The organism is Sphingopyxis sp. H053, from assembly GCF_001468225.1.
GTDB lineage: Bacteria > Pseudomonadota > Alphaproteobacteria > Sphingomonadales > Sphingomonadaceae > Sphingopyxis.
In genome coordinates, this window is sequence record NZ_LNRU01000005.1 from 1 (window position 1) to 111,454 (window position 111,454).

Annotated in this window: 118 protein-coding genes and 6 pseudogenes (1 of these 124 cut by a window edge); 54 read left to right on the top strand and 70 right to left on the bottom strand. The window is 61.6% G+C overall.

The window, feature by feature from the left end:
• The 4 genes and pseudogenes from ATE70_RS25165 to ATE70_RS10285 all read left to right on the top strand — a co-directional run.
• A pseudogene (locus tag ATE70_RS25165) lies at window positions 1-222 on the top strand (hypothetical protein); the annotation flags it as partial.
• Between the two features lie 8 nt (window positions 223-230).
• Complete coding sequence (locus ATE70_RS10275; RefSeq protein WP_058537856.1) at window positions 231-779, top strand: hypothetical protein; 549 nt, start codon at window positions 231-233, stop codon at window positions 777-779.
• Window positions 776-1,033 (top strand): DUF5983 family protein, encoded by a 258-nt coding sequence (locus ATE70_RS10280; RefSeq protein WP_058537857.1) that lies wholly within the window; start codon window positions 776-778, stop codon window positions 1,031-1,033. The genes ATE70_RS10275 and ATE70_RS10280 overlap by 4 nt, the downstream gene beginning before the upstream one ends.
• A gap of 5 nt (window positions 1,034-1,038) precedes the next feature.
• Window positions 1,039-1,401, top strand: a complete 363-nt coding sequence (locus ATE70_RS10285; protein WP_058538198.1) for a DUF3768 domain-containing protein — start codon at window positions 1,039-1,041, stop codon at window positions 1,399-1,401.
• Window positions 1,402-1,516: 115 nt separating this feature from the next.
• Here ATE70_RS10285 and ATE70_RS24805 read toward each other — a convergent pair whose 3' ends face one another.
• Window positions 1,517-1,711, bottom strand: coding sequence for a hypothetical protein (locus ATE70_RS24805; RefSeq protein WP_156419778.1), 195 nt, complete (start codon window positions 1,709-1,711; stop codon window positions 1,517-1,519).
• Between ATE70_RS24805 and ATE70_RS24810 the strand changes: the two genes are divergently transcribed.
• Window positions 1,710-2,336 carry a hypothetical protein gene (locus ATE70_RS24810; protein ID WP_156420177.1) on the top strand — a complete coding sequence of 209 codons (627 nt, stop codon included), beginning with the start codon at window positions 1,710-1,712 and terminating at the stop codon, window positions 2,334-2,336. The two genes, ATE70_RS24805 and ATE70_RS24810, sit on opposite strands and share 2 nt — an antisense overlap.
• Window positions 2,320-3,279, top strand: coding sequence for an RNA polymerase sigma factor (locus ATE70_RS10300; RefSeq protein ID WP_156419780.1), 960 nt, complete (start codon window positions 2,320-2,322; stop codon window positions 3,277-3,279). The genes ATE70_RS24810 and ATE70_RS10300 overlap by 17 nt, the downstream gene beginning before the upstream one ends.
• 200 nt (window positions 3,280-3,479) lie before the next feature.
• Here the strand turns inward: ATE70_RS10300 and ATE70_RS10305 are convergent, their stop codons facing one another.
• The 7 genes from ATE70_RS10305 to ATE70_RS10330 all read right to left on the bottom strand — a co-directional run bounded on the left by ATE70_RS10305 (window position 3,480) and on the right by ATE70_RS10330 (window position 7,687).
• Window positions 3,480-4,709: a DUF1173 domain-containing protein gene (locus ATE70_RS10305; RefSeq protein ID WP_058537861.1), complete on the bottom strand. Its 1,230-nt coding sequence runs from the start codon at window positions 4,707-4,709 to the stop codon at window positions 3,480-3,482.
• Between the two features lie 2 nt (window positions 4,710-4,711).
• Window positions 4,712-5,212: a hypothetical protein gene (locus tag ATE70_RS10310; protein WP_058537862.1), complete on the bottom strand. Its 501-nt coding sequence runs from the start codon at window positions 5,210-5,212 to the stop codon at window positions 4,712-4,714.
• Between the two features lie 97 nt (window positions 5,213-5,309).
• Window positions 5,310-5,879 (bottom strand): TraY domain-containing protein, encoded by a 570-nt coding sequence (locus ATE70_RS10315; protein ID WP_058537863.1) that lies wholly within the window; start codon window positions 5,877-5,879, stop codon window positions 5,310-5,312.
• A 123-nt stretch (window positions 5,880-6,002) separates the two neighbouring features.
• A complete protein-coding gene (locus tag ATE70_RS25820; RefSeq protein ID WP_058537864.1) occupies window positions 6,003-6,302 on the bottom strand; it encodes a sigma factor-like helix-turn-helix DNA-binding protein in 300 nt (99 codons plus the stop codon).
• The gene (locus tag ATE70_RS10325; protein ID WP_058537865.1) at window positions 6,299-6,808 is read right to left on the bottom strand and encodes a hypothetical protein; all 510 of its coding nucleotides are present in this window, start codon (window positions 6,806-6,808) and stop codon (window positions 6,299-6,301) included. Before ATE70_RS10325 ends, ATE70_RS25820 begins: the two co-directional genes overlap by 4 nt.
• Window positions 6,809-6,946: 138 nt before the next feature.
• The gene (locus tag ATE70_RS25745; protein WP_331458532.1) at window positions 6,947-7,219 is read right to left on the bottom strand and encodes a sigma-70 region 4 domain-containing protein; all 273 of its coding nucleotides are present in this window, start codon (window positions 7,217-7,219) and stop codon (window positions 6,947-6,949) included.
• Between the two features lie 6 nt (window positions 7,220-7,225).
• On the bottom strand, window positions 7,226-7,687 hold the full coding sequence (locus tag ATE70_RS10330) for a hypothetical protein (protein WP_156419781.1): 462 nt from the start codon (window positions 7,685-7,687) through the stop codon (window positions 7,226-7,228).
• A gap of 996 nt (window positions 7,688-8,683) precedes the next feature.
• On the opposite strand from ATE70_RS10330, the gene ATE70_RS10335 reads away from it, so the two are divergent.
• The 9 genes from ATE70_RS10335 to ATE70_RS10370 all read left to right on the top strand — a co-directional run bounded on the left by ATE70_RS10335 (window position 8,684) and on the right by ATE70_RS10370 (window position 13,671).
• Window positions 8,684-9,184, top strand: coding sequence for a DUF736 domain-containing protein (locus tag ATE70_RS10335; protein WP_058537867.1), 501 nt, complete (start codon window positions 8,684-8,686; stop codon window positions 9,182-9,184).
• 115 nt (window positions 9,185-9,299) lie between these two features.
• On the top strand, window positions 9,300-10,268 hold the full coding sequence (locus ATE70_RS10340) for an SLOG family protein (protein WP_058538199.1): 969 nt from the start codon (window positions 9,300-9,302) through the stop codon (window positions 10,266-10,268).
• A gap of 27 nt (window positions 10,269-10,295) precedes the next feature.
• On the top strand, window positions 10,296-10,880 hold the full coding sequence (locus ATE70_RS10345; protein ID WP_058537868.1) for a hypothetical protein: 585 nt from the start codon (window positions 10,296-10,298) through the stop codon (window positions 10,878-10,880).
• Window positions 10,877-11,269, top strand: a complete 393-nt coding sequence (locus ATE70_RS10350) for a hypothetical protein (RefSeq protein WP_058537869.1) — start codon at window positions 10,877-10,879, stop codon at window positions 11,267-11,269. The genes ATE70_RS10345 and ATE70_RS10350 overlap by 4 nt, the downstream gene beginning before the upstream one ends.
• A gap of 108 nt (window positions 11,270-11,377) precedes the next feature.
• Window positions 11,378-11,638 carry a hypothetical protein gene (locus tag ATE70_RS10355; protein ID WP_058537870.1) on the top strand — a complete coding sequence of 87 codons (261 nt, stop codon included), beginning with the start codon at window positions 11,378-11,380 and terminating at the stop codon, window positions 11,636-11,638.
• Window positions 11,639-11,782: 144 nt separating this feature from the next.
• Window positions 11,783-12,082, top strand: a complete 300-nt coding sequence (locus ATE70_RS10360; RefSeq protein WP_058537871.1) for a type II toxin-antitoxin system RelB/DinJ family antitoxin — start codon at window positions 11,783-11,785, stop codon at window positions 12,080-12,082.
• A complete protein-coding gene (locus tag ATE70_RS24230; protein WP_058540060.1) occupies window positions 12,069-12,353 on the top strand; it encodes a type II toxin-antitoxin system RelE/ParE family toxin in 285 nt (94 codons plus the stop codon). Before ATE70_RS10360 ends, ATE70_RS24230 begins: the two co-directional genes overlap by 14 nt.
• Window positions 12,354-13,028: 675 nt before the next feature.
• Window positions 13,029-13,388, top strand: coding sequence for a single-stranded DNA-binding protein (locus ATE70_RS10365; RefSeq protein ID WP_058537872.1), 360 nt, complete (start codon window positions 13,029-13,031; stop codon window positions 13,386-13,388).
• Window positions 13,389-13,440: 52 nt separating this feature from the next.
• On the top strand, window positions 13,441-13,671 hold the full coding sequence (locus ATE70_RS10370; protein ID WP_058537873.1) for a hypothetical protein: 231 nt from the start codon (window positions 13,441-13,443) through the stop codon (window positions 13,669-13,671).
• Between the two features lie 129 nt (window positions 13,672-13,800).
• Here ATE70_RS10370 and ATE70_RS10375 read toward each other — a convergent pair whose 3' ends face one another.
• Entirely contained in the window at window positions 13,801-14,055 is a 255-nt protein-coding gene (locus tag ATE70_RS10375; RefSeq protein ID WP_058537874.1) for a hypothetical protein, read from the bottom strand.
• 796 nt (window positions 14,056-14,851) lie between these two features.
• On the opposite strand from ATE70_RS10375, the gene ATE70_RS24815 reads away from it, so the two are divergent.
• From ATE70_RS24815 to ATE70_RS10420, 8 genes are all read left to right on the top strand, one after another.
• Window positions 14,852-15,136 (top strand): ribbon-helix-helix domain-containing protein, encoded by a 285-nt coding sequence (locus ATE70_RS24815; RefSeq protein ID WP_197411436.1) that lies wholly within the window; start codon window positions 14,852-14,854, stop codon window positions 15,134-15,136.
• Window positions 15,126-17,528, top strand: a complete 2,403-nt coding sequence (locus ATE70_RS10385) for a type IV secretion system DNA-binding domain-containing protein (protein WP_058537876.1) — start codon at window positions 15,126-15,128, stop codon at window positions 17,526-17,528. Before ATE70_RS24815 ends, ATE70_RS10385 begins: the two co-directional genes overlap by 11 nt.
• Before the next feature lie 253 nt (window positions 17,529-17,781).
• Window positions 17,782-18,468 carry a hypothetical protein gene (locus ATE70_RS10395; protein WP_058537878.1) on the top strand — a complete coding sequence of 229 codons (687 nt, stop codon included), beginning with the start codon at window positions 17,782-17,784 and terminating at the stop codon, window positions 18,466-18,468.
• Window positions 18,465-21,713 (top strand): MobF family relaxase, encoded by a 3,249-nt coding sequence (mobF, locus tag ATE70_RS10400; RefSeq protein WP_058537879.1) that lies wholly within the window; start codon window positions 18,465-18,467, stop codon window positions 21,711-21,713. The genes ATE70_RS10395 and mobF overlap by 4 nt, the downstream gene beginning before the upstream one ends.
• A gap of 56 nt (window positions 21,714-21,769) precedes the next feature.
• A complete protein-coding gene (locus tag ATE70_RS10405; RefSeq protein WP_058537880.1) occupies window positions 21,770-22,102 on the top strand; it encodes a hypothetical protein in 333 nt (110 codons plus the stop codon).
• Complete coding sequence (locus ATE70_RS10410; RefSeq protein ID WP_231732823.1) at window positions 22,099-22,560, top strand: thermonuclease family protein; 462 nt, start codon at window positions 22,099-22,101, stop codon at window positions 22,558-22,560. The genes ATE70_RS10405 and ATE70_RS10410 overlap by 4 nt, the downstream gene beginning before the upstream one ends.
• A gap of 329 nt (window positions 22,561-22,889) precedes the next feature.
• Window positions 22,890-23,465: a hypothetical protein gene (locus ATE70_RS10415; RefSeq protein WP_058537881.1), complete on the top strand. Its 576-nt coding sequence runs from the start codon at window positions 22,890-22,892 to the stop codon at window positions 23,463-23,465.
• 160 nt (window positions 23,466-23,625) lie between these two features.
• A complete protein-coding gene (locus ATE70_RS10420; RefSeq protein WP_058799823.1) occupies window positions 23,626-23,847 on the top strand; it encodes a hypothetical protein in 222 nt (73 codons plus the stop codon).
• A gap of 36 nt (window positions 23,848-23,883) precedes the next feature.
• Here ATE70_RS10420 and ATE70_RS10425 read toward each other — a convergent pair whose 3' ends face one another.
• From ATE70_RS10425 to ATE70_RS10525, 21 genes and pseudogenes are all read right to left on the bottom strand, one after another.
• Window positions 23,884-27,111 (bottom strand): conjugal transfer protein TraG N-terminal domain-containing protein, encoded by a 3,228-nt coding sequence (locus ATE70_RS10425; RefSeq protein ID WP_058537883.1) that lies wholly within the window; start codon window positions 27,109-27,111, stop codon window positions 23,884-23,886.
• A 24-nt stretch (window positions 27,112-27,135) separates the two neighbouring features.
• Window positions 27,136-28,584 carry a conjugal transfer protein TraH gene (locus ATE70_RS10430; RefSeq protein WP_058537884.1) on the bottom strand — a complete coding sequence of 483 codons (1,449 nt, stop codon included), beginning with the start codon at window positions 28,582-28,584 and terminating at the stop codon, window positions 27,136-27,138.
• Window positions 28,584-29,441 (bottom strand): conjugal transfer protein TraF, encoded by an 858-nt coding sequence (locus ATE70_RS10435; protein ID WP_058537885.1) that lies wholly within the window; start codon window positions 29,439-29,441, stop codon window positions 28,584-28,586. Before ATE70_RS10435 ends, ATE70_RS10430 begins: the two co-directional genes overlap by 1 nt.
• Window positions 29,422-29,823: a hypothetical protein gene (locus ATE70_RS10440; RefSeq protein WP_058537886.1), complete on the bottom strand. Its 402-nt coding sequence runs from the start codon at window positions 29,821-29,823 to the stop codon at window positions 29,422-29,424. The genes ATE70_RS10435 and ATE70_RS10440 overlap by 20 nt, the downstream gene beginning before the upstream one ends.
• A gap of 33 nt (window positions 29,824-29,856) precedes the next feature.
• Entirely contained in the window at window positions 29,857-30,249 is a 393-nt protein-coding gene (locus ATE70_RS10445; protein ID WP_058537887.1) for a hypothetical protein, read from the bottom strand.
• A gap of 5 nt (window positions 30,250-30,254) precedes the next feature.
• A pseudogene (locus ATE70_RS25420) lies at window positions 30,255-31,124 on the bottom strand (conjugal transfer protein TraN); the annotation flags it as partial.
• Between the two features lie 2,294 nt (window positions 31,125-33,418).
• Window positions 33,419-34,189: a type-F conjugative transfer system pilin assembly protein TrbC gene (gene trbC, locus ATE70_RS10455; protein WP_231732878.1), complete on the bottom strand. Its 771-nt coding sequence runs from the start codon at window positions 34,187-34,189 to the stop codon at window positions 33,419-33,421.
• Window positions 34,174-35,166 (bottom strand): conjugal transfer pilus assembly protein TraU, encoded by a 993-nt coding sequence (gene traU / locus ATE70_RS10460; protein ID WP_082640031.1) that lies wholly within the window; start codon window positions 35,164-35,166, stop codon window positions 34,174-34,176. Before traU ends, trbC begins: the two co-directional genes overlap by 16 nt.
• 74 nt (window positions 35,167-35,240) lie before the next feature.
• Window positions 35,241-35,888, bottom strand: coding sequence for a type-F conjugative transfer system protein TraW (gene traW / locus ATE70_RS10465; RefSeq protein ID WP_058537889.1), 648 nt, complete (start codon window positions 35,886-35,888; stop codon window positions 35,241-35,243).
• Window positions 35,873-36,346 carry a S26 family signal peptidase gene (locus ATE70_RS10470; protein WP_058538203.1) on the bottom strand — a complete coding sequence of 158 codons (474 nt, stop codon included), beginning with the start codon at window positions 36,344-36,346 and terminating at the stop codon, window positions 35,873-35,875. The genes traW and ATE70_RS10470 overlap by 16 nt, the downstream gene beginning before the upstream one ends.
• A 79-nt stretch (window positions 36,347-36,425) precedes the next feature.
• The gene (locus ATE70_RS10475) at window positions 36,426-37,013 is read right to left on the bottom strand and encodes a TrbI F-type domain-containing protein (RefSeq protein WP_058537890.1); all 588 of its coding nucleotides are present in this window, start codon (window positions 37,011-37,013) and stop codon (window positions 36,426-36,428) included.
• Window positions 37,006-37,374 (bottom strand): hypothetical protein, encoded by a 369-nt coding sequence (locus tag ATE70_RS10480; RefSeq protein ID WP_058537891.1) that lies wholly within the window; start codon window positions 37,372-37,374, stop codon window positions 37,006-37,008. The genes ATE70_RS10475 and ATE70_RS10480 overlap by 8 nt, the downstream gene beginning before the upstream one ends.
• Window positions 37,371-39,947: a type IV secretion system protein TraC gene (gene traC, locus ATE70_RS10485; protein ID WP_058537892.1), complete on the bottom strand. Its 2,577-nt coding sequence runs from the start codon at window positions 39,945-39,947 to the stop codon at window positions 37,371-37,373. The genes ATE70_RS10480 and traC overlap by 4 nt, the downstream gene beginning before the upstream one ends.
• Window positions 39,947-40,585 carry a hypothetical protein gene (locus tag ATE70_RS10490; protein ID WP_156419783.1) on the bottom strand — a complete coding sequence of 213 codons (639 nt, stop codon included), beginning with the start codon at window positions 40,583-40,585 and terminating at the stop codon, window positions 39,947-39,949. Before ATE70_RS10490 ends, traC begins: the two co-directional genes overlap by 1 nt.
• Before the next feature lie 4 nt (window positions 40,586-40,589).
• Complete coding sequence (locus ATE70_RS10495) at window positions 40,590-40,844, bottom strand: hypothetical protein (RefSeq protein ID WP_058537894.1); 255 nt, start codon at window positions 40,842-40,844, stop codon at window positions 40,590-40,592.
• Window positions 40,844-41,668 carry a DsbC family protein gene (locus ATE70_RS10500; RefSeq protein WP_443028780.1) on the bottom strand — a complete coding sequence of 275 codons (825 nt, stop codon included), beginning with the start codon at window positions 41,666-41,668 and terminating at the stop codon, window positions 40,844-40,846. The genes ATE70_RS10495 and ATE70_RS10500 overlap by 1 nt, the downstream gene beginning before the upstream one ends.
• 14 nt (window positions 41,669-41,682) lie before the next feature.
• Window positions 41,683-43,008, bottom strand: a complete 1,326-nt coding sequence (locus ATE70_RS10505) for a TraB/VirB10 family protein (protein WP_058537896.1) — start codon at window positions 43,006-43,008, stop codon at window positions 41,683-41,685.
• A gap of 2 nt (window positions 43,009-43,010) precedes the next feature.
• Entirely contained in the window at window positions 43,011-43,802 is a 792-nt protein-coding gene (locus ATE70_RS10510) for a type-F conjugative transfer system secretin TraK (RefSeq protein ID WP_231732824.1), read from the bottom strand.
• A gap of 11 nt (window positions 43,803-43,813) precedes the next feature.
• Window positions 43,814-44,413, bottom strand: a complete 600-nt coding sequence (locus ATE70_RS10515; protein WP_058537898.1) for a type IV conjugative transfer system protein TraE — start codon at window positions 44,411-44,413, stop codon at window positions 43,814-43,816.
• Between the two features lie 3 nt (window positions 44,414-44,416).
• Window positions 44,417-44,701 (bottom strand): type IV conjugative transfer system protein TraL, encoded by a 285-nt coding sequence (traL, locus tag ATE70_RS10520; protein ID WP_058537899.1) that lies wholly within the window; start codon window positions 44,699-44,701, stop codon window positions 44,417-44,419.
• 61 nt (window positions 44,702-44,762) lie between these two features.
• Complete coding sequence (locus tag ATE70_RS10525; protein ID WP_443028781.1) at window positions 44,763-45,080, bottom strand: TrbC/VirB2 family protein; 318 nt, start codon at window positions 45,078-45,080, stop codon at window positions 44,763-44,765.
• Between the two features lie 305 nt (window positions 45,081-45,385).
• Between ATE70_RS10525 and ATE70_RS24820 the strand changes: the two genes are divergently transcribed.
• The 3 genes from ATE70_RS24820 (at window position 45,386) to ATE70_RS10535 (ending at window position 47,194) form a co-directional block, all read left to right on the top strand.
• Window positions 45,386-45,742, top strand: coding sequence for a hypothetical protein (locus ATE70_RS24820; protein ID WP_156419784.1), 357 nt, complete (start codon window positions 45,386-45,388; stop codon window positions 45,740-45,742).
• A gap of 124 nt (window positions 45,743-45,866) precedes the next feature.
• Window positions 45,867-46,304, top strand: coding sequence for a helix-turn-helix domain-containing protein (locus tag ATE70_RS10530; protein WP_058537900.1), 438 nt, complete (start codon window positions 45,867-45,869; stop codon window positions 46,302-46,304).
• Window positions 46,305-46,396: 92 nt separating this feature from the next.
• The gene (locus ATE70_RS10535; RefSeq protein WP_231732825.1) at window positions 46,397-47,194 is read left to right on the top strand and encodes a lytic transglycosylase domain-containing protein; all 798 of its coding nucleotides are present in this window, start codon (window positions 46,397-46,399) and stop codon (window positions 47,192-47,194) included.
• Between the two features lie 162 nt (window positions 47,195-47,356).
• On the opposite strand, the gene ATE70_RS25170 is transcribed toward ATE70_RS10535, so the two are convergent.
• Window positions 47,357-47,521, bottom strand: a complete 165-nt coding sequence (locus ATE70_RS25170) for a hypothetical protein (RefSeq protein WP_197411437.1) — start codon at window positions 47,519-47,521, stop codon at window positions 47,357-47,359.
• Here ATE70_RS25170 and ATE70_RS25825 point away from each other — a divergent pair.
• Window positions 47,489-47,968, top strand: coding sequence for a hypothetical protein (locus ATE70_RS25825; protein ID WP_231740069.1), 480 nt, complete (start codon window positions 47,489-47,491; stop codon window positions 47,966-47,968). The two genes, ATE70_RS25170 and ATE70_RS25825, sit on opposite strands and share 33 nt — an antisense overlap.
• A 1-nt stretch (window position 47,969) precedes the next feature.
• On the opposite strand, the gene ATE70_RS10540 is transcribed toward ATE70_RS25825, so the two are convergent.
• The 4 genes from ATE70_RS10540 to ATE70_RS10550 all read right to left on the bottom strand — a co-directional run bounded on the left by ATE70_RS10540 (window position 47,970) and on the right by ATE70_RS10550 (window position 50,193).
• Window positions 47,970-48,392: a type II toxin-antitoxin system VapC family toxin gene (locus ATE70_RS10540; protein ID WP_058537902.1), complete on the bottom strand. Its 423-nt coding sequence runs from the start codon at window positions 48,390-48,392 to the stop codon at window positions 47,970-47,972.
• The gene (locus ATE70_RS10545; RefSeq protein ID WP_058537903.1) at window positions 48,389-48,643 is read right to left on the bottom strand and encodes a FitA-like ribbon-helix-helix domain-containing protein; all 255 of its coding nucleotides are present in this window, start codon (window positions 48,641-48,643) and stop codon (window positions 48,389-48,391) included. The genes ATE70_RS10540 and ATE70_RS10545 overlap by 4 nt, the downstream gene beginning before the upstream one ends.
• Window positions 48,644-48,743: 100 nt before the next feature.
• Window positions 48,744-49,190, bottom strand: a complete 447-nt coding sequence (locus ATE70_RS25175) for a hypothetical protein (protein ID WP_197411438.1) — start codon at window positions 49,188-49,190, stop codon at window positions 48,744-48,746.
• Between the two features lies 1 nt (window position 49,191).
• Window positions 49,192-50,193, bottom strand: coding sequence for a GSU2403 family nucleotidyltransferase fold protein (locus ATE70_RS10550; protein ID WP_082658297.1), 1,002 nt, complete (start codon window positions 50,191-50,193; stop codon window positions 49,192-49,194).
• 209 nt (window positions 50,194-50,402) lie between these two features.
• Between ATE70_RS10550 and ATE70_RS25750 the strand changes: the two are divergent.
• Window positions 50,403-50,576, top strand: a pseudogene (locus ATE70_RS25750) (tyrosine-type recombinase/integrase); the annotation flags it as partial.
• Here the strand turns inward: ATE70_RS25750 and ATE70_RS25755 are convergent.
• Entirely contained in the window at window positions 50,502-51,002 is a 501-nt protein-coding gene (locus ATE70_RS25755) for a hypothetical protein (protein WP_058537905.1), read from the bottom strand. The pseudogene ATE70_RS25750 and the gene ATE70_RS25755 sit on opposite strands and share 75 nt — an antisense overlap.
• Between ATE70_RS25755 and ATE70_RS24825 the strand changes: the two genes are divergently transcribed.
• Window positions 50,989-51,135: a DUF5990 family protein gene (locus tag ATE70_RS24825; RefSeq protein ID WP_156419811.1), complete on the top strand. Its 147-nt coding sequence runs from the start codon at window positions 50,989-50,991 to the stop codon at window positions 51,133-51,135. The genes ATE70_RS25755 and ATE70_RS24825 overlap by 14 nt on opposite strands.
• 126 nt (window positions 51,136-51,261) lie before the next feature.
• Here ATE70_RS24825 and ATE70_RS10560 read toward each other — a convergent pair whose 3' ends face one another.
• Entirely contained in the window at window positions 51,262-51,708 is a 447-nt protein-coding gene (locus ATE70_RS10560) for a MerR family transcriptional regulator (RefSeq protein ID WP_231732658.1), read from the bottom strand.
• A gap of 74 nt (window positions 51,709-51,782) precedes the next feature.
• Here ATE70_RS10560 and ATE70_RS10565 point away from each other — a divergent pair, with 74 nt between their 5' ends.
• From ATE70_RS10565 to hutC, 5 genes are all read left to right on the top strand, one after another.
• The gene (locus ATE70_RS10565; RefSeq protein WP_058537906.1) at window positions 51,783-52,154 is read left to right on the top strand and encodes a mercuric transporter MerT family protein; all 372 of its coding nucleotides are present in this window, start codon (window positions 51,783-51,785) and stop codon (window positions 52,152-52,154) included.
• A gap of 14 nt (window positions 52,155-52,168) precedes the next feature.
• Window positions 52,169-52,450 (top strand): mercury resistance system periplasmic binding protein MerP, encoded by a 282-nt coding sequence (gene merP / locus ATE70_RS10570; RefSeq protein ID WP_058538206.1) that lies wholly within the window; start codon window positions 52,169-52,171, stop codon window positions 52,448-52,450.
• A gap of 10 nt (window positions 52,451-52,460) precedes the next feature.
• The gene (gene merA, locus ATE70_RS10575) at window positions 52,461-53,900 is read left to right on the top strand and encodes a mercury(II) reductase (RefSeq protein WP_058537907.1); all 1,440 of its coding nucleotides are present in this window, start codon (window positions 52,461-52,463) and stop codon (window positions 53,898-53,900) included.
• 33 nt (window positions 53,901-53,933) lie between these two features.
• Complete coding sequence (locus tag ATE70_RS10580) at window positions 53,934-54,350, top strand: hypothetical protein (protein WP_058537908.1); 417 nt, start codon at window positions 53,934-53,936, stop codon at window positions 54,348-54,350.
• A 190-nt stretch (window positions 54,351-54,540) separates the two neighbouring features.
• The gene (hutC, locus tag ATE70_RS10585; RefSeq protein WP_082640045.1) at window positions 54,541-55,338 is read left to right on the top strand and encodes a histidine utilization repressor; all 798 of its coding nucleotides are present in this window, start codon (window positions 54,541-54,543) and stop codon (window positions 55,336-55,338) included.
• A 4-nt stretch (window positions 55,339-55,342) separates the two neighbouring features.
• On the opposite strand, the gene ATE70_RS10590 is transcribed toward hutC, so the two are convergent.
• From ATE70_RS10590 to ATE70_RS10610, 5 genes are all read right to left on the bottom strand, one after another.
• The gene (locus tag ATE70_RS10590) at window positions 55,343-55,972 is read right to left on the bottom strand and encodes a hypothetical protein (protein ID WP_231732657.1); all 630 of its coding nucleotides are present in this window, start codon (window positions 55,970-55,972) and stop codon (window positions 55,343-55,345) included.
• A 99-nt stretch (window positions 55,973-56,071) separates the two neighbouring features.
• Complete coding sequence (locus ATE70_RS10595; protein ID WP_001389365.1) at window positions 56,072-56,836, bottom strand: IS6-like element IS6100 family transposase; 765 nt, start codon at window positions 56,834-56,836, stop codon at window positions 56,072-56,074.
• A gap of 69 nt (window positions 56,837-56,905) precedes the next feature.
• Window positions 56,906-57,508, bottom strand: coding sequence for a CDP-alcohol phosphatidyltransferase family protein (locus tag ATE70_RS10600; protein WP_058537910.1), 603 nt, complete (start codon window positions 57,506-57,508; stop codon window positions 56,906-56,908).
• A gap of 4 nt (window positions 57,509-57,512) precedes the next feature.
• Window positions 57,513-58,778, bottom strand: coding sequence for a NupC/NupG family nucleoside CNT transporter (locus ATE70_RS10605; RefSeq protein ID WP_058537911.1), 1,266 nt, complete (start codon window positions 58,776-58,778; stop codon window positions 57,513-57,515).
• A 15-nt stretch (window positions 58,779-58,793) separates the two neighbouring features.
• Window positions 58,794-61,829 (bottom strand): TonB-dependent receptor, encoded by a 3,036-nt coding sequence (locus tag ATE70_RS10610; RefSeq protein WP_058537912.1) that lies wholly within the window; start codon window positions 61,827-61,829, stop codon window positions 58,794-58,796.
• A gap of 162 nt (window positions 61,830-61,991) precedes the next feature.
• Here ATE70_RS10610 and ATE70_RS10615 point away from each other — a divergent pair, with 162 nt between their 5' ends.
• Window positions 61,992-62,378 carry a TlpA family protein disulfide reductase gene (locus tag ATE70_RS10615; RefSeq protein WP_058537913.1) on the top strand — a complete coding sequence of 129 codons (387 nt, stop codon included), beginning with the start codon at window positions 61,992-61,994 and terminating at the stop codon, window positions 62,376-62,378.
• Here ATE70_RS10615 and ATE70_RS10620 read toward each other — a convergent pair.
• The 8 genes from ATE70_RS10620 to ATE70_RS10645 form a co-directional block, all read right to left on the bottom strand.
• Window positions 62,375-62,800, bottom strand: a complete 426-nt coding sequence (locus tag ATE70_RS10620) for a hypothetical protein (protein WP_058537914.1) — start codon at window positions 62,798-62,800, stop codon at window positions 62,375-62,377. The two genes, ATE70_RS10615 and ATE70_RS10620, sit on opposite strands and share 4 nt — an antisense overlap.
• 85 nt (window positions 62,801-62,885) lie before the next feature.
• On the bottom strand, window positions 62,886-63,017 hold the full coding sequence (locus ATE70_RS25660; protein WP_268801439.1) for a hypothetical protein: 132 nt from the start codon (window positions 63,015-63,017) through the stop codon (window positions 62,886-62,888).
• On the bottom strand, window positions 63,014-63,352 hold the full coding sequence (locus ATE70_RS25180; RefSeq protein ID WP_156421077.1) for a hypothetical protein: 339 nt from the start codon (window positions 63,350-63,352) through the stop codon (window positions 63,014-63,016). Before ATE70_RS25180 ends, ATE70_RS25660 begins: the two co-directional genes overlap by 4 nt.
• A gap of 62 nt (window positions 63,353-63,414) precedes the next feature.
• Window positions 63,415-65,568 carry an FAD-dependent oxidoreductase gene (locus ATE70_RS10625; protein ID WP_058537915.1) on the bottom strand — a complete coding sequence of 718 codons (2,154 nt, stop codon included), beginning with the start codon at window positions 65,566-65,568 and terminating at the stop codon, window positions 63,415-63,417.
• A gap of 57 nt (window positions 65,569-65,625) precedes the next feature.
• Window positions 65,626-65,820, bottom strand: coding sequence for a hypothetical protein (locus ATE70_RS10630; RefSeq protein ID WP_052187565.1), 195 nt, complete (start codon window positions 65,818-65,820; stop codon window positions 65,626-65,628).
• Window positions 65,817-66,422 (bottom strand): sigma-70 family RNA polymerase sigma factor, encoded by a 606-nt coding sequence (locus ATE70_RS10635; RefSeq protein WP_058537916.1) that lies wholly within the window; start codon window positions 66,420-66,422, stop codon window positions 65,817-65,819. Before ATE70_RS10635 ends, ATE70_RS10630 begins: the two co-directional genes overlap by 4 nt.
• A complete protein-coding gene (gene nrtS / locus ATE70_RS10640; protein ID WP_197411439.1) occupies window positions 66,423-66,620 on the bottom strand; it encodes a nitrate/nitrite transporter NrtS in 198 nt (65 codons plus the stop codon).
• Between the two features lie 26 nt (window positions 66,621-66,646).
• A complete protein-coding gene (locus ATE70_RS10645) occupies window positions 66,647-67,771 on the bottom strand; it encodes an FAD-dependent oxidoreductase (RefSeq protein ID WP_082640046.1) in 1,125 nt (374 codons plus the stop codon).
• 479 nt (window positions 67,772-68,250) lie between these two features.
• Between ATE70_RS10645 and ATE70_RS10650 the strand changes: the two genes are divergently transcribed.
• The gene (locus tag ATE70_RS10650) at window positions 68,251-68,988 is read left to right on the top strand and encodes a DUF1499 domain-containing protein (protein ID WP_231732656.1); all 738 of its coding nucleotides are present in this window, start codon (window positions 68,251-68,253) and stop codon (window positions 68,986-68,988) included.
• On the opposite strand, the gene ATE70_RS10655 is transcribed toward ATE70_RS10650, so the two are convergent.
• On the bottom strand, window positions 68,985-69,773 hold the full coding sequence (locus ATE70_RS10655; protein WP_197411440.1) for a TetR/AcrR family transcriptional regulator: 789 nt from the start codon (window positions 69,771-69,773) through the stop codon (window positions 68,985-68,987). The genes ATE70_RS10650 and ATE70_RS10655 overlap by 4 nt on opposite strands.
• Here ATE70_RS10655 and ATE70_RS10660 point away from each other — a divergent pair.
• Both ATE70_RS10660 and ATE70_RS10665 read left to right on the top strand, forming a co-directional pair.
• The gene (locus ATE70_RS10660) at window positions 69,760-70,536 is read left to right on the top strand and encodes a cysteine hydrolase (RefSeq protein WP_082640048.1); all 777 of its coding nucleotides are present in this window, start codon (window positions 69,760-69,762) and stop codon (window positions 70,534-70,536) included. The genes ATE70_RS10655 and ATE70_RS10660 overlap by 14 nt on opposite strands.
• Window positions 70,537-70,598: 62 nt before the next feature.
• Entirely contained in the window at window positions 70,599-70,778 is a 180-nt protein-coding gene (locus ATE70_RS10665; RefSeq protein ID WP_058537919.1) for a DUF1348 family protein, read from the top strand.
• 112 nt (window positions 70,779-70,890) lie between these two features.
• Here ATE70_RS10665 and ATE70_RS25830 read toward each other — a convergent pair whose 3' ends face one another.
• From ATE70_RS25830 to ATE70_RS10675, 3 genes are all read right to left on the bottom strand, one after another.
• Window positions 70,891-71,217: a Rap1a/Tai family immunity protein gene (locus tag ATE70_RS25830; RefSeq protein ID WP_223178489.1), complete on the bottom strand. Its 327-nt coding sequence runs from the start codon at window positions 71,215-71,217 to the stop codon at window positions 70,891-70,893.
• A 75-nt stretch (window positions 71,218-71,292) separates the two neighbouring features.
• Window positions 71,293-71,697 (bottom strand): PepSY domain-containing protein, encoded by a 405-nt coding sequence (locus tag ATE70_RS10670; RefSeq protein WP_228165648.1) that lies wholly within the window; start codon window positions 71,695-71,697, stop codon window positions 71,293-71,295.
• Window positions 71,694-72,584 (bottom strand): DUF1259 domain-containing protein, encoded by an 891-nt coding sequence (locus ATE70_RS10675; protein WP_008603797.1) that lies wholly within the window; start codon window positions 72,582-72,584, stop codon window positions 71,694-71,696. Before ATE70_RS10675 ends, ATE70_RS10670 begins: the two co-directional genes overlap by 4 nt.
• A gap of 168 nt (window positions 72,585-72,752) precedes the next feature.
• On the opposite strand from ATE70_RS10675, the gene ATE70_RS10680 reads away from it, so the two are divergent.
• The 4 genes from ATE70_RS10680 (at window position 72,753) to ATE70_RS10695 (ending at window position 77,014) form a co-directional block, all read left to right on the top strand.
• Window positions 72,753-73,703, top strand: coding sequence for a chromate resistance protein ChrB domain-containing protein (locus ATE70_RS10680; protein ID WP_025160483.1), 951 nt, complete (start codon window positions 72,753-72,755; stop codon window positions 73,701-73,703).
• Window positions 73,704-73,705: 2 nt separating this feature from the next.
• Entirely contained in the window at window positions 73,706-75,103 is a 1,398-nt protein-coding gene (gene chrA / locus ATE70_RS10685) for a chromate efflux transporter (RefSeq protein ID WP_017184237.1), read from the top strand.
• Window positions 75,104-75,177: 74 nt separating this feature from the next.
• On the top strand, window positions 75,178-75,846 hold the full coding sequence (locus ATE70_RS10690) for a superoxide dismutase (protein WP_017184236.1): 669 nt from the start codon (window positions 75,178-75,180) through the stop codon (window positions 75,844-75,846).
• A gap of 88 nt (window positions 75,847-75,934) precedes the next feature.
• Window positions 75,935-77,014 carry a Cj0069 family protein gene (locus ATE70_RS10695; RefSeq protein WP_157784811.1) on the top strand — a complete coding sequence of 360 codons (1,080 nt, stop codon included), beginning with the start codon at window positions 75,935-75,937 and terminating at the stop codon, window positions 77,012-77,014.
• A gap of 84 nt (window positions 77,015-77,098) precedes the next feature.
• Here the strand turns inward: ATE70_RS10695 and ATE70_RS10700 are convergent, their stop codons facing one another.
• Complete coding sequence (locus tag ATE70_RS10700; RefSeq protein ID WP_017184234.1) at window positions 77,099-77,659, bottom strand: recombinase family protein; 561 nt, start codon at window positions 77,657-77,659, stop codon at window positions 77,099-77,101.
• 173 nt (window positions 77,660-77,832) lie between these two features.
• On the opposite strand from ATE70_RS10700, the gene ATE70_RS10710 reads away from it, so the two are divergent.
• On the top strand, window positions 77,833-80,802 hold the full coding sequence (locus tag ATE70_RS10710) for a Tn3 family transposase (RefSeq protein WP_008603805.1): 2,970 nt from the start codon (window positions 77,833-77,835) through the stop codon (window positions 80,800-80,802).
• Window positions 80,803-80,910: 108 nt separating this feature from the next.
• The gene (locus tag ATE70_RS10715) at window positions 80,911-81,591 is read left to right on the top strand and encodes a hypothetical protein (protein ID WP_156419810.1); all 681 of its coding nucleotides are present in this window, start codon (window positions 80,911-80,913) and stop codon (window positions 81,589-81,591) included.
• Window positions 81,592-81,996: 405 nt separating this feature from the next.
• On the opposite strand, the gene ATE70_RS10720 is transcribed toward ATE70_RS10715, so the two are convergent.
• Together ATE70_RS10720 and ATE70_RS10725 are read right to left on the bottom strand one after the other, a co-directional pair.
• Window positions 81,997-82,737 carry a hypothetical protein gene (locus tag ATE70_RS10720; RefSeq protein ID WP_058537921.1) on the bottom strand — a complete coding sequence of 247 codons (741 nt, stop codon included), beginning with the start codon at window positions 82,735-82,737 and terminating at the stop codon, window positions 81,997-81,999.
• Window positions 82,737-85,325 carry a TonB-dependent receptor gene (locus tag ATE70_RS10725; protein WP_058537922.1) on the bottom strand — a complete coding sequence of 863 codons (2,589 nt, stop codon included), beginning with the start codon at window positions 85,323-85,325 and terminating at the stop codon, window positions 82,737-82,739. The genes ATE70_RS10720 and ATE70_RS10725 overlap by 1 nt, the downstream gene beginning before the upstream one ends.
• 215 nt (window positions 85,326-85,540) lie before the next feature.
• On the opposite strand from ATE70_RS10725, the pseudogene ATE70_RS10730 reads away from it, so the two are divergent.
• Window positions 85,541-85,714: pseudogene (locus tag ATE70_RS10730) on the top strand (IS21 family transposase); the annotation flags it as partial.
• Window positions 85,715-85,771: 57 nt separating this feature from the next.
• Here the strand turns inward: ATE70_RS10730 and ATE70_RS24255 are convergent.
• A pseudogene (locus ATE70_RS24255) lies at window positions 85,772-86,738 on the bottom strand (Tn3 family transposase); the annotation flags it as partial.
• A gap of 626 nt (window positions 86,739-87,364) precedes the next feature.
• Between ATE70_RS24255 and ATE70_RS10745 the strand changes: the two are divergent.
• The 4 genes from ATE70_RS10745 to ATE70_RS10760 all read left to right on the top strand — a co-directional run bounded on the left by ATE70_RS10745 (window position 87,365) and on the right by ATE70_RS10760 (window position 92,468).
• On the top strand, window positions 87,365-88,042 hold the full coding sequence (locus ATE70_RS10745; protein ID WP_156419836.1) for a TetR/AcrR family transcriptional regulator: 678 nt from the start codon (window positions 87,365-87,367) through the stop codon (window positions 88,040-88,042).
• 779 nt (window positions 88,043-88,821) lie between these two features.
• The gene (locus tag ATE70_RS10750; RefSeq protein ID WP_058537926.1) at window positions 88,822-89,196 is read left to right on the top strand and encodes a hypothetical protein; all 375 of its coding nucleotides are present in this window, start codon (window positions 88,822-88,824) and stop codon (window positions 89,194-89,196) included.
• A 1,161-nt stretch (window positions 89,197-90,357) separates the two neighbouring features.
• On the top strand, window positions 90,358-91,206 hold the full coding sequence (locus ATE70_RS10755) for a universal stress protein (protein ID WP_058537927.1): 849 nt from the start codon (window positions 90,358-90,360) through the stop codon (window positions 91,204-91,206).
• Window positions 91,207-91,376: 170 nt separating this feature from the next.
• Window positions 91,377-92,468, top strand: coding sequence for an MlaA family lipoprotein (locus ATE70_RS10760; protein WP_144035661.1), 1,092 nt, complete (start codon window positions 91,377-91,379; stop codon window positions 92,466-92,468).
• 290 nt (window positions 92,469-92,758) lie between these two features.
• Here the strand turns inward: ATE70_RS10760 and ATE70_RS10765 are convergent, their stop codons facing one another.
• Entirely contained in the window at window positions 92,759-93,472 is a 714-nt protein-coding gene (locus ATE70_RS10765; RefSeq protein WP_197411441.1) for a transposase, read from the bottom strand.
• Window positions 93,473-93,612: 140 nt separating this feature from the next.
• Between ATE70_RS10765 and ATE70_RS25835 the strand changes: the two genes are divergently transcribed.
• Together ATE70_RS25835 and ATE70_RS24260 are read left to right on the top strand one after the other, a co-directional pair.
• Complete coding sequence (locus ATE70_RS25835) at window positions 93,613-93,846, top strand: hypothetical protein (protein ID WP_058537930.1); 234 nt, start codon at window positions 93,613-93,615, stop codon at window positions 93,844-93,846.
• Between the two features lie 288 nt (window positions 93,847-94,134).
• A pseudogene (locus ATE70_RS24260) lies at window positions 94,135-94,916 on the top strand (IS5 family transposase).
• Between the two features lie 75 nt (window positions 94,917-94,991).
• Here the strand turns inward: ATE70_RS24260 and ATE70_RS24265 are convergent.
• The 4 genes from ATE70_RS24265 to ATE70_RS10800 form a co-directional block, all read right to left on the bottom strand.
• A complete protein-coding gene (locus ATE70_RS24265) occupies window positions 94,992-95,144 on the bottom strand; it encodes a DUF1330 domain-containing protein (protein WP_082639383.1) in 153 nt (50 codons plus the stop codon).
• Window positions 95,145-95,923: 779 nt separating this feature from the next.
• Window positions 95,924-96,403, bottom strand: coding sequence for a hypothetical protein (locus ATE70_RS10790; protein WP_011445585.1), 480 nt, complete (start codon window positions 96,401-96,403; stop codon window positions 95,924-95,926).
• Window positions 96,400-98,532, bottom strand: a complete 2,133-nt coding sequence (locus ATE70_RS10795) for a tyrosine-type recombinase/integrase (protein ID WP_058537934.1) — start codon at window positions 98,530-98,532, stop codon at window positions 96,400-96,402. The genes ATE70_RS10790 and ATE70_RS10795 overlap by 4 nt, the downstream gene beginning before the upstream one ends.
• Entirely contained in the window at window positions 98,523-99,737 is a 1,215-nt protein-coding gene (locus ATE70_RS10800) for a tyrosine-type recombinase/integrase (protein WP_231732654.1), read from the bottom strand. Before ATE70_RS10800 ends, ATE70_RS10795 begins: the two co-directional genes overlap by 10 nt.
• A gap of 120 nt (window positions 99,738-99,857) precedes the next feature.
• Here ATE70_RS10800 and mazG point away from each other — a divergent pair, with 120 nt between their 5' ends.
• The gene (gene mazG / locus ATE70_RS10805) at window positions 99,858-100,631 is read left to right on the top strand and encodes a nucleoside triphosphate pyrophosphohydrolase (protein ID WP_058537936.1); all 774 of its coding nucleotides are present in this window, start codon (window positions 99,858-99,860) and stop codon (window positions 100,629-100,631) included.
• On the opposite strand, the gene hflX is transcribed toward mazG, so the two are convergent.
• The 7 genes from hflX to dusB form a co-directional block, all read right to left on the bottom strand.
• A complete protein-coding gene (gene hflX, locus ATE70_RS10810; protein ID WP_443028783.1) occupies window positions 100,609-101,898 on the bottom strand; it encodes a GTPase HflX in 1,290 nt (429 codons plus the stop codon). The genes mazG and hflX overlap by 23 nt on opposite strands.
• 59 nt (window positions 101,899-101,957) lie before the next feature.
• Window positions 101,958-102,458, bottom strand: coding sequence for an RNA chaperone Hfq (hfq, locus tag ATE70_RS10815; RefSeq protein WP_056375239.1), 501 nt, complete (start codon window positions 102,456-102,458; stop codon window positions 101,958-101,960).
• A gap of 118 nt (window positions 102,459-102,576) precedes the next feature.
• Window positions 102,577-103,956 carry a nitrogen assimilation response regulator NtrX gene (gene ntrX / locus ATE70_RS10820; RefSeq protein WP_058537938.1) on the bottom strand — a complete coding sequence of 460 codons (1,380 nt, stop codon included), beginning with the start codon at window positions 103,954-103,956 and terminating at the stop codon, window positions 102,577-102,579.
• Window positions 103,946-106,237, bottom strand: coding sequence for a sensor histidine kinase (locus ATE70_RS10825; protein ID WP_231732653.1), 2,292 nt, complete (start codon window positions 106,235-106,237; stop codon window positions 103,946-103,948). Before ATE70_RS10825 ends, ntrX begins: the two co-directional genes overlap by 11 nt.
• A 93-nt stretch (window positions 106,238-106,330) precedes the next feature.
• Window positions 106,331-107,740 (bottom strand): sigma-54-dependent transcriptional regulator, encoded by a 1,410-nt coding sequence (locus tag ATE70_RS10830; RefSeq protein ID WP_058537940.1) that lies wholly within the window; start codon window positions 107,738-107,740, stop codon window positions 106,331-106,333.
• The gene (locus ATE70_RS10835; RefSeq protein ID WP_058537941.1) at window positions 107,737-108,828 is read right to left on the bottom strand and encodes a two-component system sensor histidine kinase NtrB; all 1,092 of its coding nucleotides are present in this window, start codon (window positions 108,826-108,828) and stop codon (window positions 107,737-107,739) included. Before ATE70_RS10835 ends, ATE70_RS10830 begins: the two co-directional genes overlap by 4 nt.
• The gene (gene dusB, locus ATE70_RS10840) at window positions 108,825-109,823 is read right to left on the bottom strand and encodes a tRNA dihydrouridine synthase DusB (RefSeq protein WP_058537942.1); all 999 of its coding nucleotides are present in this window, start codon (window positions 109,821-109,823) and stop codon (window positions 108,825-108,827) included. Before dusB ends, ATE70_RS10835 begins: the two co-directional genes overlap by 4 nt.
• A 97-nt stretch (window positions 109,824-109,920) precedes the next feature.
• On the opposite strand from dusB, the gene ATE70_RS10845 reads away from it, so the two are divergent.
• Together ATE70_RS10845 and ATE70_RS10850 are read left to right on the top strand one after the other, a co-directional pair.
• Window positions 109,921-111,099, top strand: a complete 1,179-nt coding sequence (locus tag ATE70_RS10845; RefSeq protein WP_058537943.1) for a bifunctional 2-C-methyl-D-erythritol 4-phosphate cytidylyltransferase/2-C-methyl-D-erythritol 2,4-cyclodiphosphate synthase — start codon at window positions 109,921-109,923, stop codon at window positions 111,097-111,099.
• A 4-nt stretch (window positions 111,100-111,103) separates the two neighbouring features.
• Window positions 111,104-111,454 carry the 5' portion of a CinA family protein gene (locus ATE70_RS10850; protein ID WP_156419657.1) on the top strand. 204 nt of this gene lie beyond the right edge of the window, so only the first 351 of its 555 coding nucleotides appear in the window; its start codon is at window positions 111,104-111,106; the stop codon falls past the right edge of the window.

A 111,454-nucleotide genomic window follows, 5' to 3' on the forward strand; every position in this document is an offset into this window, starting at 1 on the left:
GTGGCCACCAGCGACGGTGTATTCCGGGGTGGGGCATGCCCCACCCCGGAATACACCATCGCCTACACCGGAAATTACACCACGAGCGCGGACGCTAACCTCGAAAACGACCCCCGTGCGATATTCAAGGCCGCCGCCGCTGCTCAAGCCGCGACCGACTGGATCCACGCGGCCACCGGATCTCGCGCGCTCGCCGCCGATCCCCTGTCGCTCGCAGCATGAGGCGCGATATGGACAATCACCCGACCCATCGACTGCTCATCCTAGCTTGTTCCGCGACGAAAACGAACATCCCCGGATGGACCGCCGCCATCGATCGCTACGACGGACCGCTTTGGCAAACGCTTCGTACGATAGCGCCCGATCGGCAGCATACGAAGGTCGCCGTCCTTTCGGCGCGATACGGTTTTATCGATTCCCGCTCGCCGATCGAGCATTACGACAGCCGTCTGACCAAAAACCTTGCGGAGCGGATGATCGCGGGCGGGATTACGACGCGCTGGCCGCGGCCGCCATCGCCGCGCAAGCTGGACAATTACGGCAATCATGCCGGCTGCGAAATCGCTCCGCTCACCGATCATGGCGACCGCCCGTTCACGGACGTCGCCCTAGCCGGCGGCCACCTCTATCTCCAGGTGATGCGTGGCTTCATCGGCGACTTTCGCGAGCGCGGATACATTGCTCGCGATGCCCGCGTGACCGAAATCAACGGGCCGATCGGTTTCATGCGGCGCGATTTGCGCGCCTGGTTGCAGCCCGCTCGGGGAGAAATCCGATGATCGAGCCGATGCTGGTGCTCTCCACGGGCAACCTCACCTTCGAGACCTGCAACGTCTGGATGAAGCAGACCGACCACGCCGTCTTCGAAAAGGCCGATTATGGCTGGTTCGTCTATGTCGCCGAACCGGATGATGACGAACTCCCCGCCGACTTGTCAACCTGCATGGCGTTCGCGCGCCGCCGCAGGTGCATGTGGATCATGTTCGACCGCGATGCGCCAGCTTCCGATGAACTCCCCAGCTACGAATGGTAATCAATATGGCGACCAACCTCAATTCCGCGTCGTGCACGACTGCGATCGCTCGGCTCAACGACGATGCGCGCCTCGGGTGCGACCACCGCGCGCGCATATTATTCACTCGCAATTGCCTCGAGACGTTTTGCGCCGAAGCGGGAGCACATCCCGCCTTGATCCAGGCCGAACTGCTGAGGGCCTTTCGAACCTGCGACTTTGCAACCGACAGTCCGGAGCGTGATTTTGCGTCGATTCTTTATCGCGACCGAAAGGTCTGGATGAAGATCGACTATTATGATCTCGATTGTCTGTTTGGCTCGGATGATCCCGCGAACGCGGCGATGACGACGCGGGTCATCACTATCTTGCTTCCGGAAGATTGGTGATGTCGGCCGCGTCCCGATGCCTCATCCGGCATTTCCCTTCCCAAAACCGATTTGGCGTAACGGCCTCCGCCTCGCGGACAGCCCGCAAGGTCCTGCTCCGCTCACGACCGGCGATTTACAATGGTTTCCGCTCGACAATTACGACCATCCCACGGGTGGCCGCTGGCATCAGTATGATCACCGCGAACGGAGCTGGTTCTGCATCGATCCATTCGATCGCACCGCAATCAATATGCGCCCCGACCAGCCGCCGACGATCGAAGACATCCGAAATTTCTAGAAAGGACACCGCCATGGGTTGGCTGTTCATGTCAAAATATCACATGGGAGGCTTTCATTCTCCCAAGGCCTATCTCGATGCCCAGTGCAGCTATGCACCTGGCTCCGAGCGAACGCAGGGCCTTCGCCTATTGAAGTCGGTATGGTCTGGCGGCGAATATTACGCGGCCGTGCAGCCCTATGACGAGACAGGCGCCGTCGAGCCAGTGCTCGCGATCGTCTGCCTTGTTCGCTGGAATCCGAAATCGACCTCCGGCCAGCACTTCGGATTTAAGGACATGGATGAAGGCATGGGGCCGTGCGAAGCGAAATGCCCTGCATCCGTCCTCGACCTTCTCGGTCCGCCGCGCAACGAATACGCCAATGCGACGGGATTTGGACATGACTGCCCCGACATGGCGCGTCTGGCGGCTGTCCTCACGCCCTACTGCAAATGGAACCAGGTTCGTCCGTTCGACGAACCGGAGCCCAATGATGGAGGGTTCACGGTCCTGCAGGTTCGTCCGCTTCTTCACGCGCTGCTGGATCGTGTCCATGACGTGACCGGTCATCCCCGCCCGAAAGGCTGGCCGCGGAAAAGGCCGGGTAGTGCAACGCCAGCGCGATGCCTCACTTCGCCTCCCCCGAATGGAGGTAATTATGCTCCATCTCGATAAAATGCGGCTCGCCGAAATGAATAGGCTGCCAGCCCTGCCTGGCGCCCTGTTCCGGTTGCATAATTTCTTCGATGCTGATGTCGAAACGATGGCCCAAAGGCTGGTGACGGACAAAGAGAGCATCCTTCTTTGTCTCGCCGAAGCACGAACATTGATACACGCCAACACACCCTATGGCGGGACAGATCGCTTCGACGCCGAAGAGGCTGGATTGCCCATCGCGCTATTGGAAAGGCGATTGCGCCGCGAATATCGGCAGCATCTCGAAAGCAACTTTGCGGCAAGCGGTTACGCCGGTGTAATCAAATGGCCCGCCCCAAGCACTGACATCGTGACAGACGAGGAAGCTGCGGCGACTTTCGTGGTTTCTTTCCTTTCCGCATCGTTTCGCTCGGCTGCGTCGAAATCGCGAGAGGCCGACGTCGCCACTGTCGATCTTTGGCGCTTTGTGCCGCCGTGGCGCAGGATTTTGCGTCGGCGCCGGTTGCATATCGCCGATGCCCTTGGTTGTGCGGGATGGATGCGGTTCGATGTGTGGCTTGCGCGACGGGTTGCGCCCGATCGCCACTATCCGCATTTCTATACCCTGCACCAGCGTCGGCGGCGTCCTCTGCCTGATGAGACGAATGCCATACCATCGCCACAGGATGATGCACGCTCTCGTGAAGCGCCATCCGAAGCGCAACGCAGGTTCGATCGCCTGCCCGGCCTGACGCAGGATGCCTACATATTGTTCGAGACCTACGGGCGAAGCGTCGACGAGATTTCCAAGCGGCTTGGCATCGGACGTCGCAACGCGGATCGGCGGATACGCCGCGCCATCTACGCAATAATCGGTTGGCCGTTGCCATCACCGGTGTGGACCCTTAGCTTTGAACTGAAATTGCGATGGAAGCGCTTGAAGAGGCAATGCCGGGACGTTCTGATCGCGTTCGGGGAGTGATTTTCCTTGTCACTTTCGGACTCTTGCGCTGTCATTACGCGCCCACACGCTTCCGCCTATGGCCTCACAGCTCGATTGCGTCGTCTCATTCTCGCATACCTAATTGATCGCCACGGGCTTTGACATGCATCGCGCGCGGCAACACGAATGCCCAACGACGTGTGGGGAACATCGCCCCAAAAGGCCAATAGATGGCGAGTTCACTGCGCCGTCGCTGACCCGGGTGCAATTATAGCGGTCGACCGCGCCCGCGCCGGTTGCAGGCCGCTTCCCGGACGCCACGTCATGTGCTCGACCCCTCGCGTGCGCATCAGTTGTTGGAGCGCCTCGTCATAGCGAGGTTCCGGCAGATTGTGCGCGAGATAGACCGCGGTGGCCTCCGCGCCCGTGTCGGTCAATGTGAGGCTCGCGATCGGTGCCTCGAGGCCGAGGTTGACGCGCATCCCCTTTACGAAATGACGCCGTTGATCGACAGCTTGCGTCACCAGCGACCGCTCCTCGAGCCCTTCATAGGGCATCCACTCACGCGTCACCGGCATGACTGACATCTCGTATATCTGCGCGAGGCCCGAGGTCCCGATCGAGAAGCTCGCAGCGATGATCAGATGGCCGTCCCGGTCATCCGAACGCCATAGCTCCTCTTCCGCCGCGAACCGCTTATGGAATCGTCGCGCCATATCGGCGTCCATCAAGAATGGCCAATCGGGCAGATGGCGGACCAGGATCTTCTCCCCGTAGCGAGCGCCCTCGATCGAGCGAACCTCACCGATCAGCAACATGATGCGATCGGGCGCCGATCTGGCCACGGACAGCTCCGCGGCCCTGCGCCCTTCGATCGCATTCTGGTCGTCGAGCCTGAACGGCTCCGGGATGAAGAGGCGCTGCGCAAGCGCGTCACCGCGGACCTTGCACCCGAGCGCGGCATTCAGCAGTTGGCGCCGCACGATGTACCAATTGCGCTTTCCCGCCATCCGCGGATGCCAGTGGGTGAGCTGCGCCCGATCCCAAAGGAAATGCAGCATTCCCCGCATCGTCAATCGCTGTCCGGTCGCCTTCACATCGGGCTTGTCGTTCGTGAACGATGCCGGCGCCGCGCGCGCGGGTCCCTTCGACAACGGGAACCCGAACTTCAGCGTTGTCACGCCATTGTCGATGTCGTCGACGATCGCGCTGCCAAGAACCTGGCCGAGACCCGTCAGATGATCGGGCGCCTCATAATGATCGCAGTGCGGAGCGTGCCGCGGACCCGTCCCGGGCCAGCGCGACAGCACATGCCCGCCATGCCGGTGCGAAATATAAAGATCGAGCGCGATATCGCGGCGGCAAAGACAGCGGACCGCCTGCTTGAGCGTGTAGGCCCGCGCCACCATCGCCTCGAACCCGTCTTCGCCTGCGGCGATTTCCCGGTCGAGAACATAGTAGCGCTGCATGGTCAGTCCTCCGGGAGCAATTCGGACGGCAGATAGGGCCTCCAATGATCGCCGAGCTCGAACCGATCACTGAAGGTCGCGCGTGGGCCTTCCGGCGCCGCAGTCCAATAAGGATTGTCCGACTTCGCTGGAGCAAGCCCGCGATCGCCAGCCTCTACCCACAGCATAGCGCGAGCCGCCATCAACTTCTCGAGTTCACCGAACGACGTTGCGACCCCCAGCGGATCGCGGCCCGCAACGGTATACCAGAGGCAACGCTGATAATCGTCACCGGCGCGGCCGAGGATAGCCGCAAGCTGCGTCTTGCCCTCGCTCTCGGCGCGAACAATCCGCTCCAACGCATTGGAGAGCTCGATCACTGCGCGCAGCCCGGCGATCGGATCGATGCCGATGCTGGCGCCGGCAAGTGCCCGCACTTCCCAAGCTTGCGCATCATCGTCGCGAACATCATAGAGCGCCGCGTCGATATCGATGCCTTCGAGCCATAAATCCTGCAGCGCCATTAAAATGCTCCTCGCTTCTGAGCCGAACACAATATGAAGATCGGCATCTTATCAACTGGATCGTCCGTGCGAATCCCTAAATCGCAATCGGCCATCGTCATTTCTTCTCTTCAGCCTCGAGCCGTGCCCGCGCGCGTGCATAAATGACGGGAATTTCATCGAACGCATCCCAACCGGCGGAAGCGCAATAATCATAGAAGACCTGCTCAAGCGGTCTCGACAAATCGTGGCAATCATCGGCCGCGAATCCGATTACGCCCGTCACCATCGGTTCTTTTATGTTGCGTCCCTCAATGCACGGATTGGGGCCGTGCGCTCCCGACTTTTCAATCACCTTCCGCCGAAAAATCTCATAGACCGGCTCGATCGCTTTTTCCCAATCCATACTCTCGATTTCGGCCAGACGCGTCTCGAACGTCTTGCGCAACGCATCCAGCTTCGCGACCTGCGCGCCGACGAGCGCGCCATAGGCGTCGAGCACTGCGGCACCATATTCGCTCCAGTCATCATGAAGTGTTTCCCAGCGCTTCTCGTCGTCAGCCATTTTGCTCAGATGAGAAGAAATCGCATCGCGCGCGATCTCGGATTTGCTTCGGCCCGACCTCTTCGCCGCTGCCGAAAGTTCCGCCTCATCCTCGCGTGAAAGCCGAACATTGAAAATCGTCATACGCATCTCCACAGCGATAATGAGCTATGCGTAAGACAAATGTTCCAAAACGACAACAATGTAATACACGGCGCGCTCAAGGCTCCACTGGCACGTCGCGCGCGCAATGCCCACCGTCCGAATTCAGCCTGCAGCCTCCTCAAACTCGTCGCATATCAGGCACATCGAATAGACTGCGTCACCGATGCACAGTTCAACCGTTCTGATATCTACGCCAGCACGCGTCGCAATCTCAGCATAGGATAGCTCGTCGACACAGTGCATGAGGAAGACTGAGCGCGCGAGTGGCCATACGAGTTGAGTGGCGAGTCTCAATTGATCCCCGATCTCCGCGTCGGGGCCCAGATTCCTCGCATATAGGGGGTAGCGCCTCAAGCGCACATGCAGCCAATAGGCTCGTGCGATGCGGTGGCGCCACATCATTGCCGCTTCGCCTTAGCGTCGGCGCTGACCAGATGCGACCGCACCGCTGCCAACAAACGCGACACCGTAAATCTGACCTCATCGGCGTCGATCGTGCCGCGCTCCCGCCAGTCAACGGCCGCCGGCGGTCGCCAACGTCCGTATGGCGACAGCAACGGCATCAGCCGCGCGAAACTCTCGGAGTGAAACTGCAATCCTCCGCCATTTGCCAAGAAAAAGGCTTTGCCCACGTCCTGCCCGACATGGCGACGACAGTCATCATCGGACCAGCCGGTCGCCACGAGGCAAGCCGTCAAGGCCAGCTGGGACACGATGCCTACCTGATATAATAGATCAGCGGGACGCACGAAATCTGCTTTCGGGAAGAACTCGTGCGCGTTTCGCAGACGCCACATTGCCTCCTCGTTAGCTTCGCTATCGCGCCGTCCTCGCGCGGCGACCGGCCAGCGCACGCCGATGATCCCCGAGCTGAGCAACAATCCGCCTATGAGCGTCCGACGTTCCATCCAGCAGTCTCCCTTTTGCCAGCTGCGCACATGCCCGGATGGAAGAACGGCAAAGCCGTCGTGGAGAAACCCCTGTAAAATCGAACTCGAAAAAATGGGGGGTAACATCCGAGGTCGTAACGCCCGAATCCGAGCGGCTCACTCGAACTCCCGGCGAACCATCCTGACCGACAAAAGCGCATCGGCAACACAGCGCTCGACCGTTGCCACGTCGACGTCCACCGTGATCGCGATCACCTCGTAGGACAGCTCGTCGAGGCGGTGCATGAGAAACATGCGCCGGGCCAATGGCCACAATAGATCCATCGCCAGATCGAGTTGATCGAGGATCGGCGGGTCGGAACCGAGCTGGCGAGCATATTTAGCGCTTCGCGCGGACCCAGAGCCAATAGGCTCGCGACAAACGATGATGCCATTTCATCGCGCGTCCTCCTCGATGCGTCCGTCGGCGAGCCGGCGTCGCACCGCTTCAAGCAAGTCATCCAATGTCGCCGACACGCGAAGCGGGTCGATTGCTCCGATTGTCGGCAGATCGGCAGCAAACGGGCCTCGCCATTTTCCATAGGGTGAGAGCAGTTGCGCCAGGTGAACCATGTCGGGCTGACGATGATTCAATCCGGCCTGGTTCGCGATCGCCAGTCCCTTGTCGATGAACAGACCGATCCGCTGCCTGCACCAATCGTCCGATGCGCCGAGTTCGAGCAGATAGGCTCCGATACCGAGCTGCGCCACGATCCCCGCCTGATAGAGTCGGTCGCGGGGATCGCGATAGAGCCCCGCGGCTAAGCCCCGGTAGAATTCCTCCGCGCGCTCGAATCGATCGGCGCCGCGGCCCTGCAGGGCGTGCCCCCAATCGCTCACATTGTCGCCGATCGGCAATATGCCGGTCAGCAAAAGTCCTCCGCCGGCGCACACAAGGCCCCGGCGCGACAAGCTCGTTGTCACGATCATCGTCTTCATCCTGCTGTTGTTCGGCCGCTGCCCGGCGTGGGCCTCGAACGACCGAGGCGGATGAAAACAGATTTTGCGGGGTCGCGCTATAGCATGAAAGGGGGGTGGTGACTTACGTGGACAATACGGCTTCGCCGGCGCCTCGCTATCGCGAAAATAGACCCGTAGGTTGATAGGAAATGGCGAAAATCTGAGGTTCTTTGATGAATGCAGGAGTCTGACAGGAGAGTTTGAGCACGAAACAGCGGGCCACCGACCGGCAAACGCCGATCGGCAACCTGCTCTACTCGCTAGGGCCGCGATTCTTCGATCGCGACCAAGCTCGCCGAGCCCCTGCGGGTCTCGGCCCTGCGGGTTACGATCAGGGGCAGGGCGATATGGTCGGTCGCCGATCGGCGACCGCCGTCAGCATCTTAGGCCGCGCCACGCTGTTCGCGTGTCGCGGCGCCGGTGTGCGCGCATACCTTTCCCTCTCCCTTCTACGCCGCCTTTCAGGCTCCCGGCGTCGCATCCGGCGGCACGCGGGGACGCGCCCTTTGGGCGCTCAAGCAGAAAACCGGCCCTGCGGGCCTACGGTTTCCACCGCTACGCGGCGGAGCCTCCGTTTTTCAGCTTGCCCCGCGCTATCCCCCGTCTGCTTCTTGGGGCCTGCGACGGCGGCTCCGAAGGGGATGGAAAGGTGGGGCAGGGCATCGCTTCCCCCGACCATGATGGATCCGGTCCTGGTCGGACCGGGCTTCTTTGTCGGCCGCGCTCCCGCACGGCATTTTGATGCTCCGGCTCACCAAAGAGGATCGGAATTTCGTCAAGAAAACAATGTGATAGACCAGATTTGATAGGGCCGCTATTAAGTAATGGTCAAGACGGAAACGCCGGTTTGACAACAACCAAGCGGGCATTGCCCTAATATCTGGAGTAAACATCATGGCGAATATTGGTCACATCAACAAAACCAACGAAGGTGGTTTGGTCGGGAAGATCGACACGCTGGCATTCTCGAATGTCATCGGTCTGCGCCGCTTCATCAGTGACAATCCGAACGCTCCCAAGTTCGAGGTCATGGCGCTGACCGCCGCCCGCAGTTGGGTCAAGATCGGGGCGTTGTTCGAACAGACGATCCGGTCGAGCGGCGAGAGCTTCTATCAGGGCCGTCTCGACGATCCGAGCATGAGCAGCCCGATGGATATCGCTCTCTTTGCCAACAACGAAGATGGCTACAACATCTCGTGGACCCGTCGCCGCGCGCGGCAGGAACTTCCGGGCGGCGGCGAACCGGCAGTGCCCCCGACGGACGGCGGCGGGGACAGCGAAGCGCCCGCCGATGGCCTTGGCGAAAGCACTGCCCCCGATGCTCCGAAGGGCGCAGGGAAGGGAAAAGACCCGAGCGCGAAAGAGGGTGAAACCGCCGACAAGGCGACCGCCTGAACAAGTGAGGCCGGGAAGGGGGTCGCAACCCTTCCCGGCCTTCATGGCTGAACATTGGTCAATGTCCGCTTCGATGCTTATCCATTTTCCGAAGCGGCGAACAGGGATTTTCGACATGACTCGCCTCGACAGCTTCGCAGACCTCGCCGAACATTATGCCAGCCTTACCAGCGCCGACGCCTTCGCTGGCGCGTTCGGCAGCGAAATCGCCAGCAGCCAGCTTTCCATCCACGACGAACCATCCGCCGAAGACATGCCCGACGCCGACGACGCGCGGATCGTTGCCGCCCAAGTCACCGGTGAGATTTTCAACCTGTTTTCCGACACCCGCCTTGCCACCATCGCGCCGCGCATCGCTTGGGGCATCGTCAACAGCTTTCACAAGGTCGCGCAGCAGCTTTCCCGTCAGGAGGATGACGCCGCGCGCGAGCTGGGCGAGCTTGCCCGCGTCCTCGATCCGTCCGAAATTCACGCCGTCAAGCTTGAGGAAGCGCAGCGCTTTTGCCAGTCCCTCCACGAAGCTATCGCGGGCATAGAGGCGATGCGCGACCATGCCGCCGAAGTCTATCGCGTCGAATGTGGCCGTCCTTGGTCCGCGACCACCGGGAGCCGGACGAGCAGAACCCTGACCGCGTCCCAGATCGACGCCCGCGATTTTCTTGCGGCCAGAGCTTCCCAGAAGCGCGAAGCCCATGCCCCCAGCGGCCCGGTCATCGTCGTTTCAGGCGGGGCCGATTGGACAGCACATGAAGCCCTTTGGGACCGGCTCGACGCCATCAAATCGCGCATTCCCACCATGACATTGGTTACGACCGCGCAGCACAAGGGCGCCGACGCCATCGCCGCCGCATGGGCCGCCGCGCGCGCGGTGCCGCTGGTCGCCTTCCGGCTCAATCGCCAGCTTGGCAATCGCGCGGCCTTCGAGCGCAATCGCTCGCTAGAGCGGTTGCAGCCGGTCGAAGCCGTCATCTGCGAAGGTAGCGGCATCCAGATCAATCTCGCGCAGGGCCTTCGCGCCGCTGGCGTCCCGCTCACCATCTTCAAACATGAGGATTTTGCGATCCGCGATCAAGCTCACGCCTGATCGCGGATCGCCGCAGGGAACAGCGCCATGAGGTTCACCCCACACCAAGGCATTTATGCCTATGAGCGGACCAACCGGAAATTGAAGGCGGCAGAACGCCGCCTTCGTCTCGATCGCGAAAAGTTTCCGCTCTTCGCCGAAGAGATCGGCGAGAGCCAACCGTCGCCAGAGGAATTGCTGGATGCGCGGGCGCGATCATTCGTCACCCACCAGCAAGACAACCGGGACCGCGCAGCCCGGAACTGGTGGCAGGCGCGGGTGGAACTTCGCGCAATTCCGGAGCCGGATCGCGCCGCCTTCATCCGCTTTTGGAATCGGTGCAAATGCCCGGGCAATGGCAGCTACCTTTTAACCTACATGAATATGTTCCGGGATGGCCGCCTGATCGTTCACGAAGGCGAGGTGCGGCCCCGGAGCGACGTAGAATGGGAAAGCGACCGAAAGGCGAAGATCGCGGCCATGAACGACCTTGAACTCGACGTCATGATTCAGACGCACGTCAGCCCCTTATTCGCCGAATGGGGGCGCGAGGAGCGCAGGCGGCGTGCGACGGTGGAGGAATGCCCCAAACCGGATCGCGCCCGCACCGCAAAGCGGCGCGGGCGGCGATGACCCATGCGCCCGACCTCGACGCCATGTCGCCCGAAGAATTTGCGGCCTACCTCGACCAGCTTGACCGGGCCGAGAAGCCCCAGACGCCCGAACAGATTTGGCGCGCGCTTACCGCGAGGAGCAACGCCGCCGCCAACTGGCTTTATGTCAGCCAGCGCGTTCGCATCATCGACGGACCCGACTCTGTCGATCCGCAATATGGCACTTATCGATTGATCGGCCGCGAGGGTGTCGTCTGGCGGCTCTGCTCGTCCGTGTTCGCGGACCATTGCCGCGTTTTTCTCGATCCGGTCGGGACAGAACGTGCCGAGAAGATCGTCTTTATAGAAGTACGCGACATCGCGTCGCTCGCGGCTTCCGCCAGCTCGCTAACGATGCCGCCTGGATAATCGCGCCGCCGCCGGTCCTGACGGCCCGACGGCGGAAAGTTTGGAAGCATTTGGAAGCATGATGCAATGATCGTGCTAGGATTCGAAACTTGAGCAAGAGGATATTCCATGCCGAAGCCGCAATCTCCCGTTGAAAATCCGCCGAATGATGTGGAGTGCATCGCGCTCGTCAAACCCGGCTCGGCGCTGGCGCGCCATTGGAACTTCGCGAAGCCGACGTTCGGCATCTACGAATACAGCAAGGCTTTCGACAAACATTCGCTCAGGTTCGGAGATGGCAGCTGGCAGGATTTGATGGTCGCGATGTTTCCCGACGTAATTCTGTTGCAAGACGGCGGCACGGAACTGGTTGAACGGTTGTTCGACTAGGCAGCGCCGTGCAGAGGGCCACGCCCTCATGCCGAGGCCCAGCCCGCGATGCGGGCGGGGAAGACCTCTTTAGATGCAGAAACCCTTGAATGTATCTCGATTGAGATACATATAGGGATCAGGTTCAGGTCAGGAGATATCGCAATGGCTGCCCATACTTCGATGTTGCACGTCCGCGTAGATGACAAGCTCAAAGCTGCGGCGGCAGAAAACTTGGCAAATTTTGGTTTGTCGATCTCAGATGCCGTACGCATCTTGTTGACCAGAGTCGCGAAGGAGGGCGGGTTGCCCGCCGGACTGACGTCTGATCCCGAAGCCCACGATACATGGTTTCGATCCAAAGTTATCGAAGCCTTGGCTGACCAGCAGCCCACTGTGAGTCACCAAGAGGTCATGGATGACGCACAAGAACTGATCGATAGGAAGCGCCGTGCGCGCAATTGAGTGGACGCGCCTCGCGCGGGCTGATCTGTTAGCGATCGTCGACTATATCTCGGATGACAATCCTGATGCCGCCCAGCGGGTAAAGGAGAACATAGAGGCGAAGGTAGCTAAGCTGCCGGATTTCCCGCAACTATATCGAAATGGTCGGATTCAAGGAACGCGGGAAATGCTTGTCCGCGCTAATTACATCGTCGTCTATTGCGAGGATCCTTTGACTATTCGTGTGCTTCGCGTTCTGCATGCCGCGCAACAATGGCCGCCGACGGTGTAGACTTCAGAGTAGTGGAATTGCTCGATTTGGAGATGGATTTTTGAAACACGAACCAAAGAAGGTCACCTCCAGAGGTCCCCAACATTCTTACCTAGCTGCTCTCGACCAAATTGCGTTGCTGCCTGAGGAATTGACCGAAACGGCCGCAAGCAGTCTCCGAACCGCCAAGGCGCCAGCCGAAGCAACCCGCCTCAACGAGCTCATGGGCTGAGCCACGGCCCTCCGTTCGGTATTGCCGACCGACAGGCATCGCCCTTGCCTAGTGGCGCGTGGCGGCGTGGGCCAGAAAGGGGACCGGCACCGCATAGCTTGATCTCGAATTTCGGTTCGAGCCGCACCGGCAGCTGATCTGTTCCTTCATCGTCCCGCTGTTGATCGGTCCATCGGGGGAGCTGGCGAAGGGCCGCGCAACCTGCATACCATCGACGTGAAGCGCAAGGCGTCCAATGCGAAAGCCGAATTGCTGCCCATCTCCTTGGGCGGCCTCGTTGCTGTCTGACGCACGTAGGCAGCTCGCCCGCCTCACGCGGGACGGGCCTTCGGCCCTCAAGCAGAAAACCGGCGCTGCGCGCCTACGGTTTCCACTGTGTGGACCCTCCGTTTTTCAGCTTGCCCGCGGCGGACGGCCGCCTCCTCGAAGTGCGTCAGCAACGACACCACCCAAGGAGATACATCATGCAGAATTGTGCAGACTTTCACATCATCGGCCGCGTCGGCAAAGTCGACGCCAAAGATAAGGTCACTTACCTCGATGTCGCAGCCAACTATCCCCGCAAGGACGGCGACAGCTGGAAGGACGACACCCACTGGAACAGCGTTACCTGCTTCGGCAAGATGCACGAACGGGCCGCGAAGATCGGCAAGGGCGACTTGGTCCGCATCACCGGTCGCGTCCGCCAGAACAGCTACGAGAGCAACGGCGAGCGTCACTACACGGTCGATCTGATCGTCGACCGGATGGCCACCATCATAAAGGCCGGTGGTGCACCTGCAGATCGTGACGACGACGTCCAGGACGACAACGTCCCCTTCTGATCATCCCGGGGGCGGTCTCGGCCGCCCCTTCAGTCTCCACAGGAGGACAATCATGGAACTCGCAATCAACGCCCGCATCGCCCATCTCGAAAGCGTGGCGCGGTCGATCAATCGCCAGATCGATCGCACCGAATATTTCGCGGACATGATCGATTGGCACGCCATGACGACCGAGGATTGCCACCTGATCTCAATACACGAAGATCATTTCGCTGAAACTCTGGCGGAAACGAAAATGGAACTCGATTTCAGATACGACCAGCTTTGCAGGGCGGCGCATTGAGCGCCGAACGGAACCGCTGCCCGACGGGCGGCGGTTCCTTTAGTTGCCACCGATGCGATGGCCAGAACGATCCTGCTCGCTAGCCGCCTGACTACGCTGGCGGACAGCGCATCGCCGGCAGTCTCAAAGTCACGCGAGTTTCTCCGCAATCTTCTTCGCGCCATGCTTCTCGATCGCCTTCGCAATGGCCGTCGCTTCGCTCCGATCCATGCGGGCGATCTTCACCTTGGCAAGCGCACCGAGCAGCGCATCACGTCCCGCATCGCGTTCGGCCTCGCGAGCGCGACGTTCCGCTTCCGTAATCTCAGCAAGTTCGGCTTCGAGCGCTGCACGCCTCGCAGCAATCGCGTCAAGGTTGCCCTCGATCTTCTTCGCTCTTGGCATAGTATCGTCCCTTCTGATCCGTCGTAGCTGATGCCATAGCTATCATGACGCGGGTGAAATTCCAGTACGATATGGGAACGGTTGCAATCTTTACCTCAACCCATTCAGCCGCACAGCGATGTACCCGATACAGTTCCAACTTGATCGTCGCTGGCGACAAGATGAATTGCGTTTGGGGCGCGCTACGCCAGCGCTTTGTGGCGATTTATCCCACAGGTGTCACAATCGATCCGCATCCGTAAGCACGGATGATCTTCGTGGGGTTCCATTTTTGGAACCTGATCGGTCTCGTTCCGCCGAACGATAACGATTAGATTGCCGGGACCATTCGGCCCGGCAATCTCGCAATGCCAGTCGATGCATTTCGCATCATGCTGCCGTCCTATTGGATGCCCGGCAGGGTCACAAAGTGCCCCTGCCTTGGCAAGATGACGGGCTAAGCCCGAATTCAATCTCGAATAGAAGAATGAGAAAACCACTTCGGGTATATCTCATTCTGAGATGCACACGGTATGCGGCAAGCCGCAAAGCCGTTGCTCCGCAACATACGGAAAACAAATGCGAATAACAGGGTGCAAAATACACCCCAAAGGGTGTATTTCGAACCCGCCTAAGGGTGCACTTCGCACCCCGAAAAAGGCGCGGATTTCCGCCCAAAACCTGTGGTTACCAGGGTGCCAATTGCACCATTTTCCGCGCTGCAAGGGGCGCACCTTGACGATTCTGCAGCGTGCTGGTAACCAGCATTCGCCTTTCGCAAGAACCCATCACCCATCCCCTACCGAGGGAGGGTGGTTTGGAATTTCATCGTCGTTCCGTAGCGCTTTCACCGGAGACTTGGTCGTCTCTGACGAAGATTGCGCAGGAAGAGGGCATCACAACATCAGAGTTGGTTCGGCGCGTCCTCATCCTCTTTTTGGCGGACCGCGACCGCCCGCAGTTCAATCCGCAGCGCATGGCAATCATCTGCGAGTATATGCAGCTCGTTGCCGATGAGTGGGTGAAGAAGCACGCTCCCGATCGGCGCGACGAGTTTCTTTCGGTGGTCGACCAGCGACTGGAGCGGCACCATGGGGGATAAGCCCACACGCCCCCGTCATCCGCGTGCGTGGTCGAGCCACGGCGAGGCCAACCGAAACAGCGGAAACTTCACCCGCGGATCCCAACTCATCGGTCACCAGTTCTCGATGTGGTGGCGCGGCGCTCGCGTTCCGCTCTTGGTTTGGATCGGATTGTTGCTCGGTTTTGCGTGGCTCAAGCTGACCCTGATCCTCGACGATTATGAGTTCCAGATGCTTGGTACGAAGGCGCTTGCGGCGTTCTGGAATTTCGTCGGGTTCGACGAGATGAAGCGTGCCAACGTGACCCTCCGGGACGGCTCTGTCTATCAAACCTATATGGGGTACGTACCTTTCGTCCCGGATGTGCAGATCGCGTGGGCGAAGCTGATGAACGCCTTTTGGGGCAGCTTCATTTTTGCTTCAATCGGTGCTGGCGTGTTCGCTTGGTGGTTCATTCCATGGGCGCGAGAACGAGGCGTCTCGATCCTTGCTGATCATCACGAACGCGGTGTCGAGATTGTCGAATATGACGTTCTCAAAATGATGCTCGACCGGCACAATATGGACCGCGTTCGGGAACGCGCTAAAGAAGCTTTCCCTGACATGACTCTTGCGCAGGTTGAAGCCCTTCCGCTCGCTGATCTCAAAGCAGCGGGTGTGATATTGCCATATAAGATCGCGACGCTCCCGTTCCCTTATGGGTTCGAGCAGAGCCATGTCATGCTCACCGGGACAACCGGCACGGGTAAGACGACACTCATTCGACAGGTCGTCGCGCAGGCGATCGAGAGGGGCGACCGATGCGTCCTGTTTGACCTTACCGGTCACTATATGGAAGCCTTCTACGATCCCGAGCGCGACTTCGTTTTGAATCTCAACGATGCGCGCTGTGAGTCCTGGTCATTGTTCAATGACTGTCACTCACGCAGCGAATTGGTGACTGCAGCGACGGCCCTCATCCCAGCGGATCACGGTTCCGATGGTGGATTTTGGGAGAAGGCCGCGCGCACCTTGTTTGTCGAGATGTGCGACAATTTGCGGAGGAAGGGTCGCGCCACGAACCAGCATCTTTGCGACGAGCTTTTGAAAGCCAGCCTGAAGAAAATCTACGAGAGCTTGAAGGGCACTGTGGCTGACCCGCTCATATCGCCGGATGCGGCAAAAATGGCTCAGTCGATCCGCGCAGTCTTGAACTCCCATGCGGAGTCCATCAGGTTCTTGCCGCACGCAGGCGAGCCTTTCTCGATCAAGGACTGGATCAAGCGGGACAATGGAGAGGCGTCCATCCTCTTCATAACCGCGCAATATGCGCACCTCGATATGTCGCGATCGCTCCTCACATTGTGGATGAATATCGCGATCAACACGATCATGACGCTCAAGCACACACGGCAGCTTCGTACCTGGTTTATCTTCGACGAGCTCGCCGCGCTTCATCAGCTGCCTGCGCTTGAGAGAGGGTTGCAGACCGCCCGCAGCTTTGGTGGCGCCTTCCTTCTCGGGCTCCACAATTTTGCAGGCTTGCGAAAAACATATGGCGACGATGGCGCACAGAACATCATCAGCCTGACGAACACCAACGTGATTCTTCGCGTAAAGGAGAGAGAGACAGCGGAGGAATGTTCCCGACTGATCGGCTTCCGCAAGGTCCGGACTATGGATGAATCCTACAGCTATGGCGCGCATCAAACTCGTGACGCTTCGACCATCTCACCGACCACCAAGGAAGAGGCGCTGGTGATAGCGGACGACATCACCAGTCTCCCAAATCTCAACGCCTATGTTCGTTTCCCTGAGAAGTTTCCTTCTACACTGGTTTCGTTTCCCTACGTCGGTTTTCCTTCAATTGCCGAGGGCTTCATAGAGGCTGCGCCACCGCCGGATGTCGATCCCAGCGATGAGGACGAGGGCGACGGCGACGGCGACGGCGACGGCGAAGAAGGGGGCGGCCAGGACATCGCGGCCGACCGTCCTGAGCCGGGCGTTGAAGCCGTGACGGAGCGGCAGGAACGTCGCGAGATTACCGACCTGCAAGATGGGCGGGAGGTCCGCGCGCGGGACGTCCTCGACGTCCGTCGGTCGCATCTGGACGGGCGGATCGCTGCGCAGGGAGAAACCGAGAAGCCCGCGCCGATCACGTCGCTGGCCAAGCGTTCGATCGACGACGACCCGCCCACGGGTGCCGCACCGCGCAACGCTTCGACCGGGAGTAGCGGCCAGCAAGATGCGCTCGCCCACAAAGAACAACTGCGCGGACCGAAAGATACTGCGGAAGAAAAGAGCGGTGAATTGGCCCGCCGCGAATCCCGTATGGATTTCGGTGAGAGCGAGCACCGCCGCGCCGGCGGCGCCGAGCTCGGGGCCGATGGCATGGCGCGCGGCAGCGATGATCTCGACATGGACATGGATTGACCCGCCATGAGCTTCAGGCGCCTTCCGTTCAGTCCACAATGCCCGGCCATGGTTGCCTGGAGGACGAGAAAGGCAGCTGGTGCCGCGAAGAGCATTTTGGTCCAGCTCAACAAGTTCCGGTACGCCCCGCACAAGGACAGGCGGCGCAAAATCGCACTGCTGCAGCCTTATCAATGCGACCGGTGCGGGAAGTGGCACATTGGCGATCCCGTCCCCGGGTGGAAGCAATTGTGATGGCTAAGGGCGTGGCGCGATGATCAGCTTCTTCCACATGGAAGTGCTCGAGCAGATCGAAGCGCGGATCCTTGAACATCATTCGGCTGGGCGAACGATCCACTGGCTCGGCGGGGGCGCCGACGCGCTCGGTCTTTCCGCCCTCGATCGCGACGCGGTAATTGCGGCGGTGTTCACACCTACAGTTGAAATCAAACGGCAGGGTGGTCGAGCTGGGGGAACGATTGCAGGAATGTCGTTGCTGTTCTCGCCGCCGTTCGATCTCGCATATGTTCGCGAAAGCAAAAACGCCCGCGTGATACGGGCCGCCCATATTGCCTCCGCGCGAGTTGCACTTCGGCACCTCGAAAGCTGGACATTGGTTCGCGATGTTGCTGGAGGCTCGCTCCGCCCGAGTGGCCTCATTTACGCCCTCTGCGTCGCCGATGATGCCTTCGTCCTCGACATGTTGGTGCTTGGTTGGGGTGTCGGACCGGGAATGCGATGGGGCCTCATTGATGGCTGGACGCTGGCAGCGAAACTGGGCTCAGCTGAAGACATATATGCCAGCGAGCTCGAAGATCGGCTCACCAGCCAAGGCCTCAAGCTCACCTGGACGGGCCCGTCCCACGCCGACTTGAAACCGATGTTGTGGCGTGAGCGTCGCGCACGTTGGGCGCTCGCCCAGTACGGCCGCAAGAATTTCTGGCAGGCTGACGCATCATGACCGTATCGATTGGCAAGGTTCATTCGGCGGGCGGTGCGGCGGCCTATTTCGCGGCCGACAATTATTACACGGCCGAGCAATCCGAGGCCGCCTCGGCATGGGCGGGAGAAGGCGCCCAGGATCTCGGGCTTTCCGGGACGGTGGACACGGCAACCTTCGAGCGGATTTTGAACGGAGAATTGCCTGACGGCAAACAAGTCGGCGACGCCGAGACCCGCGATAGCGGCCGTGATTTCACATTCTCAATGCCGAAGTCGGCTTCGCTCCTCGCTCTCGTTTCCGGCGACAAACGGATCCTCGCCGCGCATATGGCTGCCGTCAAACAGACGATGACCTGGGCAGAGAAGAATTTGGCTGAAGCCCGAGTTCATGTCGACGGCAAGGACGTCGCGGTCCGAACCGGAAATCTCGTCTATGCGCTGTTCCCGCACGATACGAGCCGCGCCACGGATCCGCAGAGCCACATCCACGCCGTGATCGCCAATTTGACCAGATTGCCCGAGCGGTTTCGTAATCCCGATCAGGTCGATCAGAAGACAGGCGAGATCACGAGCGACGACGGGTGGCGCGCATGGCACAACGGCGCGATGTATAGGGCCAGCGCCGTGCTGAGCTCCATGGCGAACGCCATATTGCGCGAAAAGCTCGAGGGCCTGGGCTACAAGACAGAAGTGACCAGCAAGCACGGCGCTTTCGAGGTTCTCGGTCCCAATGGTGAGCGCATAAATAAAGAGGCGCTCGACGGCTTCTCGAAACGCGGGAACGACATCAAGGCTAAGGCTGAAGAACTCGGTGTGCATAGTCCCGAGGGGCGAAGAGCCATCACGCAGCGCACTCGCGATCCGAAGATGGACGCCGGCGATCGCAGCGAGCTCGCCGAGCGGTGGCGTGCTGAAGCGCGCGACTACCAATATAACGGCGACAAGATCTACGCGATGGCGCTCTCCCGATCGCAGGAGCGCAGCTCGCCGATCGAGCGCGGCATATTGGCCGTAAGTTCAGCGATCCGTGACAGCCGCGACAGGCTGATCGACTATTTGCGCCGCCCTGACGATCCGCTCGTCGATTCCGGTCTCGCCAAGCTCACGAGGACGCCGGCTACCGCGCGCACCCAATATGCCACTGCCAGCGCCATTCGTATTCTGAGTGAGCGCGAAGCCGTGTTCAAAACGGCCGACGTAATCAAGACTGCGGTCGACCTGGGCGAGAAAGGTGTCACGCCCGATCGAATCGAGCGGCGGATCGCGGAGCTGGTCGAAAAGGGTGAGATCGTTCCAGAGACATCCCAACGTCTTGATAAAGCTGTCGACATGATAACCACGCGCGAGGCCATCGAGCAGGAACGCCGGATCCTGAAGGCGATGGATACCGGCGCCGGCGAAGCGCGGCCCCTTATGACCGCCGACGTCGCGGCCACGCGCCTGGCCGAACTGGCAGCACCGCGAGAACTCAACCATCAGCAGCTCGCCGCCGCGATCCAGATCGTGTCATCGCCCGATCGTATCGTCCTTGTCCAAGGTCGCGCGGGCGCCGGTAAATCGACGATGCTCCAGCCAATCGCCAAAGCAGAAGCGATCGACGCCACGGCAAGGATGCTCAGCGCTGAAGGCAAAGACGCGCTGTTGCTGACGGCCGACGTCAAAGGTGACGCAAAGGCCCTCGCATTCCAGAACAAGATGGTCGCTGATCTCAAGACCGATACCGGTCTCGAGGCGATGACCACGCACGCCTTTATATTTCGGAACGAGAAGTTCCTGAACGGGGAGGGCTCGGCGGAAGCGTTCGCAGCCCGGAAGGCCGAACTCGCGGGCGTCTATCTCATCCTCGACGAAGGTTCGATGATCTCGAACGAGCAAATGGACAAGCTGACCGCTATCGCGAACCTCATGGAAGTCGGCCGTCTCGCCATCATCGGTGACCGGAAGCAGCTCAATCCTATCGACGCGGGGAAGAGCTTCTCGCTCATGCAAGCCCGCGCGATCCAGGACCAACTTCCCGTCAGCGAAGTCAACATCAACATGCGGCAGAAAACCGAGGAGATGAGGCTTGTCGCTGATCTCGCTGACGCCGGCAATGTTCGCGGTGCAATCGCCATCCTTGGCGATCGCGTCATTGAATCCGACAATCGTATAGGCGACGCCGCGAATGCGTGGCTGGCGCTCTCTGCCGACCAGCGCGAAAAGACGACGCTGCTCCCATCGAGCCGCGACGGCCGAGCGGAGGCAAACCAGATCATTCAGGACGGATTGAAGGCGGAAGGGACGCTGCAGGGCGAGGGAAGGGCATTCAATGTCCGGGAAACGGTCCAGCTCACCCGTGAGGAATATCGATACGCCCGTAATTGGCGTCAGGCTGAATTCCTCGAGGTCGGAAGTCGCGACAATGGCCTTGGACTTACGAAAGGCGATTATCGAATTGCTCGTATCTTCGACAACGGCAAAGTCGATCTTGTCGACATGCGCGGGAAGAAGCATCGCGTCGAGCCCATCAAGATTGACCCCACGGGCAAGCTTAATCGGCTGAAGCTCAGCAATGAGAAGCGGATCGAGGTGCATGAAGGTGAACGGATCCGCTGGACCGATAGTGATAAACGCGATGGCCGCGGGATGATCAATGCTACGATCGCGAGCGTTGAAAAGGTGACGGCAGAAGGCATCACGGTGAAACTGGCGAGTGGCGAGCTCCGCGAGCTGCAGAATGGCGACAAGATGCTGAAGCGTATGGATCTCGCCTACGCGATCAACACCCATATGGCCCAGGGTATCACGAACGAAACCGTTTTCTCCGTCATGGGCGCCCGTGAATCGAACCTTTCCAACGCGCGAGCGTTCCTGGTCAACCATACGCGTCAGCAGAATGATGTTCGTTTGTTTACCGACGACAAAACAAAGCTGGTCGCGCAGCTTGAGAACAACCGGGGCGAGAAGAGTTCCGCGCTTGAGGCCATTGGCGAGCTCGCCGTCGAGAAAATCCTTTCCAAAAAAGGGAAAGACTTTTCTCCGGAACCGCCCGTTGACCTCGACAAGCCGTCCGGCACCGGCGACCTCGATCGAAAGCTCGACCTTAGCGGGCTGGCGGATCTCGATATCCGCGGCTCCGAGCCGAAAACCGAAAGCAAGGCAACGGACCTTTCCAGTCCCGAGCCCTCGCCAGATAAGGACACCGGAAAATCTCCGGCGTCGCCGGCGCCGGCAGCACCTCGCGAGGAACCCCAGCTCGATCGCTCAAAGGGCCTCGAGCTATGATAAGCGCGCATCAAATAGGACGAGGCCGAACCATGCGAGCAATCATATCGAGAGCATTGGCCGCGCCGATCGCGCTCAACCGCAAAATCGCGGCAATGTCATTATCGACTGCACGATTCATAACCCGCACGGGATCCAGCCGTGTTGAATCGGTCTTTTGGGTTGTAGGCGCTTCAACGGCGGCGTTTGGCGCTGCGATCATCGTCGCATCCAAACTAGGCGATGTCGCCGGCATCCTCACCCTACAACGCTGGCAATCGACGGCCGAGATGCTCGATCTCGGCGGGGCTCTGCTCGCCCTTTATCTGGTCGGTCACATTTTCCTTGGCCTTGCGAAAGCGGTCCGGGAAGAAGTTCGTTGGATTCGGCGGGGAGGGGATCGCTCGTGAATGCCCTGATGTTTGGACATGCCGGCGCGATGCTGCTGATCCTGGCTGGCGGCGAGCTGCTGACTTCGCCGGCGGCAGCCCCTGCGCAGTCGCTTGCCGCCGGCGCCTGTCGCGCGATCGACGGTGACACACTCCGCTGCGGTGAGGAACGTGTCCGACTGCTCGGCATCGATGCGGCTGAAAAGAAGGGCCATTGTCGGCAAGGACGAGTTTGCGCGCCCGGAAATCCAGAGGCACACCGCGCCGCCCTTCAAAGGCTGGTGAGCGCCCGGATCACCATCATGCCGGTCAAGCGGGACAGATATGGTCGGATGGTCGCGATCGTCCAATCCGCCGGCGGCATCAATCTCAGCTGCGCGATGCTCGCAGAAGGCGCGAGCTATGTCGCCCGTTGGGACGATCGGAAAATGATTTGGCGCAGTTGCGCGAGCACGGTGCGCCGGGCGAACCACCTTTGATAACGGATAGATCGAGGAGAGTGACATGAGGACGACGACAAAAGCGATAAGCTCGCGCTGATAGCGGCTATGGCAACTGTGGGAGTCGCCTGGATCGTTATGCACTACTCACCCTATCAAACCTGTGTGCGAGCGAAGGCAGCGCGCATTGAAGCGGACGTTGCCGAAGTGCGGGAACGATACAAGGCAGCCGGACCAGTCTCAAATCAGGTCGTGCCCGGATTCGAAGACGTGCCATCAGTTACACCGTCCGCGGAAGAGACGGCAGTCGAAGCGAAGCGAACTGCGGAGATTATGTGTGCTGGCGGGGAGCCGTGAGGGGAAATAGAATGAAGGTCGCATTGGCCATCGTCGCTGCAATGGTTTCGCAGCCACTGTTTGCACAAACCGCTGAACCAAAGTGGCAGGCAAACGAAGTCGATGAAGAACGATACGGAATGCGCTTCCGCACCGGAACAACACCGAGCGGAAGTCCCTATCGCTACGCCAGCGATGGCAGCGGATATGTGCTGAAGCCCGGTGCGGAATTGACCGGGGAGGGCTGGTCGGTGAAATGCGAGATCGATCCGATCACCGATGCCAACAAATGTAGCCTGACCGCTCGCAACCTGTTTCTGTATATGGGCAGCGCAACGACGGTGCAAAGCGTCTGCATTATGGGCCACGACTTTCCGGGGCGACGCGGGGCCATTCGAGTTGACAAAAATGCGCCATTTGCAACGTCGGAAGGCGGCTGCGTTTCATCCCCCATATTGTTGAAGCAAATGATGACTGGGAACAAGGCTGCGGTGCGTTCGGTGAAATGGCCGAACGATTATGATGTTGATGCCACCGTTGAGATTGGACCGCTTCAAGAGGCACTATCGTTAGTGCTCTATCTCAAGCGGAACCTTGGTAACTTCTGATCAGTCGTCTTCCTGACTGGGCGGGCTGACCGATACGGTGCCAGACTTCGCTTTGAAGTTTCGGATAGGCCTGCGGATCAGAATCATCCTTCTGCGCGAACATACAGGAACTTGCCGTTTCGGGGTGTTTCCTGTATGTTCGCTTGTGAAGGATTTTGTCATGGACGATCAGTTTAAGCCTTTTGGATCCGACTGGAGCCGCCGGTACTACGATTCATCGCACCCGCTTTACATCGCGTCGGCTGCGGAAGACGGGCTTGCGCGCATGTCGAATGGCGGTCGCAAGACTGAGCTTGGGCCTTGGGGGCGGCGCGCGCTCTATGCAGCTTTCGCGCTCATTGCGTCATACTTCGCCCTCATCTTGGCGGTGGGCAGCCACTGACGGTTGCCGGTGGATTCACCCACCGGCAACTCAGCACTATCGTTTCCTACCGCGCCCACCCCGGGGTTTAGGATCATGCTCCAGATGGAGGTGGTTATTGGCCGGATTGTCCTTGAACGTCTCAAAATTGACGTCGTAATCTGGGCCAAGCCGTTCGCGCACATCCCGCGCCCATTGCTTTCCTTGGGCAACGCTGATGTCGCTTCCTCGCAGATCAACGCCCTTTCCTTCTGGATGCAAGCTGCCGCGAGTATGCTGGCTATCGCGCGCAGATGTGACCACGCGCTGTGGTAACCCGAGTGCCTGTGCCGAAGCCGCCGCCGCCGTCAGGGCTGGCGCCATGCTCGAGTCCATTGAGCTGAGGTTGGCGCCAGGCTTTACGTCGAGGCCAGCGGCGGACGCGACACCCCCGAGATTCACCCGCTGGCCACCAAGCGGCGCTTCGCCAGGGCCGTCCAGGCCGAGAGCTCGCATTGCGCCGGCAACGCCCGGCATTGTCCGTATAACCCAAGAATCGTTTCGAGCTTCGGCCGTTGCGCCAAGATTGTCGGCTTGCCGCCGATCGCCGAGCAGCGTTGCCCTCATTCCATGACCATAATCATCCAGCCTCGCTACACTGCCGTCAAGTCGGCCGCTAACGCTGTCCTCAAGCCCAACATCTCGAGCAGAACCGGTAACATCGACCGATGGCCCACGAGCAGCAATTTCTGCCATGCCGGCGGCACCGATCGCACGAACTTCGTTGGCAGTTGAGAACGACGGCCCCGCAATGGTCGCCCCCGGCGCATCGGGAACCACCCCGAGGTCGTGGTGCATTTGTTCGACCCGATCATCCATAAACTGCTTCACCAAGGCGTCCTGCGTGAGGGCTTGCGTCGGCGTCATATTGACCAGGCCCGGGTGATAGCTCTGATCGAGATGGCGGTTTTGAGGATCCATCATAGCTGTTTGAGCATAGCGCACGAAGTCTTGGCTAAGGTTCTTGTTGAGCGCGTAGCCGTCGCGCTCGAACTGCGAGAATTCGTTCGACCAGCGCTGATACTGGTCTTCGGCCCGCGACGCCTCCTCGCTGAGACTTTGCGAATGACGAAGGTCTTGAGAAACCTCCTGACCAAGTCCGCGGACTTGGCTATCTGTCGACGATGCCGTTGCACGATAGAAGCTCTCGCGCGCTTGGCGAGCCGCTTCAGAATTGGATTCCTTTTCGAGCCACTGATGTGCATCAGTATTTTGGGTCGAAGTCGAAACTCCTTGGTCGGTTCGGCGAGTATCGCTCGACCGTCCATCAAGCCCAGCTTTGAGGTCCGCAGACCCCGACAGCGGTCCGCCTTTCCCAGCGCTCAAGGCACCGGATGCACCAATACCAGCGCTCCCCGTCAATACGGTGTCTCGAGCAAGCTGATCGGCCTGACTCTTCGTCATGCCGAACTGGGTTTGCAGCGTATTCGACCAGCTCGAAGACAGATCCTGGACCTGCGCGATCGACGACTGCAGAGAGCGACCCTCTTCGGTTGTGGCGCTCGCCGACGTTTGCGCGGTGTCGAACAATCTCGCCGATTCCGTGCGGGTAGCCGCCCAGCTATCACTCGCGGCGACTCGCTTTTGTTCGACCACGCTGGAACCTTGGCTGAGCCCCTTTTGCAGCTGAGCCCCGAAATCTTTGCTAGCCGAGATACCGAACCCGAGGTTCGAAATGCCCTGGCTCGTGTCATAGGCGAACGTGCCGTCTTCATTGTATCGCGTGAACGCGCCGTCGCTCGAGCGCTGCTGGATCGTGCCGGCGCCGGTATTGAAACTCGGTGCCGTAGAATATTGGTCGCGGTTCAGCGTGTTGATCTGCCGATTCATCAGCGAGGCGTTGCCATATGCGTAGTTGCCCGTTGTGGCCTCTGCGGCCGCCTGCTCCGCGGCATTCTGGCTTGGCGAAAGAAAACTCGCCGAATGCGACGCGATCGCCATTGCGCCCTTGGCCATGCCTGCCGCGATAAACGGAACCGACATGATCATGTAGCCAGCGAGCGCGCCGACGTCCTGGTTCAGGGCCGAGATACCGGAGAAATTGGCGGCTGTGAGGCCACCATTGGCGCCCCACGACGCCAAGGAATCCTGCCAACGCGACATGAAAATCATGTTCAGGATGACGAAGAGCGGACCCCAAGCGGCGAGATAGAAGAAGCCGGTGATATAGCCCTTGGCAACCGTCATCCCGTTGGTAGGCAGCAACATCAGCAGAAACAGGATCGGGAACAACGAATAGAAGACAACCGTCAGCACAATGTTCAGCAACGGAACCCACTTCATCGCACCGCCGGCGATCGTCGAATAGGTGTTGCGGGTCTGGATGTCCGCGCGCGTCTGAGCAAAAGCGTCGATCGCGCCTTGCGCGGAACCGCTTGCAAAGCCGTCGCGCGCTTCGGACAAAGCATTGATGAACATTGCCTGCCTGACAAGCTGACCGCTGCTCGAGGCCATCCCCGCCGCTCCCATTCCGATCATGTCATTGTTAAGCCGGGCGGTCGCCTGTGCAGCGGGAATGCCGGGGAAGAACTGGGCGGCAATCTTCGGAGCAGCAACCGCATAGTAGCTGTTCCAGCCTGCGCTGATGAACGTGTAGGCAGTCTGACACGTTATGATTCCCGACGTGCCGTCAGGGTAGATATACTGCTGCGACAGAGCGACTGAGCCCGGTCCCATCGCGGTCAAGAGATCCGACGATTTCAGAATGTCGTCATATGTCTTGCGACCGAGAAGGACGTCATAAAAGACGCATTGTTTGAAATGCTCGTTGAGATTGGTCGCATAGACTGGATCGTCGATGCGGAGGCCCTGCGTCGCATCGAGTAGTTTTGCGCCATAAATCATGCCCCCTGTCGAATAGTTCAGGACCTGAGGCATCGCGAAAACAGTCTCGGCCGCGCGCGTAAGATAATCCCCGATCTGGCTCGTGAAGCCCGCGATCAGGCCGAGGCCGACGGGAACATTATCGACCACCGCGGCGGTAACGCCGGGATTGGTACGATCGGTGACCTTGACCGAGATGGTCGGCACCATCACCACCATATACATCAGCGTCGCCTGCATGAACCACTTGAGCAAGGCTCGCGGATCCATGTTCCACGCCGTGACAAGAAGCGCCCAGGTGAATGCCATCACCATCACGACGCGAATGAGGCCCCGGTAACCACCGGAGCCCGCCCACGACGCAACCGCGTTGAAGACGTTGACGAGATATTCGCCGCCGCCGACCGTGAAGACCTCGATCATCGCACGCGCTCCTTCAGCCCGAAATCAGGGCCGCAAACCTTGCGCTGAGAGAGCGCGGGAAAAATTGAGTGATGCCGCCATCCCCGGGGCCATCCGAGACTGCAGCGTGCTTTCGATCATCATCGCGCGATCGACGATCTCGAAGGTTCGCGTGACCCGCTGATTGACTGTGCTTTCGCGCTCGAACAGCCGCTGGCGCACGCGCGCGAGCTGCTCATTGAACTGACGCAGGTTTTCCGCATCGGCCTGATTGCTATTGTTCGACTGCCCCGCCGCAACCTGGTCGAGCATCCGCCGGACGATCGAGTTGAGGAGGTCGATCGCTGTGACTTCCGCGAGCGTGTTGAGCTCGCCCGGCGAGAGGTTGAAGCCCGATGCAGCCTGAACCGCAACTACCTTGTAAAGCGGGATGCTGGCGACTCCGAGAAGGTTCTTTTCTTCGATGGTCAGCGCCCCGTTCGTCCTCACCTTGTCACTCATCGACTGGATCAAGGCCGCAACACGGGGACGCAGCGCCGTGCCGCCCAGCGCCGGTATAGTGCGTCTGCCGGGGCCAAGGCACTTATCGGTTTCGTCACATCCCAAAACGTCGATCGGCTTGTCGCCGTCGAGCAGCGCATCGAGGATCGCAGGATCGCCCTCGCCACGATAAATGATGGGGAGCGGATCATTGTCGGACGGCCGCTTGCCAACGACGATCGTGCCGGTCAGTGTCATCACGAGCTCGCGCATCTGGCGATCGGCACTTTCGAGGGGCGATTGCTTGATCATGTCCCAGGCGTAGTTCTTCGGCCCCGGCGTCATTGCCGCGAGCGCCGGGTCTGTGTTCGAATTGATAGTCGAGGACCGCTCGCCGCCATTTCCGCAACCGCGGCGCGATTTTGCCCAATCCGAGAAGCGCCCTGCCGACGTACCGATCGACTGACAAATACGATCTTCGGCCGCATCGACCTTCGGCCACACGGCGCCGACGGCCGCCGCTGCGGACTCGCAGCTCTGCATGTTGAACTGGTTCACCTTGTTGGCGATGTCCTGCATCTGATCGATGACACCGCCAATTTGTGGGCTGATGCTGTCGATCGCGAGCTTGAAGGCGAAGCCGATCGCGTTGTTGGCGATCGCTTTCAGGTTCGCGACGAACTCCGACATGTTGATGAAGGAAAAGGAGCCGGTGAAGATGTCGATGCCGCCGCAACCCGCCCGAACCTTCGGGAGCTGGATATTGGCTGGGTAGACACTCTTTTGCGGGAAGCGTGCCCAGACGGAGCCCAGCGAATAGTAGCCGGCGGATTGTCCCTGATAGGCAGTCGCGCCGGTGGCATTCGCCGAGGCGCCCATGTCATTGAAGAACTCGCTCATCTCATCACCGACGCCCGCCTGTGCCGGCGCAGCTGCAACAGAGAGAGCAATCACGCCGATTCCTATGCGTGACACGGCGATGCGGATGCGCGCGACGAACGTAAGGTCAGCCATCAGAAGTCACTCCCCGCTTTGGTGCTCGTGAGCGTGAAAATCCGCTCGGTGATTTCGTCGGCCGACAAGATGCCCGTGCCGATTGGGATCGGCCGCTTGCGAACGGTGTCGTAAAGGACGAGCGCGGGCGTCGCCTTGGAGCTCAGACCCATCTTGGCGTGCTGGCCGACGTCGACGACGTAATTGGGAAAAACGCGGTTGGGGCCGCCGTCCATGGAGACGGCAACGACATTGAAGCCACTCCCATCAGCGAGCGATCGCAGGATTGGAGCAAAAATGTCGCAGGCACCGCAGCTCTGGGCGTAGAAGTAAAAGATCCCGTAGCGCTTCGAGAGATTGCGAAGCGCCATTTCCTGCTCCGCTTTGCGGTTATCAATCCATGCTCGCTTCGCCAGCGTCGTCACCGGGCGCTGCAAAGTGTAATCGAGATCGGGATTTTGCCACATGGACCGCTGCCAGACGTCCGAGAACATCGATGCGCGGTCCAGCTGTTCACGCTGGAAGCGGATATAGGCAGTTACGTTTTCTTCGGAGGGCTCAAGGATCGCCCTTGCCTTCAGCTCGTCAAGTTCCTTGGAGATCGAAGCTAGACGTTCGCTGGCTGCAGTAGCACTTGGCGCCGGCGTCTTCTTTTCGGAAGGTCGTGGTTTCGGCTTCTCGCAATAGAACCAGATCCCGAGCTTGCGATCGCCGCAATAGAAATCACCGGATGATGCCTCGCTGTCGTCGGCCGATCGGTCATTGGGAGATGATGCCGATTCGGCCGACTCTGGTTGCGGCTGCGCATATAGCGGTGAGCCGGCTGCGACCAAGCCGGCGCATGCGAGCGCGAGCGAACTACGGATCGCCTTCTTCATCTCGCTCCTCCATGTTGGAAATGCCGCTTTTCAGCGACCACATGACCGCTTTCGTGAGCGGCGCTTTGTGCATCGCGAGAACCTCGCGGCCGAGTGGCGTCGTCTGGACGAAGCCATGGTCGTTGTATTCGACCCATTCCTTCTCGATCATCGGCTGGATCGTGTGGGAGAGCTCTTCCGGATTGATTCCAAACCAATTCTGCATCGAGAGCATGACCTCTTCGACTGCCACCGGCGCATCGCCACCGGCTCGCAGCAATATTCCAAGCTGTAAACTGTTCACTTCGGGCCAATGGCCCGGGGCCATGATGAACCGCTCGATCCGCGCGAGATGAGCTTTCTGCTCCTCTGGGCTCAGGTGGTCGAACTCTTCCCTCTCCATGCGCGGCATCTCCCTTGCTGGCCAAGCGGACGGTCATTTGTCCGGCCTCCGTTTAGCCATGCTGACTCGGTCAGCGGAGAAGTCGGCTAGCCCGAACGAGTCGCTCATGCGCGCCAAATTTTCACAGCCCGTCGCAGTCGCAGGAAGCTTCAAATCGTCGTCGTCCCGCGCCAACCAACAATTGCCGACCGGACCGTCGTCCAGCTCGCGCATGGTAAGCGGCGGAGGAAAACACCTACCCACCAAATACTTGATCTTATTGGCCTCGATCGGCGCTTCGCCGCTGTAGAGTTTCAGAACGGCCCATTCGTGGATTATCACGTCAGGAATATCTGAACGCTCCACCACGGCAGCGCGCAGCGAACACGGTGGACTATTTGCCGGCGCCTGGTCGATGGCGGCCCTGATCGGCGTGGAGTCGGTCATCTGCGTCAATTCCCTCCCGGGCCAGGTTGGCCTCCCGGTCCATTCTGCCTGTAATAAGCATCGATCTTTGCTTGAATCTCGCTGGCCATCTGAGCCTCTTCCGGGAGCTTTACGGCTTCGAGGAAGTCCGCGTAGATGTCGGAGAAATCCATCTTGCTCATGTCGAGGCGCGAAAATTCGTCGATCGTGAAGCCCGCGCACTGCTCTTCCTTGGGCTTGCCCCACGGCTTGTCGATTTGCGGGCGGCCCTGTTCCTGCAGGATCCGCGTGAGCTTCGATTCAAAGCAGCAATAGGCCTTGCGCTTCGTCTGGCAGACCCCGAGGAAGCTCGATGAACAGTAGCTCCCGATCGACACGCACAACCCGAGGCGGTCTTTCACATCAAGCTGCTTTTCCTCGTTCGAACAGAGGAATGTGGTCAGGAACTGCGTCGCGATACCCGCGAGCACAGCGGGGCCGCCACCCAGCCCGGCCCAAGCGGCCGCGGCCGCGACACCACCGCTGAAAAGACCCGACACCTTGCCGGCGCAGCAATTGACCAAACCGAACACCGGCTTGTGGCATGTTTCGCGCGTCCCTTTGAACAGGCCGAGCGTGTCGGGATCGAATTCCTTCCCGACCTGATCGATCGCGCCGAGCGCAACGAGCGCATCCTTGAACTCGTTGGACGCCTCATCCTCGATCTGGCTGCAGCTCCCGTTGATGCAATACACCGACCCGCCACAAACATATTCCTTCACGTCGGTCGGGGTTGAATTCGGAATCGGGCATTTGAAGGTGCGTTCCATGACCTTGCACGGACCGTTCGGCTCTTCGTCCAGACAGGTGTCGCGCAAATGACTGCACTTGGGATTGGCCTCGAGCTCCGCGCACTCGCTCTGGCCAGCACTTTCGCCGTAACAGGCGCCATTCTGTTCGGTGGTTCCCTGTGGGCAAGCCATAGTGACCGTCGCCGGCTGCGACAGAGTCAGCGAACACGTCGTGCCCGACAGGGTGTAATTGGCGGGGCAGCTATAATTGGGCTGTGCCGGATAGGTCTTGGTGCACGTCGTCCCCGACAGGGTGAATTCGGCAGGGCAGCTATAATTCGTGATCGCGGGCTGCGTCTCGGTCTTGCTGCACATATTGCCATCGAGGCTGTAACCGGTCGGGCAGGAGAAGATCGGTGTCGCCGGCTGCGAGAGCGCCGACTTGCACTTGTCGCCCTGGACTTCCCAGCCTGCCGGGCAACTATATGTAACGTCGGCAGGCTGCGCGAGGTCAATCGTGCAGACAGAGCCCGCCAGACTGCCACCGTTCGGGCAGCTATAGGTGACGGTCGCGCTGGTCTCATCGGTACGCGAGCAGGTCGTTCCCAAGAGGTTGAAACCGGTGGGGCAGTAATAGACCGGTGACGCCGAGGTCGACGTGACGATCGTGCAGGTCGTTCCATTCAGCACACCGCCGCTGGGGCAGGTATGCGTGACGGTCGCGGGCAAAGTGCTACTGGTGTTACAAACATTGCCAGCCAGCGTGCCGCCGCTCGGGCAGCTATACGTTACCGAGGCGGGGCTGGACGAGCTCGTTTGACAAGTGGTCCCGTTGAGCGTCCCGCCGTTCGGGCAGCTATAGGAGACGGTCCCGGGCGTTGCCGAGACCATCGTGCACATGGAGCCTTCAAGGACAGTACCGCCCGGGCATGTATAATTGACCTTCGGATGGAAGAAGCACTTCCGGCCCGAGTAGCCTTGGGCAACACCTTCCTTGTAGAAGCCGATCCAGCCCGTGGGGCAGGTCTTGCCGGTTTTAATCATGCCGCAATAGGTTTGGCCCTCGAAGGTATAGGGGTCCATCGGGATGGCCCACCCGCTGCACTGGTAGACTGGCGTGCCCGGCGTCTGCGATGTCGTCATGCAGTTCGTGCCGTTGAGCGTCCCGCCGTTGGGACAGCTGTAACTGGCGGTCGCCGCGTAGCTACCCGAAGTGACGCATTCGCTCCCCTGCAGCGTCCCCCCATTCGGGCAGCTATAATTCGGCGTGGCGCCATAGCTGCCTGTCGCCGTGCAACTTGTCCCGACGAGTGTATAGCCCGACGGGCAGCTGTAATTGGGGACGGCAGTGTACGTCCCCGTCTGCGTGCAGGTCGTGCCGGAGAGGTCGTAGCCCGCAGGGCACGTATAGCGAACCTCCGCCGGCTGCGAGAGCGTCCGCGAGCACGTCGTGCCGGTCAGATTATACCCGTTCGGGCAGCTATAGCTGGCCGTCGCCGCATAGGTCGATTTCGACCGGCACGTGGTGCCCTCGAGAATATATCCTGCCGGGCAGTTGTAGTTCGGGGTGGCCGACTGCTGAATGGTGCGAACACAGCGATCACCTTCGAGCATATAGTCTGCCGGGCAGCTATATCCGGTGATGACCGCCGCCTCGGTCGTCGTGCGAGTGCAGGTTGTGCCCTGCAGGCTGAAGCCCGGGGGACAGCTGTAACTCGACACGGCCGCGGGCTGGGTAACGACGCAAGTCGTTCCTTGCAGAACGCCGCCATCCGGACAAGTGTAGGTCACGTCCGCCGGCTGCGTGAGCGTCTTGGTGCAGGTCCGCCCGACGAGCGTATACCCATCAGGGCAGCTCAGTTCTTCAACGCGATCCGGGGTGGTTACGGTTACGCCGACGTCACAAGTCGCGTCATAATAGTCCTGCTTTTCGCCGACTTTGACCTCTTCGCAGGTGCCCGGGGTATTGGAGATATTTTCACCGAGCCCCGAGCTTCCGGCGTTTTCGTTGATCTCCTGACCCTTCTGGCGAATGTCCTCGAGCCACGCTGGATCGACCTGCGAACGGTTGGCGTCGCCGCCCATCATCACCTGCCAAGCTTCGTTCCCGACGGCGCTGCCGCCCGCCGAATTCAGCGCTCCGTCATCGCTACCGAACAGATTCGATAGATCGTCGGGCGCAGTCGCGTAGCCAGGGATGACGTCTGAATTGACTTCCTGGTCGGGGATCGAGGCGGCGCCTTCTTTCCCAGATTTGGCAAAGGCCTCGCCGTCTTTGCCCGCGGCGGTGATTTCTCCCGAGGCCGGCGCCGTCTGCGCGAGTGCATTCAGGGGGGCCGCAACCGAAAGCGATATTGCCCCACATATGCCTACAGCACACCGGGTCCAACGCTGCACGGCGCCGAAAAGCAGGTTGTCGCTCATATGCCCCGGCCTCCCTTCAGCCGCGCAAGCGCCTGGCCAGCGATCGGCGCGCCCGGGCCACGCCCGTCGACAAACGTCTCGAGCGCGTATTCAAGCGGTACGTTTCCGCTCATGCGATCGAAGGGTGGGACAGAGGTCCGGCAGTTGAACCCATCGCAAAGCTCGAACTCGGACGTCACGACGACGATCGCCGGCACGGCGGTCACGTCGAATGCGCGAAATAGCCGGGGATCTATACCGATGCTGCCGTAGGCGTCTTCATTGTCGACAACCTTCATGATGCCCTGCTGGAAGGCTTTCATGGAGTTGCCCGGGAAGCCGTTAAAGACGACCGTGCCGCCAGCCTTCGCCGTGTCGCGAATGAGCTTCTTCAGGCTCTGTTCCGGCATCGACAAGGACGCAAACACGATGAGCTGGGGTGCTCCCTTATCACTCGCCTCGAGATCGTTAGAAGCCTGCAACATCTGATCGAAGTCGATCGGGCCTGCAGGACCGCCACCGAGGATCCCTCTGTTATCGCGAAGATTGCGATTCCCGCCATCGGCGGCCGACTTCGCCTCTTCGCGCATCTCCTCGCCGCGCCGCGCAACTTCGCGGACGAGCGCTTCCGCATCCGGATCGGCAGCTTCGCCGCGGCTCAGCACCGCTTGAAGATCCAGCCCGTCCACAGTTTGCGCCAGAACGGCGACGCCGCCGACCACGCTGATTGCGGCGGCGGCCGCCAAGACCTTGGCCTTGCGAGACCAATTGTTCAAAGGACGCAGCAATTTCGCTTCCTCCACACAAGATAACCCATGTCTTCACCGACAGCGGGATAGGTGTTGCCGGATCCGGGCTTCATGTCGGAGGCGCCGATCGGCGGGCAGGCCCAACGGCCCTTGACCATCGGCGAGGGCACGGTGGCCTGAAACCGGTACTGCTGCTTGCGCATGATCGGCATGATATATTTGCCGCACAGACCCTTCTTGCCCATGGTTCCCCACGCGATGCCTTGGCGGTGCAATTTGAATGCAAATCGCGACAGCGCGAGGCGGCTGGACTGGACATGGCCGATATGCTCGGAGATGTTCCCGTTCATCGGGTACATCGATCCGAGGCAGCCGGCGCACCAGAAGAGCGGGTCGAGCGGGAGCTTCAGGGTAGCTGCCCCGCAATCGGCAGAACAAGCGGTCTGCGCGATGGGATTGGCGAACAATGCAACTTCGGGATTGATGAGCGCCGTGAGTGCGTCATCCTGCCACAGCGGATCGATCTCGGTCACATACGCGATATCGAACGAGGCCTGCTCGAGGCAGGCGACGTCGGTCAATAGTTCCATCCAGTATAGCAGCGGATAGACGTACCAATGGACGTGCCATTTTGCGCCGCGATCGTGCCCATCAACACTGTCGGCCGCACGGCCATGACCGATATTGAAGCCCGGCGAAATCTTCTTGCCGCCGAGGCTCGCGAAACACCAAGGCTTCATCGTAACATCGGCAAGCCGAACCGGTTCCCAGAACCCCATTGCGACGCCGATCCGCGGCAACGGAGACCCGCAGGCGCAAATTGGGAGGTCAGGATTTTCGGTGTCGGGACGATTGGACGGCATGATCTTAAGCCCGCCGACCGAGAGCGGGAACAAGCACGACCAGCAAACGTCGGTTACCGGGTTGACGAACTTACCCGTACATTTTCCGGGCGTGCCCTCAATTCCAGGCTTTATCTGAGCACTCGCCGTGGGTGCAGATGCGGACATCGCCATCACCGAAGCAAGCAGCAGCGTCGCCGGAAGCCATCGACGCGCAAACGCGGCTGCGAAGATTTTTGCCAAGAAACTCATTTTCGGCCAACCCCGAGCGGGACTTCCGAGACGCGCATGACCTTGCCGTCCGGCTCCACGATCGCCGGCACGGCGCGAATACCGAAGCGACCGACCAAGAAGCCACCTTGGTCGAAATAGAAACGGCGCTGATGCTGCGTCATCGCATCGAGCGGTGCGCCCTTCACCATGATCAGCTTAGCGGACTGGTCGTCGAAGCGGCGCAGCGCCCAATTGAGCTGGTCCCTGTCATCGCCGTCGATGAACACAAGCTTCTGGCGAATCGTAACGAAATCCATCGGATTGACGCGCTGGCCTGCCCGCGCGATCGCGTTGCCCTTATTGTCGAAGATGTCCTTCTCCACGACCATCGCCGGATCGAAGATCCAGCTGCGTGCGCGCACCGCCAGTGCGATGCCAGCTACCGGTCGAGGACGCCGGACACCCGCTTCCGTGCGCCGAGTGAGCTCGGCATTCATGCGCTCAATTCCCCCGCTGGCTTCGAGGGTCCGCAACTTCTGTTCGATCGTGCGGAGAAGATCGGGCTCCGTGATGCGAAAGACCGCGCCTTGCTGGCCATAGTCCTTTGCCGCGGCCAGAGGTGCGAAGGCGCTGCACGCGACCGCTCCAAGAAGAAGCAGGCGCCGCCTCACAGGAGTGACCATTTCGAGACGCCGAGAATTTGACGCCGGCAGACGAACCCGATCGCGGCATACCGGCTATCGAAGCCATCGGGATGCGGACTGCCCATATAATAGCAGCCGTCGGGAATCACGCCGGTCGGTCCGGCTTCCAGCTTCTCCCCCCTCGACGACAAAGGCTTGAGCTTCCCGACCACGCGCTCCGACGGCGCATCGCCGTGCGGGCCAGCTTCCCAGCTCAGGATAACATCCGACCCGCGATGCAAGATTTTGTCGCCCGGCATTCCATAGACGATCTTGCCGAACGCTGGAGGTTCAGCCCCGAAGTGCGCATGGACGAGCGGATTGGACGGCGGAATGAAGAACGCTATTTCCCCGCGCTCCAAGCGCTTACCCCGCTCGAAGAAATAGGCCCAATTGGGCAACGATGGCGTCCGGTTGATGAGGAAGCCGTGGGTTTGCGCAAAGTTGTCGAGCGACAACCACGCTCCGGTCCCAGCTACCGCGACGATCGCTATCAGCGAATTCCGCCAGAACGGCGAGCGCACCCATGCCATTTCGTCACTGGCCCCCGCCGGGCAGCAAACCTTCACCACCGCCGAAGAGGGGGGCGGGCGCTGGCGCCGGCATAGTTTGCGCCGCCGGCGGCGAGGTCGGCGCCAGACCAGGCATCGCCGGGGCACCCATCATGCCGCCGACACGGGGAGGAGGATTCCGCTTGATGAACTCGCCAACCGCCGACCGGACCTCAGGGGTGATATCCGGAACCGACGCTGCCACGACCGCTTCGCTGACGACGATCGTCTCGCCGGCGGCGGCCCGATCCTGCAGCGTCTTCTGCATTGCCGACATGAAATGACGCGTGTCGGCGTCCACTTGTTCCGCGCTCACGCCCGACCGGGCTTCAGCCATGATGAAGTCGTTCGCCATCCCCGCCAGGCTGATCGAAACGATGCGTCGATCTTTCAGGATCAGCAGCTCGCGCGTTGTCCAACCGCCCCAGACAAGGGCCGCGATCAAAGCGGTCCCCGTTGCGAGCTGCCCCCAGGTGAAACCGGCGAAGCCGCCCCGCCGCGCCGCCGGCGCAGTCGCATCCGTTGCCGGAACGAGCGGCTCATCGCCGACCTTCAAAACCAATTGTTCAGTCATTGGAAATTTCCCCCTGATTGGGTGCCTTATCGGCCATCAGCGCGCCGCGCCGGGTGATGCAGAAAAACAGGACACAGCCGCCGAAGAGGTACAGAAGGACCTCAGCGAATTCGGAACGACGCAGATCGTCGGCTGCGACATAATGGTTCGACAGATTGGCCGCCTCGACGAAGAACTGGTCGACGCTGGCGTTCGCCATAAGCACAAAAAGACCGAGGATGAGGCCTGCAGCAGCAAGGCAATTGATCGCCAGCCAGCACGTCACCGAGACCAGCGAATAGGCGAAATCCTGGAGCAGCTTGCGGGGCTGGATATCCACAGCGCGCGCACGGTGCGACAGCGGTGCGGCCGAGACGGTCATTCCGCTGCCTCCGCATACCCGTCACTGCGGCCGCCACGGGCATTCTCTCGACCGGGGAAGGACACCTCCTCGATCGCCTCCGCCATGGTAAGGCCGGCTGCCACCTTGCGGTCGATCGATGCGAAGACCTGTGGGCTCGACGAATAAAGCGTCGACGAATACGGATCGAGCACGAGGCGACCGAGAGCGAGCATCTCGGGGCCCTTGATCATCACGTCTGAATACTCGGTGCCGTTGCGCTTCAGCGATCGCATCATGGCCTCGACGGCATCGCTCATATCGAACCGGTTGAGTTTTTTGAAATCCGCGATCGTTTCCGGCTTTTGCTGCAGGATCACAAACCAGTCGCTGTTTTCCAGCGCCGCGATCGACCCTTCAGATTTGTAATAATCGTTGAGCGACTGCGTTGCGGTGATGAGCGAGGAACCATATTTGCGGCAGGTTCGCGCATAGGTCTCGACGAAATCGGCCATCGAGCCGCCCTTGAGGAGCTGCCAAGCTTCATCGAGCAACAACGCCTTGCGCGTGCCGCGATCCTTACGCATCGCCTGGGCCGACAGGAACATGATTGCCGCCAACACCACGGACCTAAGCTCTTCGCGAGCGGACAGATCCGACAATTCGAACACCGTGAGGGACGCCCCGATCTTCAAAGTGGATTGGCCTTTGAAAAAACGGCCGTAAGTACCGCCATCTGCAAACGGACGCATCGCGATCGCGAGCGCCTCGCCTTGGACGTGTCCGGTGTCCTTCAGCGACGAAATGACCCCATCGATCGAACCGCGAATGCCGTGCGCTTCCCACTCTGCATTAACCGCGGCGTCGATGAGACCGCGCTCTGTGTCGTCGAGACGATCGATGTGCCTACCCATCTGACCGATGATCGCCTTGAGCATCGCAATGCAATCGAGCCTATAATCCTCGTCCTGCCTTGCTTCTTCCTCATCGATCATCGAGAAGGGATTCAGGCAGAAACCCGAGCTCATCGTAAACTCGACAAATTCGCCGTTCTGCAGCTTGCTGCTATGTTCGAAGCTTCGGCCGTCATCGATGACGATGACCTTCGCGCCGGCGCCGACCAGTGCCGACGTCATTTCCTGAAGAAACACCGACTTACCTGAACCAGACTTGCCAAAGACGGCCACATTGTGGTTGCCGGCGGTGTTTTCGAACGGCGACCAGAAGAAAGGCTGACCGCGGCGGCCGAGAAGCAGCATGTGCGGTATCAGACCGCCATTATATTCGCCCTGCAGCGGAGCAATGTTCGCGACGGTAGTGGTCAACATCGTCCGGAAGCGCTTCAAGCGCTCGAAGTCCCTAGCCAGACCATTGGCCATCGTCAGCGGCATCACAGCCAGCAAGCCCGCCATCTGCAAATAGCGCTCGTCCTGAAGCTCCCAACCCGCTGCCTTATAGACCGCCTTGAGGTTGCGTTCATTGCGGTCGCCATCGCCGTATGGCGAAACGCTCATCACGCCGTAAAAAACGCGCACGAGTTTTTGACCCTGCCGGAGCTGGTCCTGGACATATTCCCACTCGCGCGACTGATCGCGGACCTGCGGAGTGAATTTGGCGCTCTGAGAATTGGCGAGGCTCGTCGTGCGCATGAACTTGAAGGACGCCTTGGCAGTGGCCGCATGCTCGTCCGGGTAGTAGATCGTGAGCAGGGTCGCGATCGGGCACGGCATACGAAGTTTGTCGATATAGGGGTCGCCAATAAGGCGAACGGTGTCCCACGGCGCCCAACGGGGCGGGAGATTTCGGATCGCATAGCAGCGGAAGTCGAAACGGTCGGGGACGACCTCGCCGATTTCCGGCGTGCCATCCTGAAGCGCACCGAGAGCGCGAAACCGTTCGGTGCGCACCAGAATCCGGTTCGGATCGGTGACGATCTCCATATCGCGGCGCACGGCCTGATCGGCAATCGGATCGAAGCGGTTATAATCCACCACGTCCTCGCCCGAAACGGTCGTCGGCGAGGTCAAATCATCAATGAGCTTCAAAAGCCCAACCGGATCGAGGATCTGAGACTCGACATCGATCGACCGCAACATTGACGACATGGATTCGCGCAGCGCGATCAACTCTTCGTCGGTGACTTTCGCGCCTTCCGGAACTCCGAGCGAGATCAAGACGCGATGCGACCGGAGGTGAAAGGGCGCGTCGGTCGAGAGGCTCGACCAAACGCCCTGTTCGAGATAGTCGGCGCGGTGCTGCGCGATGCGCTCGTAGACACCCTTCGCCATCTGCCGCGGCACGAACCACTGCACCATGCGATCGGCGATACGGGGGCTCATCCATTGAAGGATCTGGATCGAGGTCTTGTCGGGTATGCCTTCCGACAGGAATTGCGCGATGATTTCGCTGGTCTGATCGTCGGCGCCGACCAACGGCGAGACTTCGAGAATGAAGCCGCGCGAGGCGCTATTGTAATAAAGCCCCGTCTTCGGATCGAAACTCCGATATGGAAGCCAATCGGCGAACATCGGAATTGCGGTCGACGGCAACGCCTTGTCGACCTTGCGCGGACCGCCCAGCAGTTCGCCGAGGAACTTATCGAGCCAGCCCGCCATCAGTTGCCGTCCGGTGCGGGTTGTCCGCCGAGTCCTGGTGCGGTGACGACCGTATCCCCTTGCGCAGTAGCCGCTATCGCCGCCGCCGTCGCCGCATCGGCTGGCGGAACGTCCACGGGCTCGGTGCCCTTTCGCGTTGCAGAAAGCCGGCGTTCGACTTCGGCCCGGAAAACCTCACCGGTTATAGGCTTTGCGGATATCGGCTGCGAAACACTGGCCAGCTCCGCCGGCGCCGGCGCCCCCGCCGCGAGCTCAACCAACGACAACCGGGCAGGGATCGCCGCGCCGGGGCCAGCCAGCTGACGATCGGCGGAGTGACCTGCAGCAAGCTGCGGCTCGACGTAGACCACCGTTTCATCACGCCAGCGACCGAAACGATCCGTCCGCGCAGGCAGAACGACTTTAAGCGATGCTGCGGAATGGGCCGCTGCAGCGCTCGCTGCAATCGGGGAAGCGGCGGCGCCCGCTGCGGCGCCACCCATCATGGAGGCAATCGCCTGATCGTCGATATTCGAAGTTGGCGAACAAATGCCATCGGGAGCGCGGCATATGAAGTTCCCTTTGACGTTTCCGCCCATAGAGGCACAGCCCGTGAGGGCGAGCGCAGCGGGCAGAATTAGAAGCGGTGAAGCACGCATGTCGTCAGCTCCTGTTGCTATTGATGGCAAGGGTGCGGCGGCGCTTCAGGCGAAGGGAGAACAGCGCTTCGCCGCCAAATGTGGCGCCGAGGACCAGCATCATGCAGATCGACAAGGATTTGATCAGCGCAAAGAGCAACGCGTAACGCCCCGCTACACCGAATTCAGTCAATCCGGCGCTGGCGACAACCGCCGCGCCCGCGAGGCCCACAAAGAAGAGGGTAAAGAGCCCCGCTTCTGCGCGATCAATACGCTCCATCACTTCGCTCCCTTGAGCCAAGTTTCCAGAACAGCGCGCGGGCGATAGCCTTCAAGCACGGTGCCATCAGATCGCACCAGGACGGGCGTCCCGCTGAAGCCATGTGCGCGCGCGAAATTCTCATTCGCATCAAGGCCACTTGTGTCGCAGGTCGCCGGGGCAACTTCCGCACCGGCATATGCGGCGCGCAGCGCGCGGGGTTTATCCTTCGCGCAGTAAACGCGATTGGAGAGATCGCGGGTGCCCAGCGTCGAAATCGGACGCTCGATCACACGCACGTTCATCTGTTCGAGCTCATTCGCGAGCGCGCGGCAGAACCCGCAATGCAAATCGGTGAAGATCGTCACGGGCGCGCCCGACGGGTTGCCCCACACGATGGCGCCAGTAGCGGGGAGCTTGGATAGGTCGACCTTTTGCGCGGCTGCCGGCGGAGGCGCGGCACGGCTCGGGCCCGCCGCATTGGCGAGCTGCGCCACTGGCGTTTCTTCTTCCTCGACGCCCGCTTTCGCCGCACCGCCAAGAAGCATATCGGGGTTCATCTCGAGCAGCTTCGCCGCTGTCAGATCCTGCCGCGATTCCATATCGTAGACGCGGCCGACGATGAGATAACGTGCGCTGCCGTCGACATAGAACAGCGTCTTGCCCGCAACGACCTCACAGAGCCCAGCCACCTTGTCGCAATCGATCGCCGAGACCTGTGTCTTCGGAAGCCGCGCTTTCAGGAGAGCGGAAACACGGGTCGGTTCGAGACGGTCGGCGGCATAGACGGCGGTTGCCGCCCCGCCAAAAGCCACCATCGCGAGCAATGCTACCTTGAGCTTCATCTTACGCCCTTTCATCAGTTGCGCACGAACGCGCCGTCGAGGAAGACGATTTCCACCTCGACGCCCGTCGGCATTTCGATCACCGGCTGATATTGTTCGGCCCGTTCGATCAGGTACTGGGAGAGCATGTCGCCGGCTTGGCTCACGCCCTCGCCGATGCCGCCCTTGGCGATGTCGCCGGTCGAGAGCTTCTGGCGCTCCCCATTGACGATCGTCGTGCCGCCCGAGAGAAAACCCGTCGAATTGGCCGAAAAGCCCCGACCGATTCCGCCCACAAGGCCAGCCATGAACGCCTGCATCGTGAGACTGCCTTCGCGGCTGACCACACGGCCGCGAACGCCCGTCTTGCCGCCGAACGCGATGAAGCCTTTGACCTCTGTCTCAGCGTAGCGACCGCCCGGTTGCGGACAGGTCATTTTGGCGAGTTTGACATAAACCTTCTCCGAAGAGAGATCCCCGCGCGCTGCGCCATTGACGAGGCATCCATCGATCCGCGTCGTCAACACCTTGCCATTCTGCGCGACCGAGCGCGCGGGGCCAACGATGCGCAGCACAACCGGGAGAGGGTCGGATTGCGACTGCACGTTGGAAGCTGCATCGACGCCAACGATCACCCGCGCTTTCGCGTAGCTGTTCGCGGGCAGGTAATTCGGGCTGTCGGATACGAACATGTTTCCGCTCGCCGGGGCCTTTGCCGCGCCACCGGTCGACGCCGGCGTGGCCGCAAAGCTGATCACCTTGAGCTCGCGCCGCGATTGAGCGGCAGCGGCAGCCGCACCAGCAACGGAGTCATACGCAGCCGGGCCACCGGGGCCGTATAACGCGGTAGGTCCCGCGCCTGGTCGTGGACCCGATTGCGCCGCCGCTAGCTGCTCTTTCAACGAGCGATTCTCATCATCGTAGGCCGAGAGAACGCGGGTCCCCTCAGATGCCATATTCGAGTTTTCGGATTTCAAAGCATCGATCTGCGCCTGCATTTGCTCGAGCTGATCGCCCTGCCCCGACATTCGGCGAATCTGGTTATCTTGCTGCGTCAGCCGGTTTTCCGACATTGACAGCCATTCTTTCTCGGACAGATTCCGCGCCGCGAGATCATCTGTCGAAACCTTGATGTTTTGCGACGCGATCTCGCTCGCCTGACCGGGCGTCTCGGAGTTGCCGGTGAAGAACAGCCAGTAGCCTGCTCCGGTCAGCAACAAGCCGCCGACGCCGAAAAGCAGCATCCGCTGCCGCTTTTCGACGCCTTCATTGACGGAAAGGCTGGAGCCCTCCGGAACCGCGGGCGCAGCGGTGGCACCGCGCGGAGACCCGCCTTTGAAGAATGAAGGCAAACCTACCATTTTTAGCTCCCCTGCTTTCGGGCGACGACGTAAGCCGACGTCGCCTGACGCGGCGCGAGTTTCGGATTGGCGATCGACACGGCAAGTGCGTCCGCCGGCGCGATGCGCGCCTCAGAGATTTCAATGGGTGCGGCGGAGCTGTTCTCGATCCGCACGATGCGGCCGACGACATCCTGCCCTTCATATTCTGCCACGAGCTGGACGGTCAGTTCGCCGGCCTGCACGGGAACAAGCGCGGATCGGCGCATCCGGTAACCCGGAACGACCTCCTGCGATGCCATCGCCTGAATAAGGCGAACGGCCGTCTCATCGGCATCGGGCGCCTCAACGTCGGAATCGTCTGGCGTTTCGACCTTAGCGAGCGCAACTGGATTGGACACGAATATCTGCTGTGCCTCGATTGCCTCAATCCGGCAGCCGAATTTGTAGACATAGCCCTTCTTCGTGGTGCCGAAGAAGGACAGGATCTTGGGGCGGAAGCCTTCCGGGACCGAAAGATAAATATCACCCCGGGTCGGCTCGTTGACGACTGAGAAATCGTCCAACGGGTTCGTCGGCTGCACCTTCGACACACTGGCGAATTCGTCACCGATCAGACTGATGCGGGTCAGATCCTTCTCTGATGCCACACAGGCAACGCGGGAGTTATCTTCGACCATAACGGTTTCGTCCGCATATGCATTTTGCGAAACCATCAGCGCGGCGCCGATCAAGCCGACGCCGAAAATGCGGTGGAGCCTGTCGATCGAGCGCGCTGAAATCAGCACACCGCCGGCGCCGAGTGCCACGGGCATGAGAACCTCCATCATAGGGGTGCCGGGGCGGGGGCGCTGAGCGTCACCTCGCCATCCGGCTTATTCGGGACGACGGCGCCGAAGCCGATGAGACGCAACTCCACGCCGGTGTAGGTCCACTCAAAGCGAAACGTCCGCTTGACCGAACCGACAACTTGGCGGCCGACAACGGTATTGAGCGTGCCGGTAGCCTCCGACGTCAGTCCCTGCGTGTCGACACGCAGACCTTCGAGTGCGAAATATTGCGAGACGCTCGAACCGCGCTGGTCGTTGACGATCTTGAGAAGATCGCCCTTGATGCGGCCATAAGCCGACGGATGGACGATCTTCAGGACCGATTCCAACCAATAGTCGAGGCTCGAAGGGCTGCGGTTCAGCATCAAGACCGACGCATCTCGCGTGACAAGCTCGAGATACTCGCGACTAACACCCGAGCTGCTCAGTTCAACCTGTCGGGTAAGCACGGGCTGCAAGACAATCTCGCGGTCCCGCGCCGACGCGGCGATCAAAGAAAAAATGGTGACTATGGCGAGCCCGGTGCTCGCGATTACCAGCATGTTGCGCTGCTTCAGGACGCGCTGCGCCTGCGCCTGGCTAAATCCAGCTTCCATCGCTCACCCCGCCATCAATCGAAGATAAGAAGGCGGAACGGCTCGGATCCCCATCACCCCACTAGGGAAATACCAATAGGCCATATGGATAAGCCAAGAACCAGCACGTCCCGCTTTTGCCTTTCGCAAGACCCACCAACCCAAGATTCCGAAACATATGCCCCAGATGATATGCTGAACGAGGATACCCATCACGAAAGGCCCGGCCATTGCGACGAATTCGTCGATGGTCCAGAGCCCGATCCGTTCGGGTTCGTCCAGTCTCCCCGGAATTACATAGCGATCCATAACCGCCCCGCCCTATTGTCCGAATTCAGCGCGCGTGGTGCGCAAACCCGGACCGTCCAGATCAGATAATTGCCGTCACGGTTGAGGTGACGATCGGAACGCCCGTGCCGACGCCGATGCCGACGCCGACGGGGAGTGCGATCTGGCCCAGGCTGAACCGGCCCGAGGCCATGCCGACGAGGCCGAGCGCGAGCGAGATAATCGTGATGATCTTTCCGCCCGAACCTTCGAGGAACGCGGTGAACTTCGTGAACGCGGTATCGAAGGTCGTGTCGGTGCCGGCGAAAGCCGGACCAGCAAGCACGACGAACGCAAGGAATGCTGCCGCCGCCAGAAGCGGAAGGTTTTCCTTGCGGAACAGCCCCCGGTTCTTGGACATGGTTATGGTTTGCATGGTTCATTTCCCATCTGTTTATCGGCGTCCCAAAGGGGGCGCCGATCGCATGGGGCAGACGGCGGCCTAGGGCTGTCAACAGAAAAGCAATAAACTTACGAGAATAACATTCAAAATGGTCCTAATAGAACCAGAATGATTGATTCGTTGAAAATGTATGTCGCATTTTTGCGACGGGCTGGAGAATTTCTTCGCCCTTTTGTCGGCATGACGCGACGGTTTCAGCTATGGTATAAGGGCACCTCAGCTGCTCTTGCGCGCACCCTCAGGACATCGAGGGTGGTAATTATATGAGAAAATCGCGCGTCTCAATTCAGTATAAAGTCAGTGACGTTTTCCTGAAAAGCCTTGCGCTCGCGATATACCAGCTCACTATATCCGAAAAAGACGTAAAAACCCTTTGCCAGATATTCGAATATGTTGTGAAGCATAGACGGCAGAGATTAGAATCTTTTACTGTCAAGGATCTAATTTTCTACGCGAACAAGGATGATTTGCGGGGCGACATACTCGTTTCTATTCATCTTGATAAATCGACCAACGACATTCTCAGCGCCGCGCGCTACCGCCTCGCGGCACGCGCCGGGCGCGTCGTCTCCAACATCGAGATGCATCGCCTCGCGTTCTCGGCAATCACCGGAGAATAAATCTCTCCGACTAAAGCCCTCTAATGTTGACATTTTAATTTCGGTCCTTTGTGCTTGGCCCGGGATCGCGATTTTTCAATCGAAAGTCATAAAAATATGAGACGCGCCAAGCGAGGATCGGGTCATGAATGTGATAGATTTGTACGCCGACTTATATCGACACGAGGCGACGAGGCAGCAATTGTCTTCAAGGCAGCTCGCCGCCAAGCTTAATGCCCATCATTCTGGAATTTGCTCCTTCCTCAAGGCGCGTTCGATTCCCAAGCAGGACCGGCTCGATGAAATTGCCGAAGCGCTCGGCATAGATCACGTTCGGGCATTCCTAGCAGTCGAGATTTTTGAATCCGTTGAGGCTTATAATGAGCCTGCCACCAAATTGCTGGCCCTGTTCATTCCCTGGTTGGCCGACACCCTCTCTTCAGACGACTGCCAACTCGATGACGATCTGCGAGATTGGGAAGCGAATTCGTTGTTCGAAAAGATACGTCATCTTATCATCGAACTTCTCGGACCCCGGTCGCGATTCAAGCAGCCGTTTCTCAGTTTCCGTGGTGCGCGATAAGCATGGATCTCCGCTCTTTCATTTTGCCATTGCTAGCTGCAGTGGCGATCCACTCACCGGCGCACGCCACTTCGCCGCCCCCGGTAAGGCAAGTGGCTCTTCTCGATTTCACCGCGACCAAGCCAATCCCGCGCGCCGACGAGCCTGAGGGCGCACGCGGGCTGAAGAGCGGCATGCTCCTCGATTTTCAACAGATGCGATCCGAGACTATTCCGTGTCCAGTGACCTTTGCGGCAGATATCTCCGATGGGACAGGCATCGTGCGTTCGATACGTGTTCCCGGTTGGATGCGAGCTGGCCAAGATACTAGCCGGTTTGCGAGCCTTGCGCTCGATCTGCCCGCAATCGGCAATTGCGCTCCGAAGCCATATCTGTCTTCCGGCCTCCTCGGCCGAACCGCCGAAGAACGCCGGCGCCTTCTTTATCCTCTCGTCCAGCGCGCGGCCTGCGAGGCCGGCTTACCGATTGGACTCATGGACGCCATGCTGATCCAGGAGAGCCGCTACAACCCGATGGCCTTGAGTCCCAAGGGCGCCTTCGGCTTGGGCCAATTAATGCCCGGCACGGCGAAGCAACTCGGCGTCGATCGCTACAGTCTTCACGGAAATCTCCGCGGAGCCGCGCGCTATCTCAGCTGGCAACTGCGCGAGTTCGGCCGCGTCGATTTAGCCCTGGCTGCATATAATGCGGGTCCTGGTCGCGTCCGCTCGTTGCGCCGTGTGCCTAGGATAGTCGAGACTCAAAACTATGTGAGCAGCATCCTCACCAATTGGCACGCCATTGAAGCCCGTCATCCTCGGTTGGAACCGGCAAGGGGAGGGCTCCTGCCGGTGCGGACTGTGTGGCTTGCCGATTTCCAGCGAAGCTGGAATGGTGGCGCCAGAAAATAATAGAACAATTATGAGTGCTGCATATAGTTGGCGGCGCGAGGCCGTCGTTCACCTCGCATTGACCGTGTTCTCCATATCGAGGCTCCTGCGTTTCGCTCGCAATGTGACGCCCATCTGGTGATGTCTCCCGTGACACTTTACCAGTATTGGCGGGGTAAAGTGTCACAGGTGAAAAAAACCGCTGCTTGGCGAAAATAGGGGATTCACACGGGACTCGCGGCTGCTAAGATTCGTGTTATGTTCTATCAGCCAAACCTGTTCGAACCACCAGTCTGTGTAGCCGATAGGTTTGGCATGCCCGGATTGATCGAACGCATCGCCGCTCATTCCCGCCGACCGCGCTACGCATTCATGGTGCTCAATTTGATCGCGAAGGCGGCAGGGGAGGGGAAGAGCGCCGGTCCATATGTCAATGACGGTCCATCCAGTGTGCCACTACGCGATTGGCTTTGCGATGCGCTTGTCCCTATGGCGCAAAGGGATGCACGGCGACGTGTGATTGTGGAGGAGGTTCGTGCCAATCTTCAGCGACGAGGTGAGCTTCCCGCGGACGCCGCCGAGGCGGAACGACAGCTGGGCGAAGAGGTGCGCGCCAGGGTGCGGAACTCGGGTCGGTGCAATGTGAGCCGTGCAGTATCGGATCTGGTCCGCGCAGGCCTCCTACGCCGGCACTATCAAGGCTATCGCGTCGACCACTTTCATCGTGGAGCACAGCGGGAGGCCGTCTACACGATCACTGATGAAGCGGCGCTCGCGCTAGGTCGCAGCGGATAGGTTATTGGTCGTGGCTCCATGGATCGATGACGGGAAGACCAGCGGCTGCGAACGCGCTGATATCACGCGATGCCACAGCAAATCCGCATGATGCAGCGGTTGCGGCAATGTAGCCGTCTGGGGTCGGAAAGCCTTTCCCGGCAGCGCGAGCCAATACGGCGAGACTGGCATGGTGGCGAGCGGCTGCCGTGTCAAATGGCAGAATGCGGCCTTCGAAAATCTCAAGGACTCCGTCGATGGCCTTCGCCAGCCCATCTTTGCGTCGACCCTGGGGAAGGGCGCCGATCCCGAACAGCAACTCCGCGACTGTTACGCTGGAGAGATAGAGTGTCTCCGCGACTTGCTCGTCGAGCCATGCCTGTACCGCCATATTCGGCTCGGGTTTGATCGCCTCTGAAATGACGTTGGTGTCGAGGACGATCATTCAAAGCTCATGGGCACGGCCGCCGCGGGGTCCCGGTTGGCACTCATCGCTTCCAGATCGGCATTGGTGAGCCCGATCTTGCGGCTGCGCTGCGATAGAAGGGAGCCGATAAGCAGGCGGCCCTGCGCGCGCACGGCCGTTTCAAGGATTTCGCGCATTTCCGCCTCGGTGCTGCGTCCGTGGTGGGCAGCTCGAACCTTCAACGCCCGGTGGGTTGCTTCCGGCAAATTTCGAATTGTAACGGCGGGCATAAATCAAAACCTCTAATGCGTTTGCATTGATATCAATATGCATCTTCTGATAGCAAATCGCAAGTACGCGTGTAGCCGATACCCGGTGGGGTGGGCGGTCTCATCCTCCAGTTCGCAGCGGCGCATGGCGGACGAATTCGCCCGCCGACCGAATGACAAGGCGGTTGATGCGAGTGCGACGAACGAATTTTAGCGGGCATCGGCAACCCATGACGAGAAACGACGACGATGGCGGGTACGCAGATTTGTTGGTGGTCAACTTCTCGCCGCGTGAGTCTCGGTATGGGTCAACACTATCATCGAAAGCGCCCGAATGATAATATGCGCCATGGCCTATGAGCTTGACGATATCAAAGCGCAGAGCGACTGCCCGGTCTGTGGATGCGTTTTCAATGTCACCTACAAAACCCTGCGGCTTCGACGAACAATCGAATGTCAGGGCTGTGGAGAAACCGTCAGGCCAATTGACGAAACGCCGATTGGGAAGATTCAGGCTCTGATCGACGAAGCAAACACGGCTGCATAGATTCTCGCGATAGGTGGTCACGTCACCAATCGGACTTGCGTTGTGCGAATGTATTTTTCTGCCAGTTGTCGAAACAGCCCTGCAATTCGGAAGGGATCGCCGCCTCGAATGCCGCGTCGAGCGGATAATGGGGCATGGCTTCGGCGACAGCATCGAGCAGCGCCAGCCCCTGCTTGCGGTCTTTCGGGCGTTTGAGAGGATTGCGCTTCGCCTGCTGCGACATCCAGAGTTTGTGTAGCGCAAACCATCGAGGGTCCGGTGCGACGATCCGGGCGGGAGACCCGTCGCGGCAGCCGATTACCTGATCGACCGGTCGGCCGAGCAACAGCCATTCCTGCTCTGGCAAAGGTATCGGCCGCGGTTGATCGCGTCCGCTCAGCGTTCCCGCGCGAGACGGGGCCACGAGCAGTTCGACCTCATAGGCCCGGGCGTTCCGCGCCTGGAAATCACGCTCGCTGTTGATCGTGAAGGTCGGGTCGACAGCCTTTAGCATCTGCCAGACAGTCTGTTCGGAAGCTTCTTGTTCCGTGGCGATCCAGGCCAGATCGAAGTCCTCCGTTTCATCGGGCAGGAGAATGAAGCCGTTAGCCTCGATCATATAGGCTGCGATGGCGTTGGTGCCGACAACGACAAGGTGCGTGCCAAGGAGATCACGGCGATCGCATTCGCGAAGGATGGGACCGGCATCGCTGGAAAGCAGGGGCAGGCGCAGCGCCCGGTAGAGGGCCGCGCTTTCCGCAAGATTGGATTGCAGAATTGAGCCGCGTTCTTTGAGTTCGGTCTTTTTCTCGCGATATGCTTTGAGCTCGGCTTCGCGCGTCGCGTCCATATTTCCGAGGGATTTCCCGTTCCCACTGCGATCGAAAATCTGGTACAAATACTCGTACTTGCCAACGGTTTTACGGCGCAAATCGTAAGGCAAGGCCGTCCGCTCGCGTTCGATAGCGATCCAGGCCTCATATCGTTGCCGGAGGTTGACGAGCAGTCGGGATTGCTCGTCAGTGAAGGCGCGTACGGTATGCATGAGGATTTATCCCACAATTTTTAAAATACGTCAAATGTGGGATAAATACATATCCGATAACAAACATTATGTTAATAGCGATACCGCAACTGCCTATGTCAACTGTGTCCAGTGTGGCAGGGAAAGGCTTGCGGTCACGGGGTAATTTCAACAGTGCGACCGTGTCCACTTCGTCCTCCACGACGCCCTGGCACGCTGCGCGTATCGAAATGCCCGGCGGTCGCCGGTCGTGGACGGTATTGGATGATCGGGGCGATATCGTCGAGTGTCTTCGTTATAGGATCGTTCATCTCGAACAAACTCACGCATCACCGAATACCATCCGGGCCTATGTTCGCCACGTTGCCGACTTCGCCAATTTCCTGAGCGCGAACGGCGCTGGTCTTTCGGACGCCACCGTGCCGCTCTACGACAGCCTCCTGGCCTGGCGGCTCGCCCGGCGAAAAGATGCTTTGCCCAGCCCGAAGTTGATCCTGCTGCGAAAGCCTGAGGTCCGCATGCTGGCTCCGGCGACGCGCAACCAGATCCAGCTCGCGATCAAGTCGTTCTATCGGTTCCTCAACGGAACCGACGACTTCGCCATCAACACGGTCGAGGTCGCCAAGTTCCACGACGGTCACCGCCTCTACAGGCCGTTCCTCGAGCGCATCAGCCAGCGCCGGACGACGCGTCGCAAGGACCGCTATCTGTCTGGCGACACCGGCCGGGTCCAGCAGCAGGTGCTCAAAAAGCGGCTGACGCCAACCGAGGTGCTGCGGCTGATCGAGGCCTGCGGCCTCGCTCGGGCTGCGCCGAATGAAGATCGACATTCACGACATCGAGCAGGATCTGCTCGATCGCGCCGCGCGTGGCGGCACCATCGAAATACGGGTGATCGGCACCGGCAAGGATGGCACGCCCGCCTGCGCGACGACGCGGCCGATCGATCGGCGGCTCGCCTAGCAACAGGCCCGGATCCGTGGCGTCCGCAATCGGTCCGCCCGCTTGCGGCGAGAGCTCGTCACGCGTCGCTGTTGATCACGGATCAAAGCCCTTGCTCCCGATCGTCCCCGCAGTCAGTGAGGGGTTCTAACCGCCCGCGGATGGATCGAACGCGCCGAACAATGTCTCGAGTAGTGGACACTCGGGGGTATTCCCATCGGCGCATCGGACGACGGTTCTGGCAAGCACCGCTTCCATCGCCTGGAGATCGGCAATCTTCTCGCGGATGTCCGCCAAATGAACGACGGCGACCTCGCGCGCTTCGGCACAGGGACGTTCGCGGTCTTCGGTCAGTTGCAGCAGCGCGCGTATCTCGTCGAGCGTGAAGCCCAGCTCCCGAGCCCGGCGGACAAAGCCGAGCCGCATGAGATGGCCATGACCATAGAGCCGGTGACCGCCTTCGCTGCGCGCCGGCAAGGGAAGCAGGCCGATCTTCTCATAATATCGGATCGTTTCGATGTTGCACCCCGTGCGCTGCGACATGACGCCGATTGGCAGCCGCGGCGCGGTGTCCTGCAGATTTTTCCGATCCACGCTGAAATTCCTCTTGAACCTGTAGGGACTACAGGTCCTATCTAGGGGCTGTATATTGATTCGGAGAACAGAAAATGACCCAGCCGGAAACGGTTTCCAAACGCGGTACGTGGGTTGCGATTGCCGGAGGAAGTCTCGGCGCGCTCGGCGCGGCCTCATGTTGCATCTTGCCGCTGGTGCTCTTCACACTGGGCGTCAGCGGTGCGTGGATCGGCAACCTGACCGCGCTCGGCGCCTACCAGCCTATCTTCTTGGGCGTGGCCGTCGCCTTTCTCGCCGCCGGGTTCTGGCGCGTCTACCGCCGGCCGCGGGCGGCCTGCGCCGAAGGCGAATGCGGGACACCGTCCTCAAACCGCTTGGCGAAGACGGCCTTGTGGCTCGCAACGGTGCTGATCGGACTCGCCGTCCTCTTCCCCTATCTCGCACCCCTATTCCTCGAAGTTTGAACAAGGAGACCATGATGAAAAAGCTTGCCCTGATCGTGACTGCCGCGGCGCTGTTCGTATCCGGCCCGGCCTTTGCCGCAATCCGGACCGTCACCCTGGCCGTCGAAAACATGACCTGCGTCACCTGCGGCCCGATCGTCAAAAAGAGCCTGTCGCGCGTGCCGGGCGTGACCGCGGTCGAAGTCTCGACCGAGGCCCATACCGCGACGGTCACCTATGACGACGCCAAGACGAACACCAAGGCGTTGATCGCGGCGACCACCAACGCCGGCTACCCATCGCAAGTTCGCAAGTGAAAGTCAGATCATGAGTGATTGCTGCAATTCGGTCGGTCACCCTGATGACAAGGCGTACGATCTTGTGGTCGTCGGCGGTGGGTCGGCAGGCTTCTCGGCGGCGATCACCGCAGCCGAACAAGGCGCCCAGGTCGCCGTTATCGGGGCCGGCACCATCGGCGGGACCTGCGTCAATGTTGGTTGCGTTCCTTCCAAGGCGCTCATCCGCGCCGTCGAGAGCATTCACCACGCCAATGCGGCGCCTATGCGGTTCAAGGGCATCGAGGCCCGGGCGGCTATCGCCGATTGGAGCCAAGTGGTCGCCGAAAAGGACAGGCTCGTCGCGGACCTTCGTCAGGCGAAATATGCCGACCTGCTGCCCCTCTACAACAACATCGCCTATCACGAGGGCACGGCGCGCCTTGTCGAAAACGGTGTTGAATCAGGCGGAAAGCTATTCACATCCGAACGGATCGTAATCGCGACTGGCACGCGTCCGGCGATGCCGGCCATCCCGGGCCTTGCGGATGTCGATCCGCTCGACAGCACCGCCGCGCTCGACCTGACCGAGCTGCCCAAATCGATGATCGTCCTCGGTGGCGGCTATGTGGGTGTCGAACTCGCCCAGATGTTTTCCCGCGCCGGTGTCAAGGTAACGCTCGTTTTCCGCAGTCGCCTTCTGCCCGAAATGGAACCCGAGATTGGTGCCGCGCTGACCGACTATCTTTCGAGCGAGGGCATCGCCGTCCATGGGACGCTTGCGTATCAGTCCGTCCGCAAGACGGCGGAAGGGGACGCAGCGCTCACGGTGCTGCGCGACGGGGTTTCCGAAACCATCGTCGCGGAGCGCCTTCTCGTCGCGACGGGTCGCACGCCGAATGTCGAAGATCTTGGCCTCACGGAGGCGGGCGTGGCACAAACGCCCAGCGGCGCCATCCTCGTCGATGATCATATGCGGACCTCGATGCGCGGCGTTTATGCCGCCGGCGACGTGACGGGGCGCGACCAGTTTGTCTACATGGCGGCCTATGGTGCAAAGATCGCTGCGAAAAACGCCCTCAACGGCGACAGTCTGCGCTACGACAATTCGGCCATGCCCGCGGTGGTGTTCAGCGATCCGCAGGTTGCCAGTGTCGGCCTCACCGAAGCGCAGGCCATAGCGGCGGGGCATAAAGCCCGAACCTCGATCCTTCCGCTCGAGAATGTCCCGCGCGCGCTCGCGGCCCGCGACACGCGTGGTCTGATCAAGCTGGTCGCCGATGGCTCCACCCGCAAGTTGCTGGGCGCCCACATCTTGGCGCCCGAAGGGGCGGACAGCATCCAGACCGCTGCGATGGCGATCCGTTGCGGCCTCACGATCGACGATTTGGCAGGGATGATTTTCCCCTATCTGACAACTGTCGAAGGCCTGAAACTCGCGGCGCAGACGTTTGACCGGGACGTGAAGCGATTATCCTGCTGTGCGGGCTAGATTCGCCCGGGCGCGTCGTCGCAGCGCGCGAGAATGAGCCGACCGCGCGATTTCGATCCCGGCAAGGATGCCGGGGACTGGTCCGGGAACTGGCGCACCCTCCTTATGCTGTGGGGCTTTCCAGGATTGGCCATGCTCGGCGCCTTGGGGCTGGACCCGACGCCGCGCGCAGTCGTCTGGACTGTCATGTTGAGCGTGATGGGATTGGCCTGCATCGTTAATTCCCGCAGGTGCGGCCGGACGCATTGCCGGTTCACAGGGCCTTTCCTGATCGTGATGGCCATTCTGGTCATAGGTTTTGCGATCGGGTGGCTGCCCCTCGGCCGATTTGGCTGGCCGATACTCGGCGCTACAAGTTTTGCCGGTTTCTTCGCCTTGTGGTGGGGCAGCGAGCGAATTTGGGGCTTGTTTTTGCCTGAGAGGGACAGCGACGCTCCGGCTGGCCGATAGGATTGGGTAAGGCGGGATAGCTGGCGGGAGGCACGACACAAGGCGTGGGCGAACTCCAAAAGAGCGCTCGATTGGACGCGACTAGCAGACGATCCCGCAGCGGCGGAAGAACCGTCTAGGCCCTCTACAACATTCGATTATTCCCGACGATCGGTTGGAATTCGACGCCGGGTAGCTGTATAGACGGCTGATGGATATTATTTCACGCAGGGCGGCCCTGGCGGCAAAGAATTCGGGCCGATCGGATGGCCGGCAAAGCCGCCACGCCGAGACAGAAGACCAAACGCCGCCGCGCTATGCAGCCATCAAGCAGAGCATTTGCGATGCCGTCCGGGACGGGCATTTGAAGCCGGGAGACCGTGTCCCGTCGGAATCCGAGCTGGTCAAACAATTCGACGTCTCGCGCATGACCGCGAACAGGGCGCTACGCGAGCTTCAGGCCGCCGGCGTTCTCGTCCGGCGAGCCGGCAGCGGCTCGTTTATTGCCGAGCCGAAACCGATCGGCCATATGATCGAGATACGGAACATTGCCGACGAAATTCGCGGACGCGGTCATGACTACCGGGCCCGGGTCGTCCAGAATCTCGAGGAGAAGGCCGGCGCGGAAACCGCCGCGCTGCTGGAGGTGCCGGTGGGCACGAAAATCTTCCATTCGATCATCGTTCACCACGAGGCCGAGTTCCCGATCCAGCTCGAAGAGCGGTTCGTACTTGCGTCCGCCGCGCCGGATTATGGCACGCTAGATTTTACGCAGCTCACGCCCAACGAATATTTGACGCGCACCGCGCCGCTCGAGCGGGTCGAACACCGCGTCCGCGCGGAAATGCCCGACGCGCGCACGCGCGGCATGCTTGGTCTCAACGAGGGGGAACCGGTTCTGCGCATGACGCGGCGGACCTGGAGCAACGGTCGGCTGGTGTCGCACGCCTGGCTCTCCCATCCCGGCACGCGCTTCGAGCTTTCCGCCGCCTTTTCGGTCGACGACTGACGCGTCAGGCCGTGCTGCGGGTAACGACGGGCTTGCGGCGACGGCGCAGCCAGCGAAAATCGGCGCGGCTGAAGCTTTTGAAGAGCAGATAGAAACCGGTCCCCGAAAGCCACAGCGCCCCGAAAGCGACGAAGATGATCAACGGGTGGTTGAAGCTCTTCCGGTTCACATAATCCATGTTGTGGAGCATCCAGAAGAAATCCCAGGTCCGCCAGGTATCGCCGCGCATCACGAGGAAGCGCGCCGTGTCGAGCGAGACATAGGCGCTGCTATTCTCGGCGTCGGCAAAGTCGACGCGCCACATCGCACCTTCATGGTCGCGTGATTCCAGGTTTGGCTTCGCAATCACGCTCACCTTGCGGATTGGTGCCTCGTTCATCATCGACGCGACTTCGCGGGCCATGCCCTCATCGACGCGAATATCCTCGCCGCTCGTAGCATCGACCAGCCGCACGCCCTTGGTGGTGCGGAGTTCGTAGATCGGTCGGACGCCAAGATCGCGCAAAACCACCCCGGTGACGGGCTCACCGCGCGGCAGGCCGGCGATGTCGAAATACTCTCCCGCGGGTAAGGCATGCGCATGCGACATGCCGCCGCCGTGACCGCCGACCTTGTCCTTGTCGAGCAGCGCCATCACCGAACCGCTGAGCGCCCAGAGCAGGAACTGGAGACCCAGGATGGCTCTGTTGCAAAGATTGGCGGCAGTCAGAGGTAGGCTGTCGCTCTGCGCCGATCAGGCGGCTGCTGCGAAATGGTGGTTGAGCATGCCCATGGCCTCCGTCAGCGCCGAGGGCCCAATGCCAAAAGCTCTCTCCACAAGGCGCACCTCGCCCCTGATGCCGGGCTGCAGGCACCAGGGGCGAGCCTGTCCTTTGCGCAGGGCTCGCATGACTTCGAATCCCTTGATCGTGGCATAGGCCGTGGGGATCGATTTGAAACCGCGCACCGGCTTGATCAGTATCTTGAGCTTTCCGTGATCGGCCTCGATCACGTTATTGAGATACTTCACCTGCCGGTGGGCCGTCTCCCGGTCCAGCTTTCCTTCGCGCTTCAATTCGGTGATCGCTGCACCATAGCTCGGCGCTTTGTCGGTATTGAGCGTGGCAGGCTTTTCCCAGTGCTTCAGGCCTCGCAGGGCCTTGCCCAGGAACCGCTTCGCTGCCTTGGCGCTGCGGGTCGGCGACAGGTAGAAATCGATCGTGTCGCCCCGCTTGTCGACTGCCCGGTACAGGTAGGTCCACTTGCCCCGCACCTTGACGTAGGTTTCATCCAGGCGCCAGCTCGGATCAAAGCCACGCCGCCAGAACCAGCGCAGCCGCTTCTCCATCTCCGGGGCGTAGCACTGGACCCAGCGATAGATCGTCGTATGGTCGACCGAAATGCCGCGTTCCGCCAGCATTTCCTCAAGGTCGCGATAGCTGATCGGATAGCGACAATACCAGCGCACCGCCCACAGGATCACATCACCCTGGAAATGGCGCCACTTGAAATCCGTCATCGTTCCGTCCGTCCAATCTCCGCCAAGCATGCTCAAGCTTCACGATTTTTGCAACAGAGCCCTATTTTCCTAACGAAACATGCGCCAGGCGGTCACCGATCGCTGAACGACAGTGATCAGGCAAAGCGCGGCGTAAATTGCGGCGATCGGGAGAAAATGCTGGGGCATCAGGCACATCAGCACGAAGCAGGCGATCGTCTCCGCCCCCTCAGCGAGGCCGGTGCTGTAGAAAAAACTCTTACGGCCATGCGCCGCAGTCTCGACGCCGCGTTTCGCGGCGAGCGTCGCATAGGCAAGAAAGCTTGTACCGGTGAGCGCGAAGGCCGCGACCAGCAGCAAGGCAGCGAAGCTGTTGTGCGGCGTCGCCACCGCAAACCCTACCGGGACCGCGACATAGAAGACGAAATCGGCGACGATATCGAGATAGCCGCCGAAATCAGTCAACCCTGTCGCGCGCGCGACCGCGCCATCGAGCCCGTCGAGCAGGCGATTGAGGAGAATAAGCGCGAGCCCTGCCGCGTAAAGGCCGTCGGCGATGGCCGCCGCGGCCGCGAGTCCCGCGAACATGCCGGCAAGGGTCACCGCATCGGCGCCAATCCCCCAGGCGGCGAGCCGGCGTCCCGCCGCATTCAGCGGCGGATCGATCAGGGGACGAAGACGCGCATCGAACATCGCTTTACGCCCAGGTCACGAGGCCGATGACCGCCCCGGTCATCGCCGATGCCATATTGCCTGCGACCCAGCTTTTCATCCCGAGCTCGGCGACATCGCGGCGGCGGGCCGGCGCCAATGTCGCGACGGTCGATACCAGGAGGCCGACGCTCGCGAGATTGGCGACCCCGCTAAGCGCGTAGGTTGTGATCAGCAGGCTGCGCGGATCGAGCGTTCCCGCGGGCATGGCGGCAAGGCCGAGATAGGCCACATATTCGTTGAGAATCGCCTTGGTCCCCATCAGCCCGCCCGCAGCAGGCGCCTGATCCCAGGGAACGCCGATCGCCCACATTACTGGCGCAAACAGCCAGCCGAACAGGCGCTGGAGCGTCAGCGGCGCCCCATTGGCGGGCGGCAGCAGCGCGAGCAGCTGGTCGGCAAGATTGACGAGCGCGAAAACGACGATGATGATACCGATCACCGCGAGGACGAGCTGAACGCCCTCCATCGTGCCGCGGATGACCGCGTCCATGCTGCTCTCGTAGGCAAGGTCGGGCTCGGCGGCATCGGCGCCCGGCGATCCGTCGCCCGGCACCATGATCCGCGCGACCAGCACCGCGGCGGGAAGCGAAATGAGGGACGCGACGATCATGTGGCCGACCGCGTTCGGCACCGTCTTCGCCAGGGTTGTCGCATACAGGATGAGGATCGCGCCCGAGATCGTCGCCATGATCATCACCATGATCATGAACAGTTCGGCGCGGCTCATCCGGTCGAACCAGGCGCGCAGCACAAGCGGCGATTCGACGACGCCGAGGAAGATGGTGGCGCCTCCGCCAAGGCCGACGACCCCGCTGACCCCAAGCGTCTTGCGCAGCGCCCATGACAGCCCGCGAACCAGCGCGCGCAGCACGCCCCAGTGCCAGAGCAACGCCGAGATCGCCGAAAAGACGATGATCAGTGGCAGGATCTGGAAGGCGATCACGACCGGCGGCTCGGCGCCGGGCTTGAGCAGGAACGGAATCGGGGCGCCGCCGGTATAGCCGAACATATAGCTAGACCCGACGAGCGTCGCTTTCTCGATCGCCGCCACCGCGCCATTGGCAAAACCGACAAGGGTCCAGACGAAGGGGATGTGGGTCACCGCGAAGGCGATGGCGAGCTGGAGCAGCAGCGCGCCGCCGATCCAGCGCCAACCGGGCCGGGCGCGGCGATCCTCGGAGAGGAGCCAGGCCAGCAGCAGGATCGCCGTCAGGCCGACAAGTCCCTGCAGGTTTGCGAGCCACGCCATCCGCCTATTCCTCCCCTAGAATTTCCATGCCGCGCCGAACTGGAACTGGCGCGGCGGCCCGGCATTGCGCTGCACGAATGGTGCCCCGCCTCCGAACTGCACCTGATTGGACGTTGTCGCGGCATTCGCAAAGCCCGATTCATTGTTGGCGTTGAACAGGTTGAAGACATCGGCGCTGAGTTCGATCCGGCCGTCAAAGGCCGGGACCGCATAGCGAACCCCGACATCGACCGTCGCCGACCAGGGCAAGCGCGCCGAATTGCGCGCGGCGCCGGGATAGCGGTCCGAGTTGCCGACAAAATTCTCGCCGAACGAGGCGCCGTCGCCGTTGAGATCCTGCGTCCCGAAGATCCGCGCGTCGGGGACGAGGTTCACCGGCTGGCCGGACTGGAAAAGACCGGCGACGCTCAATGTCAGACCCTCAAGCGGATAAAGATAGCCAACCGCCGAAATGACGTGGCGGCGGTCGTTGGCCGACGGTCCCCATTCGGCCGAGAAGTCATTCGAATTGGAGGCCCGGAAGTTGATGTCGTCGGTATCGTTGCTGAGCTTCGACAAAGTATAAGATAAGCGGAACGCGTAGGCATCGCTGCCGCGTGCCTTGGCGAGCTGCAGGATCAGCGCCTTATATTCGGACTCGCCCGCCGTTTCCGACACGGTGATTTGGCGCGTCCCGCCAGGCACGAGCGCCACGGGACGGGTCGCGTCGGCGGTCGCCTGCGAGCGAACAAGACCGAGCGCCTCGGCGAGCGCGAACCGCGCCGCATTGTCAGCCTGCGCCCGCAGCAACGCGATATTGGCGTCGGTCAGATTGGCGAGATTGGGCGTGAAGGGCGCGGGCGCGTTGAGGTCGCGGAGCCGGGCGAGATTGTGCGTGCGGCTATAGATGACGTCGGCGCTCAGGGTCAGCGTGTCGTTCGCCTGATATTGATAGCCGCCGCTCAGCTGGAGACTCCACGGGCTGCGATAACCGGTCGGGCTGAGGATGCGCGCTTCGCCAAGGGTCGCGGTCCCGCGCAACGCCTGAACCTCCGCGGGGGTTGGGCAGGCCGAGACCGTCGCACAGGGCGGGGACACGCCAAGATTACCGTCGAAGGTCAATGCGGACAGATTGGTACCCGCCGGAATCAAGCCTTGCGCCTGCAGTGACCCCAGCTGGGTCAGGAAGCCCGCCGAGGTTGTATTGCGCTGGAGCGCGTCCGAAATCACGGCATAGGAGAGTTTGCCGGTGAAGATGCCCGCGCCGAAGCGCAATGTTGAGCGCGCATCGGGCCGGTAGTTGAGCGCAAAGCGCGGCGCGACATTGTCATAATCGCCGCCGCCGCCGCCCTTGGCGGTCAGGCTGTCATAGTCCCAGCGCACGCCAAAGGTCGCGGTGAGGCGCGGCGACAATTGCCACTCATCCTCGACATAGAAGGCGATTTGGGTCTGACCGGTGCCGAAAGACTGCGGTCTGAGCTCGACCGAATAATTGGCGACCGCGGGATCGAGCGCGAGGACATCGTCCGCCGAAAGCGCGAGCCCCTGTCCACCCGCTGTAAGCCCGGCAAGCTGGGCAGCGGTGAGATCGACGGTGTAGTTGCCGTCGGGATTGCCGCCCCCGAGCAGCGAAAAATTGGAATGGATGAGGTCCGCGCCGAAACGCAAGCGATGGTTGCCGAGCCGCCGCTGCAAGCGGTGCGTCGTCTGCCAGCTCTCCTCGACATCGTCGAAGACAAAACCCGGGTGGCCGACGACGCCGACCGTAAGCCCGCTCGGATCGCGGATGGCGACCTGCGGCCCCGCGGGCCCTTTCGGCTTGCCGTAATTCCAGCGGAAGCGGCTGAACTGGAGCGCGCCGTCATAGCTCCAGACATCGCCCGAATAGCTCGCGGTCGCCGCAACCAGGGTCGAGAAGCGGTCCTGGTCCGACCCCGCCGACGGAAAGATGACGTTGCCACCGCCGAGCGCCCCGCCGGGGCGATCGATGGTAACGCGGCCGACATTGGCGCGCAGCCCAACCGTCCAGTCGTCGGTCAGGCGGTGATCGAACCGCACCGATCCGAGGTAGAATTGGTTGTTGCCGGTCACATTGGCAACGGTGCCGAGCGCAGGAGCATCGACGATCTGGACGTTGCGATCGCGCGTATATTCGAAATTGGCGTAAAAGAAGGTGCGGTCGCGCGCGATTGGTCCGCCAAGGCTCGCACCGGCCTGATAGCGCTCGAAGCTCTCACCGACCGCGTTGCCCGAAAGGTCGCGGCGCGGAAAGGGCGAGCGGGCATCGAACGGACGCCCCGGCCGTACCAGCGCATAGACTTCGCCATGATAATCATTGGTGCCCGATGGCGTCGTATAGTTGACAATGCCGTTGGCGGTGCGGCCATAGGCCGCCGAATAGCTGTTCGCGAGCACGGTCACTTCGCGCGTGAAGCCGAGCGGCACCGGAAACTTGATCCCGCCGAGGAAATTCTCGTTATTGTCGAGCCCGTCGATCAGATAATTGGTGTCGAGGCCGTTCGAGCCGTTGATCGAGATCGACGGCGCTTCGGGGAAGAAGCCGGTTGACGGGACGACGCCCGGGAGCCGGACCAGCGCGCCGAGCACGTCGCGCCCCTCGATCGGCAGCGCGGCAAGCTCCTCTTCGCCGAGCGATGCCGACACCTCGGCGTTGACGCTGTTGAGCGCGGTGATGCCGCGCTTGCCGGTGACGACGATCGCGGTCCCGGCGGGGGCAAGCCGCAACGTCACGCTGCTCGAAAAATTGGCACGTAACGAAAGGCGCGCGGGCTCCCCTGACTCAAAGCGCTCGTTTGCCAGCGCCGACACGCGATATTCGCCGGCCGTGGTCAGTCCTTCGATCCGCGCCAGTCCCTGCGCGTCGCTTCGCACAATGCGGCGCAAGCCGATGCCCGGGTTCTCGACCAGCACGTCGATATCCGCCAATGGGCGCCCGTCGTCGGCGACCACGGCAATCTGGATGCCGGCCTGCTGTGCGGCGGCAGGCAGCGCAAAGCCGATTGCAAGAACCGATGCGGCGGCACCGGCCGTGAGACGCGGGAAAAGGGTCAAGTTTCACTCCATGGACAAGGCGCCGTTGCGCATTTTTCTGATTGTTCGCCCCTTGGTCGCCGTGCGGCGCCATTCCTTACAGTCGCTGCAATGCCGATTTGGGGCGACGTCCTGTAACCGGCGCGCGGTCCCGGGCGTATTGATGACGAAGGAGATGCGTATATGGCGCCCATCTGGCCCGCGCTTGGAATTCTGCTCGCCGCAACCCCGGGCGCCGTGAGCGCGGCTTCCGCAAGCCCCACGGCCTTCGACGCGGTCCGATTCACCGAGGCGCAACGCGAAGGACGAACCATCGTCGTCGAAACCTATGCGCCCTGGTGCCTGCCATGCCGCGTGCGCGGCCCCGTCCTGTCGGGGCTGCTGCAGCGCGAACGGTACCGCGACACCCTCTTCTTTAGCATCAGCGAAAAGACGGCCGATGCCGATTGGAAACGGATCGGCGCGAAGCGCTATGGCATGCTCCACATTTACAAAGGCTCGCTGCGCGTCGCGGCAAGCGCCGCGACGCGCGAGGACGAGATTGTGGCGATGCTCGAACGCGCCCGCTAGCCGCGCCGCGCCAGCATGCGATCGAGCGCAATCCGGTCTTCGTCGCGAAAAGCGAGCAGCACGAGGGTCGCGCCGGCGACCGCGAGGGAGGGAAAGAAAAGGACCTGGCTGCTCTCACGATCGAGGAGCCAGAGACCGAGGGGGTCGAGCAGATATTTCCATATCGACAGCGCCCCCGTCACCAGAATGACCGCTTGCGCTGTATAGGCGAAGCGGCGGAACAGCCCGAGAATTGTGAGCAATCCGACGACCAGCAGGATCGCGCCCCAGACGAGCTGGATCGTATCGCTGGCGCCAAGCCCGGCATAATATTTGACGCTGACGCCCGCGCCCTTGTCGGGGCTGGCGAGGCGGATCATGCCCCACACGACGAGCAGCAATCCGGTTCCGATCCGGAGCAAGAGCAGCGATTGGGCTTTCATCGGTCGTCCTTCTTTTCAGAATTGAGCGCGCGCCTTCGCGCGCTTGGGCGGGGGCCGGATAGCCGGCCCCCGCCCGCCTAGCGTCTTAGCAGCACGGCAAACCGCAGCACGCGGCAAGCGCGCAGCAAGCCTGGACCACGGCCGCGGGAGCCGCCGCATAGGCGGTTCCCGAAGACAGCAGCGCCGTGATGGCGAGAAGTTTTGCAGCAAATTTCATGTCAATTCTCCTGATATCGATTTGTTGAAGTCGGATATCGCGAAGCCGCGCGGCGGGGGAACGGGTGGATTTCGCGTCAAGGAGTTCAAGCGAACCCCCGCATGACGTTCGGTGAAGGCGAGTGGCGCCGGCGCGTCCGGTTGTGGGTTTGCGGGGAGAACCGCGGCCGAACAGGCGCGCTTGCACGCCATCGAGGCTTGCTCACAGCCGTCAGGCAGAGGGCAGCCGCTTTCACAGCATCGCGCGCTGGATATGGCATCAAAACCGCTCGCGGGCATCACCGTGGCGGTCACGCCTGCAAACAGGATCAGCAAAAGGAAAAACAGGCCGCGCATCCTTACAGGTTCGAAGCCTTTTGCCGCACGGTTACACCGCTGCGACAATTTCCCGTCACGCCTCATCCGCGCCGCCAGTCGTGATAGCGCCCGACCAGCTTGAGGAGGCGCTGGGGGGCATGCGCCCGCTTCCACTCGCCCGCGGCATATTTGTTCGCCTCGGCCATCGTCGGATAGGTGTGGATGGTCCCGAGAATCTTTCCGAGGCCCAGACCATGCTTCATGGCGAGCACATATTCGGCGAGCAGTTCGCCGGCATGTTCGCCAACGATCGTGACCCCGAGGATCCGGTCCTTGCCCGGCGGGGTCAGGACCTTGACGAAGCCCGTGGTCGCCGAGTCCGCGATCGCACGGTCGAGTTCGTGGAGCGGGTAGCGCGTGACCTCGACCGCAACGCCCCGTTCGATCGCCTCGGCCTCGCTGAGCCCGACGCGAGCGACTTCGGGGTCGATGAAGGTCGTCCATGGGATGACGCGATAATCGGCCTTGAAGCGCCGGAACTGGCCGAACAGTGCGTTGACGCTGGCGTACCAGGCCTGGTGCGCCGCGCTGTGCGTGAACTGATAGGGCCCGGCGACATCGCCCGCGGCATAGATATTGGGATAAACGGTCGCGAGATATTCATCGGTCACGACGGTGCGCTGCGTTTCGATGCCGAGATCCTCGAGCCCATAGCCCGACAATCGTGCCTTGCGCCCGACCGCGACGATCAGCGCGTCGAATGCGATCGCGCGTTCGCCGCCGGCATGGCGAACGATCAGGTGCCGATCGCTCTCGGTCCCTTCGACGCGCAAGGCTTCATGCCCGGTCAGGACCTCGACGCCGGCGCCTTCGAGCGCATCGCGCGCCAGCTCGGACACCTCCTCGTCCTCGCGCGGCAGCAGGCGAGCGCCGCGTTCGACTTGCGAGACGTCGGCACCGAGCCGCGCGAAAGCCTGCGAGAGCTCCGAGCCGATCGGCCCGCCGCCCAGGATGATGATCCGCTGCGGCATGGTGTCGCGCGCCGCAAATTCCTCCCACAGCGTATCGCTGGTCAGATATCCTGAATCGGCGAGCCCAGGCAGATCGGGGACGACCGGCTCCGCCCCCGCTGCGATGACGATCGCCCGCGTCGTGAGCCGCTGGATTTCGCCGTCATTGCGCGCGATTTCAACCGTCCAGGGATCGACGATCCGGGCATAGCCTTGCACCACGTCGACCCCAAGCTCGGTATAGCGCTCCACGCTGTCGTGCGGCTCGATCGCTGCGATGATGTCGTGGATGCGCTGCATCACCGAGCGGAAACGGATCTGCGGCGACGCCGACAAAAGTCCGTAACGGTCCGCATGCCGCATCTGCTCGGCAATGCGCGCCGACTTGATTAGCGCCTTCGACGGCACGCAGCCATAGTTGAGGCAATCGCCGCCCATTTTTGACGCCTCGACGAGCGTCACCTTCGCCTTCACCGTCGCCGCGATATAGGAGGAGACCAGTCCCGCCGCGCCGGCGCCGATCACGACGAGATTGCGATCGAAGCGGCGCGGGCGTTTGAAGCGCGCATATATGCGGCGACGCTTGATCGTCGCCATGATCCACTTGCCGATCCAGGGCAGCAGGCCGAGCGCGGCGAAAGAAGCGAGCAGGCCCGGCGAGGCGATGTCGGACAGCGCATCGATGCGCGCGAGCTGGGTGCCTGCATTCACATAGATGATGGTCCCGAGGAACATGCCGAGCTGGCTGACCCAGAAATAGGTGACGGTGCGGATCGGCGTCAGCCCCATCAGCAGATTGACCGCGAAGAAAGGAAAGACCGGCACGAGCCGCAGCGAGAACAGATAGAAGGCGCCGTCGCGGGCGATGCCCTCATTGACGCGCCGTAGCCGATCGCCGAAGCGGGCTTGGACGGCGTCGCGGAACAGATAGCGCGAGGCGAGAAACGCGAACGTCGCGCCGATCGTCGAGGCAAAGGAGACGATCAGCGTCCCCCAATAGAGACCGAAGATCGCCCCTGCGGCGAGCGTCAATATCGCCGCGCCGGGGACCGAAAGCGCGGTCAGCACGACATAGACAAGAAAGAATAGCCCCGCCACGAGCAGCGGGTTGGCGCTAAAATAGCCGTCGATCGCCGCCTGCTGCGATTTCAGGGCTTCGAGCGTCAGCCAGTCGCCGAGGTCGAAATGCACCCATGCGGCAAGCGCCAGCACGAGCAGCAGCAGCAGGACGAAACGCTTGTTCATGATCTTCCTTCCGGCGGGAGGCCTTTGGCGAGATTGGTCGCACGAGACGGGCAATGCTTACACACCATGATCATCCTCTTGCGCCGCGAGGCGTTTCGCGGCCTCGCCAAGGAGCGGGAGCTGCCGTTCGAAATTGGCGCAGTGGCGGCACATGCCCGCGTGCAGCCGCAGCTTCATGCGCTCCGAAAAGCTGAGATCGCGCTCGCGGCGCTGCGACATCAGGAATGTCGTATCGTGGCAATTGAGCATCATCGCACTTCCTCCGCAAACCAGTGATGCTGCAGACAGGCGCGCAGCGCGAGCCGCGCGCGGTGCAGGATGACATGGATATTCCCGCTGGTGAGCCCGAGCTCGTCGCAAATTTCGTCGGTGGCAAGTTCGACCACCTCGCGCATCATGAAAACCTGCCCCTGCTGGGCCGGCAGGCGATTGAGGCAGGCGTCGAAGATGGCGAGGAACTGGTCGCTGTGCAGCCCCGCCTCGGGATCTTCCCATGCTGCGGGCCGCGCCGCCTCGCGCCACATGCCGCGCTCGTCGAACAGCGCCGGCAGCGCGCCGCCATCCGCTTCGGCTGCCATCTCGCTTGCCCCGAGCGGCCGGCGTCGGCGCTGGCGCAAGAGGTCCGCGATCTTGTTCTTCAGGATCGCGATTACCCAGGTCTTGAGCGCCGCCTCGCCGCGAAATTGATCACCGTTGCGCAGCGCCGCGGCGAGTGCTTCCTGTACGGCATCCTCGGCCTCGTCGTCGCTGCCGAGCTGGAGACGCGCGAAGCGAAGCAGGTCGCCGCGCACGCGCGCAACAAACGCCGGATCGATCGGCGTTGACGATGGACGCGGTTGCGGCGGGCGCCTCATTCAGCCCTCCATCGCCTGGCAAATGCGCGCCGCACTGTAACTGGCGACGAGGAACGGCACCGCATAGTTGAGCGCAAGACGCGGCCAATCGATGCCGACGCCAGTCCAGATCGCAGAGCCCTGGTTGATGGCATTGAGGATGGTGCCGACGACGGCGGACACGCGCAGGGCATTGGCGATCACGGGGCGCGTGATCATATGTTGAAGCAAAGCCGCCACCCCCTTCATGAGCGAAACTGCCCGAACCCGGCGTAGCGTTCGACGAAGCGGCGGTCGATCCAGTCCTTGAGCCGCCAGACCAGATGTCCGCCGGCGGTCAGTTTTCCCCATGACAGGATGGCGCGCCTGTCGCCGGTTGCCAGCAGGTAAAGCGTTCGACGCCGGGGGATATAGTCGTGCATCGGCGTACCGGCGAGCGCCGCTTTCAAATTGGCGGCGATCACCGGGCCGGCCTTCACCGCATGGACCCCCGAGCGCTCGACGCGGCGGTCACTTCGCGAAACAATGTCGCCCGCCGCGAAGATGTCGGGGTGCGACACGCTACGCAGGTCCGAACCGACCGCGACAAATCCGCCCTCGCGCACCGCGAGCCCGGTATCGGTGATCCAGTCGGAGGGGCGGCTTCCGGTCGCCGCAATGACCGCGTCGCAAGCCAACATCGTCCCGTCGGGCAGCATCAGGCCGTCGGGCGCGCCTGCCGCATGCCCCTCATGGAGAGCAATATCGCGAGCGCGAAGGACGTCGCCTGCCCGGCGGCGGACCGCCTCGCTGTGGCCGGCAAGCAAAGCGTCGCGCGGCGCAACCAATATCACTTTGGTCGTTCCGCCGATCTGGCGGCGCAGCGACCGTTCGGCGGCGAGCGCAAGTTCGACCCCCGCGGCGCCGCCGCCAACCACCGCGACGCGCGTCAGCGTGCGCCCTTGTCGTCCCGCCACAAAGGCTTCCCAACGGGCCATGAAAGGCAGGACGGGACGGACCGGCAGCAGGCGATCACCAAGCGCCGCCAGATGCGAAACATCGCTTTCGCCGCCGGTGGCAAGCGACAGCAGATCGAAGCCGAGGCGCACTCCGGTCGAAAGATCGAGGAGATGCTGTTCGGGATCGAGACCGACGACGTCGGCGATCACCAGCCGCGCACCGGCCAGCCGCGCGAGCGGTTCAAGATCGATCGTCAGCGCCTCTGCTGGGTAATCCCCGGCGATCCAGCCGGGGAGCATGCCCGAATAAGCCGTCTGGCGATGCGACGTCACGAGCCAGCGCTCGGTGCCCTCGGGCGGCGCACCGATCCAGTCGGCGAGCACCGCAAGATGGGCATGACCACCACCTGCGAGGACTATCCTTATTGTCATTCCGATTGCCGCCCCTTGCCTTCATTTCCTCGTCACATGCCTTGGTCGCGGCGCACAGCGATATCTTACACGGGAGGCCAAAGATTCTTGCCCGCACCCCAAGCGCGGGTCGCGCGGCTTGGATGCTGGCAGTCATATCCCGGACGGTGGACGGGAGACGTCGCGGGGCGCGGCGACCGGCAGGGGGGATGGGACCGGCTACGCTGCAAATGTCTGCCAGCATCCGCGGCGACCCAGGGCTCCCCTGGGGGTGACGGCTGCCGGATGCGAGGGCTTCGAATGACCCATTTGGAACGTACGGGCGGCAGTCAGTTTGGCCGTTCGCACGCAGGCTGCTCCCGGCAGTTGCTGATATCCTATTCGCCCCCGGGACGGCGCCGGTTACAATCACCCGTCATTTAATTGGCGTCGAGGCGCCAGGGCTGGCATGGAAATCGGCGTTTGACGGCGCGAGGCCGCAATTCGGGGAGGAATGGACCGTGGCGAGATCGAAATGGGCGAATCGGATCGGCCGGTTTTCGCTGGCGCTTGCCGCCGCATCGCTGCTCATCGCCGCGACCGGTCTGACGCTGGCGCGCTACGATCTGATTGCGAAAATGCCCGGCTTTCTCTCGCTGCTCGCCGGCGCCGCGCTCGCGCTCGCGGCCGCCGTTGCGGCGCTTGCCGCGTTGCTGTTGGCATGGCGACAGCCGTCAGCAAGTCGCCGCGCCGCCTCTGCGGCCCTGCTGGTTGCACTGCCCTTCGTTCTGTTTATCGCCTCGCGGCCCCTCGTCGCACGCGATATGCCGCCGATCCACGATGTGACGACCGATCTCGCGGAGCCGCCGCAGTTCCGGAGCTTGCCGCTGCGTCCCGACAATCTCGCCGGGACAGGCAGCCTCGCCGCATGGCGTCGCATCCACGCCGCCGGCTATCCCGACATCCAGCCGGTCACGATCCCGCGTCCCGCCGGTGATGTCTTGTCTGATGCCCGCAAGCTCGCGGCCGCACGCGGCTGGGACATCGCGCGCTATGATGTCACTGCCGGCGCGCTCGAAGCGACCGCCAGCACTTCATATATCCGATTCAAGGACGATGTGGTCGTGCGCGTCCGGCCAAGCGCCGACGGCACGCAAAGCATTGTGGACATGCGATCGGTGAGCCGGGTCGGGATCAGCGACTTCGGCGTCAATGCGAAGCGCATTCGCGAATTTCTGGGCGATCTCGCCGCCCGCTAGCCGGAACTCTCCGTCGCGGCTGCGGCGAGAAGCTGGATTGCGATTGCCTTTGCTTCGCGGGCGGGGCGCCGGTCGTGGACCATTGTCGCCAATGCGACCGCCCCCTCCTTGAGCAAGGCGAGTTGCCGTCCGATCGCGTCGGGGTCGCGCAAGCCTGCGCGCGCCGCAATCGCCGAAAAATGATCGGAAAGGCGCACGACATGATCGCTTGCCTCGCGATTGATCGGGTGTTTGGCGTCCTGATATTCCGAACTCGCTTTGGCGAACATGCAGCCCTGGAAACCGGGTTCGTGGAACCATTCGTCCAACGCGTCGAAGATCGCGACCAGTTGATCGCGTGGATCGGAAGCCAGCTCCTCGATCCGCCGGAATAGCCAGCCGCGAATATGGGCGTCGCGCAACTGTAGCGTCGCGACAATCAGATCCTCCTTGGTCCGGAAATGCTTGTAGATCGACGTCTTCGAGACGCCGGTTTCGGCGACGAGGCGGTCCATTCCGGTCGCCTGGAAGCCGTGGCGGTAGAAGGCATCTGTCGCTTTTTCGACCAGTTCGTCGCGTTTCGTCGGTCGCATTCCATTCGCTCCGTTCACAGGCCGCACCGGGCGCCGTACTTTTTTGGTCGCCCAAACAAGGCGTTGCCTCTTCGCAACCAAGCCATCCCCAAGCCATCGCTTGACAGGGTTTACCGATCGGTACAGGTAGCATGTACCGATCGGTAAACCTTGTACCCGTTCGCTGGTGCAATGCCAAGCTTTGAAAGGATTTTTCCAAATGATCTCTCGCATTCCGCGACGACTCGGACGCGCATTTCTGATTGGGGCCGCGGCGCTGACCGCCGCGCTTCCTGCGACTGCACCTGCCCACGCCGACGGCCTGCCCGATCCGGGATTCACCATTGTCGCCGGCGCGACGGCGCTGGTCGTCACCGACCCCCAGAACGATTTTCTAAGTCCCGCGGGTGTGGCTTGGGGCGTCGTCGGCAAAAATGTCGAAGCGAACGGAACGATCGGTCATATCGACCGCTTGTTCGCCGCGGCCAAAGCCAGCGGCGTGCCGGTGTTCGTCTCCCCGCATTATTATTATCCGCACGACCATGGCTGGCGCTTCGAGGGCGCGCTTGAGGCCTTGATGCATAAGATCGGCATGTTCGACCGCAAGGGGCCGCTAACCACCGCGGCTTTCGAGGGATCGGGCGCCGATTGGCTGGCTCAGTACAAGCCCTACATCGAAGACGGGCATACGGTGGTCACCAGTCCGCACAAGGTTTTCGGGCCTGAGACCAACGATCTTGTCCTCCAGCTTCGCAAGCGCGGCGTTAGCAAGGTCATTCTCGCTGGCATGTCAGCCAATCTGTGCACCGAATCGCACATGCGTGAGCTTGTCGAGCAGGGCTTCGAGGTCATGGTGGTGTCCGACGCCACTGCAGCGGCGCAGCTTCCGGGTCTCGACGGCTACGCCGCCGCGCTCGCCAATTTCCGCATGATCGCCAGCCATGTCGCGGACACCGATACGACGGTCGCCGCAATCCGGGCTGCCGCCGTCCACTGAGCCACCCTCGGGCGGGCGGTTTCCCGATAGGGTCCGCCGCCCGCCCAGCCAGGAAAATGGTCATGACCGAGACGACTGCCTTCCAATTCACGCGCGAGAGCGCAATCGCGAAAGTTCGGGCGGCCGAGGACGCGTGGAACGGTCAGAACCCCGAACAGATCGCACTGGCCTATTGGCGTCACCTCAAGGTTTGTGCGCCAGACAACGATTTGGCAGACATAATGCGAACATCGGCTAATTAGCGAGCTTGAGGCGCGACATGGGATCGTTGAGCTGGCGGAATTCACCGCCAGGCGGACGCTCCGCCTGCCCTCAAAGGCAGCCGCCGGGCAGGCTACGCCGCGGGGTACGATGCTACTGACATGGCCAAGCCTTCGCTAACGAGCGTTCAGCTCCGGCCACCATATGAACACTCATAAAATAGCTATTCTGCTCCGCCCAGCGTAAATATGCCGCGCGCAGCGCCGATCGGTCATAGCGTGGAGCGCGGCATTCCGCTTTTCGCGCGACGATCATCATGTCGAGCACGCCTTGGAGGTAAGCGCCGCATCGCGGCTCATTCGCTTGACAGCTTACGAACAACGCCGAGCCCGTCGCCGACGCGGGTTCGGTTTGGCCGATCGCACTATCAGGCAGGGCGGCCAAAGCGGCGCATAACAATATCCATCGTCTTGGCCGCATTTTCGTCTCCTATTCCGCAGTATCATTTCGGAAGGGGCGCACGGCCCTCGACGGCCGGCGCCCCGTGCTGATCCATCATTCGCGGCCGAGCACCTGGCCTTCGGGCGTGACGAACAGTTCGATCGTCTTTCCGTCGCTGTTCTTGCCCTTGATTTCATAGAGCGTGCTTCCGTCCGCCTTTCGGGTGACTTGCTCCGCTTTGCTTATTGACGCGAGTTGCGCGCGTGCCGCGTTCATCGCGGCCTCGGGCACCTGAGCAAGCGGGATGTCTCGTTCGCTGTGCTTGCCGATTATCCGGTTTTCGTTCGCCTCGTGGTTTTGCGCGATCGCCACGCCCGCGATCGCCAGCGCGGCCGCGCCCACGCCTGCGACAACAGTGAGAGTTCGTTTGCTAGCCATGTTCCATTCCACTTCCTGCATAAGGGCCGTGGGGTCGGGCGGGCGGCGGTTACGGCCCAATGAGCCGTCGTCCGAGTTCAACTCCTCTGATTGTTCATCCTGTCGAGCGCCGCGCGCAGCCCACGGGCGAGCTTGGCTGCGTCGTCGTTGGCCCAGAAGTGCATGAAGAACAGCCGCGGCTCGTCGTTTAGCATATGATTATGCAGCGCCGTGACCTCGATCCCGTTCGTCCGCAGCACGCGCAGGACCGGATCGACCTCGTTTGCGACAAGTACGAAATCGCCGGTGATGGCGGCTCGGCCGTCCCCGGTTGGCTGAAAGTTGATCGCGGTCGCCGTGCCCATCGTCGGCGGAGTCTCCATATCGCCGTCCATCAGCCGCTCGGCGCGCGGAAAGCTGTATTGGAGGATGCCACCGGCCGTCTTGCCCTCACCGCCCATCAACCGGTTGAGCGCGGCCACATCGAGGTCGAGCCGCGATGCGGCTGCGCTGGCCGAAGGCGATTGCGGCGCGGCGAGCGGGGTCCGACTGGCTGATAGCGCTTGCCGGAGCGCGGCCGCGAGCTTCACCGGGTCGCCGTGGCCGGCAATGTGCATGTACATGGTCGCAGGCGAAGAGCGGAGCAGGTGATTGTGGAGCGCGGTGATCGTAAAACCGCTTGCGAGCAGGCGGCTCAAAACGGGGTTCACCTCGTCGTGGGTCAGCACGAGATCGCCCATCACCATCGCCTCGTCGCCCATCGGCTGAAACGCCGCCCAAGAGCCGAGCGCGAGGGAGGGCTTGATCGTCACCCCATCCAGCGTGACGCTCAGGTCCGAACGCGGGAAGCTGTAGCGGTGAACGCCCCCCGGCTGTTCGGCCCCCGCTCGTCCTATCGCCCGGTCGACAGCCGACCAGTCCGGCGCTGCCCAAGCCGGGCTTGCCAGCAGGAGGCTGGCGAATCCCAAGGCGATGGTCTTTTTCAGCATAATTGATCCTTCATCAGCGCACTCGACACGGAAAGCCTCACGTCATGCGAGCGCGCCGCCGGCGAGCCGCGACATTACGCTCCGGTTTCTTTCTTCGGGATAAGCAGTCCTATGCTCATGAGGCTTGTGATGCAACCCTTACACTTGTAGGCTAGTGACGATACAACTATGACAAACACACAAGCTTCCCCTTGGTTGCTCCTGATCCCGCAGCTTCCGGCTAAGCCTGCCTATTTGCGGGTGAAGGTCTGGCGGCGTTTGCAGGCGATCGGGGCCGCGCCGCTCAAGAACGCCGTCCATGCGCTCCCCAATCGCGAGGACACGCGCGCGCTGTTCGAAGAACTGCATCGCGAGATCACCGAAAATGGCGGCGAGGCGCTGATCCTCGAAGCGCGCCTTGTCGGCGGCATGGGCGATGCGGAGCTGCGCGGAGTGTTCGACGCTGCGCGTGACGCCGACTATGAGGAGTTGGCACGCGAGGCGCGCGCGCTGTGTGAGGGCGAGTATGTCGCGGCGGCGGATGTGGGCCGCCTGCGCAAACGCCTGAACGAGGTCGCCGCGATCGACTTTTTCGGTGCGCATGGTCGGCAGGCGGCACAGGCCGCCATCACCGAGGCGGACCGCCGCTCTCACCAACATCCCGATGTGAGCGGCCCCGGTGCGCCCGAGCTGACCCCGGCGGAGCTAAAGCGCCGCGTTTGGGTGACGCGCCGCCATGTCCATGTCGATCGCATCGCGTCCGCCTGGCTCATTCGCCGCTTCATCGACCCCGAGGCGAGCTTCAAGTTCGTCGAGGGCAAAGGATATGTGCCGGAGCCTGACGAACTGAGGTTCGACATGGCGGACGCTGAGTTCACCCACGAAGGCGACCGCTGCTCCTTCGAGACCTTGGTGTTCCTCACCGGTCTCGAGACCGACCCCGCGCTGCGGGCGCTCGGCGAAATTGTTCACGACCTTGATATTGCCGATGCTCGGTTCGAGCGCCCGGAAACTCCGGGAGTGAGCGCGCTTATCGCCGGCATCTGTGCCGGCACCGACGACGACGAGGAGCGGATCGCGCGCGGATCGACCGCGCTCGACGGATTCTATGCTCACTTCACCCGGCGAAAAGAGGACTAAAGATGGAGGCCAGCGCACGCGCTGAAATCGCAGTCGAGACGCTGCACGAGCACGGCATCAGCTTTGGCGAGGCGGTGCGCGTCTGGATCAGGGTCGCGCTGCTCAGCTTCGGCGGACCGGCGGGCCAGATAGCGGTGATGCATCGCATCCTGGTCGAGGAGAAGCGCTGGATCGGCGAGGAGCGGTTCCTCCACGCGCTCAACTATTGCATGCTGCTGCCCGGCCCTGAAGCGCAACAGCTAGCTGTCTATATTGGCTGGTTGCTCCATAAGACCAAGGGCGGCCTGGTCGCGGGCGCGCTATTCGTGCTGCCCGGCTTCCTCGCGATTTTAGGGCTCAGCTATGTCTATGTGCTGCTCGGCGAAGTGCCGCTGGTCGAGGGATTGTTCTTCGGATTGAAGGCCGCCGTGCTGGCGGTGGTGCTACAGGCGGTGGTCCGGGTGGGTTCGCGTGCCTTGAAGAACAACGTCATGCGCGGTTTTGCCGCGCTGGCGTTCGTCGCGATCTTCGTGCTCGACGTGCCCTTCCCGCTGATCGTGCTTGCCGCCGCGCTGATCGGCTTCTTCAGTGGCCGCGCTGGTTACGCCGCATTCAAGGGCGGCGGCGGACATGGTCCCGCCGGCGCTGAGATAATCCACGACCGCGACACCGCTCTTGGCGAGGGCCTTCCCGACCATGCCCGGCCGAACCTCTCTTGGTCGCTGCGCATCTCCGGCGTCCTGCTGCTGCTCTGGCTCGGGCCGGTCGCAGCGCTGCTGTTCGCGTTCGGCCCCGACGACGTGTTCAGCCGCATCGCCACCTTCTTCAGCCAGATGGCGGTGGTGACCTTCGGCGGCGCCTATGCGGTGCTCGCCTATGTCGCGCAGGAGGCAGTCGAGACCTATGGCTGGCTCCAGCCCGGCGAGATGCTCGACGGGCTCGGCATGGCCGAGACCACGCCCGGGCCGCTGATCATGGTGACGCAGTTCGTCGGCTTCCTCGCGGCCTTCCGCGAAGCGACCGGGCTGCCGCCGCTCGTCGCCGCGACCTTCGGCGCAATCCTCACCACCTGGGTTACCTTCCTGCCATGCTTCCTGTGGATCTTCGCCGGCGCGCCATTCATCGAGCGGCTGCGCGGCAACCGCGCATTGTCGGCCGCGCTTTCGGCGATCACCGCCGCAGTGGTCGGCGTGATCCTCAATCTGGCGGTCTGGTTTGGTATCCACACTCTGTTCGAGCAAGTCCGCGAAGTGCCGTTCGCAGCCGGCACCATCGATCTCCCAGTCCTAACGTCCGTCAACTGGCCGGCGCTGGCGCTCGCGGTGGGTGCGATACTCGCCATGTTCCGGTTCAAGGCCGGCATGCTGCCGGTGCTCGGCGTCTGCTCGGTCCTCGGGGCCGCATATGTAATGATCATCTGAAGGAGTGACGCGTGACGATCGACCATCTTTCCCGACGCAGTGCAATCGCAACTCTTGGCATCGGAGCCGCCGCCATGACTATCAACGAAGCCTCTGCGCAGACGCCGGCCGCAGCGCCGGCGGCTGTCCCCGCCTTTGCCGGAAATCATCAGGTCAAGCCGCTCAGGTTCAATCCCGCCAGGCTTCACGGCCTCTCCGAAAGGCTGATCACATCGCACCACGAGAACAATTATGCGGGCTCGGTCAAGGCCCTGAATATGATCGAGACACGACTTGCCGCCGCGCTCGCTGACACGGACCTGCCGCCGGTGGTCTATGGCGGATTGAAGCGCGAGGAGCTGCACCGCACCGGCTCGGTCGTGCTCCATGAGGTCTATTTCGACGGGCTCGGCGGCAACGGCCAGGCAGCCGGTTCCATCCGCGACGCGCTGGGCGCGGCGTTCGGCTCGTTCGACCGCTGGGAAGCCGACTTCCGCCGTACCGGGATGAGCCTTGCCGGCGGATCGGGCTGGTGCGTGCTCGTCTACAATCTCCACACGCGCTCGCTGCACAACCATTGGGCGTGGGATCATATGCACGGTGCGATTGCCGGCGTGCCGCTGCTCGCGCTCGATATGTACGAGCACAGTTTCCACATGGATTACGGCACCGCCGCCGCCAAATATGTCGACGCCTTCTTCCGCAACATCGACTGGGAAGTGGTCGACCGGCGCTATGCCGCGGCTTTGCGCGGCGGCGGCTGAACCCGACCGCCGTGGCTTAACACCCACTGCTGCGCGACACCTGAGTTCGCGACCACAAAGGGGACAGGTCCGATGGGGAGATGCAACAATGACATCCGGCCCGAACATCGCTCTTCTTTGGCGTGGGCAAGCAGCCGAGTGGACGCATCGCTTTCATGAAGCCCGGCAGTGGCCGATAATGCAGGCCTTGCGGGCGCTCGGGGCGACCGCAAGGCCTGTACTGTACAGGGACGAGGCGGTTCGCGAGATTCGGGACGAGCTGCTGTCGTGCGACGCAGTGCTGGTCTGGGTGAATCCGTTGGACATTTCAGGCGACCGCTCGCAGCTCGATCCAATGCTGCGCGAAGTCGCGGGGTGCGGCGTTGTCGTCAGCGCGCATCCTGACGTGATCGCCAAAATCGGCGTCAAGGAAGTGCTCTACACAACGCGATCCATGGAATGGGGCAGCGATGTCGATCGATACGTGGACGCTGAAGGCCTTCGCGCTCGTTTCCCCGAACATCTTGCCGCAGGCCCGCGCGTGCTGAAGCCGAACTACGGCAACGGCGGCAGGAATGTATGGCGTGTCCAACTAGACGAAGCGGGAAACGCTCCGGCTTTGAAAACGTCGGTGAAAGTTCAAGAGGCCCGCCAAGGAAGCAAATCGGAGCGCATCAGCCTAGCCGAGTGCTTGGAAAGGTGGGTGCCGTTTCTAAACGACGGCGGCGTGCTGATCGATCAGGCTTATCAGCCGCAGTCGTCCGAGGGCATGGTCCGCTGCTACGTGTGCGGGCACCGAGTGGTTGGCTTTGGGCACAACCTGATCACTGCGCTGATGACGCCAACGGCCATTGATACAACGTCGTCAACCCCACAGCCGATGGGCCGCGCCATGTTCGGACCGGAGGTGACGCGCTTCGCAGCCTTACGGAAAGCGATGGAGGATCGCTGGATTCCAGAGATGCAAAGGTTGCTGTCGATCGCCGACCACGATCTTCCGCTTCTTTGGGACGCCGACTTCCTATTTCGCCCTGGTGAAGCCATCAGCGATGGCTCCTATGCGCTTTGCGAGATCAATGCTAGTTCGGTTGCACCATTTCCGCCAAGCGCCGTCCAGCCAGTCGCCGCAGCGGCAATCGGTCGCGCTCTTGCCATTCGTTTGACGAAGGAGACCTCCAATCCTCATTGATATGATTCAAGCAATTCAAGAGACGTGACATTGGTCGTATCAATCAGACAAGCCTAAGGGTGAGCGAGGCTGGGTGAAACCGGCTCAGGTGGCAGCGCGGAGATACTGGTAGAGGGTTTCGCGACTGATCCCCAGGTCACGGGCGATGACGGCCTTGCGCTCGCCGTCATCAACACGGCGGTGCAGCTCGGCGACCATTTCGTCGGAGAGGGAACGTTTCCGCCCGCGATAAGCACCGCGTTGTCTAGCGACCGCAATGCCTTCGCGCTGCCGCTCCCGGATCAGGGCGCGCTCGAATTCGGCGAACGCACCCATGACCGAGAGCATCAGGTTGGCCATCGGGGAATCCTCGCCCGAGAAGGCCAGGCTTTCCTTCACGAACTCGATCCGGACGCCTCTTTTGGTGAGGGACTGAACCAGTTTGCGCAGATCGTCGAGATTACGCGCCAATCGATCCATGCTGTGGACCACGACGGTGTCACCCTCGCGGGCGAAGGCGAGCATGGCATCGAGTTCGGGGCGGTTGATGTCCTTGCCCGATGCCTTGTCGGTGAAAATCCGGTCGAGCGACTGCCCGTCCAACTGGCGATCGACATTCTGATCGAATGTGCTCACCCGGACGTAACCGATCCTCTGGCCTTTCATCGCCGCCTCCGGTCAAAATGTCAGGTTGAATTCTATGACACGGCGGAACATGCGTCAATAAATGCTTGCCATAACCCTATCCTGACAGAAACCGCCGCTGCATCCTGACGTCCGGTTAGGCTATACTCCAGATTGACGCTAGCCTGTCGCTCTCGACTCGGGATGGAGGCAGGATGGCGCGGCGGCGATTATTGACCGGAGAAGAAAGGCGTCGCCTGTTCGATATCCCCCATGACGAAACCGCGATCGTCGGCCACTATACCCTTGCCGCCGAGGATCTCGAACTGGTCGGTCGCCGCTATCGCCCTGCCAACCGCCTCGGTCTGGCAACGCAGATCGCGCTTATGCGGCATCCCGGCTTCGGTTTGCAGCCCGACGTCGACGTCCCCGATGCGGTCCTTCACTATCTCGCCGCCCAGCTCTTCGTCGATGTTGATGCGTTCGCCGACTATGGCCAGCGCGCGCAAACACGTAACGATCATGCCGACATTGCGGCACGGCATCTGGGGCTACACCCTTTTCGGCGAGGGGATATACCGCTCGCGCTCGATCTCGCCGCAAGAGCTGCGGAGCGGACCGATCGGGGCGAACCTATTGTCCGCGCATTGATGGAGGGGCTGAAGCAGGAACGCTTCATTCTTCCATCGGCAGACACGCTCGAACGTGCGGGCCTCGCCGGCAGGGCACGCGCCCGCAAAGCCGCGGCGGCGCTCATTGTCGAAAGCCTGGGTCATGCCGAACTGGCGCGGATCGATGATCTGATCGTCAACAACAGCGACTTCGGCATGACGCCGCTGGCCTGGCTGCGCAATTTCGAGGAAGCGCCCACCACGGCGAACATCAACGGGCTGCTGGAACGGCTACGCTATGTGCGCGGAATCGGCATCGACCCGGCGATCGGCGCGAAAATCCCCGACTTCCGGTTCGCGCAGTTCATGCGCGAAGGTGGCGTTGCGCCGGCGTTCCTGCTCTCCGATTATAGCCTTAACAGGCGCCGCGCGACGCTGATCGCGGCGGTCATCGACCTCGATGCCAGGCTCGCCGATGGTGCGATCCAGATGTTCGACAGGCTTGTCGGAAGCCTGTTCACACGGGCGCGGCGCGGGCGGGAAAGGCGCTATCAGGACAGCATCCGCTCGGTCGGCGAACTTATGCGGCTGTTCGGCGCGACGATCGCCGCGCTGGGAGAGGCGGTCGAACATGGCGGTAATCCGCTCGAACTGATCGACGAAGCGGTAGGCTGGCACAGACTGGTCGCAGCCAAATCGCAGGTCGATGCGCTGGCCGAGCTGGCGGGCGAAGATGCGCTTGTCGCGGCGACTGGTCGCTATGCGACGCTGCGGCGGTTCAGCCCGGCTTTCCTCGATACATTCACGTTCAAGGCATCGGGGAGCGGATCGCAACTGGTCAAGGCCATCGAGGTCATCCGCGATACCAATGCCCGCAAGGCCCGCAGCCTGCCCGAGGGCGTTCCGCTCCCATTCGCCAACCGGCAGTGGAAGCGCCTCATCACCGAAGGTGGCCAGGTCGATCGCCGGCGATACGAGACGGCCATCATGGCCACGCTGCGCGATCGGTTGCGCGCCGGCGACATATGGGTCGAAGGAACCCGCAATTATCGCCGCTTCGACACCTATTTGCTGAGTCGACGCGATGCCGATAAGGTGGCCGACAGCCTGCCATTCCAGACCGATGCGGCCGCCTATCTGGAGGAGCGGGCAAGGACGCTCGACTGGCGGCTGCGCCGTTTCGCCAAGCAACTCAAGGCGAACAGGCTCGCGGGCGTGGCGCTCGAACGCGACCGGCTCAAGCTGCAACCCATGCCGGCGATCACTCCACCCGAGGCGGAGGCTCTCGATCGCAGGCTCGACGCCTTGCTTCCGCGCGTGCGGATCACCGAACTCCTGGTCGAGGTGGCCGAGCGCACCGGGTTCCTGAGCGCATTTCGCGATCTTCGGTCCGGCAAGGAGCATGACAACCCGCACGCGATCCTCGCCGCCATTCTCGCTGATGGATCGAATCTGGGTCTAGAGCGCATGGCCAACGCCAGCGACGGGGTGAGCTACGCCCAGCTTGCCTGGACCCACAACTGGTATTTGTCGCCCGAAAACTATCAGGCCGCGTTGGGGATGATCGTTGCCGCGCACCATGATCTTCCTTTCACGCGCCATTGGGGAGCCGGCACTAGTTCATCCTCCGATGGGCAGTTCTTCCGCTCGGGCCGCAACCGATCGGCGGCGGCCGACATCAATGCGAAATATGGCAGCGAGCCGGGCCTGAAGATCTACTCCCACCTGTCCGATCATTTTGCCTCGTTCGGATCGCGGATCATGTCGGCCACCGCCGGCGAGGCCCCCTACGTGCTGGATGGCCTGATGCTCGGCGCCGGCGCGCTACCGCTGCATGAGCATTACACTGATACCGGCGGCGCGACGGACCATGTCTTTGCCCTTTGCCATCTTCTCGGCTTCCGGTTCGTGCCCCGTCTGCGCGACATCGCCGACCGGAAACTCGGCTCGATCGCCGCGCCTTCGACCTACAAAGGCATCGAAAGCCTCATGGGCCGCACGATCAAGACGGCGGCGATCGAAGCCGATTGGGATGACATCGTCAGGATCGTCGCCTCCATTAAGGAAGGAGCCGTTGCGCCCTCCGCGATCCTGCGCAAGCTGGCCGCCTACAAGCGCCAGAACAGGCTGGATTTTGCGCTGGCCGAACTCGGCCGCATCGAGCGGACGCTATTTGCGCTCGACTGGCTTGAACAGCCCGACTTGCGTCGCGCCTGCCAGGCCGGCCTCAATAAAGGCGAAGCACGTCATACCCTTGCCGCCGCGATCTACACCAACCGACAGGGGCGGTTCACCGATCGCTCGATCGAGAATCAGGAATATCGGGCATCGGGCCTCAATCTGCTGATCGCGGCGATTTCTTACTGGAACACCGTCTATATGGACAGGGCCGCCCAGCATCTCCAATCATCCGGCGGCACCTTCGATGATGCGCTGCTTGCCCATCTCTCGCCGATGGGCTGGGTGCATATCAGTTTGACCGGCGACTATCTGTGGCAAAGGGCAAACCGGCTCTCCCCTGGCGAGTTCCGCACCCTCAACGATCCCATGGCCCGCCTCAAACTCGTGGCATAGCCAGTGTTCTCATTATGTCCGCCAAATCGTTGTCTGGCGCACAAACCTTGAGGTGACGCCTACCGGAAGAACGATCAAGCCTGGGTTGAACAGAAGAATGGTGCCATCGTGCGCCGCATGGTGGGATATCATCGCTATGAGGGCGTTGCTGCGACCACGATCCTAGCCGAACTTTATGCGGCTTTGCGCCTGTATGTGAACTTCTTCCAGCCCTCGTTCAAGTTGGCGGAAAAGCGGCGCGATGGCGCCAGGGTCATCAAGCGGCATCACGCGCCGGCGACGCCGTGCCAGCGCCTCCTGGATGATCCGCGAACAACGGGGGCGGTACGCGATCGACTGACCACCGTGTTCGCCGAACTCGATCCCGTGCGCCTTCTTCACGAAATCCGGCGTGGCCAGGAACGTCTTGCCACCATCGCGGATGTTACGCCGCAAACCGCTCCCCCGATCAACGACGCCCTGGATCAGTTCCTGACAGGATTACGCATCGCTTGGCGAGATGGCGAAATCCGGCCGACCGCCGGGGCGGCGTCGAAACCGAAGAGAGAGCGGCGGCGGCCTGATCCCCTTCTATCCGTGACGGGCGAACTGCACGACTGGTTCCTGGCCGAGCCATGGCGGACCGGGCGTGAACTGCTGGACAAGTTGCAGGCCGTCCATCCCGGAGAACATCCCGACGCCCTGCTTCGGACGGTGCAAAGACGCCTGAAGATCTGGCGCGCAGAGCAAGCGCATCAACTGGTGTTCGGCCCAATGGCGCTGACGCCAAGCGTCTCCATGGCGAGCTGACGCTGGAGGGGCGATGGGCGGCTACGCTTCGGCAATATCGCAGGCCTGCGCTCCGCCGCCCATCGCCCCTCCAGCCCAAATATGCTACGGGAGCATTTACATGAGGCAACTGAAGGTAACTTCGGGAGCATGAATGAATTCGGATGCACACTTGCCGCGCCAGACGCGCTTGCCATCCTGACGAACCGATATCGAAGTGTCTTTTAAGGAAACGTCGAGTCCTATATACTGAGCCACGGTTGTCCTCCTTTGATGCTGGGCCCGAGCCCGTACTTCATCTTATCGGGGGGCAACCAACCTTCCAGCCATCTCGTGCTTCTGGACCATCGCCGGCGCACCCGCGATTACGTCATGTTCGTGCAGCGGCCAGATTTGAGCAAAACCGCGCCGCTTTCGCGCACGACCTCAGAGCGGCGGCATGCGGGTCGAATGCAACTGCTTGGCGCGCCGGTCGATCGACCAAAGCAGGCGTGGTTCGGCCGGGTCCCAGTCGATCGCCTGCCCCTCGGTCGGCACGGGAAGCGTCGCGACCAGTTCGAGCGTCGCGCCCGCCTTCGGCAGCCGCAGCGCATAGACTTCGGGTCGGTCGTGCCCGCTCGCATACATCAATCCGTCGGGCCCCCATGCGAAACCCGAACAGCTTTTGGGCGCGAAGCGCGCGAGCACGGCATCGGGGAACAGCCAGGATTCGAGGGGACGGAAAGAAGCGTCCATGCGAACGAGCGTCGTGAATCGGTGGTCGCGCCCCGGCTCGCCGCCGCGGTCGTCGTAGTTGGCGAACACCGCCCACCAGCTGCCGCCGTGCCAGTCCATCGCGGTCAGCGACCCGACCATGCGGCCGAGGCTCACCGTGCGGATATGGCGGAGCGTCTTCGCGTCGAAAATCTCGACGCTGCTCGCCATCGGCACTTTCGGATAGTTGGATGCGGCGCAAACAAGCTCGGCCTTGACCACCGCGCAGCTGTTGAGATGCGGAAACAGCTTCGGATCGCCCTCCCACCCCGCAACCCGCTTGCCGCTCGCCTTGTCATATTTGCCGATCGCATAATTATCGATGGCATAGACATGGCTCCGGTCCGACGCGACGCCCTGATCGGCCTCGGGCGCCGCGATCGTCGAAAGCGTCAAGAGCGCGGCGGCGAGCATCAGAAGCGCACCGACGCGCCGGCGTAGAAGGTTCGGCCATAGCGTTCGTTCTGGATGATCCAGTCACGGCGCTCGCCCTGATATTGGCGCGTCGGCTCGTCGGTCAGGTTCTGCCCCTCGACGAAGAGGCTGACATTGTCGGTCACGGCTAACGAAGCCTTGGCGTCGAGCCGGCGCAGGTCGTCATTATATTGATCGCCGAGCATGTCGGCGCCGAGCGAAATCAGCGCGCTGCCCGTGTTGTGATAGGCGATCGACGCCTCGATCGGCCCATTCTGGTAGAAGAGCTGTGCGCCATAGAGCAGGTTAGACTGCTCGGGGAACGCCGCGGGGTCGGCGCGGCCCGGCACCTTCAGCTTCGAATCGATCAGCGTCATGTTCGCCTCGACCCCGAAGCCCGAGAGGAAGCCGGGAAGGAAGTCGAACTGCTGACGATAGGCGACCTCCAGCCCGATGATGTCGGCACTGGTCCCGTTCGCCTTTTGCGAAAAGCCGAGCACCGCGTAGTCGCGACCGCCATAGCTGGTGTCGAGCAGAGTGAAGCTTTGCGTATAGACCGGGTTCTTGATGAATTTCGCAAACACGCCCACCGAAAACAGCCCGCCCTTTGCGAAATACCATTCGGCCGAGGCGTCGAGCGCGTCGGCGATATAGGGTTCGAGGTTCGGATTGCCGAGCGACACCGACCCGTCAAACGTCCCGTCGTCATTCTGTTCATAACTGATCTCGCCGCCAGGGGTCAGGTCCGAATAGTTGGGACGGCCGACGCTGCGCGTATAGGCAAGGCGGACGATTACCTCGTCACTGGGCTCGATGCGCACGATCAGGCTGGGCAGCCAGTTGGTGTAGTTGCGCTTCGCGTTAACGGCGACGACGTCGGTTTCATTCTCGAGCTGGAACCCCCGGATCGTCAGGTCGGTGCGTTCGACGCGAATGCCCGGTGTCACGGTGATCGACCCGAAATCGAGGTTCGCCATCGCATATCCCGAGGCGATATCCTCGCCAAGATCGAGATCACCCAGCGTCGCATTGGCAAGCGTCGATGTCTCGTCGAGAACGAAATAAGCGGCATTGGCCGGGTCGGCGGTGAAGGTATCGATCAGGCCGGCGTCGATCACCGGCGTAATCAGATAATCATGGCCGCCGCCGACACGCGAAATCACGTCGGCGCCCTGCAACCCGAACTGGCCTAACGTAAAGCGCGTCGCGGCATTTCCGCCACGCGAAAAGATGCTGTTATTCGAATCGAAAACCTTGTCGGTCGCGCGATATTTGCCGCCGACCTTCAACCAGCTGTCGTCGCCAAAGCCGAGCTTTCGCGTTACATCGAGCCGGCCCGTCCAGATATATTCGTCGCCGCTTTCATCCTGAACCGTATATTGGCGGAAACCCAGGTTGCTGGGTGACAGCGGGGTACGCGGAACCGCGCTGAATAACTTGTCGGTGAAGTCGAAATCGACTGTTCCGGGATTGCCGCGGAACTGCCACAGCTGGTTCGGCTCGACCACCTCGTTGTGTGAACGTGCCAGGCCATAGTCAAAGGTCCAGTCGTTCGCCTCGGTCTTACCGCCGATCATGCCAACGAGAACGGACTTCTCCTTATATTCAAGCCGCAGGTCCGATCGCTGCTCGGTCACCGTCGATACGCCGGTCAAGCCATCGGGGGTCAATGTTACCGTCCCATTGTCCCGTTGCGCCTGAGTCGCGAAATCGAGCCGAAACCGCTGGCGATATTCATTCTCGGTGAACTTGCTGTAGAGGCCCCGAGCCCACAGATGGGTGGTGTCGCTCGGGCGCCAGTCGAGCGAGGCGATGCCTCCGATGCGTTCGCGCTCGAGCTGATAGTCGGTATATTTTATATTGGTCGGCATCCCTTCGCGCGCCGCGCCGGGGAACGCCGCCCAATCGTCCGGAAAGATGCCGAAGCTCTGGAAATCGCGTTTCGAATAGCTGCCGCCAATCAGGATACCGAATTGCTCGTCGCCGCCGAAACGGCCGCCGGCGCTCGCGTCACCGCGGATCGGATATTTCTCATTGAGCGTCTGGTATCCAACCTGCGCGTTCGCCGAAAGAACGAAAGGCTCGGCGAAGTCGAACGCGGTCTGGGTCACGAGGTTGATCATGCCGCCGATGCCCTGCGCGTCGAGGTCGGCGGTCTTCGCCTTGGTCACCTCGACGCGATTGAGCAATTGCCCCGAGACGATGTCGAGCGGCAAGCGGCGGGTGTTGCCGTCGGGATTGCCGAGTTCGAAGCCGTTGACGGTATAGTTGTTGAGGTCCGACGGGATGCCGCGGATCGCGACATAGCGTCCCTCACCCTGGTCGTACTGGACGCCGACGCCGGGCAGCCGCTCGATCACCTCGGCGACGTTGCGGTCGGGAAGCTGGCCGATCTCGTCGGCCGCGACGACATCCATAATACCGACGGCATTGCGCTTGATCTCGATCGCACGTTCCTGCTGCGCGCGCTGCCCCGTGACGACGATCGCTTCGCCTTCGTCGGCAGGCGCCAAATCCTGGGCGAGAACCGGCGTGGATGTGAGCAGTGCAAGAGCGCTGACACCGGCGAGGCAAAGCTTGTTTCGCATATGAGTTCCCCTGATTGTTGCGGCGCACCTAGAGCTGGGCAGCGACAATTCTGTGACCAATCAGTGACAGCCATGCTTCGTTTAATTGACCACCACTGTCACATTGTGGAGGGCGGTGAGAAACCGGGCCAAAGGAACGCCAGCGATTTGTTGAGCGTGGCGGTTTAAAAACCAGCCATTGGAGAGGTTGCTCCTTTTAAGGGGGGTGGCCGAGGATGTTTGCCGTGGAGAGCTACGCCGCCGTTCGGCACTTTGTTTTTATTGAAGGTAATAGTCAGCGCGAGGCCGCGAAGGTCTTTGGACTGAGCCGCGAGACGATATCGAAGATGTGCCGGTTCTCGCTGCCGCCGGGCTACACGCGGACCAAACCTGTGGCGAAGTCGAAGTTGAGGGCATAGCGTGAAGAGTACGCCAAACAACGCTGTGGGCGAACAATCAGTGAACGCTTAGGCGACGCGGGCATTTTGCGGCAGGTTCAGGGCCTTGCGGCCAGCGGAAGCGGCAACTCTATCCCAGAGAAAGTCTCCGGAAAAGGCGATATGTTCCCAGCCTACCGGGGATGTATGGGCAAGGAGGTGGTCTGGCGCAGCGACCGATTCCGATCGTAGATGCTGGACAGCAGCGCCCATGTAGGTCTTGTTCCAATAGACGATGGCGGCGATGACCAGGTTGAGGCCCGATGCGCGATATTGCTGGGCTTCATGGCTGCGATCAATGATGCGCCCTTGCCGGAATGTGTAGATCGCCTGCGTCAATGCATGGCGTTGCTCGCTGTTGTTGAGGCCGGCATGGCAACGCCGGCGCAGGTTGGGGTTTTCAAGCCAGTCGAGCATGAACAGGGTTCGCTCGACCTTGCCGATTTTCTGTAGCGCCACGTCGAGCTGGTTCTGCCGCTCATAGGCGGCGAGCTTTCGCAACATGACCGGCCTTGATCGAACCGACAAGCCGTAGCACATCGCCCCATTGTTCACGGATAATATCGGTCCGGATGCGCTTGCCCAGCAGCGGGGCAATAAATGGATAGGCGGCCACCGGGGCGATTGACGGGAGACGCCTGTCGGGAAAGTCCCGCAGGCGCGGACAGAAGCGAAAGCCCAGCATGGCGCACAGGGCGAATACATGGTCGGTCGCCCCGCCGGTGTCGGTGTAATGCTCTACGATCCTGAGATCGGTGCCATGGCTGGTGAGGCCATCAAGGACATAGGGCGCCTCGTGCGTCGCCGCCGAGATCACGTTGACGTGGTAGGGCGCGCGCTGATCGGAATTGTGCGTGTAGAAGCTGAAGCCATGATCGACGCCGTAGCGGGCGTTGATGTCGCCGCCGGATGCGCCTCGCTTCGCGCCCCTGAAAAATTGTCCATCGCAGCTGGACGTGGTGCCGTCGCCCCAGACCCGCGAGAATGGCAGGCGGTGATCCACAAAGCCGGGCCTATGGAGATGAACGTAGCGCATTCCGAAGACTTTGCGCGATCCTTGCTCTGCCGAAGGCGAACAGGGATATTGGTTCGGTCGGTCCGCAGCCATCAGATCTGGTCCAATGGACAAACCGAGATTGAGATCACCGATTTGAAGCTCGTCAAATGCCAAATGTACGAACGCGCCAGGCTCGATCTGCGGCGGGCAATACCGATGCCGCCTTGCAATCATCGGCTCAATTGCACCTCCGGTTCCAGGATCTTGCGGGGCGGGCGGGGGGGCATCGTAAGGCGCTGCACAACCGTCCGGATCGCCGCGCCGCCAGATAATCCTGCGTGATCTCAGGCATGCGCTCTCCGGGGCGACAGCGATGCGGCCGAACACCGAGCTGGCCTTGTTCATGATCAATCCGGCGGAACGGCCGCATGGGACCCACATAGCACAACAGCTTCCCCAACCTCACATCCGAACCGCGGATCACAACCGGCCCGTCTAATCCAATGACGGGAATGGAATCCTGTCGACCGCGCGATGAAGCCCGTTTCAGCGAACTGTTAGTGCTTCCCCCTCATCCATATGAAATGTAAGCTTGCGGGATAGACCCGGATGGAGCGGATCGGCATGTGTCGCGTCCGAAGATCGTCAAACAGAGGACGCAGGGAAAGTCTCGAATGAAACGTTCTTCAAGAAATTATGCCGAGGGAGAGTCTCCGCGCGAGAGAATAGTCAATGCCGCTAGCAGATTGTTCGGTTCGAAGGGCTTTTATGCGACAACAACGGCTGAATTGGCGGAAGAAGCGTCGGTCAGCGTCGGCCAGATATACCGACTCTTTACCGACAAGGACGACGTCATCCTCGCAATAGTGGAGGAAAATGTGCGCGTTCGTCTGGCCGAGATGCACTCGATTTTCGACGCCGTGGAACGGCGCGAGCTTGCGATGTTCGAGGCGATCAAGGCAATCGCTGCCAATTCGCTGCACAATGAGGATGGCAGCCTGTTCTATGAGATTTTGGCGGAGGCTTGCCGAAATCCTACAGTCGCAGAGCGGTTCGAGACGCAGACCGCCTTTTACCGCGATGGCATACGCCGCCTCGCTGCGCTTGCACGGCCCGATGTGCCTGCGGCCGAGCTCGAAGCCTATGGCGATGTCATGATGGCCTGTTTCATCGGGCTCGGCCACCGCACGGCGATGTCACCACCCGTCGATCCCGAAGCGACAAGCCACAGCACAGCTTGCCTGATGATGCGCGCGCTTGGTCTGGCGGAACTGGAAAGTGGTCGCGTGCAAACCCAGCCGTGACGATTCCGAAATGCGCGCACGGCCGTAAGCGGGGGAGGACCCATCATGACATCGGCGACTGTGCAGCTCTGGGGCCGCTACCCTGGCGGGCGACGGGTAATCGATGATGCCGCCGAATTTAGCCGGCAGCGGCATCGGAGGTGATTGCACCGTGCCCGCTGGGATCGGCGCTTTAAAGACCGGAAGCGCGAAGCGTGTGGTCCGCAGCCACAGACGCTGTACCAGGATTGAATTACCGCTTGACCGGAGAATCGGGATTGCCTAATTGAAATAGGAGTGAGCGCTCATTTCATAACATGCTCCGGAGAGATAATGGGAACCAGCGCATTCATTCCCCTGTGGAAGCCGGCACGGTCGCTCGCGATCATGGGGTTCTCCGCAGCATTGTTTTTCCCGTTCGGTTTGACGGGCCCGTTTGCGCTATTTCTCCCTACCCTTGGCGCCGGGTCCCGCCACCTGCCAGCCGGTATTCCCTGAACCGGCTACCATTGTCCACTGGTCGAAGCCCTTCGGGTCGCGTCGCGCCGGCTGGCAGGACCAATGAAAGCATCGTCCGTCGAGGCGAGCGCCGCGAAAGGCTGGTATGATGACCTTGGAAACACCAACGAGTGGCGGCCGGCGACCCATCCTTCGTCTCCGGGGCTGGCAGGACGAGCCGAACGGGGAAAACGAGCGGACCTCGGAGAGCATAAGCGCGGGCCCCCCTCGGCTACGCCTGAAAAAAAGCAGATCAAACAACCGCAACCGAATTGTATGTTCGGGAGAATAAAAGGAAGCACATGGGCAACCTATCGTCGTCAATCGTGTGGATGCTCGGCGGAATGGCGCTCGCGTCTACCGTTCTCCTGTCAGCCTGCGATAGCGCCACGACAAGCGCGAGCAACTCAACCAACGTCGCGAAACCGGTCGCTCCCGCAGAGCTGCCACCGGCAATCGAGAAAAGTGTGACCTATCGCTGCCAGGACAACGGCATAGTCTCTGTGGATTTCCTGAATGATGGTCTTACGGCCACGCTCCGGACCGATGGCAATCTTGCCCAGCTCAAGGCGAATGAAACAGGCGGACCGTTCCAGGGCGGTGGAGTGACCATGACGGTAGACACAAGCGGGATCACCCTGACCGAGTCCGGAAAGAAAATCAGACAGTGTAAATGAAGAGGCGCGCATGTTGAAAATGCGCGGGAGAGACGCCTGTCGAGCCTACTGTCCGGAAGGATATCGCGACCAAGGATGGGAGGAGCGGTGCCTTCCATTCGGCAGCCTGTTCGGGGCTTGTCTCAGCATAGCCTGTTTGCGGTCGAACAACTTTCGACCTTTGTCATAGCGAAGCCAAACATGCTCTCGCTCAGGCGGCGCAATTTGCCGTCACACGTACTTCTTGAAAGGCCGAAGGTGGGCCACGCCGGCGCTGTTCCTGAAACGCCCTGGGCACCGCTTTCGTCACGCAGTCCGTCCCAAAAGGCCTGCGGGGAAGTCGAACGCATTCGCATGACAAGCCGGGTCACAGAATTGAAATATTAGAACTTGTTTCGGCCTGAAGCAGGATTGTCACCCGGCCGCTGGCGGATTTAACACAGACGACAGGAGCCCCCGTTCACCCAACTCCTCGGTGGTCGCGATCCGCCGACACGCCTCCGCGGTCACGGCGCCCTGCACCAACACAACCTCCGCTTCACGCAGTGGCAGCCGGAGGCTGCACGCACCGCTTCAGAAGGAGGGTACCGGAATGGCTGCATACCACTTCGCATCGTCGAGTATTGCGTGTCGGCGGCTGACTGAAATGGGGGTGGGTAAAGGGCTGTCTTGACTGCCCTTCCCGGGAGGTCTATTCGTTTGACATTGGAGTGAGGGCTCATTCCGATGAGAAATGAGGGAGGGTCGTGAAGTGGAGGGAGCCTTCGCCCAATTTCCGGATGCGTCGAGTGCTCAGGATGAATCTGCTCGCCGATTGTTCTTGCAGCCATTGTCTTTGGCAGGCGAAACCTCCTGTGAGGCCTGCCCGCACCTCCTGTCCGCTGGCCCGTCAGTCGATGGCTCCGCAGGCGGGCTAACCGATCGCGGGATTTCACTCTCACTGTTGGAACGTCGCGCGATTTGGATCGGCATGCAGGATGCGGCTGCCGGTTATGGACCTCTGCCGCCTGGATCAACCTGGATCAGGCGACTTTACCGGCGTTTTTGCCGATGGACCGCGCAAGCAAACCTTCAACCTCTCTCAAATCCCCGTCTTGAAGCCTTTCGTTATCTTGGTCTGAAGTTCGGCCAGGACGCCGCTGATCTGATAGAGGACAACCGTAAACTGGAGGATCGTAACCCTTGTTGCCTATCTGGAGAGATATCGCCGTTTTCCTCGACGCCACACCCGAGGGCGAACGCATAGGTTGCCGTGCGGCTGCGATCGCGCAACGTCATAATGCGCATCTGGTGGGCGTCTATGGCGTGTCCCACGAAAACGCGCATCCCACCGAAACCTTTGCGAGGGGCACTGCGGCGATTCGAGACGTGCTGACCCGGCAACGGCTTGCCGACGAACAGAAAATTATTGCCGCCGCTCGCCATTTTGGAGAACTGGCCCGCGAATATGGCATCGGCTCCGAATTCCGGATCGTGTGGCGCGATGACCTGCGCGACGAAGGCATGTTGCGGGCGCTGCACTGCGATCTCATCGTCGCGGCGCATCCCAAACCGGCAGACCTCCCGTCAGGCTGGTCGGCCGAGCGACTGCTGCTGGCCACCGGCATTCCCGTGCTGATGATCCCTGCGGGATGGGGCGGTGAGACGATCGGCGAAAATGTGCTGATCGCATGGAATCGCAGCCGAGAAGCGCGACGGGCGGTGAACGACGCAATTCCGTTCATCAATTCTGCGTCCAACGTGACGATACTCACCATCGACAGCGGCCGGAACCCCGAACGTTTTGGGGCAGAGCCTGGTGCCAATCTCCTTGAACACTTGTCCAGATACGGCGCGCGTGTCGAGATCGCCAACATCACGTCCGAGGGCGTATCGGTCGCAGATGTGATCCTCGACCAGGCGGCGGAACGCGACGCGAACCTACTTGTGATCGGGGCTTATAGCCACCCGCGCACCACCGAGATACTCTTCGGCGGTGTCACTCGGTCGCTGCTGTCGAGCGCGCGGGTTCCGCTACTGATTTCCCGCTGACCATAGCGTATCCAGCCCAAAGACGTTGGCAGAAGAGTGATTGACTTGGTCTCCAGCGAGCACCCGCAAAGTGGGCAGTCCTTGCCGTCGAACCGAGGAATTGCTCGGGGGGATGATCGCCGACGCGCGCGCAATGCTGCCGTGTGCGGAATGCGAGCCGAACGGGGGCATTGGACGCCAAAGATGTTCGAAATATGGGAGATAATCGCAAAATGAGCGTCGTGGCCAGTGCTGCCGCTTTCCTTCTGATCGGAACGCAGCCCGAAGAAATAGGCATTGTTCACCAGAATGAGCCATTGGTCCGGACAGCTCAAGCTCAAGCAGCTTCTGCCGAACCATGTCCGATGATTGTGAATCCGCAGGACGAAATGCAGACCCCTGTCATGATCGGCGAAGGGCCGGTGGCAGCAGGACAATTGAGCGACGTGCCGGCGGAAGCTGGAAATACGGCTGAAGCAGCGCCGGACGAAATTATTGTGACCGCACGAAGCGAAGCGCCGCCGGGCGACCCACTCCAGAATGTGAATATTGAGGCCTTCCAGGTCGCTCAGTCGGTCGACAAGGCTCTCGTTGGGCCGATCGCCAAGGGATATGAGGGGGGCGTTCCGAAGCCGATCCGTGATGGTCTTGGCAACGCCTTGCGCAATCTCAGAGAGCCGATCAATTTTCTGAACTTCCTGTTCCAATTCAAGATAGGAAAGGCTGTGGAAACGGTCGGCCGCTTCGCGATCAACTCGACGATCGGCGTCGCGGGCATTTTCGACGTCGCCAAAAAGCCGCCCGTCAATCTGCCTTATCGACCCAACGGCTTCGCAAACACGCTTGGTTTCTATGGGGTGGAGCCTGGCCCCTATTTCTTCCTTCCGCTGGTGGGGCCCACGACATTGCGCGATATGGTCGGCGACGGCATCGACCTGCTCGTCTTACCCGTTTCCGTTGGCAAGCCTTTCAACCAGACCGCCTATGCTGTCCCGACCACCGTCATCAACAGGCTGAACGATCGTGTCGCGCGGGATGCGGAAATCGAGCGTTTGCAAGAGGAAAGCGCCGATCCCTATGTGGAGACGCGCAGCTTGTATCTCGAGATGCGGCAGCGGGAAATTGACGTGTTGCGCGGCAAGGATCGCGATCGGGCGGGCGAGCCTGATATGGTCATTCCCGACACGCTTGTCGCACCTCAGGCTTCCGATCCATCAGCCGACACAGCGTCAGATTGTGCAGAAACCTTGAGCAGAGGCACGACCCTTCCGATCGAAGACTGAGAAAATCTGCGGCCAGCAACAATGCTCGGATGCTGCGGTCTTCGAGACGGAGAATTGTCGATCAGCGTCAGATCAGCGTCAGAGTGGGGCCACGCTTCACGAAAGCTTAGGCATTGATTGTTATGCCTATACTGGCGCATGCCGGCGTCCCGGGGGGCGCCTATCGGGACCCCGGTCAAAACCGCCTTTTTAGGGTAATTCAAAATGATAGATCGTGAAAGAGGAGGGGCCCGCTCCAACGCTGATCCACACAGGATGCTCGACGAGGCCTTTGTTGTCCTCATCGATGGTCAGCCGGCCAATAGAACTCGCTGTCGCAGAAGTTGGTAGTTTGCGCGTCCGTACATCTGCCGCTTTATGGCTTTGACCCTGCTGATCTGACCTTCGACCGGACTCGTCGTCCACCGGGTCAGAATGGCGCCTTTCACGGCATCGATGTCGCGGGCGATGCCGGCCGCAAAGCTGCCAAGTTCCCCGTCCACTGCCTGTTCGAGCCATTTGTTGAGCTCGGTCACTTCGTTGCCGTCGAGCAGCGCGACGAACCGCACGGCCTGCTCAGCCACCGTGCGAAGTTCAGGTGCCTGCGCATAGAGATGGTCGAGGAACCGGGTGATTTCGGCATCGATCTGATCGGGAGCCTGGCTCAGATACCAGGCGCAGCGTCGACGTGATGGTGCTTTCCAGGCGGCCCGCGTCTGCTGCCGGTCTGGTGCCTGTGGATTGTGGCCGGCGCGCCGCTTGGCGGCCCATCGTGCAACGGTATTCCGACTCCCCTTGTACCCGAGTTCCTTCAGTTCCTGCCAAAGCTGTTGTCCAACCTGGTATCCCGACTGCCACCGGGCCTCGAGCCATTCTTCGTAAGGACCCAGAAGATGGGATCGTATCCGGGGACGCATATGTTCGGGTTCGCCGCCAGAGGCGATCCAGCGCTGGACCGTGCGCCGATCGATGCCGACCAGGTCAGCGATGCTGACGTGGGATGACCTTGCTCGCGAAGCCGACAAATTTCCTCCCATTGTCCACGGCGATCAGCCTTTCGAGCAGCCCGTAATCTGGCGAGACCGGGAGAGGCCATTGGAGAAGGGCTGACTTGCGTCTCCTGCGCACATGTCATGATGTTCGCCGCGGCCGACACCGCGCTACGATGACGGCCGACGGCCTGGCGCAGCGCCTCTGCATCCGCGCGCCGAAGTCCGCCCTTGACCAGCGCCGTCTTCAGATCCAACCGAAACAGCTCGAACGGCACCGATGCATTGATCGCCACCAACGGATCGCCATGCGCGTCCAAGCCAGCATAGCGGTTCTCAAGGACGAAAAATCCAGGCTGGCTCATCTCGAAATCCCAAAGTTCCCGCGCCCTCTGCGCGCCAAGCGCTGAATCCCATTTCGGCCAGCCAGGAAAGACCTATTTTCCTAGGCGTCCTCATGTCGAGTTCATCGACGGGGCAAGAGCCGCGCCGCCGTGCTTGAGCGCGCGAGGCGACACTGTATACCAACGGCGCACGGCGCGTGAAAGGGCGCTGGTTTCAGAAAAATGTAGGGTTTCGGCGATCTGCGCGACGCTAAGACGCGAGTCTTGCAGATAGGCGTATGCTAGGCCGTGTTGACAAAAGGGATTCCCAAACGCGCGTCGTTCTGATTCAAGACTGCTTTTTGAGGAGCAGTCATGGGTCGCGGGGATTTGTCGGATGCGGAGTGGGATCTGATTGGGCCGCTGCTGCCGCCTGAACGCGGTCGTTGGGCGCGGCCGGCGGGCGATAACCGGCGGTTCCTCAATGGAATGCTTCACGTGCTGCGGGTCGGCTGCCCCTGGCGCGACATGCACGAGCGCTACGGCAAGTGGAACTCGGTCTATGTCCGCTTCCGGCGCTGGGCCGAACAGGGTGTCTGGGATGCCCTGCTGCAAACACTGGTCGATCTGGGTCTAACCGACGACTGGCAACACATGATCGACAGCACCAGCGTTCGCGGCCATGTCTCGGCAGCGGGCGGAAAAGGGGGGCTTGTGCGAACGCTCTTGGTCGATCACGCGGCGGCTTTACGAGCAAAATCCACGCCCGCTGCGACAATCAAGGACTGCCTGTCGGCTTCATCCTGACCGGCGGCGAGGCTTCCGATTACACCGCTGCCGAACCGCTGATGGCGATCCCCGTCGCCACACCCAAGGCGCTGCTCGCGGACAAGGGCTATGATGGTGATCGCTTCCGGGAAAGCCTGCTGGTCCGGGGCATCCTGCCGATCATCCCGCCTCGCTCGAATCGCAAAGTGCCAGAGCATCCCGACTATCGCCGCTACAAGGACCGCAACCGCGTCGAGCGCATGTTCAGCAAGCTAAAACAGCAACGACGCATTGCAACACGCTATGACAAAACCCTGCTCTCGTTCGAGAGCTTCCTAAACCTCGCCGCCACGCGACTATGGTTGAAATCTTTTGTCAACACGGCCTAGTGAAATTGCAGCTGCCGCAACGAACAGGGCAATTCTTGGCAAATATCCTTCCGTTTCGTTTTCTCATGCTGGCTTTCAAGGCCCTTCAACGATAAACGCTGCGCTGGAAGAAGCCAAAAGCCGCATTTCCGCCAGTTCCAGATATTCGTCGGACCGGTACCAGTCCTGTGCCTGCTTGATGTTTTCGAACCTGAGCACGACCGCTCCGTTCGGAGCCGTTCCTTCCAGCGATTAGGCCACGGCTGGACCGGCGGTGAAAGAAACCCCCTGCGCTGTAAGAAGCTCTCTGGCCTGCTACTTGTACTGGTTCATCAGGGCGGGATCTGAAATCGCTTGTGTCACAATTATGACGTAAGTTGCCATATCATTCTCTCCTTGTCGAAGATGGTTGGCTGGATGCCAAAATTTCCGTGCGTGGTTGTGAAGCAGCTCCCAAACGGATCCCAGAAAGTTCGAGCTATCACACTGAAATTGCGTTAGACCGACAGATGCGCGGTACTGGGATCGGTGTCCATCGGAACCCCTCAGGCGAGAAAAAAGGACCCATTCTCAGCAACCCGATTGAGGGAACGGTGGGGTCCCGGATTGCACGCTTATCGACAGCCGCGGGAGAAGCAGTACCTGCCTTGGCCCGACTATATGGTGTGGACCAGCTTGCCGCCGCCGACGTCTGCGATCGAACAGCAAGCCTTGAGCTCGGCCTTCGGATACCTGATGCCATCCACATTGCCGAGCCAGAAAGGGTGCGACACTCGCAACACTGGACGTCCGCTTGGGCCGGAGTTGCTTCCGCGCTCGACGTCGCCGTAGCCATAATCGACATAATATTTAACATATATCAACACCAAGGCATGTCTTTTTATCGTATTTTCAATGTGTTGATGGCGATACGCCTGTCCATTGTGTTTCGCTCATAATTTGGACGATCAAGGGAGTTGGAAGTGCAAGACGCCGTAGGCGGCTCACTTCCAACTCCCTTGATCGTAACCCGATCGCAGCGTGACGGTTCAGTCTTCGGAGGAGGGCAGCGGCTCGGGCGATTGTCCTGGTGATACACGTGCGAGGACAGCCGTGTAGAGCTGACGCCAGTGTTCCGCCTTACCGCGCTCACGCTCGGCCGTTCGGTCCGCCTTGGCCCTTTCGGCACGGGCATCCCGGAGCTCGGTCTCAAGGCGCTCGATCTTGTTGCGGAGTGCCGCTTCGATGTGCCGATATTCCTCGGGTGTTCGCAGCGGGACCTTCTTGCCGTCTATGACCTCGGTTTCCGCGCGGGTTTCGACGCGTTCCTCGCCGATCTCGTCGGCGAAGTTATTGTAGAGGTACTGGCGGCTGACCTTTGCTTCACGGGCCACCGAGACGAACGTCACAGCCTGCCTGGTGTCGCGCAGCCGCATGATCGCATCTTCGACCGCGGCGCGCTTCTCAGCGCTACGACGGCTGCGGGCATCGTTGAGTGTTGCGATCCGCAGATCCGGTCCCATGGTCATGACGTGGCTTCCTCCCGAGCAGCGGCCGGCCTGTAGCGCTGCTTTTCACCCTTGTAGAGACCGTGCTCCTCGATGGAGCGGATGATGGTGTCGGTGTTGTGGACTGCATCCTTGTTGCGTTGCAGCCGCTTGCGCGTGATGTCGGCCATGCGGGTCTGCCCGCCTTCCTCGTAGTTCTGCGCTTCCTGCTCGAGCCCTTCGATCGCGGCGTAAAGTCCGGCCCGCTCGTAGCGGAAGTGCTCCACATCGTCGCCATCGGCGCGGAAGAACCGGCAGGTCAGGCAGGCGTGGGCATGCTCGCACCATTCGCCGAGTTGCCCTGGCAGCGTGCAGGCGCCGCCGCAGACCCGCGTAGCCATCATGGTTTCCTTGCGCAGCAGGAGATCGCCAACCGCTTCGTCGACCTTGCCTGCGATCGTGAAGAACTGGCCGCCGCCCTTTCGTAGCAAGGCGTTCTTCTTGAGGTCGAGACGCTTGTTGACGTACATCGACGCCATATCGGGCGAGGCATGGCCGAGCTCGAACATGATGCTCAGGATATCGTGGCCTTCGGCCGCCATCTGCGTCCCGCGATGGTGGCGCAGCGGATGCCACGAGAAGTCGAACGGACGGCCATCACCATCGACGATTCGGTGCTTGAGGCACAGCTTCTTGAGCTCCTGCATGGTCCAGTTTTGGCCGAGGAACGATTCCCGCTTTCCATAAAAGACCGGGAACAGGTATTTCGTGGCGCGGCCATGACGCCGCCGGACACGATCCCGCTGGGCTTCGATCAGCTCGATCATGGCCTGGTGCGCGGGATCGGCCGCCAGTAACGGCTTGGTATTCCAGCGGCTGACCTTGTTCTGCCAGAACGTGAACAGCATGAACCGCTTGTCGTGCGGATCGGGCCGCAGGCAGTCGAAGAGCAGGGCATGAAGGTCTTCGGCCCGCGCCCCGGTCGTGATGCCGATCATGAAGATGGCAGGGATGGGTGCGGGCATTTCGTCGAGTCTGGCCACCATCGCCGACAGGGCTTCAGGCGGTGCCGCCCGGTTGGCGCCCTCGCGCGATGCGTAAAGGCGGTTACGCGGATCGTCCGGTGCCTGCTTGTAACGGATGCGCCGTGCCGCACGCTTGTCGAGCGTGATCCGCGGCCATTGTCCCGGCAGGAGGACTGGCGCCGCACGCATCAGTTGGACGATGTCGGTGTACCAGTTCTTGCCAGCGGCATTCTGCGCATTCCCCCAAGCGAGGTAACGCTCCATCGACAGTTCATTGACCCGAGCGGGCTCGGTAATGCCCTCCGCGTGCAGGAACTGCGCGAAGAACCGTAAGCGCGACTGCATTCCGACAAGTGTCGATGGTGCAAGTTCGCCATGCGCGACCTTGTCCAGAAGGAAGCCGCGCATCAGCGGGCGCAACCACGGCTCGACGCACAGGAAGTTGAGATAGGTGTCGCTTCGCCGTTGCCGATCGCGGAAGCGTGTGTCCTCCTCGCTGTAGAGATCGTTAAGCAGGATGATGTCGCGGTCGTGCATCGGCACCATCTGCGCCCGGTTGATGATCGCGAAGCGATGGATATCACCGAACAGCTGTACTTCCGGTGAGCGGAACTCGCCGGTGACGATTTCGCCGCCCCGGATCCACTGGCGGGTCTGGCTTTGCCTGCGCCGTCCATAATTCGCGCCATACCAGGCGGCGTAGCGCTCCAGGACCGCATCGTTGTGGTGGTTCGGTTTGCGCGCACCCTCGTCATCTGATGGCGCGAAGCCGGGGTGAGGGATGTCGGCAAGACAGTCCGCCTCAAAGTGGTGAAGCAGGTCTGCGCCTTCCTCGAACAGATAGCGGATCACCGGGATCCGGCGCTGGAACCAGTGGGCGTCCGCCTTGCGATCGTCGAGCACGGATGCCGCCAGGTAAGCCTTGATCTCGTTGGTGAGTACCGGAACCGCAGTCTGAAGCGGCAGGCTTGCGTATGTCTGGCTCAACCAAGGATGGCCGAACACCTCGCCCATCATGGCGTCCGACCAGACAGGATTGGCGACGAGGAGGGGGGATATTTCCGCGAGGCGCCCCTCAAGCCAGTTGTTGTAGCGATCGGTATCGTGCGGCGTTCCGCCGACGAGTGCCAGCGGCGTCAGGCCCATCGCAAATCCTTTCCGAGCAGCTCAGCCTCGCGAAGTTTCTCAAGCCTTTCATGCACCTCGTCGGGACCTGTGAGGTAAAGCCTGCGGATTTCCGAGGCGAACAGGTGCTGGTAGAACGCCGCTGTCGTTTGCGGGCTAGCATGCCCGAGCCGGTCGGCCACTTCGAGCAGGCTGTATCCCGCCGCGATCGCCTCGGATGCATGGCTGTGGCGGAACATGTGCCAGCTGAAGCCGATATGGGCGCGCTGCTCCAGCAGGCCCGCGAGCTTCTGCGCGTAGGACAGGCTCATGGCGTGCCCGATGACGCCGGCTTTGACATTGGCGAAGACGTACTCGGCACCGGCCTCGAAGGCTGGCAGATATTCGTCGCTGGTGAGGTAGTCGACGTACATGTTGAGCACGTAGTCGTGCACCGGCACACCGCGTGTTCGGCCCGATTTCGCGCGGGCTTCATTGGCATTGTCCTCGCGCGGAACGACCCAGATGACCTTTTCGGCGAGATCGATGTCGACATGGCGCAGGCCCAGCGCTTCACCGATCCTGAGGCCCGTATTGTAGAGCAGCACGATCAGGAACGCGTCGCGCGCGAGCCCGCAAGCCTCGATCAGCCGCAGAACCTCGCTCGGCGTCAGCCGCTTCTTGAGCACCTGCTGCTGGACCCGGCCGGGATCGCCCGAGAGATAGCGGTCCTTGCGCCGCGTCGTGCGCCTTTGGCTGATATGCTCGAGGAACGGCTTGTAGATCCGGTGCCCGTCATAGGCCTTCGTGACCTCGGCCGTATCGACCGCGAAGTCGTCGGTGCCGTTGTAGAAGCGGTAGAACGATTTGACCGCGAGCTGGATCTGGTTGCGCGTCGATGGTGCCAGAACCCGTGTTTCCTGCTTGCGCAGCAGGATCAGACGCGGGCTTGGCAGCGCATCCTTTCGGCGTGCGAGCCGCCATGCAAGGAAGCTGTCATACAGCGCAACCGTGGCTTCATGGATGCCGGCGCCGTTTGCGGCGAGGAAGTTCGCGAAGTCGACAACGTGGCGAACATAAGCCCGGATCGTGTTTGGTGACGAATGGGTCTGCTCGAGATGGACGATCCAGTGACGAAGGCACTCGACGACATCGCCGTGATCATCCAATACCGTCCACGACCGGAGACCGCCGGGCATTTCGATGCGCGCAGCCTCCCAGGGCGTCGTGGCGAACGAAGTGGACACGGTCGCTGATACTGTTGAAAGACCCCCGTGACCGCAAGCCTTTCGCCATCACACTGGACACAGTTTACATGGACAGTTGCGGTATCGGTATTAACATAATATATATTATCGGATAACTCTATGGCCGAGACGGCAGCCCAATCCCCCATCGACCGCCTGCTCGCCATCATGCGCCAGTTGCGCAATCCCGATGGCGGCTGCGAATGGGATCTGGCGCAGGATTTCTCGACCATCGCGCCCTACACGATCGAAGAAGCCTATGAGGTCGCCGATGCCATTGCCGGCGGCGATCCTGCCGAGATTTGCGACGAGCTTGGCGACCTTCTGCTCCAGGTCGTCTTTCACAGCCAGATTGCGGCCGACGACGGCCTGTTCGGTTTCGACGATGTCGCCAATGCCATCAGCAACAAGATGGAGCGGCGCCATCCGCATATTTTCGGCGGCGGCAAGACGACCGACGTCCGGTTGCAGTGGGAGCAGATCAAGGCGGCCGAACGCGCGTCGGACGGGCCGACGAGTGCGCTCGCCGGGGTCGCGCTATCGCTTCCCGCGCTGCTGCGTGCGCAAAAGCTGCAAGGACGCGCCGCGCGTGTCGGCTTCGACTGGCCCGACACAGAGGGCCCCCTCGACAAGATCGCCGAAGAGCTTGTCGAGGTTGCGGGCGCAGCAAATGATGCCGAACGACACGAAGAAGTCGGCGACCTCCTGTTCGCGGTGGTCAATTACGCGCGCCACCTTGGCGTCGATGCCGAAGGCGCGCTGCGCGACGCCAACGTGAAATTCGCGCGCCGCTTTGCGGCGATGGAAGCGCGTGCCGGCGGCAGCCTGTCGGGGCTTTCGCTCGACGTGCAGGAAAGCCATTGGCTGGCAGTCAAGGTGTCGGAACGTCCGTAGAGGGCCATAGCCGCTCGAACCGCGCGCTATCGGCAGGATCGAGCCGGACGGTCAACACATGCCCCTCGGCTTCGGGCTCGTCCGCCAGCACTTCGCCGCGCGCGTGAAGCCACGCCGCCGCTTCGCCCTGGCTATAGGTCAGATAGATGCGCTGCACCTTGTGCAGCGCGGTCAATTGTGACGCCATAAGGGTACGCGCGGCTTCGACGCCCTCGCCCGTTACGGCCGATATGATTGCAACGTCGGCGCGCCGCGCTGCCATTTCTTCAATGTCCGCCCGGCGGCCGCTATCGGCGGTGTCGATCTTGTTCCAGATTTCAATTTGCTGGATCACCGGCGGCGCATCGCCCTCCTCCCCATCCTGCGGCCCGTTGACACCGAGCGAGTTCAGAATGGCGCGCACGTCATCATATTGCGCTTCGCTGTCGGGATGGACGATGTCGCGGACATGGACGATGAGGTCGGCGGTGGTGACTTCCTCCAGCGTCGCGCGGAACGCCGCGACCAGTTCGGTCGGCAGGTCAGAGACAAAGCCCACCGTGTCGGACAGGATCGCCTTGTCAATGCCGGGCAGCCGGATTTCGCGCATCGTCGGGTCGAGCGTCGCGAAAAGCATATCTTCCGCCATGACGTCACTTCCGGTCAACCGATTGAAGAACGTCGATTTTCCGGCATTGGTATAGCCGACGAGCGCGACCACGGGCCAAGGTGCGCGCTGCCGTTTCGATCGCTGCAGTTGGCGCGTTCTCCGGGCATCCTCGAGGCTGCGCCGGATGCGTGCCATGCGGTTGCGGATCATCCGCCGGTCGGCCTCGATCTGCGTTTCGCCGGGTCCGCCGAGGAAGCCGAAACCGCCGCGCTGGCGTTCAAGGTGGGTCCAGCTACGCACCAGCCGCCCCGCCTGATAATCGAGATGCGCGAGCTCGACCTGCAGCCGCCCCTCGGCGGTCGCGGCGCGCTCGCCGAAGATTTCGAGGATCAGGCCCGTGCGGTCGATCACCTTCGTCCCGAACGCAGTCTCGAGGTTGCGCTGCTGGATCGGGCTGAGCGCCGCATCGACGACGACCAGCTGCACATTCTTTGCCGCGATATCGGGCGTGATCGCGTCGATCTGTCCGACGCCGAGCAAAGTCGCGGCACGCGTCTGACGAAGTCGAAGTGTATGCACCGCGACGACGTCGAGCCCAATCGCGAGCGCGAGCCCCCTCGCCTCCTCGGCGCGCGCGTCGAGGTCGCGCGCGAGGCGCTGGCTATGCCATTCGGGCACGACGATAAGCGCGGCGGCGCCGCGCGTTACCTCGTCTTCATTGTCGATTATCGGGTCGATCAGGCGTTGTCCGCTTCTGCGTCCGGCTCGCTGTCGGTCAGGTTGATCGGGCCGTTCGGCTGAACGGTCGAAATCGCATGCTTGTAGACGAGCTGAACCTGGCGCTCGCGCTCGAGCAGCATACAGAACAGGTCGAACGCAACGATATCGCCCTGCAACATTACGCCATTGACGAGGAACATCGTCACCGACTCGTCCGACTTGCGCACCGCATTGAGGAACACGTCCTGCAATGCCTTGCCCTTGCTCGCCGGCGCATCGCGCAGATTGTCGCCGAGCAGCGACAGGTCGAAATCGTGCGACGGCATCACCGTCGAGATCGCGTGCTTGTAGACAAGCTGCGACTGTCCGTCACGGCGGAGCAACAGCGAGAAGTTGTCGAACCAGGTGATGATGCCCTGCAGTTTCACACCCTTGACCAGAAACATGGTCACCGGGGTCTTGCTCTTGCGGAGGGCGTTGAGGAAAATATCCTGGAGATTCTGATTTTTATCGGACACATTTGCCTCCTGTTTTTGGCGGTTAAACCGCGGGTACGGCGCCGGTTTTCCGGCTTTCAAGACCTTCTTTGCGAACGCAATATGCGGCAAAGGGCGCGCAAGGTCTAGCGCAAAGCCGCTATCCCTCGCCGTCCGAACTCTCGGTAAGCCCCAAAAGTTTCAGTTTGCGGTGCAAGGCCGAGCGCTCCATGCCGATGAAGGTCGCGGTGCGCGAGATATTGCCCGAAAAGCGGTTGATCTGGATGCGCAGATATTCGCGCTCGAAATTCTCGCGCGCTTCCTTCAGCGGAATCGCGGTGATCGATTCCGAATGGGGCAAGATGTCGGTTCCGCCGCGCACCAGTTCGGACGGCAGCATGTCCGCGTCGATCCGCGCCAGGCGGTCGCTCGGCGCCAAAATCATCACGCGTTCGATCACGTTGCGCAGTTCGCGAACATTGCCCGGCCACTCATGTGCCTGGAGCGCGGCCATGGCCTCGGAACTGATTTCGGGTGGCGCGACGCGGCGGTCGGCGGCATAACGACGGATATAATGATCGCAGAGGCTGGCGATATCGTCGCGCCGCTCACGCAGCGGCGGGATGTGGACGGGCACGACGTTCAGCCGGTAATAAAGGTCTTCGCGAAAACGGTTTTCGGCAATTTCGGTCATCAGGTCGCGGGCCGATCCCGAAATGATGCGGACATCAACGCGGATCATCGTGCGACCGCCCACGCGTGTGAAGCTCTGGTCGGTCAGGACGCGCAAGATCTTGCCCTGCGTCGTCAGCGGCATGTCGGCGACCTCGTCGAGGAACAGGGTGCCGCCATGCGCCTGTTCGAGCAGCCCGACGCGGATCGAGCCGTCCTCGGCTTCGGACCCGAACAATTCGGTCTCGACCGTCTCGGGGTCCATTCGCGCCGACGAAATGACGCGGAACGGCGCGTTCTGCCGCCCGCTCCATCCGTGCAGCACGCGCGCGGCGACCTCCTTGCCGACGCCGGGCGCACCCGTGATCAGCACGCGGCTCCCCGTCCCCGCCACGCGCTTCAGCGTCGCGCGGACATTGTTGATCGCGGCGCTGGTGCCGGTCAGTTCGTCCGACGGGCCTGCCTTCTCGCGCAATTGCTCATATTCGAACTTCAGCCGCTCATTCTCGGTCGCGCGCGCGACGAGGTGGAGCAGGCGCGAGGCTTCGAACGGCTTTTCGATGAAATCGAACGCGCCCCGGCGGATTGCTGCGACTGCGGTGTCGAGACCGCCATGGCCCGAGATGACGATGATCGGCAGCGTCGGATCGAACGCCTTGATCGCTTCGACCAGCCCCAGCCCATCGAGCCGCGAACCTTGCAGCCATACGTCGATCAGCGCCAGCGACGGCCGCCGCTGGCGGATCGCTTCCAGCGCGGAATCGCTGTCCGACGCGGTGCGCGCCTCATAACCTTCGTCTTCCATGACGCCGGCGACGAGGTCGCAAATGTCGCGTTCGTCGTCGACGATCAGAATATCAAGCGCCATGATCTTCTCTGTCCTGCCGGTTCCGGATGCGTCCGGGAACCGATTCACTATGCCCCATGCCTTGTTCCCCGCCCTTGCCGGCCAACGGCCGCAGCCGGTCGGGGTGGAGCGTCAGGGTGACGCACGTCCCCTGCCCCGCCGGATTGTCCGAAAATTCAAGTTCGCCATAATGTTGCTCGACGATCTTCTTGACGATCGCGAGCCCGAGGCCCGTCCCGCCCTGGCGCGTCGTCATATAGGGCTCGGCAATGGCGTCGCGCGCCTCCGGCAGCCCGATGCCGTCGTCGGAGACGCGAATGACGATCTCGCCATCCGCGCCGGAAAAAAGTTCGGCCGCCACATGCCCGGTGACAGGCGCATCTGAATTTTTGTATTTTTCTTCAATTGCTTCTACGGCGTTTTTGACAATGTTCGTCATGGCCTGCGACAACAGACGACGATCGCAGACAAGCGGTTCGATCTCGGCGGGTGTTTTGACGGCGAACGCGATGTCGGGCTTTGCGACTTCGAACAGGAACACCGTCTGACGCAGGATATCGCGGACATCCTCGACCCCGAAGGTCGGTTTCGGCATCCGGGCAAAACTGGAAAATTCGTCGACCATGCGCCGCATGTCGTGTACCTGCCGGATCACCGTGTCGGTGAGCTTGCGGAAGGTGGCACTATCGCCCTCGACCTTGTCGCCAAACCGCCGCTGGAGGCGCTCGGCCGCGAGCTGGATCGGGGTGAGCGGGTTCTTGATCTCGTGCGCGATGCGCCGCGCCACGTCGGACCAGGCCGCGCGGCGCTGATCGAGCAATTGCTGCGTAATGTCCTCGAAACTCAGGACAAAGCCATCGCCCTGCGCCACCGCTTTCGCCGCGAGCGTCGCGGGTTCGGCATCCTTGCGCGATAGCTGAACGATCGCCTCGCGCTCGTCGCTGATCAGCAGGCGCGCCAGTTCGGGCGCGACATCGTCGAGAGGTTGGCCCGTCAGGCATTCGGCCGACTGGCAAATCAGGCGCTCGGCGGCGGCATTGGCGAGCAGGATGCGGTGATCGGCATCGACCGAGACCACCGCCGACGACACGCCGCTCAGCACCGCCTCGATAAAGCTGCGCCTGGCTTCGAGCTGCTCGTTCACGCTGACGAGCGCGCCGGTCTGGCCCTGCAACTGCTCGGTCATCCGATTGAAAGCACGCGTCAGGACCGCGATTTCGTCGTCGCGTGCCGGCGGAGTAACTCGGACCGACAGATCGCCGCCCGCCGCGGTTCGCGTCGCTCCGATCAATGTGCCGAGGGGACGAACGATACGGTCCGCAACCACGATCGCCGCTATGACGGCAAGCGCGAGAAGCAGCAATGAACCAAGATAGAGGGCGCCGTTGAATTGCAGCTGGAGCTGCTGCGAGCGGTCGAACAGGCTGTTATAGTCCGCCAGCACGGCGCTCGCGCGCGCCGACTGTTGGAATCCCGGGACGTTGGTGTCGCGCGAGGCATAGACATAGGCGCGATCGGTGCCGGGCAGCCGCGCCGCAGCTTCGATTCGGGTAGGCTGGCGAACAACGACCACATCCTCGCCCGCGTCGAGGCGGCCGACCATCGCCGAACCGAGACGGGCTTCGGCCGCTCTGTCGTCGGGGTTGATCGCCGTCGCGGTGCGCGCGACGCCGTCCCTGCCGATTTCGATGATCGCCGATTCATTGAGGCTGCGCACCACGACCTGCTGCAGATAATAATTGCTGAAGGCCGGGCTATCGATCGGAACCAGGCTCAATTGCTTGCCGAGGTCGGTTGCCATCGCATAGGTGTTCGCGCCGACCTGGCGCTGGTTTTCCTGATAATAGCCCTCGGCGAGGTTGGCGGCATTTTCGAACATGCCGCGCGACCGGTCCGAAAACCAGAAATCGACGCCGAACTGAAACAGCAGCGAGGCGAAAATCACGACGAGCAAGGTCGGTGCCGCGGCAATCAACGAAAAGAGCGCGACGAGCCGGACATGGAGGCGGCCGTTGCCGCCCGCCATCGACCGCACGGCCCGCGCGCGCGCAACGCGGCTGCCGATGAGCACGATCAATGCCATCGCCGGCACGAGATTGACGACCATGATCGCGGCCACCAGCGCAGGGGTCAGCAGCCGCTCGCTCTGCGCATCACCCGTCACAAAGATGTAGGTTGCGATGGCAACGCTGATGATGATGGCGAGCGTATAATATTCCGGGGCCGCGAAGCGCCAGAAACCCGAACGCACTTCTTGGCCGTCCGAATCCATGTCGAGAGCCAGAGTGGGGGATTGCGTCATTGTTGCCACGCTACGACAATCCTGTTGCATAGAAAACACACAATCTACGCAAGTGTCGCCCAATTGCCCCGATTCCGGGTTTGTCTTTGCCAATCAAGGGTGAGCAGGATCGATATCGAGCTGCCCGAGGCGCTTGCGGAGCGTGTTACGGTTGATGCCAAGGCGCCGTGCCGCCTCCAATTGGTTACCACGGACGTCACGCAGGACGCGCCGAAAAAGCGCTGCCTCGACGATCGCCTCGAGCTGTTCGTGAATATCGCCTTCGCTTGCCGTATCCGCCATCTGCTCGCGCGCCCAATCGTCGACCGCGCGCGCGATCAGCGCAGCGGGCTCGACCGCGCCGCCGCCCTCGCCGCTTTCGTGCAGCACCGTCTCGACATCGCGGACGGTCACGACGACGTCACGCGACAAGACAGCGAGCCGCTGGACGACATTGCCGAGTTCGCGGACATTGCCCGGCCAGTCGTAGCGCTCGAGCCATTGCATCGCAGCGGGCGCGAACTGGCGATCGGGCAACCCCGAACTGCGCCCCGCCTCGACAAAGTGGCGCACGAGCGCGGCGATGTCGCTGCGTCGGTCGCGCAGCGGTGGCAGCGTCACGGGAATGACGTTGAGACGATAGAAGAGATCCTCGCGGAAGCGGCCATCGGCGACGAGGGTGCGCATGTCGCGGTGCGTCGCGGCTATGACGCGCACATCGGCGCGCAGCGCCTGACTGCCGCCGACGGTCGAATATTCGTTGCTTTGCAGGACGCGCAGCAGGCGCGTCTGCGCGTCGAGCGGCATGTCGCCGATTTCGTCGAGGAAGAGTGTGCCGCCCGCAGCCTGTTCGAAGCGTCCGGCATTGCGGCTGTGCGCGCCGGTAAAGGCACCCTTTTCGTGACCGAACAATTCGGCTTCGATCAGTTCGCGCGGGATTGCGGCCATGTTGATCGCCACGAAAGGTCCGTTGCGACGCAGGCCGGTTGCGTGGATCGCACGCGCCACGACCTCCTTGCCCGTCCCCGATTCACCAAGGATCAGCACCGCCAGGTCGTTCGAGGCGAGCCGCGCGATCGTGCGATAGACCGCCTGCATCGCCGGCGCGCGGCCGACGAGGCCATGGCTGTCAGCCGGCGCCGCGGTGTCCCTTGCCGCGGGTTCCGCCTTTCGCTGCAACGCGGCGCGGACACTCGCGGTCAGTTCGTCGAGATCGAACGGCTTGGGCAGATAATCATAACTCCCGATCCCCGTCGCACGCACTGCGGTATCGAGCGTGTTCTGCGCCGACAGCACGATCACCGGGGTCAGGGCGTCGATGCGCAGCGAATCGATGCCGTCGCCGTCGGGCAGGACGACATCGGTGATAACGAGATCGGGACGGTTGTCGGCGAGCCAGGCATTGCGTTCGGCGATGCTGGCGACCGATGCGAAGCGGCCACATTCGCCGACGAGCGTTTCGCGGATGATCATCGCGATCGCTGGATCATCCTCCACCAGCAGGATCGTCTTCGCCTTGCTCATGCCGGCCGTCCCTTTTGCGCGACGGGCAGATGGACCCGAAAGCGCGTCCATTCGCCATCACGGATATGCTGGACGGTGCCGCCCATATCGCGCGCCAGTTTGGCGACGAGCGCGAGGCCGAGCCCCCTTCCCTCGCGCTTCGTCGTCACGAACGGCGCGAACAGGTCGCCGCGAATGTCGGCGGGAACGCCGGGGCCATTATCGCTGACGCTGACCTCGATTGGTAGCGCGATGCGTCCGCGCCCGTCGCCATTGTCGATCGACAGGCCGTGCCGGTAAGCGGTCGTCAACCGGACGACCCCGTCGTCGCGCCCACACAGCGCCTCGCAGCCATTGGTCACGAGATTGAGCAATATCTGCACCATGGCGTCGTGGTTCCCATGGACCAGCGGCAATGACGGATCGAAATCCTCCGCAAACCGGATTCCCGGAAACTGGCGTGCGCGAGCGGTTTCCATTGCCTGATGGATCGGCTGGTAGAGGTTGATTGGGCCGCAGGCCATCGGTTGCCCGCGCGAGAAATGTTCCATCTGGTCGATCAGCGTTGCGATCCGGTCGACCTCGGCGCAGATCAGCGTCGTGAAGCGCTCGCCCCCCGCGTCGGTCTTGCGCGCCAGCAACTGCGCGGCGCCCTTGATCCCTGCGAGCGGGTTCTTGATCTCGTGCGCCAGCATCGATGCCGCCGCGCCCGCCGCGCGGCCCGAGCGGCCGATCGCGCCGCCCATCAGCTCGGCGTCGCTTTGCGACGGCACGAGCGCGAGGATGCGGTGACCGCTTTGGCCATAGGGCACCATCTGCATATCGACGAAGAAGGACCGGCGGCCACCCGCCGAAATCTCGGTGCGGTGCGCGAAAAGCGCCGACGTCGAAGCGTCACTCATCCGCTGGCGATAGCTGCGATCCATCTCGATGACGTCATAGACAACGCGGCCGACCATCGCCGAGCGGCTGACATTGCAGAGTTGCTCGGCGGCGGCATTGACGAACAGCACCACCCCGCCGCCGTCGATGAGCAGCGTTGGGACGGGATGCGACTGGATCAGCTCGTCATGGTCGAAGCTCGGGATGCTCGACGTGAGCGTGGTCACGCCGCCGCCTTACTCAGGAACGGCGTGTAGAACTGCTCGAGCGCGTCGAGCACGTCGCGGCTGTTCGGAATCTGGTTGACCTTATTGCGGAATTCGGCCGAGCCATGCAGGCTCTTGACGTACCAGCCGAGATGCTTGCGCGCCATATTGACCCCGGTCACTTCACCATAATGGTCGATCATCGCGCGATAATGCGATGTAATGACGTCATATTGCTCATCGATGCCCGGATCGGGCCGCGCGTTTTCGCCGCGCAGCGCCGCCATCACCTGTCCGAGCAGCCAGGGACGGCCATAAGCGCCGCGGCCGATCATCACGCCGTCGGCGCCGCTTTGCGCCAGCGCGGTGCGCGCATCGTCCGCCGAGCAGATGTCGCCATTGACGATAACCGGGATCGACACGGCATCCTTGACGCTGCGGACAAAGCCCCAGTCGGCCTCGCCGCGGTACATCTGGTTGCGCGTGCGGCCGTGGACCGTCACCAGCTTCGCGCCCAGATCCTCGGCGATATGTGCAAGTTCGGGCGCGTTCAGGCTGTCGTGACACCAGCCCATGCGCATCTTGACCGTCACGGGCACTGACACGGCCTTCACGCAGGATTCGATCAGCGCCGCAGCGAGCTTGAGGTCGCGCATCAGCGCCGAGCCTGCATCGCCGTTGGTCACCTTGCGCACCGGGCAGCCCATGTTGATGTCGATGATCGACGCACCGCGATCTTCGTTGAGCTTTGCCGCTTCGCCCATTTCATAAGGCGTGCAACCGACAAGCTGCATCGACACGGGTTCCTCAACCGGATCCCACGCCGCTTTCTGGATCGACTGGCGCGTTTCGCGGATCGCCGCCTGGCTGGCGATCATCTCGGTGACGTTGAGCCCCGAACCATAATAGCGGACGAGCTTGCGGAACGGCAGATCGGTGACGCCCGTCATCGGCGCGAGGATCACAGGATCCGCGATGGTGATGTTGCCGATCTGGATGGGCCGCAGCGGCACCATGGCGGGGAGCTTTCGTTTACATTGCCTAAAATTTGAGCAGCCCGTACACGCTAAGCCGCTTTCCCGCAAGGCGCGGCTGCGCTAACCGGCGCGCACGATGATCGAGTCCGCCTTCCTCCCTGCCCCGCCCGTCGCGGTAATCCTGCTTGCCGGGGGCCAGGGAACGCGTGCGGGCTTCAGGCAGCCGAAGCAGCTCGAAGCGCTGGGCGGAAAGCCGGTCCTCCGGTGGAGCCTCGACGCCTTTGCAGCGCATCCCGCAATTTCGGGCGGCGTGCTGGTTGCGAATGATGACGTCTTGGCGGCCATCGGCGACCTTCCGAACGCCTGGATCTCCGCCGATCCCGGCGTCGAGCGGCAGCAATCGGTCGGCAATGCGCTCGCGTCGATGGCAGGCTGGGACGACGAGGCGCTTGTTCTGGTCCATGACGCGGCGAGGCCGGGCGTGACCGCGGAGGTGATCGATCGCCTGCTGGCGGCGCTGGGGAACGCCGAAGCGGCGATCCCGACGCTTCCAGTTCCCGATACGCTGGTCGAACAAGCCGCCCATCTCGCCGGTGACGTTGTCGACCGCAGCGCGCTGGCGCGCGTCCAGACGCCGCAGGCGTTCCATCTTGGCACATTGCGCCGCGCGCATGCCGAAGCCGTCGAGGCGGCCGCGACCGATGACGCGCAACTCGTCCGGCGGCTTGGCCTGCCGGTCGTTGCGGTGCCCGGCGACGCCCGCCTTCATAAACTGACATATGCCGAGGATATGGCGATCCTGAACGGCTTGCTGGGGATCGATCGAATGACGCGCACTGCCGTTGGCATGGGATATGACGTCCATCGCCTGGTGGCGGACAAGCCGCTATGGATCGGGGGAATAGAAATCGCCCATAGTCATGGACTTGAAGGGCATAGCGATGCCGACGTCGCGCTTCACGCGCTGACCGATGCGATCCTCGGCGCGCTCGGCGACGGCGATATCGGCGATCATTTTCCGCCCAGCGACCCGCAATGGCGCGGCGCGGCGTCGCACCGCTTCCTTGGCTTTGCAGCCGAGCGGGCGGCGACGCGCGGCGGGCGCATCGACCATGTCGACGTGACGATCATCGCCGAAGCGCCGAAGATCGGCCCGCACCGCGCCGCGATGCGGGCACGGATTGCCGAAATCCTTGCGATTCCGCTCGAACGGGTTAGTGTCAAAGCAACTACGACAGAGCGGCTGGGCTTCACCGGTCGCCGCGAGGGGATCGCGGCCCAGGCCGTCGCGACCCTGCAACTTCCGGAGAATTGAACCCGTGCTGTCCGATGCTGAAACGCGCCTTGCCGCGCGCGACGACCTTGCCACAACCGTCCTTGCAAACAACCGCGCTGCGGGGCGGAAAGTCGCCGTGGCCGAAAGCTGCACGGGCGGCATGGTCTCGGTCGCGCTGACCGATATCGCCGGGAGCTCGGACGTATTCAGCGCCGGCTTCGTCACCTATTCGGGCCATGCCAAGCAGTGCCAGCTCGACGTCAGCAGCGAGATACTGGAAACCTTTGGCGAAGTCTCGCTCGCGACCGCGTGGGCGATGGCGGCGGGTGCGCTCGCCAACAGCGACGCCGATGTCGCGGTCGCGATCACCGGGATCGCCGGCCCCGGCGGCGGG

Excerpts from the sequence above, each read along its gene's own strand:
- ATE70_RS10285 (WP_058538198.1), top strand. The coding sequence starts at position 1,039 with ATGGCGACCAACCTCAATTCCGCGTCGTGCACGACTGCGATCGCTCGG.
- mazG (WP_058537936.1), top strand. The coding sequence starts at position 99,858 with ATGGCCGAGACGGCAGCCCAATCCCCCATCGACCGCCTGCTCGCCATC.
- ATE70_RS10315 (WP_058537863.1), bottom strand. The coding sequence starts at position 5,879 with ATGACGATTTTCAATGTTCGGCTTTCACGCGAGGATGAGGCGGAACTT.
- ATE70_RS10300 (WP_156419780.1), top strand. The coding sequence starts at position 2,320 with ATGCTCCATCTCGATAAAATGCGGCTCGCCGAAATGAATAGGCTGCCA.
- ATE70_RS10795 (WP_058537934.1), bottom strand. The coding sequence starts at position 98,532 with ATGGGCCTGACGCCGCTGGCACTCGTCGGCGGAACGCCGCACGATACC.
- ATE70_RS24805 (WP_156419778.1), bottom strand. The coding sequence starts at position 1,711 with ATGAACAGCCAACCCATGGCGGTGTCCTTTCTAGAAATTTCGGATGTC.
- ATE70_RS10590 (WP_231732657.1), bottom strand. The coding sequence starts at position 55,972 with ATGGCGCTGCTCGACAAGGACAAGGTCGGCGGTCACGGCGGCGGCATG.
- ATE70_RS10420 (WP_058799823.1), top strand. The coding sequence starts at position 23,626 with ATGGACGATCAGTTTAAGCCTTTTGGATCCGACTGGAGCCGCCGGTAC.
- ATE70_RS25830 (WP_223178489.1), bottom strand. The coding sequence starts at position 71,217 with ATGCGGCCAAGACGATGGATATTGTTATGCGCCGCTTTGGCCGCCCTG.
- ATE70_RS10415 (WP_058537881.1), top strand. The coding sequence starts at position 22,890 with ATGAAGGTCGCATTGGCCATCGTCGCTGCAATGGTTTCGCAGCCACTG.
- ATE70_RS10440 (WP_058537886.1), bottom strand. The coding sequence starts at position 29,823 with ATGGAGAGGGAAGAGTTCGACCACCTGAGCCCAGAGGAGCAGAAAGCT.
- ATE70_RS10385 (WP_058537876.1), top strand. The coding sequence starts at position 15,126 with ATGGGGGATAAGCCCACACGCCCCCGTCATCCGCGTGCGTGGTCGAGC.
- ATE70_RS10510 (WP_231732824.1), bottom strand. The coding sequence starts at position 43,802 with ATGCCCGTGGCACTCGGCGCCGGCGGTGTGCTGATTTCAGCGCGCTCG.
- ATE70_RS10600 (WP_058537910.1), bottom strand. The coding sequence starts at position 57,508 with ATGTTCGATGCGCGTCTTCGTCCCCTGATCGATCCGCCGCTGAATGCG.
- ATE70_RS25755 (WP_058537905.1), bottom strand. The coding sequence starts at position 51,002 with ATGTCGATCTTCATTCGGCGCAGCCCGAGCGAGGCCGCAGGCCTCGAT.
- ATE70_RS10725 (WP_058537922.1), bottom strand. The coding sequence starts at position 85,325 with ATGCGAAACAAGCTTTGCCTCGCCGGTGTCAGCGCTCTTGCACTGCTC.
- ATE70_RS10375 (WP_058537874.1), bottom strand. The coding sequence starts at position 14,055 with ATGCCAAGAGCGAAGAAGATCGAGGGCAACCTTGACGCGATTGCTGCG.
- nrtS (WP_197411439.1), bottom strand. The coding sequence starts at position 66,620 with ATGATCACGCGCCCCGTGATCGCCAATGCCCTGCGCGTGTCCGCCGTC.
- ATE70_RS10445 (WP_058537887.1), bottom strand. The coding sequence starts at position 30,249 with ATGACCGACTCCACGCCGATCAGGGCCGCCATCGACCAGGCGCCGGCA.
- dusB (WP_058537942.1), bottom strand. The coding sequence starts at position 109,823 with ATGGTGCCGCTGCGGCCCATCCAGATCGGCAACATCACCATCGCGGAT.
- ATE70_RS10565 (WP_058537906.1), top strand. The coding sequence starts at position 51,783 with ATGACCCAGCCGGAAACGGTTTCCAAACGCGGTACGTGGGTTGCGATT.
- ATE70_RS24820 (WP_156419784.1), top strand. The coding sequence starts at position 45,386 with ATGAGAAAATCGCGCGTCTCAATTCAGTATAAAGTCAGTGACGTTTTC.
- ATE70_RS10495 (WP_058537894.1), bottom strand. The coding sequence starts at position 40,844 with ATGGAGCGTATTGATCGCGCAGAAGCGGGGCTCTTTACCCTCTTCTTT.
- ATE70_RS25825 (WP_231740069.1), top strand. The coding sequence starts at position 47,489 with ATGCCCGGATTGATCGAACGCATCGCCGCTCATTCCCGCCGACCGCGC.
- ATE70_RS10425 (WP_058537883.1), bottom strand. The coding sequence starts at position 27,111 with ATGATCGAGGTCTTCACGGTCGGCGGCGGCGAATATCTCGTCAACGTC.
- ATE70_RS10620 (WP_058537914.1), bottom strand. The coding sequence starts at position 62,800 with ATGAAAGCCCAATCGCTGCTCTTGCTCCGGATCGGAACCGGATTGCTG.
- ATE70_RS10665 (WP_058537919.1), top strand. The coding sequence starts at position 70,599 with ATGACCGAGACGACTGCCTTCCAATTCACGCGCGAGAGCGCAATCGCG.
- ATE70_RS10660 (WP_082640048.1), top strand. The coding sequence starts at position 69,760 with ATGATCTCTCGCATTCCGCGACGACTCGGACGCGCATTTCTGATTGGG.
- merA (WP_058537907.1), top strand. The coding sequence starts at position 52,461 with ATGAGTGATTGCTGCAATTCGGTCGGTCACCCTGATGACAAGGCGTAC.
- ATE70_RS10515 (WP_058537898.1), bottom strand. The coding sequence starts at position 44,413 with ATGGAAGCTGGATTTAGCCAGGCGCAGGCGCAGCGCGTCCTGAAGCAG.
- ATE70_RS10830 (WP_058537940.1), bottom strand. The coding sequence starts at position 107,740 with ATGAGCAAGGCGAAGACGATCCTGCTGGTGGAGGATGATCCAGCGATC.
- traC (WP_058537892.1), bottom strand. The coding sequence starts at position 39,947 with ATGGCGGGCTGGCTCGATAAGTTCCTCGGCGAACTGCTGGGCGGTCCG.
- traU (WP_082640031.1), bottom strand. The coding sequence starts at position 35,166 with ATGGCGATGTCCGCATCTGCACCCACGGCGAGTGCTCAGATAAAGCCT.
- ATE70_RS25835 (WP_058537930.1), top strand. The coding sequence starts at position 93,613 with ATGACGGCCGACGGCCTGGCGCAGCGCCTCTGCATCCGCGCGCCGAAG.
- ATE70_RS24810 (WP_156420177.1), top strand. The coding sequence starts at position 1,710 with ATGTCAAAATATCACATGGGAGGCTTTCATTCTCCCAAGGCCTATCTC.
- ATE70_RS10360 (WP_058537871.1), top strand. The coding sequence starts at position 11,783 with ATGGCTGCCCATACTTCGATGTTGCACGTCCGCGTAGATGACAAGCTC.
- ATE70_RS10655 (WP_197411440.1), bottom strand. The coding sequence starts at position 69,773 with ATGCGAGAGATCATTTGGAAAAATCCTTTCAAAGCTTGGCATTGCACC.
- ATE70_RS10500 (WP_443028780.1), bottom strand. The coding sequence starts at position 41,668 with ATGAAGCTCAAGGTAGCATTGCTCGCGATGGTGGCTTTTGGCGGGGCG.
- ATE70_RS10480 (WP_058537891.1), bottom strand. The coding sequence starts at position 37,374 with ATGACCGTCTCGGCCGCACCGCTGTCGCACCGTGCGCGCGCTGTGGAT.
- ATE70_RS25660 (WP_268801439.1), bottom strand. The coding sequence starts at position 63,017 with ATGAAATTTGCTGCAAAACTTCTCGCCATCACGGCGCTGCTGTCTTCG.
- ATE70_RS10630 (WP_052187565.1), bottom strand. The coding sequence starts at position 65,820 with ATGATGCTCAATTGCCACGATACGACATTCCTGATGTCGCAGCGCCGC.
- ATE70_RS10790 (WP_011445585.1), bottom strand. The coding sequence starts at position 96,403 with ATGACCATGGGACCGGATCTGCGGATCGCAACACTCAACGATGCCCGC.
- ATE70_RS10645 (WP_082640046.1), bottom strand. The coding sequence starts at position 67,771 with ATGACAATAAGGATAGTCCTCGCAGGTGGTGGTCATGCCCATCTTGCG.
- ATE70_RS10340 (WP_058538199.1), top strand. The coding sequence starts at position 9,300 with ATGACTCGCCTCGACAGCTTCGCAGACCTCGCCGAACATTATGCCAGC.
- traW (WP_058537889.1), bottom strand. The coding sequence starts at position 35,888 with ATGGTCACTCCTGTGAGGCGGCGCCTGCTTCTTCTTGGAGCGGTCGCG.
- ATE70_RS10580 (WP_058537908.1), top strand. The coding sequence starts at position 53,934 with ATGAGCCGACCGCGCGATTTCGATCCCGGCAAGGATGCCGGGGACTGG.
- ATE70_RS10350 (WP_058537869.1), top strand. The coding sequence starts at position 10,877 with ATGACCCATGCGCCCGACCTCGACGCCATGTCGCCCGAAGAATTTGCG.
- ATE70_RS10435 (WP_058537885.1), bottom strand. The coding sequence starts at position 29,441 with ATGAAGAAGGCGATCCGTAGTTCGCTCGCGCTCGCATGCGCCGGCTTG.
- ATE70_RS10505 (WP_058537896.1), bottom strand. The coding sequence starts at position 43,008 with ATGGTAGGTTTGCCTTCATTCTTCAAAGGCGGGTCTCCGCGCGGTGCC.
- ATE70_RS10335 (WP_058537867.1), top strand. The coding sequence starts at position 8,684 with ATGGCGAATATTGGTCACATCAACAAAACCAACGAAGGTGGTTTGGTC.
- ATE70_RS10395 (WP_058537878.1), top strand. The coding sequence starts at position 17,782 with ATGATCAGCTTCTTCCACATGGAAGTGCTCGAGCAGATCGAAGCGCGG.
- ATE70_RS10490 (WP_156419783.1), bottom strand. The coding sequence starts at position 40,585 with ATGCGTGCTTCACCGCTTCTAATTCTGCCCGCTGCGCTCGCCCTCACG.
- ATE70_RS10310 (WP_058537862.1), bottom strand. The coding sequence starts at position 5,212 with ATGGCGCTGCAGGATTTATGGCTCGAAGGCATCGATATCGACGCGGCG.
- ATE70_RS10525 (WP_443028781.1), bottom strand. The coding sequence starts at position 45,080 with ATGTCCAAGAACCGGGGGCTGTTCCGCAAGGAAAACCTTCCGCTTCTG.
- ATE70_RS10325 (WP_058537865.1), bottom strand. The coding sequence starts at position 6,808 with ATGGAACGTCGGACGCTCATAGGCGGATTGTTGCTCAGCTCGGGGATC.
- mobF (WP_058537879.1), top strand. The coding sequence starts at position 18,465 with ATGACCGTATCGATTGGCAAGGTTCATTCGGCGGGCGGTGCGGCGGCC.
- ATE70_RS10365 (WP_058537872.1), top strand. The coding sequence starts at position 13,029 with ATGCAGAATTGTGCAGACTTTCACATCATCGGCCGCGTCGGCAAAGTC.
- ATE70_RS10355 (WP_058537870.1), top strand. The coding sequence starts at position 11,378 with ATGCCGAAGCCGCAATCTCCCGTTGAAAATCCGCCGAATGATGTGGAG.
- ATE70_RS10845 (WP_058537943.1), top strand. The coding sequence starts at position 109,921 with ATGATCGAGTCCGCCTTCCTCCCTGCCCCGCCCGTCGCGGTAATCCTG.
- ATE70_RS10695 (WP_157784811.1), top strand. The coding sequence starts at position 75,935 with ATGACATCCGGCCCGAACATCGCTCTTCTTTGGCGTGGGCAAGCAGCC.
- ATE70_RS10595 (WP_001389365.1), bottom strand. The coding sequence starts at position 56,836 with ATGACGGATTTCAAGTGGCGCCATTTCCAGGGTGATGTGATCCTGTGG.
- ATE70_RS10675 (WP_008603797.1), bottom strand. The coding sequence starts at position 72,584 with ATGCTGAAAAAGACCATCGCCTTGGGATTCGCCAGCCTCCTGCTGGCA.
- ATE70_RS25820 (WP_058537864.1), bottom strand. The coding sequence starts at position 6,302 with ATGATGTGGCGCCACCGCATCGCACGAGCCTATTGGCTGCATGTGCGC.
- ATE70_RS10700 (WP_017184234.1), bottom strand. The coding sequence starts at position 77,659 with ATGAAAGGCCAGAGGATCGGTTACGTCCGGGTGAGCACATTCGATCAG.
- ATE70_RS10280 (WP_058537857.1), top strand. The coding sequence starts at position 776 with ATGATCGAGCCGATGCTGGTGCTCTCCACGGGCAACCTCACCTTCGAG.
- ATE70_RS10545 (WP_058537903.1), bottom strand. The coding sequence starts at position 48,643 with ATGCCCGCCGTTACAATTCGAAATTTGCCGGAAGCAACCCACCGGGCG.
- ATE70_RS10430 (WP_058537884.1), bottom strand. The coding sequence starts at position 28,584 with ATGGCTGACCTTACGTTCGTCGCGCGCATCCGCATCGCCGTGTCACGC.
- merP (WP_058538206.1), top strand. The coding sequence starts at position 52,169 with ATGAAAAAGCTTGCCCTGATCGTGACTGCCGCGGCGCTGTTCGTATCC.
- ATE70_RS10615 (WP_058537913.1), top strand. The coding sequence starts at position 61,992 with ATGGCGCCCATCTGGCCCGCGCTTGGAATTCTGCTCGCCGCAACCCCG.
- ATE70_RS10690 (WP_017184236.1), top strand. The coding sequence starts at position 75,178 with ATGACTATCAACGAAGCCTCTGCGCAGACGCCGGCCGCAGCGCCGGCG.
- ATE70_RS10475 (WP_058537890.1), bottom strand. The coding sequence starts at position 37,013 with ATGACTGAACAATTGGTTTTGAAGGTCGGCGATGAGCCGCTCGTTCCG.
- ATE70_RS10540 (WP_058537902.1), bottom strand. The coding sequence starts at position 48,392 with ATGATCGTCCTCGACACCAACGTCATTTCAGAGGCGATCAAACCCGAG.
- ATE70_RS10710 (WP_008603805.1), top strand. The coding sequence starts at position 77,833 with ATGGCGCGGCGGCGATTATTGACCGGAGAAGAAAGGCGTCGCCTGTTC.
- ATE70_RS25180 (WP_156421077.1), bottom strand. The coding sequence starts at position 63,352 with ATGCGCGGCCTGTTTTTCCTTTTGCTGATCCTGTTTGCAGGCGTGACC.
- ATE70_RS10625 (WP_058537915.1), bottom strand. The coding sequence starts at position 65,568 with ATGAACAAGCGTTTCGTCCTGCTGCTGCTGCTCGTGCTGGCGCTTGCC.
- ATE70_RS10275 (WP_058537856.1), top strand. The coding sequence starts at position 231 with ATGGACAATCACCCGACCCATCGACTGCTCATCCTAGCTTGTTCCGCG.
- ATE70_RS10550 (WP_082658297.1), bottom strand. The coding sequence starts at position 50,193 with ATGCATACCGTACGCGCCTTCACTGACGAGCAATCCCGACTGCTCGTC.
- ATE70_RS10750 (WP_058537926.1), top strand. The coding sequence starts at position 88,822 with ATGGGCAACCTATCGTCGTCAATCGTGTGGATGCTCGGCGGAATGGCG.
- ntrX (WP_058537938.1), bottom strand. The coding sequence starts at position 103,956 with ATGGCGCTTGATATTCTGATCGTCGACGACGAACGCGACATTTGCGAC.
- traL (WP_058537899.1), bottom strand. The coding sequence starts at position 44,701 with ATGGATCGCTATGTAATTCCGGGGAGACTGGACGAACCCGAACGGATC.
- chrA (WP_017184237.1), top strand. The coding sequence starts at position 73,706 with ATGGAGGCCAGCGCACGCGCTGAAATCGCAGTCGAGACGCTGCACGAG.
- ATE70_RS10370 (WP_058537873.1), top strand. The coding sequence starts at position 13,441 with ATGGAACTCGCAATCAACGCCCGCATCGCCCATCTCGAAAGCGTGGCG.
- ATE70_RS10635 (WP_058537916.1), bottom strand. The coding sequence starts at position 66,422 with ATGAGGCGCCCGCCGCAACCGCGTCCATCGTCAACGCCGATCGATCCG.
- ATE70_RS10680 (WP_025160483.1), top strand. The coding sequence starts at position 72,753 with ATGACAAACACACAAGCTTCCCCTTGGTTGCTCCTGATCCCGCAGCTT.
- ATE70_RS10305 (WP_058537861.1), bottom strand. The coding sequence starts at position 4,709 with ATGCAGCGCTACTATGTTCTCGACCGGGAAATCGCCGCAGGCGAAGAC.
- ATE70_RS10825 (WP_231732653.1), bottom strand. The coding sequence starts at position 106,237 with ATGACGCAATCCCCCACTCTGGCTCTCGACATGGATTCGGACGGCCAA.
- hutC (WP_082640045.1), top strand. The coding sequence starts at position 54,541 with ATGGATATTATTTCACGCAGGGCGGCCCTGGCGGCAAAGAATTCGGGC.
- ATE70_RS10530 (WP_058537900.1), top strand. The coding sequence starts at position 45,867 with ATGAATGTGATAGATTTGTACGCCGACTTATATCGACACGAGGCGACG.
- ATE70_RS10345 (WP_058537868.1), top strand. The coding sequence starts at position 10,296 with ATGAGGTTCACCCCACACCAAGGCATTTATGCCTATGAGCGGACCAAC.
- ATE70_RS10605 (WP_058537911.1), bottom strand. The coding sequence starts at position 58,778 with ATGGCGTGGCTCGCAAACCTGCAGGGACTTGTCGGCCTGACGGCGATC.
- ATE70_RS25170 (WP_197411437.1), bottom strand. The coding sequence starts at position 47,521 with ATGAGCGGCGATGCGTTCGATCAATCCGGGCATGCCAAACCTATCGGC.
- ATE70_RS10720 (WP_058537921.1), bottom strand. The coding sequence starts at position 82,737 with ATGCTCGCCGCCGCGCTCTTGACGCTTTCGACGATCGCGGCGCCCGAG.
- ATE70_RS24825 (WP_156419811.1), top strand. The coding sequence starts at position 50,989 with ATGAAGATCGACATTCACGACATCGAGCAGGATCTGCTCGATCGCGCC.